Below are 112,587 nucleotides of genomic sequence, written 5' to 3' on the forward strand. Positions count from 1 at the left end.
TCTTCCAGCAGGTTTTGCGCACGTCGGGTATCACCCTGCGCCACCAGCACTTCGGCCATGCCGTCGTAAAGCCCTGGCATGATCGGGAACGCCTTGAGTGCCTGCTCGTACACGCCCTGGGCCTGGGCATTCTGGCCACGCTTGTGCATCAGGGCGCCCAATGCAGCGTACACCCACGGCTGCGGGCGACTGGCCAGGATGGCCTTGAGGAACTTTTCCAGCTCCTCGAAGCGGTTGAGGTTGCGCAAGGCATCGGCCCGGTAGCGCAGACACAGGGGTGCCAGGCGCGGGTCCTTCTTGCACAGTTCGGCACAAGCCGCCAGCACTTCAGCCGGGCGACTGCGGTCCAGGGCCTGAAGAATCGGCTTGAGCAAGGTTTTGCGCTGATACAGCTTCTCGACGCGCTGGGCCAGGCCAACCCGGTTGAACGGTTTGGTCAGGTAGGCATCGGGCTCGTGCTCGATGGCACTGAGGACAATGGCTTGGCTGCTCTCGGCCGTGACCATGATGAACACGCACTCATGGCTGATGTGCTTGTCGATGATCAGGTCTTCGAGCACCTGTTGACCGTTCTTCTTGCCATCACCCAGGTGAAAATCCTGCAGGATGAAGTCATAGCGTTTCTGCGCACACATACGCAGCGCCTGCTCGCCGCTGTCAGCGGTGTCCACGTCGCGCACGCCCAACTCGCGCAGCATGGAACGGGTCGACGTGCGAAAGTCGGTAAAGTCGTCGACGATCAGAAAGCTTTTTTGCCCGTACTGCAGCATCAACACGACCTGCCTTGGAATGATTGAAAAATCGCGCGAGGCGATGCCACCGATCGCTGTATCGGCAGCCGGTCGGGAAAGATGAGGGTAGCGCATTGGCGGCCACAAACCATGGCCTCAGGCCATCACTTTAGCGGGCAACGACCGGCAGGGCCAGCATCATGCCAGCAACCCCAGGGATTTGGCCTTGGCCACCGCCTGCGTACGCCGCTCGACGCCCAGCTTACTGTTGATGTGGCTGGCGTGGGTCTTGACCGTGTGCAGGGAAATGAACAGCCGCTCGCTGATCTGCTGATTGGAGCACCCCTGAGCGATCAGTTCGAGCACAGCCAGCTCACGGCCACTCAACGTCTCGCCGCTGCCCGTGCTGGCGCTTGGCAGCGGTGGCAGGCGCTTGAGCAGTTCGGCCTGAACCGGGCACGCGGCACCTGCCTGCAGTTGCTCGTGAAGCCATTGCGGGTGTTTTTCCAGCAGTGGCTGGAACGGTTGCAGCACGCCGCCACGGGCGGCCTCAAGCAAGCCTGGCAGCAACTGCGCGGCCTGCCCTTCGCGGCCTTCGTCCATCAGCAGGGAGAGCCATTGGCACAGGGCGCTGACGGTGAGCATCATGCCGCCACTGGCCTGCCCGCGCTCGACCAGGCTGGCCAGGCGTTGCACGGCGTCGTCGCCACGTAACTGGATACGCTCGAGCAGCGCCTGCTGCAGCGCAATGTGCAACGGCAGCAGTGGGTGGAACTCCGGTGCTGCCGCTGGCTGCTCACCGCCGTAGGTCTGGCCCAGGCGCAGCAGCCACGACTCGGCCAGGTCGGTGCGCCCCTGGGCCAGCCAGAGTTCGCATTTGACCAGGGTAATCATGGCCAGGTAGTAAACCGGGGGCACGTCCCAGATATGCATCAGGCGCTCAGCCTCGGCCAGTTCGGCAAAGGCCTCGGCAAAGTGCCCTTCCCGCCCATCGAGCGTGGCGATCACGCAATGGCCGATGAGCACACTGATATCCCGGCAGGCCCGTGCCTCGCCCAGCCCCGCGCGCAACCGCGCACGGCCCTGGGCAGGCTGCAGGCGCGAAACCAACAGATAGCCTTCGTAAAGCGTCAGGCGTGCGCGCACGGCATACAGCCGCTGTGCCGAAAGCCCTTGCAGGCGTTGCAGCCCTTGGCGCACTTCGTACAGCGCCCGCAATACTTCGCCACGGGCGTGCAGTACACGCGCCCGGTCGTAATGGGCCAACGCCTCGAACAACGGGTTGCCGACTCGCTGGGCCAGCTCCAGGGCTTCCCGGTTCCAGCCGCGGGCCCGCCAGAAATCACCATCGGCGATGGCCAGGTTGGACAGCATCGAGAGGCACACCAGGCGCTGGCCATAGCGCTTGCTTGGCAGGCTCTGCAGCGCTTCGCTGCAATAGGCCAACGTGCGCTCGCGGTCACCACGGCCTCGGGCAATCACCCTACTCAGCGCCAGCCACTGGGCCAGCATCGACTTTTGCGCGGTCGCCGAAGGTGCGGGCAGGAAGCGGCTGAGGTAGCCGGCAAGCTCCTCGGCCGCGTCCAGTTGGCAAGCCAGGCCCAACGCCCAGCTGTACAGCACGATCAGCCTTGGCGTGCTGATCAGCAGGCTGTCGGGCAAGTCCATCTTCCAGCGCAGCAACATGCCGACGTTCTGTTCGGCCAGCAGTTGCTCCTCGGACAGGCTCTGCACCAGGTCGGCGGCCACATCAAGGTGGCCGGCACGCAAGGCTTGCTCCACCGCCTCGTCCAGCAGGCCCTGGGCTTCGAACCAACGGCTCGCCCGCAAGTGCAAGCCGGCCAGCGGTTCGTTGGCCTGGCGACTGCGCAGCAAGTCGGAGAACAAGTGGTGATAACGGAACCAGTGGCCGTGCTCGTCCAGCGGCACCAGAAACACCTGGTGCGCCTGCAGGAAACGCAGGATCTCGGCGCTGTCGTGGCGGCCCCGCACAGCATCGCAAAGTTGGGCGCAGAAGCGCTCCTGGCACGCGGTTTCGTACAGGAAAGCCTGCACATCGGCGGGCAGCATATCGATGACTTCTTCGAGCAGGTAGTCGCGAATCAGCCCTTCGCCACCATGCAGCGCCTGGGGCAAGGCCTGCTCGTCGGCGCTGTCGCTGGCCGCCAGTTGCCAGAAACGCAACCCGGCCACCCAGCCATCACTGCGCTGGATAAGGTTGTCCAGGGCCTGGCCACGCAAGCCCGTGGGCTGGCGACCGATTACCGCCAGCGACTCTTCGGCGGTAAGGCGCAAATCCTGTTCGTTCAGCTCGACAAGCTGACGCGACAGCCGCAGGCGCGCCAGGTGCCAGTCCGGGCGCTGGCGACTGGTAACCAGCAACACCAGGCCGGCCGGCAGGTGGTTGAGGAAGAACTGCAGGCAACGGTCAAGTACAGGCCCTTGGGCCAGGTGATAATCATCCAGAACAAGCAGCAAAGGTGTATCCGCTTGCAGGTACAACGCCAGCTCGTCGAGCAGGCCGTCAAGCCACTCTTCGAAGGCGAACGGCTGATGGCGCTGGCGCATTTTCAGCAAGCCCATGGCCTGGCCACCCAAGGCCGGGCAGTATTGCTGCAGCCCTTCGAGCAGGCGCTCAAGGAAGCGGCCTGGGTCTGCATCTCGCTGGCTCAGGCCAAGCCATAGGCTGCGCCAGTGTTCGGGCAGTGCCTCGCAAAACTCGATGGCCAGGGAGCTTTTGCCGAAACCCGCCGGGGCGTTGACCAGCAGCAGGCGACCGCCGAGGCCGGTGTACAGACGCTGGCACAGGCGCGGACGCGGCACATGCCCCTCCGGCAGGGGGGGCCGAAAGAAACGCCCGTCCAGCAGGCCCAGGGCCTGACTGGCGAATCCATGCGTACGGGACAGGTCTGTCATGGCCGGCTCGTTCTGGTTGGAAGACTACGGCGATATGGATGCTTGCGAGACTAGCCGGTAACGCAGCGCATTTGAAGATGATGGGCGCATTTGCCCCGGGAAAGACTGCGACAAAAAGCGACAAGGCTGATGGACAAGTGCTGGGGCGGGGGTTTGGGTGGGTATTCAGCAGATTTATTGCCTGTTCGGGCCTCTTCGCGGGCACGCCCGCTCCCACAAATCTTGTGCTGGTTTCGGCTACGGCGCAATCCTGTGGGAGCGGGCGTGCCCGCGAAGAGGCCGGGGCATGAAATGGAAACGCCCCGGCAAGCCGGGGCGTTCTGGGGATCACACGGAGTCTCTCAGGTTACCGAATACCCGACTGCCGCAGCGCTGCTGGCTGGAAGTCAGCCTTGCTGGCACTGAAGCCAAAGTCGTAGGCACGCTTTTCTTCGTTCTTCATGCCTAGGGCCAGGTAGCGCCCCGATTGCAGGTCGTAGATGGTCTCCAGGGTGTACCACGGTACCTCATTGTTGTAATACGGCTGGGAATGAGCTTCGGAAACGCGCCACAACTGGTTGCGACCGTCGTACTGGTCGATCACCGCAGCCTGCCAGGTGTCTTCGTCGATGTAGAAGTCACGCTTGGCATAGATGTGGCGCTGGCCTGGCTTCAGGGTCGCGACCACATGCCACACGCGGCGCAGCTCGTAGCGGGCAAGGTCCTGGTTGATGTGCCCGGCCTTGATGATATCGGTGTACTTCAGCTTGGGGTCGTCCAGCTTGAAGGCGTTGGAGGCGATGTACAGCTCTTTCTTGCCTTCCAGCTTCCAGTCGTAGCGGTCTGGCGCACCGTTGAACATGTCCAGGTTGTCGGAGGTACGCAAGCCATCGGCAGCGGTACCCGGGCCGTCATACGACACCTGCGGCGCCTGGCGCACACGGCGCTGGCCGGCGTTGTAGATCCACGCCTTACGCGGTTCCTTCACCTGATCGAGGGTTTCGTGCACCAGCAGCACGGTACCGGCCAGGCGCGCAGGAGCGGTCACTTCCTGCTTGAAGTAGAACAGGATGTTGCCCGGGTTGTTCGGGTCGTAATCCTTCATCTTGTCGCGGAAGACGAACTGGTCGGAGAAGTACACCGGGTTGAACGAGCCGTTCTGCTGTGGCGTGGCCTGGGTCACCAGGCGGCTGACGCTGCCACCGCGGTAGCGGGTAATGTGGTTCCAGATCACCTCCAGGCCGCTTTGGGGAATCGGGAACGGCACGGCCGTGCGGAAGTTGTTCAGGCCGTTGCCGCCTTCCACCAAAGTGGTCTTGGTGGCGTTTTCCTTGATGGCCGCAAACACATCAGCCGGGACGGTCGAGCCGCGATGGGTTTTGAATACTGGGATCTTGAAGGTGTCCGGGTAGCGCTTGAGCATGGCCAGTTGGCCTGGCGAAAGCTTGTCTTTGTACTGCTCGGCGTTCTGCGCGGTGATGGTGAACAGCGGCTTCTCGCTGCCATATGGATCGGACAGGAAGCCCTTGCCGTCGACACTGCCTGCGCTCTTGGACAACGGCTCCCAAGGGCCGATCGAGCCATCGGCGTTACCGGCCTTTTCGGCGCCCATCGGGGTCAGGGTACTGCCCAGCTTGGCCGCCTCGTCGGCGGATACCGCAGCCATCACGCTGGTCGCCAGCAGGGACAGGCCCAGTACACCGGCTTGCAGCAGACTTCTGGTCTTGTTCATGTCGTGTCGTCCTGGATCTGTGTGCTTAGAAGTTCACGCCGAAGCTGAGGGCGACGAAGTCGCGGTCATCCACGGTGGTGTACTTGCCGTCAAAGAAGTTGGTGTACGACAGGCTCGCCGTGTAGGTGTTCTGGTACTCGGCGTCCAGGCCCAGGCTGACCGCCTTGCGGCCCTCCTCGAAGTTACCGCCAGGGCCTGGCGAGTAGCCGGAGACATCATGGGACCAGGCCACGCTCGGCTTGAGGTTGACCCCGGCGAATACGTCGTTGTAGTCCCAGATAGCGCGGGCGCGGTAGCCCCAGGAGGTGCTGGTGGTGAAACCATCGCTGTTGCAGTTGCGCGACAGGTTGGCGGTAGAGCTTCCCAGGCCGGAGCCATTGATAGTGGAGCCGTTGAGCACCGTACACATGCCACCGGGCAGTTCGCCAGGACCGTAGACCGGGTCACGACCATAGCGTGCCTTGCTGGTGCTCTCCAAGCCGCCTACATGGGTAACACCAACTTCGCCCACCACGGTGAGCCGGCTGGCGCCCATGACCTGGTCGAAGAAGTGGGTAAAGGTAGTCTGGAACTGCGTGATCTCCTTGCGCTTGTAACCATGCAGGTCCTGCCCCGGCGTACCTTGAAGCACGGAGGCATTGCCGAAACCAGTCAGGGGCGTAACGCCAGCAAAGAGGATATCGGTAGAGTTCAGCTGCACCGGCGCATTGGGGCGGTAGCTAAGTTCACCACTCCAGGCAGTACCGGTTGGCAGAGTTGTGGAGAAGCTCAAGCCGTACAGGCGAATATCCTCAGGATACTCGACGAAGTACTGAGAGTTCCCCGCAATGAGCAAGGGGCGAAGCCCCGAAAGCGCTGTCGGCGTGAGGCTGTTGGCAAACGCGAATGCGGCCGGGGAAGCACCGGTCGCACTGAAGATCGGCGCGCGACTGTGGTAGTTCATGAAGTACGCACCAAACTCGGTATCCAGCGGCTCGAACATATAGCGGAAAGCCACACCGAACTGGCCACTGTCGCGGGCATCACGATCAGCACCACGCCTTACCAGCACCCCCTCTTCGTTGTAGTTGACATTGTTGGCGGCAAGCACGCCCCTGGCGATTGCGGGCAGTGCGTTGAGGGTTCGGCTACTGCTCAGCACACGCAGGTTGTCGGTACAGCCGTCGGCAATGATGTCCGGCTGCGAGAAGAAGGTGCCGCAGTTGTCGACAACCGTCTGGTCCCATTCGATCTGGTAGAAGGCCTCGGCCGACAGGTTGTCGGTCAGGCTTTGCGACACATAGAACATGTTGACCGGAATCAGGCCTTCCTTGATTTCGGCCCCCGGACGGCGAAATGCCGATACGTCGATGGGGTTGATCGAGTTGATACCGCCGCCGATGAAGGTACTTTCACCCCAGCTCACCACCTGCTTGCCCAGGCGCACCGAGCCTGGCTGATCGCCGATGGAGTAGTTGTGGTAGACAAAGGCATCGAGCAGTTCGGCGCCAGACGACTTGGCGCCCTCCTTGCGGTTAGAGTCGCTGATGTCCTTGAACTCACGGCTTTCGTCCTTCAGTTCGAAGTCGTACCAGTACTTGCCGCGCACGAACACACCGGTATCGCCGTACTTGAGCTCCAGGTCATGGATGCCCTTGAAGATCTTCGAGAAGGTTTCGCCCTTCTTGAAGTTCAGGTGGCCATCGTCGGAGGTCTGCGACAGGCCCTTGCCGCCGTTGTTGACACCGATCAGGTTCTTGTTGGGGTTGGCCGTCGACCAGCTGGCGCCGATGGAGAGCGAGGAGTCGAACTGGCCTTCGATTTCACCAATGTTGAAGCTGACAGCGAAAGCAGGACTTGCGAGCGTGGAAGCAAGGCTGACGGCCAAGGGCAACTTGGCCCGGCGCCAGAACAGGTTTGCAGATTTCATCGACGCTACTCCATGTACTTTTTTGTTATGGCAGTGAGTCCTTTCAAGAACGGCCCGAGCGACCGGTTTGCAGGTTTGCACCTGCGACGACACGGCTTGCGCGTGTCGCCCTCCCCCATTCCTGAAAATCCCCTGGCCCCGACTATAGCCAGCAAGGCACAGGCGCTTGATCCCTCTAAAGTGTGATTTGCGCTCCATGCCGCCAACTCGCTGCATTGTTGTCCCGGTTGCGGGCTGGCAGTGCTAAAGGATGGCGCATTTCAGCCGTTTGGCAAGGCGTGAAGGCCTCTAGCGTGCGGGTCGCGTTCTGGCGTTCGCGACCCGCACGGCGGTTACAGCGTGGACAGGAAAGCGCTGTTGCTGGCTTGCCACTGGACGATGTCCTGGCGGATGCGTTTCTTGTCGAGCTTGCCGACACTGGTCTTGGGAACTTCAGTAACAACGGCGATCTGGCTAGGGATCGCCCACTTGTTGATGTGCCCTTGCTCGACGAACGGCTTGAGGTGTTCCTTGAGCGCCTTGGCATCGATGGCCTGGCCGTCGCGCACCACCAGCAGGGCAAACGGCCGCTCGCCCCACTGCGGGTCGGCCACCCCGACCACCGCCACTTCACGTACGGCCGGGTGGCGGCTGATCAGGTCTTCCAGATCGAGCGAGGAAATCCACTCGCCACCGGTCTTGATCACATCCTTGATACGGTCACGGATGTCGATGTAGCCCATGCCGTCGAGGGTGGCGACGTCACCGGTGTGGAGCCAGCCGCCCTGCCACAGCTCCTCGCTCTTTTCCGGCTCCTTGAAATACCCCATGGTCAGCCACGGCGCACGCAGCACCAACTCGCCCTGGGTCTCGCCATCGGAAGGAAGGAAGTTGCCGTCGCCATCGACAATCGCCGCTTCGACCAGTGGCACCGGCACGCCGGCCTTGATGCGGTAGGTGATGCGCTCGTCTTCACTGCCAGCCTGCAACTCGTCGTTAAGGTGCGCGGCGGATATCAGCGGGCAGGTCTCGGACATGCCGTACGCTGCGGTTAGCTGGATACCCCGGGCCAGGGCTGCCTGGTAGAGCGAACGGTTGAGCGCGCTGCCGCCGATGATGATCTTCCAGCCGCCGAAGTCCTGGCCCTGCGAGGTCGGGCAGTTGAGCAGCATCTGCAGAATGGTCGGTACGCAATGAGAGAAGGTGACCTTCTCCTCGCGCCACAGCTTGACCAGCATGTCTGGCTCGTAGCGCCCGGGGTACACCTGCTTCATACCGAGCATGGTGGCGGCGTAGGGAATGCCCCAGGCATGCACATGGAACATCGGGGTAATGGGCATGTACACGTCGTTGCTGCCCAGCAGGCGCACGCTGTCGATACTGCCGGTGACCGAAGCCTCGGCCAGCGTATGCAGCACCAGTTGCCGGTGGGTGAAATACACGCCCTTGGGGTTGCCGGTGGTGCCGGTGGTGTAGAAGGTGGTGGCCACCGAATTTTCGTCGAAGTCGGGGAAATCGTAGTGCGGGCTGGCAGCGGCCAGCAATTGCTCGTATTCGCCCACCAGGTTGGGTAGCTCGGCGGTCTTGTCCGGGCCATCGGTCAGCAGCAGGGTCTTGTCGACGGTGGTCAGCTGCCCGGCAATACCCTGGTAGAGGCCGACGAAATCGCTGTTGACCAGCACCACGCGGTCTTCGGCGTGGTTCATGGTGTAGAGGATCTGCTCGGGCGACAGGCGCACGTTGATGGTGTGCACCACGGCGCCGATCATCGGGATGGCGAACATGCATTCCAGGTAGCGGTGGCTGTCCCAGTCCATCACCGCCACGGTGTCACCGGCCTTTACTCCGGCCTCGGTCAGCACATTGGCCAGGCGTGCGATACGTTCGTTGAGCTGTGGATACGTCAGCCGCAACTGGTCGCGATAGACGATTTCACGGGTCTTTTCATAGCGGCTGCCAGACATCAGCAGGCGCTTGATCAGCAGTGGGTAGGCGTAGGCGCCCTCGGCGGGCTTGATGATGCGGGTCTGCAACATGGGTATCCCTTTTCTGAAAAGCGAGCCGGACAAGTCTGACAACTACTGTAGTGCCGCAATGTGACGGCTAAATCAGCCGAAGGAATGATTTGCGAGCCAAAGGTATGAGTGGCAGGCGTTGACGGGCGGTAACCCCGGGCTAGACACTGCGCCTGTAGACGCGGGCGTGCCCGCGAATGGCCATAACACCAATATCCCGCCCAGCCACCGGAGCCCCCCATGCCCAGCCCGCGTCGCGCCGTGTTTCTTGATCACCACTCCCTGGACCTTGGCGACCTCGACCTTTCGCCCCTGAAGCAGCAGTTCGATGAATTCGAGCTGTTCGCCGCCACCCGTCCCGACCAAGTGGCAGAGCGCCTGCAAGGCGCGGTGGCGGTGGTCAGCAACAAGGTAATGCTCGACGCTGCGACCCTGGCCGCAAACCTGCAACTGAAGCTGATCCTTGTGGCCGCCACCGGCACCAACAATGTCGACCTGGCAGCGGCGCGCGCCCAAGGCATCACCGTCTGCAACTGCCAGGGTTACGGCACACCGTCCGTCGCACAGCACACCCTCGCCCTGCTGCTGGCCCTGGCCACCCGACTGTGCGACTACAACCAGGCAGTAGCCGACGGCCAATGGGCCAAGGCCAGCCAGTTCTGCCTGCTGGACTTCCCCATCATCGAGCTGGAGGGCAAAACCCTCGGCCTGCTCGGTCACGGCGAGCTCGGCGGCGCGGTGGCGCGGCTGGCCGAGGCCTTTGGCATGCGGGTACTGAGCGGGCAGATTCCCGGCCGCCCGGAACGTGACGACCGGCTGCCACTGGACGAACTACTGCCGCAAGTGGACGCCTTGACGCTGCATTGCCCACTGAACGAGCACACCCGGCATATGCTCGGTGCCCGCGAACTGGCCCTGCTCAAGCCCAGTGCGCTGGTGGTCAACACTGCCCGTGGCGGCCTGATCGACGAACAGGCGTTGGCCGACGCCCTGCGCCAAGGCCACTTGGGCGGCGCGGCCACCGATGTGTTGAGTGTGGAGCCGCCGGTCAACGGCAATCCGCTGCTCGAACCGGGCATCCCGCGCCTGATCATCACCCCGCACAGCGCCTGGGGTGCGGTAGAGTCGCGCCAGCGTATCGTCGGCCAGCTCAGCGAGAACGCCCAGGCCTTCTTCGCCGGGCAGCCACGCCGCGTGGTCAGCTGAGCCCGGCGCCCGCCTCTGCTACACTGCGCCACTTTTTCCAGGAGGCGTCGTCCATGGACCCGCGCAGTGAAGTGTTGCTCCGCCAGGCAGAGCTGTTCCAGGGGCCGCTGCTGATCGCTGGCGCCCCCGCCGACGGCCTGCTCGCCCAATTGCCTCAGGCCAAGGCCTGGACTTGGCACGCCGGCGATCAGGCCATGCTCGACAGCCGCTTCGCCGGCCGCAGCCATTTCGGGGTCGAGCCGCCTGAAATGGCATTCGACAGCGCCGTGCTGTTCCTGCCCAAGTCCCGTGAGCTGGCGGCCTACCTGCTGAATGCCCTGGCATCGCGCCTGGCCGGTCGTGAGCTGTACCTGGTCGGCGAAAAACGCGGCGGCATCGAAGGCGCGGCCAAGCAGCTACAGGCCTTTGGCAAACCGCGCAAGCTGGACAGCGCCCGCCACTGCCAGCTATGGCAAGTGACCATCGAGCAGGCACCCGAGGCCAAGCCACTGGCAAGCCTGGCCGAGCACTTCGAGCTGGCGCTGGAAGACGGCCCTTTGCAGGTGGTCAGCCTGCCGGGCGTATTCAGCCACGGCCGCCTCGACCGCGGTACTGCCCTGCTGCTCAAGCACCTCGACGGTCTGCCAGTCGGCCATGTGCTGGACTTCGGCTGCGGCGCAGGGATATTGGGCGCCACGGTCAAGCGCCGTTATCCACAAAGCCGGGTAACGCTGCTGGATGTGGACGCCTTCGCGGTAGAAGCCAGTCGCCTGACGCTGGCTGCCAACGGCCTGGAGGGTGAGGTGATCAGCGGTGATGGCATTGATGCTGCACCTGCCGATCTGAGCCTGATTCTGAGCAACCCGCCGTTCCATACCGGGGTGCACACCAATTACCAGGCCTCGGAGAACTTGCTGAAAAAATCTGCCGTTCATCTGCGAAAAGGTGGGGAAATGCGCTTGGTCGCCAACAGCTTCCTGCGCTACCAACCGCTGATCGAAGGGGCACTGGGCAACTGCCAGGTACGCGACGAGGCCGACGGCTTCCGTATCTACCGCGCAACCCACGGATAAAAAACAGCACTTGCCGAAAGCGTTTTGCCTAGGCAGAATCCGCACCGTCCTAGGGGAGTAGTCTCCCGCGAGCGCACTGCTCGCCCGGTACGCGTCAACATACTTGGTCCACAGACCATGGCGCGTGCGACCCACCATGCCAGCCTGCATGGAGAGATCCGCGTAGACGGATCCAGGGTTTGACAAGACCTATGACACGCACACCTTACCCGGGGCGGGGAGGCTGTACGTGTCATAGCCGTGTCGACCCGCCCCCGTAGGAATCCTGATGCTGGAATCTCTGTTGGTCCCCACCGCTATCGTTGCCTTGGCCGAAATCGGCGACAAGACGCAACTGCTCGCTCTCATTCTTGCTGCCCGCTTCCGCAAGCCTTGGCCAATCATCGCCGGCATCATCGCCGCCACGCTGGCCAACCATGCGGCGGCCGGTGCCGTGGGCGCCTGGTTTGGCAGTTTCTTCAGCGACTCGGCCCTGCACTGGATCCTGGCCGCGAGCTTTACCGCCACCGCGCTGTGGACACTGGTACCGGACAAGATGGATGACGAGGAAAACCCGGCACGTCGCTTCGGGCCGTTCCTGACCACGCTGATCGCGTTCTTCCTGGCCGAAATCGGTGACAAGACCCAGGTTGCAACCGTGATGCTGGCTGCGCAGTATCCGCACCTGATCATGGTCATTATCGGTACCACGCTGGGCATGCTGATTGCCAACGTGCCGGTGGTTCTGGCGGGTAACTTCGCGGCAGACAAGCTGCCACTGACGCTGATTCGTCGCCTGGCGGCCACGGCGTTCTTCGTGCTGGCGATCGTGGCCGTCTATTCGGCGATGAAGGCCAGCGGCTGGATCGGCTAAATGCTGAAGGGGCCGCTCTGCGGCCCCTTGCAGCCTTACTGCTTGGCCGCTGCCTGATACAACGGCATCACTTTCGGAATCGCTGCCTGCAACGAAGCGATACGGCTTTCAGAAGCCGGGTGAGTGCTCATGAACTCTGGCGGTGCGCCTTCGGAAGCCTTGCTCATCTTGTTCCACAAGGTGATCGCGGCATTCGGGTCATAACCCGCACGGGCCGACAGTTCCAGGCCGATCAGGTCGGCTTCGTTTTCATTGGCCCGGCTGTTGGGCAGGGTCATGGAGTAGTTCACCACGGCATCGGCCATGGCCATGGTGCCCTCGCCCAGGCCCAGGAGGGCACCGGCACCCTGGCGGGCCATTTGCACGCCATAGGCCTTGGACATCGCCTCACGGCTGTGCTCACGCAGGGCGTGGGCAATTTCATGCCCCACCACGGCGGCAATTTCAGCATCGGTGAGCTTGAGCTGATCGATCAGCCCGGTGTAGACAATGATCTTGCCGCCTGGGCCGCAGTTGGCATTCAGCTCGTCGCTCTTGATCACGTTGACTTCCCAGTTCCACTGCGCGGCATCCGGGCGGAACTTCGGCGCCTGGGCGATCAGGCGGTTGGCGATGACCTGCACGCGTTTGGCATCGGCGCTGGACTTGTCGAGCACACCCTTGCTCGATGCTTCGCCCAAGGTCTGCTGGTACGACTGGGCGTACATCTGGTTGACCTCATCGGTCGAAAGCATGCTGAACATGTACTGCTGGCGCTGTACGCCGACAGCACCGCCGCTGGTGGTGTTCACCGCCTGGCAGCCGGCCAGCAGGATGCCAGCACTCAACAGGCTGACAACAAAAGACTTACGCATGAAAACACTCCCTATCCACATGCGGCGTATCCTAGGCCGACTCGCCTGTGGCTGCCATAGCCGCAGGGAAGATTTTATCGACCAGCGCATCAGGCTGGGGTCAGGCACTCCGGCGCATCCAGCTTCGGGTCATTGACGAAATTGGCCAGGGCCCGCTCGCGCAGCTGTGCCGCAGGGCTGGCCAACAACTCGTGCAAGCGGGTAACCGGCGTATCCGGGTCGAGCCAGGCCGCCTGCCCCGCCTCATCCAGTATCAGCGGTCGACGCTGGTTCATGGCCGCCTGGGTCACCACCGCACAGCTAAGCCACACCTGATCCTGCACGGGATAGGCCTCCCACACCGCCGCAAAGTACAGCGACGAACCCTCCCCCGGGGTCAACCAGTACGGGCGTTTACGCACGCTGCCACGCCACTCGTAAAAGCCGTTGGCCGGCATCAGGCAGCGGCGCTGGCGAAACGCCTCGCGAAACATGGGTTGCTCGGCCAGCGTTTCGGCGCGGGCATGGGCGGGGGTGCGGGACAGGTCGGTAAGCCAGGCCGGGGTCAGCCCCCAGCGCGCCTTGGCCAGTTGCAGCTGGCCGTCGAGCTGGCGCTGGATCAGCACCGTGGCACCGGGAGCAATGTTCCATTGGGCCGGCTGGCCTTCAGGAAAACCAGGCAGGCTGGCCAGCGCCTGGGGCCAGCGAAACAGGGCGTAACGTCCACACATGGGCGAATTCAGAACCTAGCAGATCAAGGTACCGGGGAAACTCTCCGGTTCGTCGCCAACCAGTGGCTGGGCATCATTGTACGCATCGATCAGTTGCCGTGCGTACTCGGCCTGCTCATCCGCTACCGCAAGCCCCAGCAAGCCTTGCATCGGCAACTCGCCCACGCCGCCCATCAGGTCACGGCCCACCAGTTGCACGTCGACACCCTCACTGGCCAGCATCCCGATCAGCATTTCGGCTTCGAGCAGGTTTTCCGGTTCATAGATCCGCCGCATCAGTCGTTCTCACCGAAGACATCCAGCATCCACTCCTCGCCATGAACCTGCAGCACGAAGCGGATAGGCTTGCAGCATACCTGGCAGTCCTCGATGTACTCCTGATCGCCGCCGGACAGGTCCACCGTGGTTTCGACTTCTTCGCCACAATAAGGGCAATCGTAGATCGCAGTTTCCAGCATCGCGGCCTCCGGGGTGACTTATGCGTATAATTGCCGGTCTATTTACAGGGCCAGTGTGTGTCCGAGCCGTTTTTCGGAGCCCGCCCCTACCTTATTACCCTAGCCGTTTCCAACAAGAGAGCATGATGGGCGAATTCGATGCCATCCGACCGTACGACGACGCTGAGGTCCCTGCCGTTCTGGCACGCCTGCTCAGCGACCCGGCATTCCTCGATATCCTCACCCACTTCCGCTTCCCGCGTGCGGCCGGTGCTCTCGGCTGGTTGCTCAAACCGCTGATTGCCCGCCGCCTGCGCAAGGAATTCGCCGGCGTTACCTGCGTGTCCACCTTGCAGGACAAAGTCGAGTACTACGTCGACCAGACTATCGACCGTGCTACCGACGGCGTCACCTATTCGGGCGTGGAGCAGCTCAAGGCCGGCACTGCCTACCTGTTCCTGGCCAACCACCGTGACATCGTCATGGACCCCGCCTTCGTCAACTATGCGGTGTACCACGCCGGCCTGCCCACGCCGCGCATCGCCATTGGTGACAACCTGCTGCAAAAGCCCTTTGTCAGCGACATGATGCGCCTGAACAAAAGCTTCATCGTGCACCGTTCGATCAGCGGCCGCCGCGAGAAGCTGGCGGCTTACCAGTTGCTCTCGGCCTACATCAACCACTCGATCCGCAACGATGCCACCTCGATCTGGATCGCCCAGGCCGAAGGGCGGGCCAAGGACGGTGACGACCGCACCGACTCGGCGATCCTCAAGATGTTCCACATGAGCCGCAAGGACGAGCCGTTCGGCGCGGTGATCCAGAGCCTTAACCTGACGCCCGTGTCGATCAGCTACGAATACGACCCGTGCGACCAGGCCAAGGCCCGCGAGCTTTACATCCGCGCCACCACCGGCACCTACAAGAAGGCGCCGGGCGAGGATGACAACAGCATCGCCAAGGGCATTACCGGCTACAAGGGCCGGGTGCACATCAACTTCGCCCCACCGGTGACCGAATACCACGAGGACACCAAGCAGCTGGCGGCGGAAATCGACCGGCAGATCCTGGGTGGTTACCGGCTATTCCCGGTGCATTACCTGGCATATGCGATGTGGGACGCCAAAGATGAAGCGCTGCAGGTGCCAAGCGCCGAAAAAGTGTTCCCGGCTGATGAGCTGGCCAAGGCCAAGGAAGAATGGCAGCGCCGGCTGGATGCCTGCCCTGAAGAGCAACGGCCATACCTGGTGGTGCAGTATGCGACACCGGTGCGTAACCAGTACCAGGTCAGGCAACAAGCGCCGGTCGCCTGATAGATTGCTGGGGGCTGCTTTGCGGCCCCAATGGCTATCAGACCCAGGTACTGAACCAGGACAGCAACAACGCCATCGCCAGGCACGAGAAACCGAGGATATAGAAGTACTTCGGCACCCGCAGGTCGAACGCGTCCACAATCCCCTCATCCACCGCCATGTATTCACGGGTCTCGGCATCACGCCGCCGCGCACTGTGCAGCAGCAACCCACCCGGACAGGTCAGCAGCAGCGCCAGCAGGTTGATCCACTTGGCGGGGTGGGCGGACAGAAACCCCCAGAGCACTTGCAAGGACATCAGGCGACCTCGGTGTGAGCAGCAACAAAGGCCCGCATTTTACCCAAGTTGCACCCCGGTACCCTGCGTGGGCGACAAAGTGTCATTAAATTTCATCTGTCATTAGCTCGTCATCAGAACAGGCCACCCTATCGGCCTTTCATGACCCGGAGCTTGTTCATGTTGCACGCCGAAAACCAGGACCGCCTTTACCTCGTCGCCCAGAGCGATGAACAACAGGCGCTGATCGATGGTTTTGCCATCAACGTGCAGGACCGCCAATGGCTCGTCTACTGTGCGCTAGGCGGGCACGTGCACGAAGACTTGCCCGAAGTGGATGCCGGAACCGGCTTCAGCCTGCTGGATTTCCACATAGAAGCGGCTTGAACCTGCACAGACAAAAAAACCCGCTGCCGGGCACCCAGGCAGCGGGTTTTCTTTTATTGCCGAAGGCTTACTGCCCCAACACCTGCCCGATGGTCGGGTCTTTGAACATACGGGTCAGCGCATCGCTCAGCACATCGCCCACCAGCTGGGTGTTGGTGTCCTGGTTCGGCGCCATGCCGAAACGCTGGTCCAGCGAAGCACCGTAACGGCCGCTGTAGCTGCGGCCGCCGTTGCGCACGTCGGCACGGAAAGTGGCGCCGATGGTGGCTTCGGTCACGTACAGGTTGTCTTTGGGCGACTGGTATTTCAGCTCGGCCAGGGTCACGGTCAGCTGCGGTGCGTTATAGGCATTTGGCGCCGGGGTAAAACCGAGCAGGCGCACGGCCGCTTCGGCCTGGGCTTGCAGCTTGGGCACCACGTCATTACCGCTGACGCTGATGGTGCTGGTTTCAGGGTACATGCCACCACGGGTACCCAGGGACTGCGAAGCCCGGCCGTCAACCACCCGGACCACCACCGGCTGGCCATGGCCGATCGGCGTGAGCTGGGCCTTGAGCGTGGGTTGCGGGTTGAGTTGTTGCGGGCTGTGGGCACAACCGACCAGGCTGAGGCTGGCCACGGCGATCAAACCGAACAACAGACGTTGCAACATGCGCGTTTCTCCAGAAAATGCGGCTAAGGCGCACAGTATACCTAGGCACGCATCGACCAGTCATCGGTCCGGCCCGCTTGTCACAATCGTTTCATGGCCTCGCCCTTATCCTTGCGCCAAGCCCTCACGCAAAGGACTCCCCGTCATGGCCTCGCTCTGGACGCTGCTCTTCCAACGCCCGCGCCACAATGCCTATGCCCGCCTCGATGCCCACGGCAAATGCGTGGCCTTCAAGCAATGCGGCCAGGCACCCAGCGGCAGCGACTGGGTCCGGATTGGTGAAATCCGGTTGGCCTGGCTGGGCCACGAACTGCCTGCCGACGCCCGGGTTTGCGCCCGCGCAAGCCGCCGCTGGCACCAGCGCATCCTCGCGGCCTGACAAACGCTGCAATAAAAACCACGAATGGCGACATTTCTGCCCGCGACATCGCTATAATCTCCCCCCGATTATAAGGACGTCTCCTGATCGGGCCCCGCACTCGCCGATTGACCCCGGCAACTTCACCGCTTCGCCCACAGAGAGCCTTCCACTCAGGTCTTGCATCGGCTGTCGTGCCTGCTTTTCCGGCCCTTCACACTGCATGAACCTGCGGGTTGCCATCGCGCAGTCCCCCTTTGAGGTTCACGTCTCCAAAAGAGCGTGAAAAAACGGTTTTCACAACTTCACAAGAGTGTGGCGAGCAAATGAACAGTCTGGCATGTGCAAAAGCGGCAGATGTGTCCCGAACAGCCCTGAACAGGCGGCAAATGCGCTCATCCCGTATGAGTGTCTGAACCGATCCATAACGCACGCACGACACCTTGACCATAAGTCGAATTGCCGCACCTGTGGCAAACGGCGTTCAATACCCGAACCCGAAGACTGATTGGCGGTGTCCGCGGAAGTTGCAAGAACTGCGAAAAGTCGGACATGGCGACCCTGGCGAACCCAGGTCCTATGCTGTCAATTAGGTAGCTGTAGATTGTGGAGACGCGTTAAATGGCGCAGAACGAATCGGTTGATGTGGTACTGGTAGGCGCGGGCATCATGAGTGCCACCCTGGCCGTACTGCTCAAGGAGCTCGACCCGACCCTGAAGCTTGAGGTCGTCGAGGCGATGGACTCCGGAGCCGCGGAAAGCTCCAACCCCTGGAACAACGCAGGCACCGGCCACGCCGGTCTGTGCGAGCTTAACTACACGCCCCAGGCCGCCGATGGCAGTATCGACATCAAGAAGGCCGTGCACATCAACACCCAGTTCGAGGTTTCGCGCCAGTTCTGGGCTTACCTGAGCAAGAAGGGCAACTTCGGCTCGGCACGTGCGTTCATCAACCCTGTCCCGCACCTGAGCTACGTCGAAGGTGACAAGGGTATTTCCTTCCTCAAGAAGCGCTTCGAATTGCTCAAGCAGCACCATGCCTTCGCCGACATGGAATACACCGAAGACAAGGCCGTGATGAACGACTGGATGCCGCTGATGATGCCTGGCCGCCCAGCCGACCAGCACATCGCCGCTACCCGCGTGGCCAAAGGCACCGACGTCAACTTCGGCGCCCTGACCAACAAGCTGCTCAAGCTGCTGGGCGACTCGCAGGACGCACAGGTCAAGTACAGCAAGAAGGTTGTCGGCCTGCGCCGTAACGGCAGCGGCTGGACCGTGAGCATCAAGGACGTCAACAGCGGCGGCAGCCGTGAAGTGGACGCCCGCTTCGTCTTCCTCGGCGCCGGTGGCGCGGCCCTGCCGCTGCTCCAGCTGTCGGGCATCCCGGAAAGCAAAGGCTTCGGCGGCTTCCCGGTCAGCGGCCAGTGGCTGCGTTGCGACAACCCGGAAATCGTCAAGCAGCACCAGGCCAAGGTCTACAGCCAGGCCGCTGTGGGCGCCCCGCCGATGTCGGTACCGCACCTGGACACCCGCGTTGTGGACGGCAAGACTTCGCTGCTGTTCGGCCCGTATGCTGGCTTCACCACCAAGTTCCTCAAGCACGGTTCGCTGATGGACCTGCCGCTGTCGGTACGCATGGGCAACATCGGCCCGATGCTGGCCGTGGCCCGCGACAACATGGACCTGACCAAGTACCTGGTCAGCGAAGTGATGCAGTCGATGGAGCAGCGCCTGGAGGCCCTGCGTCGATTCTACCCGCAGGCCAAGGCCGAAGACTGGCGCCTGGAAGTAGCTGGTCAGCGCGTGCAGATCATCAAGAAAGACCCGAAGAAAGGCGGCGTGCTGCAGTTTGGTACGGAGCTGGTCTCGGCCCAGGACGGCAGCCTGGCCGCACTGCTCGGCGCATCGCCAGGTGCTTCGGTCACCGTGTCGATCATGCTGGAACTGATCGAGCGCTGCTTCCCCGAGCAGGCCAAAGGTGCCTGGGCTGCCAAGCTCAAGGAAATCTTCCCGGCGCGCGAGAAGGCGCTGGCGACCGATGCCGCTCTGTACCACAAGATCAGTGCCGACAACGACGTGGCGCTCGACTTGGTGGAAAGCAGCCCGGCAGCCAAGCATTACGCTTAAGCCGGCCTGAAACGAAAAAACGCCCCTCGGGGCGTTTTTTTGTGCCTGGGCCGTTATCAGCCGCGGGCGTTATCGATGATCTCGATGTACTCCGGCGCATTGCGCTGGTCGGCAATCTGCTCGACGAAGGTCTTGCCGTGCTCGTCCTTGCCATCCAGGTCCAGGCCCGCTTCGACGAAGAAGCCGACAAAGCGCTCGAAGTCATCGACGCGCAGGCCACGGTAGGCCTTGACCAGCTTGTGCAGCGACGGCGAGGTCACGCCATCGGCCGGCTCGAACTGAAGAAACGACTTGATGTAGTCGTCGCTGATTTCGTCACCGATTACCTGTTTCTTGTCTTTACGCATTGCCGACTCCAACTGGACCATCACGGAATTTCGAAGGCCGGCAGTGTACCCCCCGCAGGCCGCGTGCCTCAACGCGTACGTACGGTACCGGTGTGCAGGTCGGCCCAGATATGACCGTTGCCATAGGTCAGAAACTGCACGTAGAGCGTTTCGTTGCGCAGCAGGTCCATGATCACCCGATAGTCGCTGACCGGGTAATTCAGGCTCAGAGTGCGGTTTTTTTCGTCATACACGGGTTTCTTCAGGCTCTTGGCCGCCTCACCATCGAACGTCAGCAGCACCTGGGCAATGGTCGCGCCCTTGCTCAGCGGCTTGCCTTTCAGGCGCACCTGCAACGAAGACGTGATCGGGATCGGCTGCTGATCGGACTGGCGCTGGGCACCCACCACCACGGAGTAGTCGGTCACTTGCAGCAATTGCTGGCCGGTCGGCGCCTCCTGGCGTAAAGACAGGTCGTCAGGTGGCAGGAACTGACTGTGCAGCGGTGCGGCGGCGAGTGGCAGGCTGACTGCCAGCAGGAGGGGAAGAATCGCACGCATGTGAGGCTCCTTGTATGAAGGAGCACTCTAGCATGCCGTGTGCAGGCACTATCAATCGAACTGCGCGCGCATCCAGGCCTGGTACTCGGCGACACCCTCTTCGCCTTCACGCGGCGCCCAGTGCGCATGCTCGCCCTCGCCCACTGGCCGATAAGGCCCGGCCTTGCATTCGAACAGCATGCTGTCTGGCTCCAGCACCACCAGGCCATGGTAGGTGCCCGGTGGCAGGTCCACGCCCAGGCAGTCGCCGCCCGCCTGCAGCACCCGCCTGGCGGTTACCACGCCCTGCTCATCGAAGATCAGCAGGCCCAGGCGGCCCTTGAGCACGATCAGGGCTTCAGCCTTGTCGTCGCTCAGGTGGCGGTGCGGCGGAATATAGGTACTCGGCTGCAGCCCCACCGCCATGCGGTGGCAAGGCTCTTCCATCTCATGGAAGGTGTGATGCTGCCGCCCGCGCGGGTTGGCGGCAGCCTTTTCGGCCAGCCCGGCGAACAGCGATTGGTCGATGAACGCAGGCTGGCGCACGGTCACAGCCCCTTGACGGCGAAGATGCCGTTCGCGTTGCGCCAGTAGCCTTTGTAGTCCATGCCGTAGCCGAAGATGTAGCGGTCGACGCACGGCAGGCCCACGTAGTTGGCCTTGAGGTCCGGGCTGGCCTTGCGGTCGTGGTCCTTGTCGATCAGTACCGCAGTGTGCACAGAGCGTGCGCCGGCATGCTTGCAGAACTCGATGATGGCGCTGAGGGTGTGGCCTTCGTCGAGGATGTCATCGACGATCAGCACGTCACGGTCGATGAACGACACTTCCGGTTTGGCCTTCCAGAACAGCTCACCGCCGCTGGTCTGGTTACGGTAGCGGGTGGCGTGCAGGTACGAAGCTTCCAGCGGGAACTGCAGGTGAGTGAGCAGTTTGCCGGCGAAGATCAGGCCGCCGTTCATCACGCAGAACACCACCGGGTTCTTGTCGTGCAGGTCTTTGCAGATCTGCTCGCCGACGTTGGCGATGGCCGCTTCGACTTCGGCTTCGTTGTACAGGCAGTCAGCTTCACGCATGACTTGACGGATATGCTCGAGATCGGCGGACATGGCGCTCTCCGGGGGGTGCATTTTGGAAAAGCGGGCAAAGGTACGCATCCGCTCGTCACAGATCAAGCATTTATGGACTAACGTCCTGAATGACCAGACGACAGCACAGGCTGAATAGATTAATCTAGCGCGGTTTTTTTGCCCGCCTTTCGGAGCCCCCCTATGCCCACTCGTGAGATCCGCCATCCGCTGATCCGCCACAAGCTCGGCCTGATGCGCCGTGCCGATATCAGCACCAAGAATTTTCGCGAACTCGCCCAGGAAGTCGGCGCGCTCCTGACCTACGAAGCCACCCAGGACCTGCCACTCGAAACCTACGAGATCGACGGCTGGTGTGGCAAGGTGCAAGTTGAAAAAATTGCCGGCAAGAAAATCACCGTGGTGCCTATCCTGCGCGCCGGCATCGGCATGCTCGACGGCGTGCTCAGCCTGATCCCGGGCGCCAAGGTGAGCGCCGTCGGCGTTGCCCGCAACGAAGAAACCCTGGAAGCCCACACCTACCTGGAAAAACTCGCGCCGGATATCAACCAGCGCCTGGCCCTGATCATCGACCCGATGCTGGCCACCGGCGGCTCGATGGTCGCCACCATCGACCTGCTGAAAAAGGCCGGCTGCAAAGAGATCCGCGCCATGGTGCTGGTTGCCGCGCCAGAAGGCATCGAAGTGGTGGAAAAAGCCCACCCGGATGTGCAGATCTACACCGCCTCGATCGACCAGCGTCTGAACGAACACGGCTACATCGTGCCAGGCCTGGGCGATGCCGGTGACAAAATCTTCGGCACCAAGCAAAAGGACGCCTGACCATGCAGGACGGCTTCAACGACCCGCTCTGGCGCCAGGTCGTTTCGGGCGCGCAGATGCTCTTCGTGGCATTCGGCGCGCTGGTGCTGATGCCATTGATCACCGGCCTCGACCCGAACGTCGCGCTGTTCACCGCCGGCATCGGTACCCTGCTGTTCCAGCTGGTCACCGGCCGCCAGGTACCGGTGTTCCTGGCCTCCAGCTTTGCCTTCATCACCCCGATCATCCTCGCCAAGGGCCAATTCGGCCTGGCCGAGACCATGGGCGGCGTGATGGCCGCAGGCTTCGTGTACACCTTCATGGGCCTGATGGTAAAAATCAAAGGCACCGGGTTCATCGACCGCATGCTGCCGCCGGTGGTGATCGGCCCGGTGATCATCTCCATTGGCCTGGCCATGGCACCGATTGCTGCCAACATGGCAATGGGCAAGGCCGGTGACGGCAGCGTGCTGCTACCGTACAAGACCGCCATGATGATCTCGATGCCGGCGCTGCTCACTACGTTGATCGTCGCCGTTTTCGGTAAAGGCATCTTCCGCCTGGTGCCGATCATCGCGGGCGTGCTGGTGGGCTTTACCCTGTCATTCGCCTTTGGCGTGGTCGATACCGCCAAGATCGCGGCTGCGCCGTGGCTGGAGATTCCCAACTTCACCGCACCGGCGTTCAACTGGCAGGCCATCCTGTTCATCGTTCCGGTAGCCCTGGCTCCAGCGATCGAGCACATTGGCGGGGTGATCGCGGTGGGCAGCGTGACCGGCCGTGACTACCTGAAAAAGCCTGGCCTGCACCGCACCCTGCTGGGTGACGGCCTGGCCACTACCGCAGCCGGCCTGTTCGGTGGCCCGCCCAACACCACCTACGCCGAAGTGACTGGCGCGGTGATGCTGACCAAGAACTACAACCCTAAGATCATGACCTGGGCGGCGGTCTTCGCCATCACCCTGGCATTTATCGGCAAGTTCGGCGCGCTGCTGCAGAGCATCCCGGTGCCGGTGATGGGCGGCATTCTGTGCCTGCTGTTCGGCTCGATCGCGGCAGTGGGCATGAACACCATGATCCGCCACAAGATCGACCTGGCCGAAGCGCGCAACCTGGTGATTGTGTCGGTCACCCTGGTGTTCGGTATCGGCGGCGTGCTGATCGGCAGCGGTGACGGCCCGGATGACTGGGGCCTGAAAGGCATCGCCCTGTGCGCCATCGTGGCGATTGCCCTGAACCTGATATTGCCGGGCAATGATGGCTGGAAGCACAAGAAGCTGGATGATCAGTTGCCTTGATCCAGCTTTAACCTGAACCGACCTCTTCGCGGGGAAACCGCGAAGAGGTCGGTTCAGGCAACCATCAAATTAGGCCTTTTCGCACATCTGCGCCAACACCCTCACCCACTCGGGGTGATCATTCAGGCACGGCACCAGCACCAGCTCCCGCCCGCCAGCCTCGACAAACTGCTCGCTGCCACGCATGCCGATCTCTTCCAGCGTCTCGATGCAATCGGCCACGAACGCCGGGCACATCACCAACAACTTCTTCACCCCTGCCTTGCCCAACTCATCCAGCCGCGCTTCGGTATAGGGCTCGATCCACTTGGCCCGCCCCAGGCGCGACTGGAACGACACCGACCACTTGCCATCCGGTATGCCCATCTTCTGCGCAAAGGCCTTGGCTGTGGCCAGGCACTGCCCGCGGTAGCACACCGCACGCATCTCGGCGCTGGCATCCTTGCAGCAGTCGGCTGCCTGGAAGTCGTGTTTGCCGGTCGGGTCCAGCTTCTTCAGGTGCCGCTCCGGCAAGCCGTGGAAGCTCAGCAACAGGTGGTCGTAATCCTGCTCCAGGTACGGACGCGCGCTGGCGGCCAGCGCCTCGATGTAGTCCGGATGCTCGTAGAACGGCTGCAGCACGCGCATCTGCAACGGTAACTGACGCTCGTTGACCGTCTGCCTGGCCAGCTCGACCACAGTGGTCACCGTGCTGTCGGCGAACTGTGGATAAAGCGGTGCCAAGGTCACCTTGCGTACACCCTGGGCCGCCAGGCGCTCCAGCACGTCTGGCAGGGCCGGCTGGCCATAGCGCATGGCAATTTCCACCGGGCCGTGGGGCCAGTGTTCGACCATGGCCGCCTGCAGACGACGGGTCAGCACCACCAGCGGCGAGCCCTCCTCCCACCAGATCGAGCCATAGGCATGTGCCGACTGCTCCGGGCGCTTGACCAGGATCAGCGACACCAGTAGCCGCCGCACCGGCCAGGGCAGGTCGATCACGTACGGGTCCATGAGGAACTGGTTGAGGTAACGGCGTACATCGGCCACCGAGGTGGAGGCCGGGGAACCCAGGTTGACCAGCAGCAAGGCGTGATTGGTCATGCAGCGTCCTATGTCAGAGGCGGCTGGACAAGTTGTCCAGGGCCGATTGCAGATCGTTGAAGCGGAAGGTGAAACCAGCTGCCAGCAAACGTACCGGGCGAGCCCGCTGGCCGCCCAGCAGCAAGGTCGACAGCTCGCCCAGGCCAGCCTTGAGCAGCAGTGCCGGCACCGGCAGCAACGCCGGTCGATGCAGGGCACGCCCCAGGCGCCTGGCAAACTCGCGGTTGCGCACAGGCTCAGGGGCGCAGGCATTATAAGGACCGCTGGCATCCTTGTGCTGCAAGAGAAAATCAATCAGGGCGACCTGGTCGTCTATATGGACCCACGGCATCCACTGCCGACCATCGCCCAAAGGCCCGCCCAGCCCTAGCTTGAAGGGCACGCGCAGCCGCGACAAAAAGCCGCCATCGCAGGCCAGCACCAGCCCGGTGCGCACCAGCACCACGCGGATGCCCTGTGCCTGGGAACGCAGGGCCGTTTCCTCCCAGGCAATACACAACTGGCTGGCAAAATCTTCACGCACCGGCGGTGTTGCCTCGGTCAGCTCGCGCTCACCGCCATCACCGTACCAACCGACCGCAGAGCCGGAGATCAGCACGTCTGGTCGCTGCTCGCGGGTACCCAGCCAGCTCAGCAACTGCTCGGTCAGGGTAACGCGGCTGGCCCACAGCAGGTTACGCCGGGCTGCTGTCCAAGGCCGGTCGGCAATCGGCGCGCCGGCCAGGTTGACCACCGCATCGAGGTGATCGTCCGCTTCCAGCTGCTCCAGGCGGGCAATGCCACGCACACCACTGCCACACATTTTCGGCACTTGCTCAGGTCGCCGGCTCCACACCGTCAGGCGATGGCCTTGACCAAGCCAGTGCTGGCAGAGGTGCCTGCCTATCAACCCGGTACCGCCTGTCAGCAATATATGCATGGCTGTGTCCTCGCAGAATGCGGCGGTGGTCTATTTTTAACATCAAGGCACTTTTTTGACCCGACGCTCTCGGATAAACATAGGCCAACCTGCCCGCCAAAGCGGAATAACCTTATACAAAAATTCTGGATTGTACAGGTTTGCCTGACAGCGTAGTCTGCTTACAGCAAGGTTTGAAGAGGCCATCATGACAGTACCTATCGCCATCATCGGGGCCGGTATCGCCGGCTTGTCAGCTGCCCAGGCCTTGCAGAAGGCGGGGCAATCCGTGCATTTGTTCGACAAAGGCCACGGCAGTGGCGGGCGCATGGCCAGCAAGCGCAGCGAAGCCGGCGCGCTCGACCTCGGCGCGCAGTACTTCACTGCCCGTGACCGGCGTTTCGTCGAGCAGGTACAACAGTGGGTTGCCGCTGGCTGGGCCGAGCAGTGGAAGCCGCAGCTGTACAATTACCGTGACGGCGAACTTACCCCCTCCCCCGACGAGCAGACGCGCTGGGTGGGCGTGCCCCGCATGAGCGCCATCACCCGTGGCCTGCTCAAGGATGTGACGGTGAACTTCGGCTGCCGCATCGCCGAGGTGTTCCGCGGCAAACAGTACTGGCACCTGCAGGACACCGAAGGCTGCAGCCATGGCCCCTACAGCCGCGTGGTGATCGCGGTACCGGCACCGCAGGCTACGCCGCTGCTGGCTGCCACACCAAAACTGGCTGCCGTGGCCGCTGGCGTGCAGATGGAGCCCACCTGGGCCGTCGCCCTCGCCTTTCAGGCGCCGCTGGATACGCCGATGCAAGGCTGTTTCGTGCAAGACAACCCGCTCGACTGGCTGGCCCGCAACCGCAGTAAACCCGGCCGTGACGAGCAACTCGACACCTGGGTGCTGCACGCCACGTCTGACTGGAGCCGGCAACACATCGACCTGCCCAAGGAAGAAGTGATCGAACAGCTGTGGGGCGAGTTCGCCGAGCTGGTCGGCTGCGTGGTGCCCGCACCTACCTTCGCCCTGGCCCACCGCTGGCTCTATGCACGCCCCAGCAGCAACCACGAATGGGGCGCACTGGCCGATGCCGACCAGGGCTTGTACGCATGCGGCGACTGGTGCCTTTCCGGGCGCGTCGAGGGCGCGTGGCTCAGCGGCCAGGAAGCGGCACGGCGACTGCTCGAACACCTGGAATGATGTAGCGCCGTACAAAAATAATGGTTTGCATAACGTCAGTGCTGTGCTGGAATAAACCTGTACAATTTTTTTGTCATGTACAGGTTTACCGGAGGCAGCCATGCACGACCCTTCCCCCCACAGCAAGCCGCGTATCGCCATCAGCGCCTGCCTGACGGGTCAAAGCGTGCGCTATAACGGCGGCCACAAGGCCTCCGACCTGTGCCTTACTCAACTGGAAAAACATTTCGACTGGCAGCCGGTGTGCCCGGAAGTGGCAATCGGCCTTGGTGTTCCCCGTGACCCTATCCGCCTGGTAGGCAACCCCGATCATCCCGAAGTGGTCGGCACCCGCAACCCCGGCATGGACCTGACCGGCCCGCTGCGCACGTATGGCGAACAAATGGCCGACGAGCTCGACGACATCTGCGGCTACATCTTCATGCAGAAATCACCGTCTTGCGGGCTGGAACGGGTCAAGGTCTATCAAGACAACGGTCACCCGGCCTTCCAGGGAGGACGCGGCGTCTATTCGCAGGCGTTCTGTGTGAAACGCCCGGACCTCCCCGTGGAAGAAGAAGGGCGCCTGCACGACGCCGTGCTGCGAGAGAACTTCATCAGCCGCGTGTATGCCTACGCCGAGTGGCAGCGCCTGCTGGCCGAAGGCCTTAGCCGTGGCGCGCTGGTGCGCTTCCATTCGCGTTACAAATACCTGGTGATGGCCAACAACCCCCAGGCCTACCGCACTCTCGGGCGCCTGCTCGGTAGCATGAGCCGCGATGACGACCCGCAAAGCATCGGCCCGCGCTACTTCAGCCAACTGATGCAGGCCCTGCGTCGCTGCGCCAGCCGCGGAACCCACAGCAACGTGCTGCAGCATCTCTGCGGCTATTTCAAGGACAGCCTGACGCAACAGGACAAAGCCGAGTTGCAAACAGTCATCAGCCAGTACCAGCAAGGCGTGGTGCCGCTGGTCGTTCCGCTGACCCTGCTCAAGCACCATTTACGCAACCACCCTGACCCCTACCTGCAGCAGCAAGCGTACCTGCAGCCACACCCGGAAAGCCTGGGCTTGCGCAATGCGGTCTGAGAGCTTGCTGCCCATCGGCGAACTGGCCCGCCGCACTGGCGTCAACCCGGTCACCCTGCGCGCATGGGAACGCAGATATGGCCTGCTAAAGCCCCAGCGCACTGAGAAAGGGCATCGCCTGTATCCGCTGGAACAGGTCGAACGGGTCGAGACCATCCTTGGTTGGCTGCATCGAGGGGCATCGGTCGGCCAAGTGCGCGAATTGCTCGAGCAACCCACCAGCACAACACCTCCAAGTGGAGACTGGCAGGCCAGGCAGTCATTGTTGATAGAGGCTATCGCCAACCTATCGCAACGTGCACTCGATCAACAACTCAACCAGGCCATGGCCCTGTACCCAGCCGTTACGCTGTGCGAGCAATTACTCATGCCGCTGCTCGACCTGCTCGACCTGCGCTGGCGCAATTACTTCAATGCGCAGCTGGAGCAGGTTTTTTTCCACAGCTGGCTGCGCAGCAAACTTGGCGCCCGGGTCTACCACGACAACCAACTGTTGCAGGGCCCTGCTGTGCTGCTGGTAGAAGACAGTGAGCGTGCCTTCAGCCCCGGGCTATGGCTATGCGCCTGGCTGTTGACCAGCAATGGCTTCCCGGTCGAGGTGTTGGAACACCCTGTCACCGGCCTGCACCTGCAACGCGCCGTAACCGCGCTCAACCCCCGCGCCGTGCTGCTGCACCTGGGGCCACGCATTGATGGCAAGGCACTGCAGCGCACCCTGCTCAGCCTGAACGTAGCAACCTTGGCCGGTGGCCCGACGCTGGCGCTGCATGAAGCCCAGCTGCGTGCCCTCGAACTGCCCAACCTCGCCCTGTTCGACACCCCCCAGGCGGCATTGCGTTTGCTCCAAACCCATAACCGCCAGCCTGTAGAGACCATTGCACCATGCACTTGACCTGGCTGCGCAGCGACCTGCGCATCAATGACAACACTGCACTCAGTGCCGCCAGCGAGCGCGGCCCGACCATCGCACTGTGGCTGGTCAGCCCCGGTCAATGGCAGGCCCACGACGATGCTGCCTGCAAAGTCGACTTCTGGCTGCGCAACCTGCGTGATGTGCGCCAGTCGCTTGAAGGCCTGAATATCCCGCTGTTGATCCGTACCATCGACACCTGGGACCAGGCCCCCCATGCCGTGCTCGAGGTATGCCGCCAACATCAGGTGCAAAGCGTGCACTGGAACGAAGAATACGGCATCAACGAGCAGCGCCGCGACGATGCCACCCGTGTCCTGCTGGAGAAGTCAGGTATCCAGGCCCACAGCTACCTCGACCAGCTGTTCTTCCGCCCTGGCACCCTCCTTACCCGCAGTGGTGGCTACTTCCAGGTCTTCAGCCAGTTCAAGAAAACCTGCCTGGAGCACCTGCACCGCAGCCTGCCAGCCATGGCCCACCGGGTGAAGCGCCAGGCACCGCTGCAGATCGACAGCGACCCTGTTCCGCACCATGTGGAAGGCTTTGAAATACCTGCACAGACCTTGCGTGAGCATTGGCCGTCAGGTGAAGCCGAAGCGCAGGCGCGGTTATCTCGCTTTCTCGACGAAACCATCGACGACTATCAGTCACTGCGAGACCTGCCGGCCAAGCCCGGCACCAGCCAGCTTTCCGCGTACCTGGCCGCTGGCGTGATTTCGCCACGCCAATGCCTGCACGGCGCACTGGCGAGCAACCGAGGCGAGTTCGACAGTGGCAGTACGGGCGTGCAAACCTGGATCAATGAGTTGCTTTGGCGGGAGTTTTACAAGCACATCCTTACCGGTTATCCGCAAGTCTCGCGCCACCGCGCCTTCCGCGCCCAGACCGAAGCCCTGCCCTGGCGCGATGCACCGGCAGACCTGGAGGCCTGGGAACAAGGGCGTACCGGCTTCCCGATCATTGATGCTGCCATGCGCCAACTGCTGCACACCGGGTGGATGCATAACCGCCTGCGCATGATAGTCGCCATGTTCCTCAGTAAAAATCTGCTGATCGACTGGCGTAAAGGCGAGCGGCACTTCATGCGCCACTTGATAGACGGCGACCTGGCCGCCAACAACGGCGGGTGGCAATGGAGCGCATCCACCGGCACTGACGCTGTCCCCTATTTCCGGATTTTCAACCCCGTATCGCAGTCGCAGCGCTTCGACCCGGACGGGCATTTCATTCGGCACTGGCTGCCGGAAATGTGTAAGGTGAATCGAAAAAGTATTCACGAACCAGTGAAATCTGTGGATCTTTTTGCTAATACTTTGTATCAACATCCTATTGTCGATCTCAGTAGCAGTCGTCAGCGTGCACTTGAAGCGTTCAAGGGGTTACCGCGCAGGCAGGATTAGGGGATTAAGTCGTGCCTAACTCACGCAGTTTTTGGGTGACAGGCGCCAGCAAGGGATTAGGTCTGGCTTTGGTGGTACAGCTGCTCGAACAGGGGCATCAGGTTGCCGCCAGCGCTAAGGAAAGTGACGAAGTAAATGCATTGGCAGCACAGCACGGTCGGCGTTTCTTGCGTCTGCCGTGGCAGTTGCATGTCGAAGGTAAGGCGGCGGATGCTTGCCAGCAAATCTGCCATGCGTGGTGCTCGCTGGATGGTTTGATCATCAACGCCGGCACCAGCGAATATGTGGCTGACGATGTGGCGGACACCGAGCTGTTCGAGGCGATCGTCTCCAGCAACCTGCTGGCGGGCGAGCTTTGCCTGGCCAGTGCGCGGTCGTTGCTGGCAAAAGGAAACTCGCCGCAGGTAATGGCGGTGTTCAACCGCTATTCGTCGTTGCAGTTGTATTCACCAACCCAGGTGAGCGCTGGCTGGAACAGCATGCCACAGTGGATGCGCGAGCAGCGCGAAGCGCTTGATGCGCAGGGGGTTCGGTTGACGGTCGTAGGACCACAGTCATTGAAGACATCTGTGACTGCGACGCCGGCTATACCCGAGGAATGGACACCACAGAGCGCAGCTAAAGAATTGCTCCGGCGTTGGCCATTGGGGGAGCCGGAACTGGTGCTGGAAACGTTGGACCTCAGTAGCCTGTGGCCGCTGCCACAAAGGTAGATGATGCAGTGCCTGAACTGGCCCTATCGCCGGCAAGCCAGCTCCCACAGGGTCATCACATTGCTTGAAATGTGCACATTCCTGTGGGAGCTGGCTTGCCGGCGATAGGGCCGGTGCAGGAAAAATCAGAGCGCCATGCGGTAATGCAGGCTGTAGCTCTCTACCCCGTCGTTGGGCTCTTTGATACCGGCGTTGGAGTAGTGAATCGCACGGACTCCGATCTCATGCCCACCGGCAAAGCGCAAGCCAAAGCCGATGCGGTCTTCGAACTGGAATGCCGAGCCCAGCTCGTTGCTTTCCAGTTCTGTGCTTGAGAACGCAGCCACACCAATCCCCGCCTCGATGTACGGCTTCACCGACTCGCCGGCAAATTCATAAACGAACACTGGCGCAAAAGACAAGCTATGGTTGCTCGCCGTCTTGTCGCCATCCCAATAGGTATAGGCCCCATCCCAGTAGCCAGTCAGGCGGCCAACGCTGGTTTGCCACCAGCTTGCGTCCCAGTTCGATTGCAGCCCCAACCGGTAGACCATGGTCGAATCACCGGTCTGCCCTACTGAAAACGAAACGTCGGCAGCTTGCGCCGACAGTGCTTGCCCCAGGGTGAAGACGGCAGCCGCCGCCAAGCCGAGCAGTTTCTTCATGAGAAACATCCTTCATTGCTGTTATTAGTGTCCGCCTCATATCAGGCAAAGCGGTAGAAAGCGACAGTGGCACGATAGTTCAGCTATTTTTCACGTTTTTTTTACAACGCAAAGCTTTGCACATCGTCGGACTTATGCCACAGCACAGGTAGGATATTTCTGAGGAGTTGAGGGTCAGCGCTGGTCCAGAAGCGGGTATCGCGGGCCGGCCCTTCGGCCAGCAGGTCTGCCGCCCCCAGCAACCGTTGCAGTTGACGCGCCACGGCGGCACCTGTGTCGATGACCGCCACGTCCGCCGGCACCAAGTCTGCCAGCAATGGGCGCAGGAACGGATAATGGGTGCACCCAAGAATCAGCGTATCGCAGCCCGCGGCCAGCAGCGGCTGGATATAGCCACGCAGCATCTGGCGCAATGCCGGGCTTGTCAGGTCGCCAGCCTCTATCAGTTCAACCAACCCAGGGCAAGGTTGGGTAATAACCTGCACATCGTTGGCAAAGCGGTCGAGCAAGGCGGCGAACTTGGCACTCTGCAAGGTTCCCGTGGTGGCCAGCACACCGACCACCCCTGAGCGAGTAGCGGCCGCTGCCGGTTTCACGGCCGGTTCCATGCCCACCAGCGGCCAGGACGGATACAACTCTCGCAAGTCGGCCACCGCCGCCACTGTAGCGGTGTTACAGGCCAGCACCATGGCCTTGGCACCTTGCTCGTGGAAGAACCCGGCGATACGCCGGCAGCGGTCACGGATGTAGTCCGGCGATTTTTCGCCATAGGGCACATGGCCGCAATCAGCCACATACAGCAACGTCTCGTTGGGCAGCAGGCGCTGGATCTCGGCAAGCACGGTCATGCCGCCGACCCCCGAGTCCATCACGCCAATCGGCGCCGAACGGTTAGCCATCGCGCTTGCCACAAACCGAACAGGCCGGATCACGCTTGACGCGCAACTCACGGATGCGGGTGCCAAGGGCATCGATCAACAACAGGCGGCCCACCAGCGGCTCACCGAACCCAGCCAGCAGCTTCATCGCTTCCAGCGCCTGCAAGCTGCCCACCAGCCCCACCAGAGGGCCGATCACACCGGCTTCGCTGCACGTCAGCTCGGCTTCGCTGCCATGCCCGTACAGGCAGTGGTAGCAGGGGCTGTAGTCACGTCGTGGGTCGAACACCGACAACTGCCCTTCCAGGCGGATCGCCGCGCCGCTGACCAGTGGCTTGCCAGCCGCGACACACGCGGCGTTTACCGCCTCGCGGGTACCGAAGTTGTCGGAGCAATCCAGTACCAGGTCGACCGCCGCCACGGCGGCAGCGAGCGAGTCCTCGTCCAGTGCCTGGCGGTGGGCAACCAGGCTGATTTCCGGGTTGATCGCCTCCAGGCGCTGCAAGGCCGAGTCGACCTTGCTCATGCCCACGCTAGCGCTGTCGTGGATGACCTGGCGTTGCAGGTTGGTGAGGTCGACGGTGTCGAAGTCGGCCAGGTGCAGTTCTCCGACCCCAGCGGCGGCCAAGTACAACGCAACCGGTGAGCCCAGGCCACCGAGCCCGACGATCAGCGCCTTGCTCTGCTTGAGCCGCAACTGGCCATCAATGTCGATCTGGGCCAGCAGTACCTGCCGGCTGTAACGCAACAGTTCTTCATCACTCAGCATGGCAGGCGCCCCAGGGTAATGCGTTCATGGCCGCCCAGGTCCGTGCGGCTGGCAACCTCGATAAAACCGTGTTCCGCCAGCAAGGCGCGTACCGCTGCTGCCTGATCGTAGCCATGCTCCAGCAACAACCAGCCCCCGGGCAACAGGTGCGCAGGGGCCTGGGCAGCAATCACGCGCAGGTCGTCCAGGCCATCGACGCCAGCGACCAGCGCACTGCTGGGCTCGAAGCGCACGTCACCGGCCACCAGGTGCGGGTCTGCAGCTGCGATGTAAGGCGGGTTACTGACAATCAGGTCAAAACGCTCGCCGACCAGGCTGTCGAACCAGTGGCTTACCCGCACCTGGACATTAGCCAGGCCCAGGCGCTGGCGGTTGCGCTCAGCCAGTGCAGCGGCCTCTTCCACCCGGTCAACCGCAGTCACCTGCCAGGCCGGGCGATCGCTGGCCAAGGCCAGGGCAATCGCGCCCGTACCGGTGCCCAGGTCCAGCACCTTGGCTGGCGAGGCGGGTTGCAGTTCGAGGGCCGTTTCGACCAACAGCTCGGTGTCTGGCCTGGGGATCAGGGTATGCGGCGCCACTTCCAGGTCGATCGTCCAGAAGCCCTGCTGCCCGAGGATATAAGCGACCGGCTCGCCGCCACGGCGTCGCTGCAGGTAACCCGCGTAAGTCTCGGCATCTTCGCTACTGACGATACGCTCGGGCCAGGTGTGCAGGTAACTGCGTGACTTGCCAATGGCAGCCGCCAGCAGCAGTTCGGCATCCAGCCGTTCGGTAGGCGATTCGGGCAACTGCGCGTTGCGCAGCAGGCTGGCGATGATGGTCATCAGTCCCCCAGGGCGGCCAGTTGATCGGCCTGGTATTCGGCCAGCAGCGGTTCGATCACCGCCTCCACGCCACCACTGAGGATGTCGTCCAGCGAGTACAGGGTCAGGTTGATACGGTGGTCGGTCACCCGGCCCTGTGGATAGTTGTACGTGCGAATGCGCTCGGAGCGGTCGCCAGAGCCCACCAGCAGCTTGCGTTCGCTGGCGATGGCATTCTGTGCTGCGCTGGTCTGCATGTCGTTGAGCTTGGCCGACAGCCAGGACATGGCGCGAGCCCGGTTCTTGTGCTGCGAACGCTCTTCCTGGCATTCGACCACGATGCCGGTAGGCAAGTGGGTGATGCGGATGGCCGAGTCAGTCTTGTTCACGTGCTGACCACCGGCACCGGATGCACGGTAGGTGTCCACGCGCAGGTCGGCCGGGTTGATTTCGATGGCGGCCTGTTCGTCCGGCTCGGGCAGCACCGCCACCGTGCATGCGGAAGTGTGCACACGGCCCTGGGATTCGGTCTCAGGTACGCGCTGGACGCGGTGAGCACCCGACTCGAATTTGAGCTTGCCGTAAACGTTTTCACCCTCGACACGGGCGATGATTTCCTTGTAGCCGCCGTGCTCGCCTTCGTTCTCGGACAGAATCTCCAGGCGCCAGCCACGCTTTTCAGCGTAGCGCGAGTACATGCGGAACAAGTCGCCAGAGAAGATCGCCGCCTCGTCGCCACCGGTGCCGGCGCGGATTTCGAGGAACACGTTGCGACCGTCGTTAGGGTCTTTAGGCAGCAGCATGCGTTGCAGCTGCGCCTCCAGCGTCAACAGTTGCTCTTTGGCTTCACGCACCTCTTCCACGGCCATTTCGCGCAGGTCCGGGTCACTGTCCTTGAGCAGCGCCTGGGCGCCTTCGAGGTCGTCCTGCACTTTGCGCCACTCTTTATAAGCAGCGTAGACCGGCTCGACCTCGGCGTACTCACGGGAATACGCGCGAAAGCGTGTCTGGTCGGAAATGACCTCGGCGTCACCGAGCAGGGCGGTGAGTTCTTCGAAGCGGTCCTGGAGGATTTCCAGTTTGTTCAGCAGCGACGCTTTCATTGCGGGGATTTGTCCGTGGAGCCCTCGTTGAGGGCAAAGAGTTCCTGGGCCATGGCCAGCGCATCGAGGCGGCCCTCGGCCGAGAGCTTTTTCAACTGCACGCTGGGCGCATGCAAGAGTTTGTTGGTCAGGCCCCGGGCCAGTTGGGCCAGCACGTCTTCGGGGTTGCCGCCGTTAGCAAGCAGGCGCTGGGCTTTTTGCAGTTCTTCGTCGCGCAGGCGTTCGCTTTGCTGGCGATAGGCCTTGAGCACATCCACCGCAGCCAGTTCACGCAGGCGCAGCATGAAGTCTTCGGCGCCCACCGACACCAGCTCTTCGGCAGCCTGGGCAGCGCCCTGGCGGCTCTTGAGGTTTTCCGCCACCACGTCGTGCAGGTCATCGACAGTGTACAGGTAGACATCGTCCAGTTCGCCGACTTCAGGTTCGATGTCACGCGGTACGGCAATGTCGACCATGAAAATCGGCTTGTGCCGGCGCTGCTTGAGCGCACTCTCGACCGCGCCTTTGCCCAGGATCGGCAACTGGCTGGCAGTGGAGCTGATGACGATGTCGCTGTTGGCCAGCTCCTGGGGGATGTCGGCCAGCAGCACGGCATGCGCACCGAACTGCTCGGCCAGCGTGCTGGCGCGCTCCAGGGTGCGGTTGGCCACGACGATACGACGTACGCCCTGCTCGTGCAGGTGGCGGGCGACCAGGGTGATGGTTTCGCCAGCACCGATCAGCAAGGCCTGGCTGCGACCCAGGTCGGCGAAGATCTGTTTAGCCAGGCTGACCGCGGCAAACGCCACCGAAACCGGGTTTTCGCCGATTGCGGTGTCGGTACGCACCTGCTTGGCGGCGCTGAAGGTGGCCTGGAACAAGCGCCCGAGCAACGGGCCGACGGTACCTGCTTCACGCGCCACGGCGTAGGCCGACTTCATCTGGCCGAGAATCTGCGGCTCGCCGAGCACCAGCGAGTCCAGGCCCGATGCCACGCGCATCATATGCTTCACGGCATCGTGCTCTTCGTGCACGTAGGCGCTGGCGCGCAGTTCGTCGAGGCTGAGGCGGTGATAGTCGGCCAGCCAGTGCAACACGGCGTCGGCGGACAGGTGGTCCTGCTCTATATAGAGCTCGCTGCGGTTGCAGGTCGACAGGATCGCCGCTTCGCGGCTGGATGTCAGTCGGCAGAGCTGCTGCAGGGCGTCTACCAGCTGCTCTGGGGTAAACGCCACGCGCTCGCGTACGTCTACCGAGGCAGTCTTATGGTTGATACCAAGTGCAAGAAAGGCCATGCAAGATCGCTGGTTGTGACGGGAAGCCGATAATTGTCCTCTTTCGCAGGTTTTTGGACAACCACCGTTCGCTAAGTGTTCGCCGATGCAACTGTTGTGATGCGGGCATCGAGCGCCGCCCGCGCGGCGCATCGCGAGCTGCGCTCGCTCCTACGTGTGTTTCGGGCCAATTATTCCTGTGGGATTTGCGCGCGGACGCCTTGGCGCATGGCGCAATATCGCGTCGTACAAACAAGGCGGTCGCGCGCGCCTGCCACAGGCGTTACTGGCCCGAAACACACGTAGGAGCGAGCGCAGCTCGCGATGCGCCGCGCGGGCGCCGCTCGATTTGCGCACAACCACACCTCTCAAGACATGCGCCTTGCCAACCTCACACATTCTGGAACCCTCCCCCCCCTCAAAGGTCGGAGTTAACCAGACGCAGCACAGGTGGGTTTTGCCCCCGCGCTTGTGTCATCATGCTCCGACCGCCGGTGAGTCCTCCTATAAGCCTTTCTATGAACAAACCATACGCATTGCTGCTTGCCTTCGCCCTGCTCCAGGGCTGCCAGAGCCTGGCCCCGCAAAAGGCCGAGCCTCCCGTCGCCGAGGCCGCAAAGAGCGAGGCCCAAAAGCCCGTGGTGTATGGCTCGTTCAAGCAGGACACACTCTATAGCCTGCTGGTCGCAGAGCTGGCCGGCCAGCGCAACCGCTTCGACATCGCCTTGGCCAACTACACCGACCAGGCCGCCAAAACCCAGGACCCCGGAGTTTCCGAACGTGCCTATCGCATCGCCGAATACCTCGGCGCCGACGAGCCATCGCTGGACAATGCCCTGGTCTGGGCCCGCAACGACCCGCAAAACCTCGACGCCCAACGCGCCGCCGCCATCCAGCTGGCCCGCGCCGGCCGCTATGACGACGCCATGGCCTATATGGAAAAGGTGCTGCAGGGCCAAGGCGACACCCACTTCGACTTCCTCGCCCTGTCTGCCGCCGAAACCGACCAGAGCACCCGCGATGGCCTGCTGCAAAGCTTCGAGCGCCTGCTGGTGAAATACCCGAACAACGGCCAGCTGGTGTTCGGCAAAGCGCTACTGCTGAATCAGGACGGCAAGGCCGAAGAGGCACTGGAGCTGCTGGAGTCGCATCCGGCGCAAAACGGCGAAGTCGCCCCCATCCTGCTGCGCGCCCGATTGCTGCAGGCCCTGGACCGTGGCCCGGAAGCCCTGCCACTGCTACGCGGCGCTATCCGCGACAACCCGGATGACAAGCGCCTGCGCCTGACCTACGCCCGCACCCTGGTCGAGCAAGACCGCATCGCCGATGCCAAGGGCGAGTTCCTCAGCCTGGTCCAGCAGTACCCCGACGATGACGAACTTCGTTACTCCCTGGCGCTGGTGTGCCTGGAGAACAAAGACTGGGATGAAGCCGAAGGCTACCTGCAGGAACTGATCGAGCGTGACAGCAACGTCGACGCCGCGCACCTGAACCTGGGCCGCATCCGGGAAGAGCGCCACGACCCCGCAGGCGCCCTGCGCGAATACGCACTGGTCGGCCCTGGCCCCGATTACCTGCCAGCGCAACTGCGCCAGGCCGACATCCTGATTGCCAACGGCCGAGGCACCGACGCTTCGCGCCTGCTCGCCGAAGCCCGCGAAGCCCAGCCGGACCTCGCCATCCAGCTGTACCTGATCGAGTCGGAAAGCTACAGCAACAACAACAAGGACGCCCAGGCCAACCAGGTGCTTCAACAAGCCATCCAACGGTACCCGGACGACCTCAACCTGCTGTACACCCGCGCCATGCTGGCCGAAAAACGCGATGACCTGGCACAGATGGAGAAAGACCTGCGCGCCATCATCACCCGCGAACCAGAAAATGCCATGGCCCTGAACGCCCTGGGTTACACCCTGGCCGACCGCACTACCCGCTACAACGAAGCCAAGGCGCTGATCGACAAGGCCCATCAGTTGACCCCGGACGACCCGGCAGTGCTCGACAGCCTGGGCTGGGTCAACTATCGCCTGGGTAACCTCGACGAGGCCGAAACCTACCTGCGCCAGGCCTTTGCCAATTTCCCCGACCATGAAGTGGCCGCCCATCTGGGCGAAGTGCTGTGGGCCAACGGCAAGCGCCGCGAAGCCCGCCAGGTGTGGGCCAAAGGCTTCGAAGCCCAGGCCGACAGCCCCATCCTGCGCAAGACCCTCCTGCGCCTGACCGGATCCGAGACCCTTTAACGCCATGTTCCTGCGCCATTGCATCACCTTCACCCTGATCGCCCTGCTGGCCGGTTGTGCCGGTTTCGGTAGCCGCGAGGCCCTGCAGGGCCACGGCAACCCACAACAGTGGCGCGCCCATAAAGAACAACTGAGCAGCCTCGATGGCTGGCAGATCAACGGCAAGGTCGGCATCCGCGCCCCGCGCGACTCCGGCAGCGGCACGCTGTTCTGGTTGCAGCGCCAGGACTACTACGACATCCGCCTTGCCGGCCCGCTGGGCCGGGGTGCCGCACGCCTGACCGGCCGCCCGGGTGGCGTGGTACTGGAAGTGGCCAACCAGGGCCGTTACGAGGCCACGAGCCCCGAAGCCCTGCTGGAAGAGCAGCTTGGCTGGCAACTGCCGGTGTCGCACCTGGTCTGGTGGGTACGCGGCCTGCCCGCCCCCGACAGCAAGAGCAAGCTGACCCTGGACGGTGACAGCCGCTTGGCCAGCCTCGACCAGGACGGCTGGCAAGTACAGTACCTGAGCTACACCGAGCAGAACGGCTACTGGCTGCCCGAGCGCCTGAAACTGCACGGCAAGGACCTGGACGTGACCCTGGTGGTCAAGGACTGGCAGCCACGCCAGCTGGGGCACTGATCACATGCAAACGCTCACCCTGCCCGCTCCGGCCAAGCTCAACCTGTGGCTGCACATCATCGGCCGCCGCCCAGATGGTTACCACGAGCTGGAAACCGTGTTCCAGTTTCTCGAGCATGGCGACGAACTGAGTTTCGCCCTGCGTGACGATGGCGTGATCCGCCTGCACACCGAGATAGACGCCGTACCGCACGACAGCAACCTGATCGTGCGCGCAGCCCGCAAGTTGCAGGAGCAATCCGGCACCCCGCTCGGCGCCGACATCTGGCTGACCAAAGTGCTGCCCATGGGTGGCGGCATCGGTGGTGGCAGCTCGGACGCCGCCACCACCCTGCTGGCCCTGGCCCACCTTTGGCAGCTGGACTGGGACGAAGACCGCCTGGCCGCACTGGGCCTGAGCCTGGGCGCCGACGTACCGGTATTCGTGCGCGGCCATGCGGCGTTCGCCCAGGGCGTGGGCGAACAACTCACCCCTGTAGACCCGGAAGAACCCTGGTATGTCGTGCTGGTGCCGCAAGTGTCTGTCAGCACAGTAGAAATTTTTTCACATCCACAGTTGACACGTGATTCACTCCCCCTTAAGATGCGCCCCGTTCCCAAGGGAAACAGTCGAAATGACTGCCAACCGGTGGTAGAGCAGAATTACCCAGAAGTTCGCAATGCGTTGAATTCACTGGGAAAATTCACTGAGGCTCGACTAACCGGCACTGGAAGTTGTGTGTTTGGGGCCTTCCCAAGCAAAGCCGAAGCTGATAAAGTTCTGGCCCTTCTTTCAGCGACCCAAACAGGGTTTGTGGCGAAAGGAAGCAATGTTTCGATGTTGCATCGCAAGCTGCAAAGTCTGGTCAAGAAGTCGAGCGCATAAGCGTTCGCAGCAACAGATACAGGGGCGTCGCCAAGCGGTAAGGCAGCAGGTTTTGATCCTGCCATGCGTTGGTTCGAATCCAGCCGCCCCTGCCATTTTCCTTATACTCATCCAGGTATACCCTCAGCCTTCAGGTACTGCGCGTGTCCAAGATGATGGTCTTTACGGGGAACGCTAACCCCGATCTGGCTCGGCGTGTCGTACGTCAGCTGCATATCCCTCTCGGTGACGTCTCTGTCGGTAAATTCTCCGACGGTGAGATCAGCACTGAGATCAATGAAAATGTTCGCGGTAAAGACGTTTTCATTATTCAGCCGACCTGTGCCCCGACCAACGATAACCTGATGGAACTGGTAGTGATGGCCGACGCCTTCCGCCGCTCGTCAGCATCCCGAATCACCGCCGTGATTCCTTACTTCGGATATGCCCGCCAGGACCGCCGTCCGCGTTCGGCACGTGTAGCCATCAGCGCCAAAGTCGTCGCTGACATGCTCACTGTCGTGGGTATCGACCGTGTTCTCACCGTCGACCTGCACGCTGACCAGATCCAAGGCTTCTTCGATATCCCGGTCGACAACATCTACGGCTCGCCCGTACTGGTCGACGACATCGAGGACCAGCGTTTCGAGAACCTGATGATCGTCTCCCCGGACATCGGTGGTGTCGTGCGTGCACGTGCAGTCGCCAAGTCCCTAGGTGTCGACCTGGGTATCATCGACAAGCGCCGCGAAAAGGCTAACCACTCCGAGGTTATGCACATCATCGGCGACGTCGAAGGGCGCACCTGCATCCTGGTAGACGACATGGTCGACACCGCCGGTACCCTGTGCCACGCGGCCAAAGCCCTGAAAGAACACGGCGCTGCCAAGGTTTACGCCTACTGCACGCACCCTGTCCTGTCGGGCCGCGCGATCGAGAACATCGAGAAGTCGGTACTGGACGAGCTGGTGGTGACCAACACCGTTCCGCTGTCCGCCGCTGCTCAAGCCTGTGACCGTATCCGCCAGCTGGATATCGCACCGGTTGTCGCTGAAGCGGTGCGCCGTATCAGCAACGAAGAATCGATCAGCGCGATGTTCCGCTAAGCGGAACGCGTGTTGATGTGAAGCGCCCCGCCCCAACATGTGTTGGGGCGGGGCTTTTTTGCCATCCCCGTTGGCGCTGGTCGCAAACGCCCTCGGGGGGCTATTTTGGAGAAGCAAAATGACTGATTTCATCCTGAACGCCCAAGCGCGTACTGACCTGGGGAAAGGTGCGAGCCGCCGCCTGCGTCACTCGCAGAGCATCCCAGCCGTTGTCTACGGTGGCGATAAAGAAGCTCAATCCCTGACCATCCTGGCCAAGGAAATCACCAAGCTGTTCGAAAACGAAGCTGCCTTCAGCCACGTTATCGAGCTGAACGTTGACGGCGTTAAGCAAAACGTCATCATCAAGGCCATGCAGCGCCACCCAGCCAAGCAGTTCATCATGCACGCCGACTTCGTTCGCGTTGTTGCTGGCCAGAAACTGACCGCTGTTGTTCCAGTGCACTTCATCAACGAAGAAGCACCGGTCAAGAAAGGCGGCGAGATCTCCCACGTTGTTTCCGAGATCGAAGTTTCCTGCGAAGCCAAAGACCTGCCTGAGTTCATCGAAGTTGACCTGGCCAACGCCGAAGTCGGCACCATCATCCACCTGTCGGACCTGAAAGCTCCGAAAGGCGTAGAGTTCGTAGCTCTGGCCCACGGTGATGACAAAGCTGTTGCCAACGTTCACGCTCCACGCGTTGCTCCAGAAGCAGAAGGCGCTGCCGAGTAATCTACTCGCACGCCGGCGTTGATCGGGTTACAGTGCCGCGCGCCCTGTAACCCACCAACTCCAAGGAAGAGCCCCTGACGTGACCGCCATCCAGTTGATCGTCGGCCTGGGTAACCCCGGCCCCGAATACGAACAGACCCGGCATAACGCAGGGGCTCTTTTCGTTGAACGCATTGCCAGCGCCCAGCGTGTTTCGCTGACCGCTGACAAGAAATATTTCGGCCTGACGGCTAAGTTCAGCCATCAGGGCAACGACGTTCGTTTGTTGATCCCCACCACCTACATGAACCGTAGCGGCCAGTCCGTGGCGGCCTTGGCCAATTTCTTCCGCATCAAGCCGGAAGCGATCCTGGTGGCGCACGACGAACTCGACCTGCCTCCGGGCGTTGCCAAGCTCAAGCGCGGCGGCGGCCATGGTGGGCATAACGGCCTGCGCGACATCATCGCGCAGCTCGGCAACCAGAACGACTTCCACCGCCTGCGGCTTGGCATCGGCCACCCGGGCGACGCCAAACTGGTCTCCAACTTCGTCCTGGGCCGCGCGCCGCGCGCCGAGCAGGAGAAGCTCGACGCCAGCATCGATTTTGCCCTCGGCGTGCTGCCGGACGTGCTTGCCGGCGACTTCGCCAAGGCGATGCGCGAGCTGCACAGCCAGAAGGCCTGATTTCCTTTAGAGAGGGGAATACCCATGGGTTTCAATTGCGGCATCGTCGGCCTGCCCAACGTCGGCAAGTCCACCCTGTTCAACGCCCTGACCAAGTCTGGCATCGCGGCGGAGAACTTCCCTTTCTGCACCATCGAGCCAAACAGCGGCATCGTGCCGATGCCCGATGCGCGCCTGAATGCGCTGGCTGAAATCGTCAAGCCAAACCGCATCCTGCCAACCACCATGGAGTTCGTCGACATCGCCGGCCTGGTGGCGGGTGCGTCGAAAGGCGAAGGCCTGGGCAACAAGTTCCTCGCCAACATCCGCGAGACCGACGCCATTGCCCATGTGGTGCGCTGCTTCGAAGACGAAAACGTGATCCACGTTTCCAACAGTGTCGACCCCAAGCGTGACATCGAGATCATCGACCTCGAATTGATCTTCGCCGACCTCGACAGCTGTGAGAAGCAACTGCAGAAGGTTGCCCGCAACGCCAAAGGCGGCGACAAGGAAGCCCTGGCGCAGAAGGCCATCCTGGAACAGCTGATCCCGCACTTCACCGAAGGCAAGCCTGCGCGCAGCCTGATGAAGAACATGAGCGCCGAAGACAAGGCGGTCATCCGCGGCTTCCACCTGCTGACCAGCAAGCCGGTCATGTACATCGCCAACGTGGCGGAAGACGGCTTCGACAATAACCCGCACCTGGACGTGGTCAAGGCCATTGCCGAGGAAGAAGGCGCGGTGGTGGTGCCGGTGTGCAACAAGATCGAAGCAGAAATCGCCGAGCTGGACGACGGCGAAGAAAAGGACATGTTCCTTGAGGCCCTGGGTTTGGAAGAGCCTGGCCTGAACCGCGTGATCCGCGCCGGTTACGAACTGCTTAACCTGCAAACCTACTTCACTGCCGGCGTGCAGGAAGTACGTGCCTGGACCGTACGCGTGGGTGCCACCGCACCACAAGCCGCTGGCGTGATCCACACCGACTTCGAAAAAGGCTTCATCCGCGCTGAAGTGGTGGCCTATGACGACTTCATCCAGTTCAAGGGTGAGAGCGGTGCCAAGGAAGCCGGTAAATGGCGTTTGGAAGGCAAGGATTACATCGTCAAGGACGGTGATGTGATGCACTTCCGCTTTAACGTCTAAGCGCTAGCCTGCTGTAACCACAAACCCCTTGAGGCTTACGCTTCAAGGGGTTTTGTTTTGCCCGTACATGTACGTGCTTTGTGGGAGATGCTTGAGGCGGGCTTCAGAAATCCCCGCGCAAACTCAGCATGTAGCTGCGCGGCGTGCCGTACGTGGTACCGCGCGTCCAGTAGCCGGTCGAGTCGAAGTACTTGCGGTCCAACAGGTTCTCCATGTCCACGCCCACCGTCCAGTGCTTATCGAGCTTGTACGCCGCCCGTACATCGAACACCGCCCGGCCGCTGTTGCTCACTCCGTTGTAGGCATCGTAGTAATGGGACTGGGCCGACACGCCGCCCCCGACGCTGAGGCGGTTCCACTCACCGGGCAGGGTGTAGTTGGTATTCACCCGCAACAGGTGCTTGGGCGTTTGCGCCGAGATCGGCCCACCCGTCTCTGACTGCGTGGTGTTGAAGGTGTAGCCTGCTGCCACTTGCAGGCCTGGCAGCAACTCACCGCTGGCCTCCGCTTCGAAGCCCTTGCTGCGGCTGATGCCATCGCTGTTCACGTAGCAACGGCCGGCAACGTCATTCGGGCAATTGCCGTCGTTGGCGTAGTCGCGAGTGGCGACGTCTTTCTGCTCGATGTAGAACAGCGCGAAGGACAGGTTCAGGCGCTTGTCGAACAACTCCCCCTTGATGCCGGTTTCATAGTTGGAGCCGATGGCGGGGTCGAGCAACTTGCCGCCAGCACTGCGGTAGCTGGCTTGGGGCATGAAGATGTCCGCATAGCTGGCGTACAGCGACCAGTTGTTGTTCAAGTCGTAGATGGCACCTACAAATGGCGTGAACTCGTGCTTCTGTTCATTGGTGCTTTTACGCTCGCCATCCCAAGCCTCAGTCTTGTACCAGCTCAGGCGCCCGCCCAGCACCAGGCTCAGGTCCTCTGTCATGTGCAAGCGGGCATTGAGGTAGGTCCCGTAGCGGGTGTCGAAGGTGTCATCCTGGTAGTCCCAGCCTTGGCGCGAAGGCTCGGGGACAATGCTGTGGTCCGGGTCGAACACATTGAGCGGGATGGGGCTGTCCAGCTTTACCATGGCGTCCTTGTCGTTCATCTTGCGCCTGGACCAGTTGGCCCCCAGTGAGAGCTGATGGCTCAGACCGAAGGCCTCGAACTCGCCGTCCAGGTGGCCGTCCACCGCGTTGGCGGTGACATCGAACTTGTGAAAACTGGTGTCGTTGATCATCGGCCCCGTGGGGCTGCCGTACTCCAGCGTATCTTCTGCACTCCACTCGATGGCACTGCGGTTGTAGCGGCTTTCGGAATGCGACAGCGCCAGCTTGCCAGCCCAGCTGTCGTTGAAGCGGTGGTTCAGGTCGGCAAACACTTCATCGGTACGGGTTTGCAGCGTGGCCCAGTCCTGGCCCAGGAAGGTGGAACGCTTGAGGTGCGGATTGCTGCCGTCGGGGTTGTTCGGCAGGCCCAGCACACTGTAACCATCGATGCGCGAGGTTTGCCGGCGCAAGCCCAGGGCCACGGTAGTGGCGTCGCTCAGGTCGCCTTCGACAATGCCGTACAGCAACGGCCGCTTGGCCTTGCTGACATCGGTGAAGTAGCCACGGTCCTCGTAGGACGCCACCATGCGGCCACGCAAGGAGCCTTCAGGATTCAGCCTGCCACTGGCGTCCAGGTCGAGGCGGTAGTAATCCCAGGAGCCCGCGCGGGTGGTCACGGACAAACGCGGTTCAGCAGTCGGGCGCTTGCGCACCAGGTTCACCGCGCCCCCGGGGTTACCTGCCCCCACCAGCAGGCCCGAGGCACCGCGCAGTACCTCGACACGGTCGAACACCGCCATGTCGGGGATCATCCAGCCGGTGTAGGCATAGGCCTGCCCGGCCACGCCGTCGACCATGTAACTGTCGTCGGTGATGTCGAAGCCACGGGAACTGAAGTGGTGGTTGCCATAACCACGGTTGGCGCGGGTGATACCTGTGGTCTGGGCCATCACCTGGTCCAGTGACACCAGGTTCTTGTCGTCCATCAGCTTGCGCGTGACCACAGTCACCGACTGGGGGGTGCGCCGTAGCGACTGAGGGGTTTTGCCGATGGTCACGGCACCTGTGGTGTACGAGCCTGAACCCTCGGTGGTTTCGCCCAGGCCCACGCTATTGATATTGGTGGCCCCCAGCTCCAGCGCGCCTTTGGCATCGACCGCCGGCACCACACTGAAGGTGCCACTGCCGGTGACGATCAGTTGCAGACCGCTGCCCGCCAGCGCCTCTTGCACGGCTTGCAGGGCGCTCATCTCACCCTGGATGGCAGATGCCTGTTTGCCGACGACCAAGGCGGGGTCCAGCGACATCACCTGCCCGCCTTGGCGGGCAATGGCGTTGAGGGTGTGCGCCAGGCTGGCGGCGGGCAGGTCGAAACGCAGCAGCTGTTGCTGCGCGGAACCTTCTGCCCAGGCGAAGGCCGTTGGCACGGCGGCCAGGGTGATGGCAAGGGCGAGGGGCCAGGGTTTGAACACGTGGATACTCCTGAATTTTTGCTGTTATCAGGAGAGAGGTGGGACGAGCGAAAAAAACCGGACACGAATGATAAAAATTTTCATTCAATGACAGTCCCCGTTAAAAGATCGGCGGCCATGAACGCCTCGTCAGCGCGCTTCGATCAGGGTCATCCAGGGGCCATAGCGCTCCACCCGTATCGGCATGGTCTCTTCAAGGGCAGCCAAGGTGCGCTCGCTGTCATCCAGCGGGAACACGCCCTGCACGCGCAAGTTGCGCACCTGTGGGATGACGCGGATAAACCCGGGGCGATACGGGCGAAGTGCGTCGATCACTGCCGCCAAGGGTTCGTCCAGCACGCTGAGGTGGCCCTGTACCCAATCGGCGCGGTAGGCCTGGCCGGTAAGCAACGGCTCGATGCGTTGAGCGTGCAACAACGCCGCTTGGCCCTCCTGCAGATCCCGTTCGGTACCACTGGGCAGCGACGCGTGCACGGCATGCTCCAGCACCACTACACGTGTGGCATCGGCCAGTTGCTCGACCAGAAAACGCGTGCCCAACGCGCGTACATCACCTTGGTCGCTGCGCACGATGAACGGCCGGGCAGGGTCTGCCGCAACCTGCACCACCAGCCCTCCTCTGTACAGGCGTAGCAGGCGACGGCCGTCGGAAAAGGCCAGGTCGACCGCCGTGCCGGCATTCAGGGTCAGCCGGCTGCCATCAGCCAACGTCAGGCTACGACGCTCGCCAGTGCCGGTACGGATATCGGCAGTCAATGCCTGGCCGGTGTCGCTGCGGACTGCAAACCACAGGCTGCCACCCAGCAGAGAAAGCCCGGCCAATGCCCGTAGCACATCACGTCGGCCTGCTTCAGGTTCCAGCAAGGTATCGCGCAAGGTACCGGGGGCCCGACGCACCACCTCAAAGTGCCCGCCCAGGCCGCGCTGCAATTGCTCCCAGGCGTGGGCGTTGGCCGGGTCGTGCCCCAGCCACTGCTGGAACAGTGCCTGTTGCCGGGCGTCGTCACGCCCGGAGCGCAGGCGCACCATCCAGGCAATGGCCTGCTCGGCAGCCGGGCTCAGTGCATGGCGACTCATGATTGCACCCCACTCAGGTAGCACTGGCGCAAGGCCTGTGTCATGTAGCGGCCGACCGTTCGTTCGGATACATCCAGACGTCGGCCGATTTCCGCGTAGGTCAGGCCATCGAGCTGGCTCATGAGAAAGGCCCTCTTCACCACCAGTGGCAACCCGGCCAGGCTACGGTCGATGGCGTGCAGGGCCTCCAGCAGCAGGTGCGTTTCCTCTGGCGAGGGCGCCAGCGCCTCCGGCAGCAGCATCAGCCGCTCCAGATAGGCCTGCTCCAGGCGTCGGCGGCGGAGGCGGTCGGAGATCAGCCGTCGGGCAATGGTCGAGAGGTAGGCTCGCGGCTGCTCGATGGACGCGGGGTCGACCCGGGCGGCAAGTAGCTGGCAGAACGTTTCGGCAGCCGTGTCCTCGGCGTCCGGGCGGTTGCTCAGTTGCCGATGCACATGCCGCAGTAACCAGCGGTGGTGATCGCTGAAAAACAGACCCAGCTTGCTGGTGTGGGATGCGGGCACGGGCGGGACCAGAAGTTAATGAGAATTTGTCGCATCTTATAGATAGGGCGCCGGAAGCGCTACCCGTCTCCAACACCTATTCTGTCAATCAGCACCCGCCTCCCCCAGAGCCCGCACCATGCCCGAACCAACCCGCTTCGACTGGCAACGCTGGTTACCTGGCCTGGTCACCTTGCTCCACTACAAGCCAGCCTGGCTGGCCAAGGACATCGCCGCCGGCCTGGTGCTCACCACCATGCTGGTACCCGTGGGCATTGCCTACGCCGAAGCGTCTGGCGTACCCGGCATCTATGGCCTGTATGCCACCATTATCCCCTTGCTGGCCTATGCCCTGTTCGGCCCCAGCCGCATCCTCGTGCTGGGCCCGGACTCGGCACTGGCCGCGCCAATCCTGGCGGTGGTGGTGCAGTACGCCGCCAGCGACCCGCAGCGGGCAATCGCCATCGCCAGCATGATGGCGCTTGTCGCCGGGGCGTTCTGTGTGATTGCCGGGCTGCTGCGCCTGGGCTTCATCACCGAATTGCTGTCCAAGCCGATCCGCTATGGGTACATGAACGGTATCGCCCTCACGGTGTTGATCAGCCAACTGCCCAAGCTGTTCGGCCTGTCGGTGGACAGCCAAGGACCGCTGCGAGATATCTGGAACCTGATTCAGGCCTTGCTTGCCGGCCAAGGGCATTGGCCAAGCTTCATGGTCGGTGGTGGCAGCCTGGTGCTGATCCTTTTGCTCAAGCCCTTCAAGCGGGTACCGGGCATCCTCATTGCCGTGGTGCTGGCCACGCTGGCGGTGAGCCTGCTGGGGCTCGACCGGCAAGGCGTGAAGGTGCTCGGCGAGTTGCCCCAAGGGCTGCCCGGTTTTGTCTTGCCCTGGGTCAGCGACATCGACCTGGTGGAGGTGCTGCTCGGTGGCATCGCGGTAGCGCTGGTGTCGTTCGCCGACACCAGTGTGCTGTCGCGCTCCTATGCCGCGCGCCTGAAAATGCCGGTCAACCCAAACCAGGAAATGTTCGGCCTGGGTATAGCCAACTTGGCTTCGGGGCTGTTCCAGGGTATTCCGATCAGCAGCAGTTCATCGCGCACGCCGGTAGCCGAGGCTGCCGGCTCACAAACCCAGCTCACCGGCATTATCGGCGCGCTGGCGGTCACCCTGTTGCTACTGGTGGCGCCCAATCTGATGCAGCACCTGCCCAACAGTGCCTTGGCCGCCGTGGTGATTGCCGCCGCACTGGGCCTGTTCGAGTTCACCGACCTCAAACGTATATTCCATATGCAGCAGTGGGAGTTCTGGCTCTCGTTCACCTGCTTTGTCGGCGTAGCCGTATTTGGCGCTATTCCCGGTATCTGCATCGCCGTGGCCATCGCAGTGATCGAGTTTCTGTGGGACGGTTGGCGGCCGCACCATGCGGTACTGGGCCGGGTGGATGGCACGCGGGGCTACCATGATGTGCAGCGTTATCCACAGGCCCGACGCATTCCAGGGTTGGTGCTGCTGCGTTGGGACGCGCCGCTGTTCTTCGCCAACGCCGAGCAGTTCCAGAGCACAGTGATGGCGGCAGTGGACGCGTCGCCTACCCCGGTGCAGCGGTTGATCATCGCGGCGGAGCCAGTGACCAGTATCGACATCACTTCGGCCGACATGCTGGCCGAGCTGGACCGGGCGCTGGAAGCACGGGGGGTGGAGTTGCAGTTTGCCGAGATGAAGGACCCGGTTAAGGATAAGATGCGGCGGTTCGGGTTGTTCCAGCATATGGGGGAGAAAGCCTTTCACCCAACGGTGGGCGCGGCGGTGGATGCCTACCTGGATGAGAGCGGGGTTGACTGGCAACCCTAGCCAGCCCGAACCCGGCGCCGATCGATCCAGATCAGCATGGCACTGGCATACACCGACACCGCCAGAAACAGTGCCATGCGCACGGCAAACGCCTTGTACACATCCTGCCCGCCAGCACTGTCCTGCACCGACTGCCCCAGCAGGATCAACATTGTCGTCAGGCAGCTCACCCAGTACGCCGGGCTCTGCCGGTTCGGCACCACCTGGTACAGCCGCCGCGCCTGCCAGAGCGCGAACAGCAGCACCCACAGAAAAAACATCCACAGGTGCACGAACAGGCTCAACGCGCCCCACATCAGTATCGCCAGCAACCCGGCGAGCAATGTTGAGCCAACCAGCTCACGGCTGGCGTCCCGCGCGCGGGTTTCGCCGGCCTGTTGCCCCACACTCACGGCCTTCATGATCAGCGGCATGTACTGATCCGGAGCAATCAGCGCCAGCAGGAAGGTCGGCATCACAATCAACGTGGCGCGCAACGCTACCCAGCTGACATGCTCGCGCGCCTGCTGCCAGTCGAGTTCGTCATTTTCGCCAGGGCGAAACAACCGCTCGGTGATCTCCAGGCTACGCGCCTGGCGCTCGGCGTTCTCGCGCGCGATATCCAGCCGTGCCTCGGCCGTACGCAGGGCGAAGTAGGTGTCGGCCACTTGTGCACGCAACAGCAGCATGGCATCGGCGTAGTTGGCCCGGGAAACGAAGTAGGCCACATCTGCGCTTTCGATGGCGCGGCTGAAGCGCCCCCAGAAGTCAATTTCCCAACCGATGTCAAAGCCCACGCTGGATTGCCAGAACACCGAGTCGCGCGCGGCTGCAGCGCCGGACTGGTCTTGCTTCAGGTACAGGCTCTGCGCGCTCAACTGTTGCAACTGTGGATAACGCCCGGTCTGCACGATGGCCCGCTGGGCCCGGGCTTCGGCGATGCGCAGGCCTACCACGCGAAGGTTGGTGTTGTGGGCATCGGCCTCGGCAATCAGCGCGTCCAGCATTGGGTCGGCGAACACCGCCCACCAGCGGCGCAGGTCGGGCGCCGCAGCGCTGCGTCCTGCCTGCTCCAGCAAAGGCGTGCTCCAGCCGGCCAGCCAAGGGGCCTGGGGCTTTTCGAAGTCCGGGCCAACCTGGGTGCAGCCGGCCAGCACTACCAGCAGCCCTAGACCATAGCCGTGCGTGGGCATGGCAGCCCCTGGCTCAGGCAGCAGGTGGTGCCGGTTGCTCCGGCACCTGCAGTGCAACCCATTGCCAGAACAACACGTAGGTGACGCCAAGGATCACCGGGCCGATGAACAAGCCGATGATCCCTTTGACCACCATGCCGCCCAGCGCCCCGATCAGCACCACCGGCATCGGCACGTCCACCCCTCGCCCCAGCAACAGTGGCTTGAGCACGTTGTCGGCCAGCCCGGCAACGAAGGTGTAGATCGCAAACACGATGGTCGCGGCGGTAAAGCCTTCGACGTTGAACACATAGATGATCACCGGCACCGTGACAAGGGTAGCGGGCGCCTGGGCAATCCCCAGCATGAGGATGACGATGGCCAGCATGCCGGCCCCTGGCACCCCTTTGACCACGAAGCCGACGCCGATCAGCAGCATCTGGATGAACGCAATGCCGATCACACCCTGGGCCACCGCACGAATGGTCGCGGTGCACAACTTGGCCAATGGCTTGCCCCGCTCCTCACCCGACACCCGCATGGCGATGCGCTGTGCCGCGATTTCACCACGGTCACCAAAGGCCATGATCACCCCGGAGATGATGATCGCACCGATGAACAGCAAAAAGGCCCCCCCGGCACTGGCCGCCGCCCCCAGCACCGTGCGCCCGGCGCCCTTGAGCTGGGGCATCCACTGGTTCAGCACACTGGCCATGTTTTCGGAGGCCGCCAACCAAAGGGCATGCACCTTCGGCCCGATCAGTGGCCAGGCCGACACGGCGTCAGGTGGGGTCGGCACGCTCCAGGCTCCGCTTTTGAGCAACGTCACCAGGCTGTCCACCGATTCGCCGATGGACATCACCACCAGGTAGATCGGCACCAGCAGCACCACCAGTACCAGCACCACCACCAGCGCCGCCGCATACCCCTGCTTGAGGCCGATACGGCGCTGCAGGCGGCAATGCAACGGGTACAGGGTGACCGCCAGGATAACCGCCCACAGCATCAGCTCCAGAAATGGCTGGAACACCTGAAAGGCAAAGATCACCAAGGCAGCCACCAGGCCGGCTTTGATCAGCACATCGAGCAAGCCCCGCGACAGGGCGCTGTCCAGCATGATACCCGGTTGCATGCTTCACCTCCGAACATTCGGTTCGTCATGTGCCACGGTTCAGTCGCTCGTTTCCGGGGTGGCCTGCACGGGGCTGTCGTCTCGTAACTGCCGCGCCAAGGCCATCATCACCAGCGGTACCACCGCCATCGACAAGGTAATGGCCAGCACCAGCACGTCATGCACCTGCCGAGTCAGCACCTGATGTTCCAGCGCCAGCTTGAACACCACGAAGGCAAACTCGCCACCCGAGGCCAGCACCACGCCCAGGCACAACGCCTGGGCCTTGTTGAGCCCGCCAACCGTACGCCCGAGGCCATACAGCAAGGGCAGCTTGATGGCGACCAGCAACACGGTCAGGCCCAACACCATCAGTGGCATGCCAAACAACAGGCGCAGGTCGGCACTCATGCCCACGCCAACGAAGAACAGCCCCAGCAGCAGGCCTTTGAGCGGCTCGATCTGGGTTTCCAGTTCGTGGCGAAATGGCGACTCGGCCATCAGCACGCCGGCCAGAAATGCCCCCAGTGCCATCGACACGCCCACGTGCTCCATCAGCCAGGCGGTGCCCAGCACTACCAGCAAGGCCGTGGCCGTCGACAGCTCGGGCAAGCCCGAACCCACCGTCCACTTGAATACCGGGGTCAACAGATAGCGACCAAAGACAATCAGCACGCCTATGCCGACAGCCACTGCCAGCAGTGGCCAGGCCCCTTCGTCGGCGGTGCTGACATCGCCCCCGAGCAGCGGCACCACGGCAATCAAGGGAATGGCGGCAATGTCCTGAAACAGCAGGATGGCCACCGCCAGGCGACCTTGCGGCTTGCCCAGGTCCTTGCGCTCGGCCAGTACCTGCAAGCCAAAGGCGGTGGACGACAGCGCCAGGCCCAGGCCCAGCACGATGGCAGCGGGTTTCGATTGGTCGAACAGCCCGTACGCCAGCAGCCCAAGCAGCACCGCAGTAAGCCCTACCTGCAAGCTGCCGATGCCAAACAGCGCCCGGCGCATGGTCCACAGACGCCGGGGTGAGAGCTCAAGGCCAATCACGAACAGCAGCATGACCACGCCCATCTCCGACAGCCGCGCCACGTTGTCCGGGTTGTCGAGCAGGCCGAACACCGAAGGACCAATCAGGATACCCGCCAGCAGGTAACCCGGTACCGCCCCCATTTTCAGGCGCTGTGCCAGCGGTACCAGAAGCACCACGGCCAACAGGAACACCACCGTCGCCTGCAACAGGCTGCCGTCATGTGGCATGAGCTCTTACCCTCGCAGCTCCCCACAGGGAGGGGTTCAGAAGCGTTGTTCGACGAACTTGAACGGGTAGGCCACAGCCTTGTACTTGCCGATCTTGCCGCGCTTGGGCAGCTTCACCACCTGGTCACGGGTGATGTCCTTGTACGGAATCCGGCTGAGCAGATGGCTGATGATGTTCAGGCGGGCGCGGCGTTTATCGTTGGAATGGGCCATGAACCAAGGCGCCCAGGCAGTATCCGACGCGGCGAACATGTCGTCACGCGCCTGGGTGTAGTCATCCCAGCGGGTATACGACTTGAGGTCCATGGGCGAAAGCTTCCACAGCTTGCGGCCATCGTTGATGCGATCCTGCAGGCGGCGGGTCTGCTCTTCGGCGCTGACCTCGAGCCAGTACTTGATGAGGATGATGCCCGACTCGACCATGACCTTTTCGAACACGGGCACACCGATGAGGAACTTGTCGACGAGTTCGTCGGAGCAAAAGCCCATTACCCGCTCGACGCCCGCACGGTTGTACCAGCTGCGATCAAAGATCACTACCTCGCCCGCTGCAGGCAAATGCCCCAGGTAGCGCTGCAGGTACATCTGGGTTTTTTCCCGCTCGGTCGGTGCCGGCAGCGCCACCACGCGAAACACCCGTGGGCTGACGCGCTCGGTAATGGCCTTGATGGTGCCGCCCTTGCCGGCGCCATCGCGGCCCTCGAAGACGATGCATACCTTCAGGCCTTTGGCCACCCCCCACTCCTGCAACTTCACCAGTTCCACGTGCAGGTGCTTGAGCGCTTTTTCGTAGGCCTTGCCGCCCAGTTTTTCTGGCTGTTCCTGGGTGAGTTTCTTCCTGGACGGCTTCGACATGACACTCTCCTGAAGGGGAATGAAGAGTCAGTATGGTCGATTCATGACGGTTTGCCGCTTCGCTTGCCGGTTGAAGGGGGCTGCAGTGCAGCCCCCCCAAAAACCTACTTGGCCGACTTGTTGTAGCTGGTCATCAGGTTGCGGTAATCCGGAATATGGTTGGAGAACAGGGTGCCCAGCCCTTCAATGTCATTGCGCCAGTCACGGTGCAGCTCACAGGCCACGCCGAACCAGGTCATCAGCTGTGCACCGGCAGCCTCCATGCGCCGCCAGGCGGAGTCGCGGGTGAGTTCGTTGAAGGTGCCGGAGGCGTCAGTGACGACGAACACCTCGAAGCCCTCCTCCAGCGCCGACAGTGCCGGGAAGGCCACGCACACTTCGGTGACCACACCGGCAATCAGCAGCTGCTTCTTGCCAGTGGCTTTTACCGCCTTGACGAAATCTTCGTTGTCCCAGGCGTTGATGTTGCCGGGGCGTGCAATGTAGGGGGCGTCGGGGAACTGTTCTTTCAGCTCTGGCACCAGCGGGCCGTTGGGGCCAGTCTCGAAGCTGGTGGTGAGGATGGTCGGCAGCTTGAAGTATTTGGCCAGGTCGGACAGGGCCAGCACGTTGTTCTTGAAGCGGTCGGGGTCGATGTCCCTTACCAGCGAGAGCAGGCCGGTCTGGTGGTCGACCAGCAGCACCGCAGCGTTGTTCTTGTCCAGACGCTTGTATTGGAAGGCCATGGCGGATCTCCTTGCTTCAGCGGGTTGGGAGTATCAGCGTAGGCAAGGATGCAGGGCTGCAGAGGCCGTCGGTCGGGTTGAGTGGGACCTTCACGCAGGGTTTCAAAGTACGCGTCGGGCTGGCTACCTACTTGGTCGGTTACTTGGTCGGTTGCCTGGTCGCTCCCTTCAGCTTTAAAAGGAAGCGCTACCATCACTTCACAAATTCCTGAACTGATTATTTGCCGCCAGCGATTTTTCCCCTCGCCAACCGCCACCAGAATCGCTTCACCATAATCACAAAAACCGTGAGGCCACTCCCGTGGACCAGACTCTCCAGGTACGGCAGGCGGCCGCCGACCTCGTCGCCGCGTTTGCCAGCAACGATACCGCCCGCTATTTCGCCTGCTTCAGCGAAGACGCCACCTTCCTCTTCCACACCTTGCCGCATCCGCTGCTGTCGCGCCGTGCCTACGAAGACCTCTGGGCCCAGTGGCAGGCAGAGGGTTTTACCGTGCTCGCCTGCGAGTCGGGCAATGCCCAGGTGAGCCTGCAAGGTGATGTGGCGATCTTCATGCACGATGTAGCCACCCATATCCGCATCGCCGGTGAAGAACACCCGTTGAGCGAGCGCGAAACCATCGTGTTCCGCCGCCACGGCGAACAGTGGCTGGCTTGCCACGAGCACCTGTCGGTCGTATCGCCGGCCTGATCATCTTTTTACGCGGCCCTGCCGCCCTGCCATCGCACCCACAAGAAGGCCCGCGCACTGCGCAGGCAACAACAACCGCGCTGGAGCATCACCATGAGCCACTCGACCGGTATCGAGACCAACGGCGTCGAACAGATCCCCGACGATCAACGCGACGCCTCCCCGCTGGACCTGTTCCGCCTGATCTTCGGCGGTGCCAATACCTTTGCTACCGCCGTGCTGGGCAGCTTCCCGGTGCTGTTCGGGCTGTCGTTCCAGGCGGGTGTGTGGGCGATTCTGCTCGGCGTTGCCGTCGGCGCGCTGATCCTTGCACCCATGGGCCTGTTCGGGGCGCTGAACGGCACCAACAACGCGGTGTCTTCAGGCGCACACTTTGGCGTGCATGGGCGTATCGTCGGCTCGTTCCTGTCGCTGCTGACGGCGGTGGCGTTCTTCTCGCTGTCGGTGTGGAGTTCGGGCGATGCTTTGATCGGCGGGGCCAAGCGCCTGGCCGGCCTGCCGGAAACCGACCTTACCCTCGGCCTGGCCTACGGCCTGTTCGCGGTGCTGGTGCTGGTGGTGTGCATCTTCGGCTTCCGCTTCATGCTGTGGGTCAACAAGATTGCCGTGTGGGCTTCGAGCCTGCTGTTCCTGCTGGGTATCGTCGCCTTTGCCGGACCGTTCGATGCCGGTTACGCCGGCAACGTCAACCTAGACCAGCCGGGCTTCTGGGCAGCCTTCGTCGGTGCCGCGATCCTGGCCATGAGCAACCCGGTGTCGTTCGGCGCCTTCCTGGGTGACTGGTCACGCTACATCCCGCGTGAAACGCCCAAGGCGCGCATCATGCTGGCCGTGATTGCCGCGCAGGGCGCCACGCTGATTCCGTTCCTGTTCGGCCTGTGCACGGCCACCCTGGTTGCAACCCAGGCACCGGACTACATCGCCGCCAACAACTATGTAGGTGGCCTGCTGGCCGTGGCACCGACCTGGTTCTTCCTGCCGGTGTGCCTGATTGCGGTGATCGGCGGCATGTCCACCGGCACCACGGCGCTGTATGGCACCGGTCTGGACATGTCCAGCGTGTTCCCACGCTTGCTCAGCCGCGCCGGCGCCACGTTGCTGATCGGTGTACTGGCGATCGGCTTCATTTTCGTCGGCCGTTTCACCTTCAACCTGGTGCAGAGCGTATCGACCTTTGCGGTACTCATCATCACCTGCACCAGCCCGTGGATGGTGATCATGATCCTCGGCCTGATTACCCGCCGCGGCTTCTACCACGCCGATGACCTGCAGGTGTTCACCCGCGGCCAGCGTGGTGGCCACTACTGGTTCCTGCACGGCTGGAACTGGCGCGGCATGGGGGCGTGGATCCCCAGCGCGGCGGTCGGCCTGTGCTTCGTCAACCTGCCGGGGCAGTTCGTCGGCCCGCTGGGCGACCTGGCCGGCGGCATCGACCTGAGCCTGCCGGTCACCCTGGGGCTGGCTGGCGTGCTGTACCTGCTCTTGCTCAACCTGTTCCCTGAACCTGCTGGCGTGTATGGCCCTCAAGGCCCGCGTTGGGTGCGTTGCAAAAGCACCACGCACACGCCCGTGACCACTGCCGAAATGGCCTGACTGGAAACCGACCATGACCACTTCCCACTATATCGCCGGCCGCTGGGTCGAAGGCCAGGGCAGCGACTGCATCAGCGTCAATGACCCTGCGCTGGGGCAACCGTTCGCTGAATTCATGGCTGCCAGCGTTGCCCAGGTCGACCAGGCCGTGGCCGCCGCCCGTAGCGCCCTGCCCGCCTGGAAAAGCACCCGAGCCAGTGAGCGTGCAGCCTTCCTGCGCGGCTTTGCCGAACAGCTCGGGCAGCGCCGCGAAGCGCTGATCACCTTGCAGATGCGCAACAACGGCAAGCCGCGCCATGAGGCCGAAATCGACCTGGACGACGCCATCGCCACTTTCACCTACTACGCCGAACTGGCAGAACAGCTGCCCTCGAAAAACCGCGATGTACCGCTGGCCGTACCCGGCTTCACTGCCCGCACCCGCCTGGAGCCGGTGGGCGTGGTTGGCCTGATCGTGCCGTGGAACTTCCCGCTGGTGACCAGCGCCTGGAAGCTCGCCCCGGCCTTGGCCGCTGGCTGCACCGTGGTGCTCAAGCCGTCAGAAGTCACCCCACTGATCGAGCAGGCCTACGGCCAGATCGCCGATGCCCTGGGCCTGCCGGCTGGCGTGCTGAACATCGTCAATGGCAAGGCCGAGACTGGCGCCGCGTTGAGCAACCACAACGGCCTGGACAAGCTGTCGTTCACTGGCAGCAACAACGTCGGTAGCCAGGTGATGCGCAGCGCTTCGGCGCAGTGCCGGCCGGTAACGCTAGAGCTGGGCGGCAAGTCGGCCATCGTGGTGTTCGATGATTGCGATGTGGACCAAGCCGTGGAATGGATCGTCGCCGGCATCACCTGGAACGCCGGGCAAATGTGCTCGGCCACTTCGCGCCTGCTGGTGCAGGACGGTATTGCCGATGCGCTGCTGCCGCGCCTGCAGGCGGCACTGGAAAACGTGCGGGTGGGTAACCCGCTGACCGAAGAAGTCGACATGGGCCCGCTGACCAGCCAGGCACAATGGCTGAAGGTGGCCAGCTACTTTGCCACCGCACGCGAGGAAGGTTTGCAGTGCCTGGCCGGTGGCAAGGCGCTGGACCGGGACGGCTGGTTCGTCAGCCCGACGCTGTATGCCGATGTGCCAAAAGACAGCCGCCTGTGGAGCGAGGAGATCTTTGGGCCGGTGCTGTGTGCACGGCGGTTTGCCAGCGAGGAACAGGCGATTGCCGAGGCCAACGACAGCCGCTTCGGGCTGGTAGCCACCGTCTGCTCCGCTGACCTGGAACGTGCCGAACGCGTCGCCGATGCGCTGGAAGTCGGCCATGTGTGGATCAACTCGGTGCAGGCCGTGTTCGTCGAAACCTCGTGGGGCGGTACCAAAGGCAGCGGGATCGGCCGTGAGCTGGGGCCTTGGGGGTTGTCGGCCTACCAGTCGGTCAAGCATGTGACGCGGTGCCTCGGCTGATACTGCTGGGGCCGCGCTGCGGCCCTTTTCGCGATACAAACCCTCCCCGCGTGACTTTCCCCTCCCCCCGCAAAGTCCCACTTCCTGGTACCCCCACAATCACAACACCAGGCCGGACCACCCATGCACCCTCAACGCACTGCCTTGCACAACGAACTGCACGCCCGCCCGTCGCTGTATTTCGACGGCCCGGCGCATGTCTTCCACCTGGCCCTGCTCGGCGGTGATGCTGCCTGTGCGGCCCTGCTGCAGCGCTGCAGCCCGGATGCCCTGGACGCAACGGCAGCCCAAGGCATCACCCGCCTGGACGGCCACCCGTTCAAGTGGGAACGGCACACCGAGTTCTTCACCCTGACACTGGTAGTGCCCTGCACAGCTGCCGATACCGAGTGGCAAGCCCTGCCACCCGTGCTGGCCGAGGCCATCGCCCCGCAGGCGGCACAGATGATCAACGCCGTGCAGGTGCTGGTACGCGACGAGCAAGGCCTGGACCTGCCCCAGTACGGTTTCAAAGACCCCTGCGGCTCGTGCGTAGGTGGTGGCGATGCGGTGGTGTGGAGTGACTTCCGCCTGACCGAGGACGGCACCAACCGCTTCCTGTTCATCAACCGCCGCCTCAATGCCTACCGCCAGGGCCGCATGATCCGCCGCCTGCTGGAGATCGAGACGTACCGGATGATGGCCTCGCTCACCCTGACTACGGCCAAGGCCCTGAGCCAGGAACTGGATGCCTTCGACAAAACCCTGGTCACCCTTTCCGAGCGCAGTGCCGGCGGTGAAGGGCATGACTCCAAAGGGCTGCTGGAAGCCATTGCCCACCTGTCACGCCAGGTTGTAAGCCGCACGGTAAAAACCCGCCACCGCTTCGGCGCCACCCAAGCCTATGCACAACTGGTGTTCGAACGCCTGGGTGAACTGCGGGAGAGCCATGTGGGTGACTGTCAGCGCTTGGGGGTGTTCATCGAGCGTCGGTTCAAGCCGACCGTGCGCTACTGCGCGGCTACCGAGCAGCGGCTGGAACAATTGGCGAAGAACGTGGCGAACCTTGGCGACTTGCTGCAGGCGCGGGTGCAAGTGGAAATGGAAGAACAGAACGCCGGCATTCTGCACAGCCTCAATGCCCGGGCTGATGCCCAGGTAAAGATCCAGCGGGCAGTGGAGGGGCTGTCGATCATCGCCATCACCTACTACCTGCTGAATCTGTTCAAGCTGCTGTATGGCGGGCTGAATGTGCTGGGGTTAGGGCTGACGGCGCGGGATGGGTTATTGGCCATGGCGCCGCCAGTGTTGTTGGTGTTGCTGGTGATTTTGCTGCGGATCCGGCAAGCCAAGCAGCATTGAGGTCGGGGCGCTTGGCGCCCCCGCTCTTTACACCGACTCGTCAGCGGGGCGAGCGCCCTCTTGCACCAGCACCATGCTCTGTGGCGATGACAGCGCAATGCCTTCGTCGCGCAACCGCCCGAGAATGGTGAACAGCAGGTCACTGCGGGTACCCGATACCTGGCGCGGCCCGGCTACATAACCACTCACGCCAATCACCATTCCGCTGCTGGTCAAGTCCTTGAACGACACCGAAGTGGCCGGTGCATCCAGAATCGCCTCATGCTCGTGGTACGCCGCCAGCAGCAGCTCGCGCACACGGTTGGCATCGGTTTCCAGTGGCAGCGTCAGGGTAATGCCGACCACCCCCAATGCATTGCCCATGGTCACGTTGCGCACGTTCTGCGATATGAACTGCGAGTTGGGCACGATCACCGTCGAACGGTCCGACATCTGGATCTCGGTGGCGCGCACGTTGATGCGGCGGATATCACCCTCGACACCTGCCAGGCTCACCCAGTCGCCCACCTTTACCGGGCGCTCGGTCAGCAGAATCAGGCCGGAGATGAAGTTCTGCACGATTTGCTGCAAACCGAAACCGATACCGACCGACAGGGCACTGACCACCCAGGTCAGGCTGGTGAGGTTGATGCGCAAGGTCGACATCACCAGCATGGCCAGGAACAGGAAGCCCAGGTAACCCACCAGGGTCACCAGCGAGGCGCGCATGCCGGCGTCCATGTCGGTTTCCGGCAGCAGGCGATCACTCAGCCAGCGCTTGACCACGCGAATGGCGAACAGCCCACCGAAGAAAATCGCCAGGGCCAGCAGAATGTCCTGCGGCACGATGTTCAGGTTGCCGAGCAGCTTGCCACCGGTGCCGTCCCAGTCGCCCAGGCTCAGCAACAGTTCGCTGGGGCTGGTGCCCGATGGCATCAATACCAGCAACAGCGCCAGGAACAGCACGATGGTGCGGCCGATGCCGGCCAGGATGGTGCTGGCCTGTGCCTGATGGCGCGGCGCCAGGCCCAGGGTAGAAGCCAGTGCCAGGCCACCGGGCTGACGCGGCGACAACAGGGTTTCGCACAGGTCGCCAAAGAACGTGGTCAGCAAGTAGGCACAGGTGACGACCAGGCTGACCCACAGCAACTTGGCGGTGAGGAAGTAGGCAAGCGTCAGGTAACCGGTGAGCAGCGCCAGCAGAATCAACGACAACCAGATGACCATCACGAACGGGATCAGCCCGGCCAGGCCCGTGGGGCGCTCCAGGTCATGCTTGCGCAGGGTGCGGCGGTAACGCAGCAACGCGCCGGCAAAGATGAACGCCACCACCAGCGCGGTCAGCCCGTTGACGGCCACCGTCAGCGCCAGGCTGGCGCCGATCACGCTGTTCATCCGCTCCATGGTCATCATGACCATCAGTGCCAATGCCAGCACCTTGGGGAACCAGCCCAGCGCGCTGGCCACTTCGTCGTGGATCGGCGGCAGCCGCCAGGACGGACGCTGCAGCATCAACATGGCGCGGCCCAGGCCAGTGATGAAGGCACTGAACACCACCAGGGCGAGAATGTGGTTGGTCAGGCTGGCGATATCGCTGCCCAGCTCGGCGCTGCTCTCCAGCCCCCAGCGCAGCAGCGAAACAGAACCGGCGATGGTGCCCAGGGTTGCCAGGCTGACGCCCAAGGCCAAGGCACTGCGACGCAGGCGACCCTCAGGTAACCAGCCCACCATGGCATTGGCCAGCAAGCGCTCAAACAGCCCACGCACCAAGGTCCAGACCAGAATCGCCGCGACCAGGCTGGTAATGAACAGCCACCGGTTATCGGCGCTGAAGGCACTGCTGATGGTATCGGCTGCCTCGCCGCGCAGGTCACGCAGGCGCGCCACGTCGTCCTGGGTGGGGCGGATGATGCTCTGCCAGAACGCCGGGCTCAGTGGCGAGGCCGCACGGCTGGTGATCTGCGAGTTGAACTGACTGCGGCGCAGGTTGACGATCTGCGTGGACAGGTCGCGTGCTGACTGGGTCAGCTTGGTGGCCTGATCCTGCTGGGCCACCAGCGCCTTCTTTTCGGCCTCCAGGGCTTTGCGCTGCTGGGTCAGGGTGGCGGCCTCGTCCGGCTGGACCGGGCCAATCACCTTCAGCTTGTCGTCGAGCTTTTCCACATCGGTGGTGCGCTGCGCACTCAAGGCGTCCGCCTGGCGCTGCACCTGCATCGCGGCCAGGCGCAATTGCGACAGCAGGTCGTCGTTGGCCTCACTGGTGACGCCCTGACGGACCTGATCCAACCGGTCGCTCAGTTGCTCGATGCTGGCGTTTTCATCCAGCGCTGGCGCTTCGGCTGCCGCCAGGTTGGACAATGGCGTGGCCGGGGCCGACCACGCCGGGCTGGCAAGCGCCAACAGCAGGACCATTAGGCCTGCGCAATAACGGGCAAGGCTGACACGCCTCATCGACTATTCCTCTTTACAACTCGATTTGGCGGGGGATTCTACGCGGCTTCAAGCCATCAGGAGAGTGCCGTCTCTCGTTTGAGTAGCTGCTGTTTGCGCTCGACGCCCCAGCGGTAGCCGCTGATGTCGCCGTCCCGACGCACAACCCGGTGACACGGGATGGCCACGGCAATGTGGTTGGCCGCGCAGGCCATGGCGACTGCACGCACCGCTTTGGGCGCACCGATGCGCTCGGCGATGTCGGTGTAGCTGACCCGGCTGCCGGCCGGCACCTCGCGCAGGGCCTGCCACACCCGCTCCTGAAACGCCGTGCCCTGTACATCCAGCGGCAAGGTCAGGCCCAGCGCCGGGGCTTCGACGAAGCCCACCACTTCGGCAACCAGCTGTTCGTAGGCGCTGTCGCCGCCAATCAGACGGGCTTTGGGGAACTGGTCCTGCAAGTCTTGCAACAGGGCCTCGGGATCGTCGCCCAACAGAATCGCGCAAATACCCTTCTCGCTTTGGGCCACCAGGATCGCGCCCAGTGAACACTGACCGATGGCGAAATGGATCGTTGCCCCGGTACCCCCAGCACGGAATTGCCGGGGGCGCATGCCCAGGCGCTGACCGGCGCTTTCGTAGAAGCGGCTGTTGGAGTTGTAGCCCGCATCGTAGATGGCGTCAGTGACTGAACGCTCACCGTCTTCCAGGTGCGCACGCACACGCCGGGCGCGGAAGGCGGTGGCGTAGGCCTTGGGGGTTACGCCGGTTTCAGCCTTGAACAAACGGTGCAGGTGGAAGGAGCTGACAGCCAGTTGCGCACTGAGCTGGTCGAGGCTGGGGGCAGGGTCGCAGGTTTCGATCAGGCGACAGGCGCGGGTGACCAACTGGCTGTGGCGGCTGGTGCTGGCTTTGCTGATGCAACGTTTGCAGGCGCGGTAACCGGCCGCTTCGGCGGCAACGGGGGTGTCGTAGAACTCGACGTTGCTGCGCTTGGCCATGCGAGACTTGCAACCGGGGTGGCAGTAGACGCCGGTGGTGCGCACGGCGTAGACGAAGTGGCCGCTGGCGTTGGAGTCACGGGACTCGACGGCTTGCCAACGTTGGTCAGGGGTTGTGTAGTGGTTCATCTAGAAATTCCGGATAAGTGGTTGCCTGTACCGGCCTCTTCGCGGGCAAGCCCGCTCCCACAGGTACTCCACGGTGCTTGAGAATTGTTCACCCGCGAAAGGGCCGGCACAGGCAGTACAAAAGCCTCAGGCCCGCCACAGGTACCAGGCCGCCACGGTACGGTAAGGCCGCCAGCCGCCACCCAGCGAGCGCATCTGCGCAGGCGTTGGCGCCTTCTCCAGCCCCTTGAGCCGTCGATAGCCCTCGCGCACACCAAAATCGTCCACTGGCAGAATGTCCGACCGCTCCAGGCTGTAGATCAGCAGCATCTCCACCGTCCACCGCCCTACCCCACGCAATGCCACCAGGCGCTCGATCAGGGCTTCATCAGCCATGGCCAATGCCTCTTCCCGCGTCGGCACCAGGCCTTCCAGCCGGGCCTGGGCAATGCCCTGCACCGTGGCCATCTTGCTTGCCGAAAACCCACAGGCACGCAGGGTGTCCGGGCTGACAGCCAGCAGTTGCTCAGGTGCCGGGAACGCAACCTGCGGGAACAGCGCCAGCAACCGGCCAAGGATCGCCTCTGCGGCGCGGGCATGCAGCTGTTGGTAGGCAATCGCCCTTACCAACGCCTCGTAAGGCTCACGCCCCGGTGTGGCCTGGTGCAGGCAGGGCCCAATGGCAGCAATGTGCCGCGACCAGTCCGGGTCGAGCGCAGCCAGGTAATCGGTCGCCTCGCGGTAGGCCTGCGGCGAAAGGTCGGCAAGAATCATGGCGGCTCCATCAAGTCGATTGCAGGTCCAGCTTAGCGCAGCCGTTCATCGGGCAAACGCCGGTTCTTGCTCGGCTAATTCCTGGCATACCATTGCTCCACGCCATCATCCCCGCATAGAATTGAGAACAATTCACAATCGCACACATCAAGGGACCGGGCCTTCGCTACGATGCAGATCAACGACACGCTCAAACCGGCCGAGGTCGCTCTGCTGTACCAGTCCCACCATGCCTGGCTGCGCGGCTGGTTGCGTAGCCGGGTCGGTTGCGGCGAGCATGCCGCCGACCTGGCTCAGGATACCTTCGTACGCTTGCTGCGCGCCCGCCAGGTATCACCGCTGAAAGAGCCGCGCGCCTACCTCAGCAGCATCGCCCGTGGCCTGATGATCGACCAGTTCCGCCGCCGCGCGCTGGAGCGGGCCTACCAGGAAAGCCTTGCGCACTTGCCCGAGGCTGAAGTGCCCAGCGAGGAAGAACGGTTGGTCATCCTCGATGCCCTGGAGCGCCTGGACCGTGCCCTGCACCAGTTGAAACCGCGTGTACGCCAGGCGTTTCTGCTGGCCCAACTGGACGGTTTGAGCATCGTGCAGATCGCCCACCAGCTGGACGTATCCCGCGCCACCATCGAGCGCGACCTGGCCAAGGCCCTGGGCGTCTGCTACCGGTTGCGCTATGCCGACACCTGACAGCACACCCGCGCAGGCACAGGTCGACCAGGCGATCGACTGGCTGGTAAAACTGCGTTTCGACCGCCCCAGCGCACGCACCGAGCAACAGTTCCGGCAATGGCTGGCCAGCCACCCGCACAACCCGCTGGCCTGGCAACGTGTCAGCCACCTCAGTGACGAGATGGCCGCGTTGCCCAAGGACCTGAGCCGGCGCACCCTGGATGGCGGCCAGCGCCAACGCGTCAGCCGCCGAAACCACCTTAAGTTGCTGGGGCTCTTGGCGGTGGGCGGCAGCCTGGGCTGGGCTGCACGCGAACCGTTGGGCCTGCCACAACTGCTGGCCGACAGCAGCACCGCCACAGGTGAACGGCGCCAATGGCAAGGCAGCGACGGCAGCCGCATCCAGCTCAACACCGCCAGCGCCATCGACTTGCGCTACAGCGCAGCGCAGCGCCGGCTGGAACTGATCCACGGCGAGGTCAGCCTGGACAGCAACCCGAATGACAACCGACCGTTCCGTATCGACACCCATGTCGGCGCGCTGACCACACTCGGCAGCCAGCTGTTGCTGCGCGAAAACAGCCAGGGCCTGCTGCTGTCGGTGCGTCGTGGTGAAGTTACGCTGTTCCCCTCCTCCGCGTCTGCGCGGCAAATCGAGCAGGGCGAAACCTTGCAGGTCGGGGCAAATGGCAGCATCCACGCAGTGACGCTGCACAGCGACCCATGGGGCTGGACCGACGGTGTTCTCAGTGTGCAGCAGATGCCATTGGCCGAATTTGTCGCCGAACTCGGCCGGTACCGTCCAGGCCTGTTGCGCTGCGCGCCTGAAGTGGCAAGCTTGAAAGTGTCTGGCACCTTTCAGTTGGCTGACACCGAGCGGGTCCTGCAACTGCTCACTCGCAGCCTGCCTGTGCGGGTCGACTACCGGACACGCTTCTGGGTAAACGTCGGCGCAGCCTGAAAGGTCATCATTGCGCTACAGCGCGGATGCGCCCAGCACGCCGATACGACTGCCTGGCAAAACACACGAACAACCCGGCCATCAGCGCCAGCGCCATGGGCAAGCCATGTGGCGCCACATTCATTGCCGCGCCACTGAGCAGCGGCCCGATCAGGCTCCCCACGCCCCACAGCAACCCTACGCTGGCGTTGGCAGTGACCAGGTCCTGGCCTTTGAAGCGTTGCCCGATCAACACCAGCGCCAAGGTATAGATACCCCCTGCCACCGCGCCCAGTACCACCAACAGCGGCCACAGCAGCCAGGTGAGGTTCAACAGCCAAGGCAGGCCGATGCCGATCGCCATCGCCACCAGCCCGCACACCAGGTGCAGCCCGGTGCGCTCCACCCGGTCGGCCAGCCAGCCCAGCGGCAGTTGGAACAGCATGTCGCCAGCAAACACCACAGTCACCATCAGCGCCGCGACGCCCACGGCAAAGCCATGGCTGGTGGCATACACCGGCAACAGCGACAGCACCACGGCATCGAAGAACGAGAAGAACAGCACGGCCACGCACAGCGCCGGCGCCACACGGAAGAACCCGGCCAAGCCAAAGCTCTTTTCGCCCTCTTCATGTTCGACATGGTCGTTGGGCACGGTCAGCACGATGCACAGCAGCGCCAGGCCATAGCAGGCGGTGACCACCCCGGTGATCCACGGGCTATCGGCACCCAGCACCGCCAGCATGGCTGGGCCGAGCACCTGAAAGCCGGTGAAGCTGGTGGCATACAGGGCCATGATCTTGCCGCGGTTGTGCTCCGGGCACAGCTCGTTGACCCACGACTCGCCGAGGATGATGGCAATCCCCATGCCCAGCCCGAGGCCCAGGCGCAGCAGCGCCAGCAGCCACAACGAACCGAATGCCGACTCGAGCAAAGCAATGCTGACCGTGCACAGGCTGAAACACAGCAAGTAGATGGTGCGCCGGGTGAGGTGACGGCAGCAGGCATCGACCAGAAACGCTGAGAGCATCATGCCCGCAGCAGGGATGGCCGAGATGATGCCGATTTCCAGGGTGCTCGCCCCCGCCTCATGCAGGCGCAACGACACCAGCGGCAAGCTGGCCCCCAAACTGAAACCCACGACCGACACGGCGAACAACAGGCCCGCCAGCAAACGCATGTTCATGTACCACTCCTTGCAAACAGAAAAGACGTGCAGACACAGGCGCGCACGCCAGGGTGGCGAGCGACGCAAAAGCGCAGATCAGTTCAGGCGAGGTGTGGCGAGAAGGTGAAGGCAAACAGCACGCTGCGGCGGCGCTTGAGCACCGTGTCGCTCGGCCACGCACGACGCAAGGCCTGGAAGGCAGGCTGACGGGCGTGTGGCAGGGACTGGGTACGGCGCATTGCTTTGACTACTACGCAGGTGGTTGGAAAAAGAGGCGGCACTCTAGGCCAAGGGTGTCAGGTCGTCAATCGTCGGGGCTGCAACGCAGCCCCAGTGATATCAGCGTTTACCCGTAGACGGCAAGAACACCGCCAACAAGCCGAACAGCGGCAGGAACGAGCATACCCCATACACATATTCAATGCCGCGCAGGTCCGCCACATACCCCAGCAGCGCCGCACCAATGCCGCCAAAGCCGAACATCAGCCCGAAGAAGATACCGGCGATCATGCCCACGCTGCCCGGTACCAGCTCCTGCGCATACACCACGATCGCGGAAAACGCCGACGCCAGGATAAAGCCGATCACCACGCTCAACACCGTGGTCCAGAACAGGTCGGCATACGGCAGTGCCAAGGTGAACGGCGTCACGCCCAAAATCGAGAACCAGATCACCGCCTTGCGCCCGATGCGGTCACCGATCGGCCCACCAAAGAACGTGCCGGCCGCCACCGCGCCGAGGAACAGGAACAGGTGCAGCTGCGAGCTGGCCACCGACACATCGAACTTCTCGATCAGGTAGAAGGTGAAGTAGCTGGTGAAGCTGGCCATGTAGAAGTACTTGGAGAACACCAGCAAGCCCAACACGATCAGCGCCGCGATCACCCGGTTGCGCGAGATGCCGTGGGTGGCTTGCACCGCCTTGCGCGCCTTGGCCTGGTTGAGGTGCTCCTTGTACCAGCCACGCAGCATCAAGGTCACGCCAAAGAAGAACAGCGCGGCCAGGCCGAACCAGGCGACGTGGGTCTGGCCGAATGGAATGACGATGGCCGCCGCCAGCAGCGGGCCCAGGGCCGAACCGGTGTTGCCGCCCACCTGGAAGGTCGATTGGGCCAGGCCGAAGCGCCCGCCAGAGGCCAAGCGTGCAATACGCGAGGTTTCCGGGTGGAACGTCGATGAGCCGATACCGACCAGCGCCGAGGCCAGCAAGATCATCGGGAAGCTGCCCACGAAGGCAAGCATCACGATGCCCACCAGCGTGCACAAGGTGCCCATCGGCAACAGGTTCGGTGTCGGCCGGCGGTCGGTGAAAAAGCCGACCCAGGGTTGCAGCAACGAAGCGGTGATCTGGAACGTCAGCGTGATCAGGCCGATCTGGGCAAAGCTCAGGTCGTAGTTGGCCTTGAGCATCGGGTAGATCGCCGGCAGCACCGACTGGATCAGGTCATTGATCAGGTGCGCCAGGGCGCAGAAACCAATGATGCGCATCACCAGCGGCGTGGCTTGGTTTGCCGTTGCGTGGGTGGACGCGGTGGAGGCACTACTGATGGCCATTTGCCTAAATCTCCGTCCTCAGGTTTGGGATCCGATTATCAGGAAACAAATAGATACATAGCTACCTTTTTTATCCCTCCGTCGCGACCTACTTGAAAATGGTTCTCAATATAATTAGCATCCTTGACCCATACCCCTGTCATCGTTGGGCGAAACGGCCCCTATCGTGAGCAGACCTACCCATGAGCCCGATGCCCGCCATGCAACTGCAGCCCGACCCACAGCAGGAAGCGCTGGAGTGGTTTTCGCTATTGCGCCAACCCGGCTGTGACGAAGCCCAGCGCCAGGCATTCGCGGCCTGGTGCCAGGCCCCCGATAACGCTCGCGCCTATGCAGAGCTGGAAACGTTCTGGCAACAGTTGCAGCCACCACCCGCCCGCCCCCGCTCACGGCAGGTCACCGTGCGCCGCAGTCACCTGGGCAAATGGCTGGCACTTGTGTTCCTGCTTGTATTAAGCGCCGCAGCCTACCTCTACTGGCCGCTGATGCAGCGCCTGGCCAGCGAGCTGCACACCGACGTGGGCGAACGCCGCAGCACGCGCCTGGCAGATGGCACCACGCTTAACATGGACAGCGCCAGCGCCATGAACGTCGACCTGCGCGGCCGTACGCGTCAACTGCACCTGGTGCAGGGCCAGGTGTACCTGGAGGTTGTGCTCGATGGACGGGCGATGGAAGTGGAAGTGGGCAGCACACGCATCCAGGTGTTCGGCACTCGCCTGCAGGTCGCCCGCCATGCAGATCATGATGAACTCGTGGTAATCAGTGGCAAGGCCATGGTCACCCAAGGGGGGGATCAACGCATGGTCTCGGCGGGTGAGCGGGTTACCTTTGATGACATGCGTATCGACCCAGTGCAGAAAGCCGACCTGAAAACCGCCGACAGCTGGCGCAACGGCCGCCTGAAAGCCACCGACATGCCTCTGGGGCAGGTGCTGGAGCGCCTTGCCGGGTACCAGGGGCAACGCCTGTGGATGATGGATGAACACATGGCCCATCGGCGCGTAAGCGGTGATTTCAACCTCGACAGGCCACAGGAAAGCCTGCAAGCCTTGGCTGCGGCCCAGCATTTGCAGCTTCAGGGCGTGCTCGGCCACTGGCTTGTAGTGCGCTGAAACCGCGCCCGGCCGCTAAGTTTTTGAAAGCGTGCAAATTTTTTTTGAAATGAGTGTTGACAGGGGGGGCGTTCAAGAGAATAATGCGCGCCATCGGCTACATAGCTCAGTTGGTTAGAGCATAGCATTCATAATGCTGGGGTCCGGGGTTCAAGTCCCTGTGTAGCCACCAAACAAGACGAAGGGCTTACCGCAAGGTAAGCCCTTTTTCTTTGCCTGCGAAAAAGTTAGCGCCGGGCAATACCCTCACTTACAGCCAAGGCCGCCCCTGCTGCAACTACAGCGCCAGAGCCAATGCCACGATCACGATCACGATCACGATCAGGGCTATCGCTTTCAGCCCCTGACTCGAAAGGCACTGGTTGCAGATAAAAAGCGGGCTGGCTGCAGGCGCCTGCCATGGCCATCCCCCCGTCATGCAATCGACACTTCACCGTATGCCGGTTACGGCTACCGCAAGGCCAAGCCCGATCAGCGCCAGGCCTATGGCACGGTCCACCAGCATTTGCCGTTCGATCATGGCCTTGCGCAGTGCCGTGCTGGAGAAGAACACCGCCACCAGGCTGAACCACAGCCAATGGGTAAAGGACATGAACGCGCCGTAGGCGAAGTCCAGCACCAACGGGCTGCCGGGCTGGACGACCTGGGTGAACGCACTGATGACAAACAACATGGTCTTGGGGTTGAGGGCATTGGTCAGAAAGCCCGTTCGCAGGGCTTGCAGCACGCCACCAGCGGTTTGCCCTACACCCTCCAGGCTGATGCGCCGGGTATTGGTCAATGACTGGTAGCCCAGATAGATCAGGTATCCCGCACCCAGCACTTTCATGGTGAAGAACAATGTCGGGCTCTGGCTGATGAGCACTGCAATGCCCAACACCGTGTACAGCACGTGCACCTGCACGCCCAGCGCAATACCCACGGCAGCGGCCAGCCCGGCCCTTCGGCCCTGTGCATAACTGCTGCGGGTGACCATGGCGAAATCGGCGCCAGGGCTGATGACGGCGAGCAAGGTAAACAGGGCGACGGCGATGAGTTCGGTCATGCGGGAGGCTCTCGATAGGCGATGGAAATGCACAGACCGGGGGATTATCGATCGCTCATGAACATGGAAAAATCGATTTATAGTGGTGCATATCTGATAGTTTTTCTCACAGAGGTGTTTTGCCAGTACTGGCCTTTTCGCGGGCACGCCCGCTCCCACAGGCTTTTCACAGGCATCTGGAGCTGTGTTGTACCTGTGGGAGCGGGCGTGCCCGCGAAGAGGCCGGGCCTGAAAACATGCAAACCATGAAACTGCCGCCACTCAACGCCCTCCGCTACTTCGACATCGCCGCCCGGACCGAAAGCTTCGTGCGCGCCGCCGAGCACCTGCACGTCACCCACGGCGCCGTCAGCCGCCAGGTACGCCTGCTTGAAGAACACCTCGGCGTGGACCTGTTCGAACGCCGTAACCGGGCCATTTTCCTCACCCCAGCCGGCCGCGCCCTGCAAGGCACTACCCAGGCAATCTTCGAACAGCTCGAAGGCGCCGTGCAGCGCTTGCAACAACAGGCCCGCGACAATGTGCTGGTGCTGTCCTGCGAGCCGACCATCGCCATGCGCTGGCTGATCCCGCGCCTGCCTCGCTTCCATGCCGACCACCCCGACCTGCAGTTGCACCTGGTAGCCGCAGGCGGGCCGCTGGACTTCGCCCGTAGCGGTGTCGACCTGGCAATCCGCCGCGACGACTTTCACTGGGATAACCAGCTGTACAACCAGAAAATCTGCGACGAATGGATCGGCCCGGTGTGCCGCCCTACCGCCCCCAACCCGCTGAACGGCCAGCGCCTTCTGCACAGCACCACCCGCCCCGGCGCCTGGCCCACCTGGTTACGCCTCAGCGGCCAGCAGGCGCGGCATAACGAACGCAGCGACTACGAGCACTTCTACCTGTCGATCCAGGCCGCCAGCGCCGGCTTGGGCGTGGCCATGGCCTCAGCCCTGATGGTGCGCGACGAACTCGACAGCGGGCAGTTGCAGGCGCCCTTCGGTTTTGTGCGCGATGGTTCAGCCTACTACCTGCTCAGCCCACAGCCGGTCGAAGACGGCGGCAAGCGCCAGCGTTTTGCCGAATGGGTCACACGCGAATGCCAGCGCTGCCTGGCTCACTTGGGCTTGATGCAGAACGACGAGCCAGCGCTGCCATCGCCGCCCCAGGTGCGATAGCCGGCGGTGTCCACATGGATACGCCCGGACGGGTAGCGCCCCAGGCCCATGTTCCAGGCCTGGCCATACTGCTGCCAGAAGCGGCACAGCGGGTTGGGATCAGCCCAGGCCGGCAACAGGATATCGACGGCGAAGGCGCGGGTATGGGCACTGTTGGCAGCACCGCCCGCGCAGGTATTCAGGCGTGGGTTACGGTAGGCGGAGACCACTTCGAACGGGCGCAGGATGCCTTGATCATCAAGCGTCTTGATCAGCGAGAGGGTCGAACGTACAGCCGACCAGTTGCTGGCAGGCGGTACGGCAAAAGGAGACGCCTGGCACAGCCTCCAGTCCGAGGCCGAGCGCAGCAACTGGTGGATAGGCAATACACCGTAAAGACGGGCATCCACCAGCATTTCACGGAAAGGCCGGGTTTGATGCTCGCCAGCCCATTGCGCGAACATCCACAGGTCGCGTTCGTCGGCATGTGCAGCACCAACAATCAGCAGGCCCGCCACCAGAAGCCGTTTTTTCATCCTTTATCCATCCGTGCATAGAGAACAAAGAAAACCAGGCCAGAGGTGGTAGCGGCTATGCTCGGTCAGTCCTCAAGCAGGGTGCACGCCATCACCAGCGCGTCTTCGCGTCCCCCGGCAACCGGATAATAGTCGCGGCGGCGGCCGATTTCGTTGAAGCCGTAGCGCTCATACAAACGATAGGCCGACTGGTTGCTGGCACGCACCTCCAGGAAGCACTCGCGACCATTGAGCTGGTAGGCCCGGGCCATCAGGTGCTCCAGCAGGCGCAGGCCCAGGCCACGGCCCTGGTTTTCAGGTTTGACGGTGATGTTGAGCAGGTGCGCCTCGTCGATGATCACGTTGATCACGCCATGGCCTACCTGCTGCTGGCCGTCGAACATCAGCCAGATTTCGTACGACTTGAGCGCATCCAGAAAGATCCCGCGGGTCCAGGGATGACTGAACGCGGCATATTCGATCTTAAGTACGGCATCCAGATCCGCCTCGGTCATCGGGCGGAAACTGATCGATTCACTCATTCAACGCGCTTCCAGCGCGCCATCAGCTGGCGCATGGCTTTCCAGACGTCCGCCTTGCGCTGCGGCTCGTCCATCAACAGTTCAAGGCCCGGCAGTGCCCAGGCATCGCCCAGGCCGTCGAGCGTCAGGGTTTGGTAATAGGCGTCGGCGTCGGCATTGGCGGCAAAGCGCAGCGCCGGCAGGCCGATCAGCCACAGGCAGGTGCTCGGGGCATCTTCGAGGCGCGCCTGGACAAAACCCCGGACAAAATCACGCGCGGCTTCCGGCCCCTGGTCCATGTTGCCTCGCACCAGCAAGGGCCAGCGCACCGGTTCGCCGATGATCTGCGGGGCGTCAGGCAGGCCGGCGGCGCGCAGCATGTCCTTGAGCAGCAGGTAGGACGGGTCGCGGCTCTGGAACGGCTGGCCGGTGGCCAGTTCGACCAGCAGCAGGCAACTGCCGGCGCGCAGCAGTTGCAGCGAGAAACGCGGGGGCGGCACGGGGGCAGGTCGCGGCGGTGCGGGCTGTTCCTCGGCCTCGACAGGCTTGGCAGCCGGTTTGGGCGCACTGCCCGGGCGCGGGATTTCGATTTTTGGCCGCTCGCCGGAGCGAGCCTGAGGGGCGGCGGGCGCATTGTTTGCAGCCGGTGCCGGCCTGACCTCGAAATCGATGTCCTCGACCGGTGCCACCGGCAGCAGCAGCTCGGGGCGCGACGGTGCGGCGAACGCCAGTTCGGCGCGCGGCAGCCAGTGCACCACTTGCATGGCGGAAAGGTAGGCGCGGCGACGGGGTTCGGTCAGCAAGGGGCGGGTATCCAGGGGGCGAAAACAATTGGACATTCTAACGTGTACGCCTTGGTTTTTGCAGCGCCTATCAGACCGAGCGCCGCCCGCGCGGCGCATCGCGAGCTACGCTCGCTCCTACGTTTGTTTCGGGCCAATTATTCCTGTGAGTTTTGCGCGCGTAGGCCTTGGCGCATGACGCGATATCGCGTCGTATAAACAAGGCGATCGTGCGCGCCTGGCACAGGCGTTACCGGCCAGAAACAAACGTAGGAGCGAGCGCAGCTCGCGATGCGCCGCGCGGGCGGCGCTCGATCTCACAACCAACCCAGAAACACCGCCATACACCCATAAAGCAAAAGGTTATCTGTCATTACAGACCAAGGGGTGAAAACCTCCCCCCCGGATGCAGTACAATCGCCCCCTTTTTCTTGGCAACGAGTCGAAGCCAATGATCGAACCCAAGCGCGTCCTGCGCGCCCTAGCCGAACACTGGGCCCTGATCGAGCCGCTGTGCGAGCGTTTCGACCAGGGCACCCTGAGCCTGGTCGAGCTGCGCCAGCATGTGGCCCGCCAGCAGGTCGAGAGTACCCCGCAGGACATCACCCAGCTGCTCGACGTATGGATCCGCCTGGATATCCTGGTCCCGGTGGCCAAAAGCCCGAACCGTTTCGAGCTCAACGCGCAGATCCACGACTTCCTCGCCTACCTGCGCCGCGAACACCGGCTGGGCCTGTGCCTGGAGATCGAAGCCTACCTGCGCCACCTGGAACGCCTGGCCGGCCACATCCAGGACGCCTTCGACAACCGCGACAGCGACGACCTGGCGCGCCAGCTGCGCCTGCTCGACATGCGTGTGCGCGATGTGCTGAAAAAGCTCGATAACGACGAGCAGGCGCTGGTGGCCGTGGCCGAACGGGCCAAGACCAGCAACCGCCAGATCCCGCTACGTCAGCGTTATGCCGAAGTACTGGCCACCTGGGACGAATACGTCGAGCCGATGATCCAGCTGGTGAACGCCGACGGCGCCTTCGAACAAGGCGTGCGCAAGGTCGAGACCGTGCTGCTGAAGCTGCTGGGCGAACAGGCCCGCCTGGGCCACCTGGTCGACGACGACATGCTGCTGCGTACCCACGCGCGCATCCTGGAAATGCAGACCAGCGCCCAGCTCACCCTGCGCCATGCCCGTGAACTGCTGCTGCCGCTGCGTGAAGAAGCCCGCCGGCACAACGCCGTGACCCGTGGCGCTGCGCTGGCCCTGTCGGTGATCCGGCGCAAGGGCATCGATGCCGTGCCGCAAGCGGCCATGCCGATGTTCACCCGCCCGCAAAGCACCTTCCTGGGCAGCGCGAGCCAGGTAGAGGCCTATGTGTACGCCCTGGCCCGCTTCGAGCCCAAGCCGGCGCGCTTCCCCAAAGCCCACAAGACCCAGTCCGGCGCCCTGCCCCGTGCACCGCGCACGGTCAAAGAGATGGCCGAACGCTGCGAACAGGCCCTGCCGCTGCCCGACCTGATGGTCTGGCTGCTGGAGCAGGAACCCGAGGGCGCCACCGACGAGCTGCTGTACTGGTTCTCGCGCCTGTCGCGGGAAAAGCGCTTCAAGCGCGAACGCCTCGACCGCCGCGAATACACCACCCAGGAACACTTGGTCAGCCTGCGCTCGTTCGCCCTGACCTCCAGCCGCGAAGACGCCACCAGCGCGCCTACCGAACCCAACGCGAGCCCAGCCCATGCATCTTGATCTTTCCGAACTGTCCCAGCTCGCACCGATCTTCCGCGAGCTGTTCAAAGGCTTCCACGTCAGCCGCCGCGACCCCGAGCTGTACGCCCAGCTGTCGAACTTCCAGGACCAGTACCGTACCCTGTTCAAGGCCCTGGGCTTCGAGCTGGTGTGCGATACCCGTGGTTTCTACTACTTCGTGCCGGACATGACCGCCGCACAGGTGAACAAGACCGCGCAGCGCCTGTCGCTGTTCACCTTCATTCTGGTCGAGCACCTGGCCGACCAGGGCCGCGACCCGATGGCCGTGCTCGATGGCGGCAGTATTGGCCGTGACGAGCTGCCCTCGCTGCTGGACAAGTACCGCGACCTGTTCCTGCAGGCCGAAGTGCAGACCGTGGACGAGCTGGAAGAAAAAATCCTGCGCCGCATGACCCAGCTTGGTTTCGCCTTTGAGGAAGGCGGCATCTACCGCTTCTTGCCGCCGATGCACCGCTTCCTTGATGTGTGCCTGTCGGTGCAGCAGGACCGCGACCTGGCCGCCACCCTGCACAGCGACCTGCCGCTGCCCACCCCGGTACTGGTCGAGGAAGAAAGCCCCGAAGAACTCAACCGCACCGACGACCCGCTGGACCTCAGCCCGTTCGACGGCGAGGAGAGCGAAGAAGAAGCCCTGGCCCGGGCCATCCGCGAAGAGCAACAGGAGATTGACGCATGAGCCAGGAACGCTACGGCATCCGCCGCTTTGCATTGCTCAACACCGCCGGCTACAGCCTTGGCCTGTTCCCGCTGGAGCACCCGCTGTCGGTCTACGGCGCCAACAACCTGGGTAAATCCGCGTCGATCAACGCCCTGCAGTTCCCGATCCTGGCGCGCATGTCGGACATGAGCTTCGGCAAGTACAGCCTGGAGCAGTCGCGTCGCTTCTACTTCGCCAGCGACACTTCGTACATTCTCTGCGAACTGAGCCTGCCGCACGGCCCGCACGTGATCGGCGTGGTCGGCCGCGGCCCAGGTGGCGGTTTCGGCCACCAGTTCTTTGCCTACAAGGGCGAACTGGACCTGGCCCACTACCAGAAGAACGACACCTGCCTGCGCCAGAAAGAGCTGTTCACCAACCTTGAGCGCCTGGGCATCAAGGCCTACGAGCTGAAGCCGGACGAACTGCGCCGCCTGCTGGTTGGCGGCCACACCTCGGTGCCGCTGGACCTGACCATGATCCCGCTGCGCTCCACCAGCGAGCAAAGCCTGAAAACCTTCCGCGCGCTGTTCATCAACCTGCTGCACATGCGCGAAATCACCGCCGCCAAGCTCAAGCAGCTGTTCCTCGACGCGTTCGAGCACAGCCTGCGTTCGGGCAGCGTCGACTACATCGCCGCCTGCGAAGAAGCGTTCCGCGACGTGCGCCGCATGGAGCAGGATTACAACGCCCTGGTCGCCGCCGGCCCGCTGGTCGAGGCCCTGGCCGGTGGCGTGGCCCAGCGCGACATCCTGCGCGGCAAGCTGCACCGCATTTCGCCCGTACTCGACACCCTGCTGGGCACCTGGCAGGAATACGCCATGGCGCGCAAGGAAGAGCTGGTCATCCAGTCCGAGCACTACCGTGGCGAGCAGGACCGCCTGCAGAACGACCAGCGCGGCGGCACCCAGGAGCTGATGCGCCTGGAGCGTGAAATCACCGGCATCCAGCGCTGGCTGGGCGAGCTGTCGGTGCTCAAGCACCGCTTTGCCCTGGTCGATGACGTCAAGGTGCTGGAGCAGCAGCTGCTGGCAGCCAAGGACGCCCACGACGAACTGGCCGGCGCCCTGGCCCAGTCGCGGCAGTTCAGCGCCGAAGACCTGGACGAGCGCGTACGCGACCTGGAAAAACGCCTGAAGCAGGTCAAGCAGCAGCTCGACCACGCCGACAACAACAGCTACGCCCGCCTGCGCGAAGAGTTCTCGCAAGCCGACGTCGACCGCCTGATGCGCCTGTTCAACGGCGCGCTGTTCAGCCTGCCGCTGGGCGACCGTGGCATCGAGCTGGACGACAGCGACCTGTGGGTAAAATCGCTGGAAGCGGTGCTCGACGGCTTCAAGGGCGAGCGCTTCGAAGCCCCGGGCCTGGCCATCGACCTGACCAACATCGACCCGCCGGCACTGCAGGCGCTGGCCGACCGTGCCGCCCTGCGCGACCAGAAAGAGCGTCTGGAAAAAGAGCTGAAACAGCTCAAGACCCAGCAAGCCGTAGCCGCCGACCGCTCTGCCTCCAAGGCGCAAACCGAAACCCTGTACCAGGAAGTGCTGGATGCGCAAAAGGCGCTGGAAGACTTCCGCCGCAGTGAAACCCTCAGCGCCGAAGAGCCAGAGAAGCTGGAGCAACTGTCGCAGCTGGAAGCTGCCCAGGACGAATTGAAGCGTTCCAGCGACGCCTTCACCGAGCGCGTCCAGCAGCTGTCGGCGAAGCTGCAGCTGGTCGGCCGCCAGATCGGCGACCTCGAGTCCAAGCAACGCACCCTGGAAGACGCCCTGCGCCGTCGTCAACTGCTTCCGGCCGACCTGCCCTACGGCACGCCGTTCATGGAAGCCATCGACGACTCGATGGACAACCTGCTGCCGCTGCTCAATGACTACCAGGACAGCTGGCAAGGCCTGCAGCGCGTGGATAACCAGATCGAGGCGCTGTACGCCCAGGTGCGCCTGAAAGGCGTGGCCAAGTTCGACAGCGAAGACGACATGGAACGCCGCCTGCAACTGCTGGTGAACGCTTACGCGCACCGCACCGACGAAGCCCTGACCCTGGCCAAGGCACGCCGCGCTGCAGTCACCGACATTGCCCGTACCCTGCGCAACATCCGCAGCGACTACGACAGCCTCGAGCACCAACTGGCCCTGTTCAACCGCGAGATCAACAAGCGGCAGGTGTCCAACCTCGAAAGCTTCCGCGTGGTGCTGGCGCCGAACAAGGAAGCGCTCAAGCACATCGACCAGATCATCCACAGTGCCGGCCAGTACGAAGAAGGCGAAACCCTGTCGGTGTTCGACCTGACCCAAAGCGCCGAGCAGGACAACAAGAACGAAGAAGCCAAGGAGTACTTGGCACGGCTGGTGGCGGCCAACCACAACCAGCTGGGCCTAAAGGACCTGTTCGAGCTGGCGTTCGAGATCACCAAGGTCAACGGCCAGCCGATCATCCACGCCGACATCGACGGCGCGGCGTCCAACGGCACCACCATGACCATCAAGGCGCTGACCAACATGTACCTGTTGCTGCACCTGATGGACCGTGACCTGGCCGGGCGCATTCGCCTGCCGTACTACCTGGATGAGGCAGCAGACATCGACGAACGCAACCAGGCAGCACTGCTGGAAACCAGCCTGCAGCTGGGCTTTGTGCCGATTCTGGCGAGTGTGAAGCCGCAGGTGTCGGCGCGCGTGGCGATCGACCTGGAAGGCGGTAGCGGGCCGAATGGCATCTACATCGACGAGGCGGACTGGAAGTTCATCAGCCGGCTGGATGAGGTGAAGGCGGTTGTGCGGGAGGATCAGGCCGAAGAGTTGGCCTGAGGTAACCAGGGCCGCTTTGCGGCCCATCGCGACCTGCGGTCGCTCCTACAGGGGTATCGCAATCTCCCGTAGGAGCGACCGCAGGTCGCGATAGGAGGCCGAATGGCCTCCCGGCGATCTACAAGGTTATCAATGCGCCCAAGGCAAGATCGGTATCGCGGTCACCGCATTCTGCGGGCTGCCTTCGATCATGCGGTCGCTGTACACCAGGTACACCAGCGTATTGCGCTTCTTGTCCAGGAAGCGCACCACCTGCATGGTCTTGAACACCAGCGAGGTGCGCTCCTTGAACACCTCCTCGCCGTCTTTCAACTCACCCTTGAAGTTGATCGGCCCGACCTGACGGCAGGCAATCGATGCCTCTGCCCGGTCCTCGGCCAGCCCCAACCCACCCTTCACACCGCCTGTCTTGGCCCGCGACAGGTAGCAGGTCACGCCCTCGACCTTGGGGTCGTCGAACGCCTCGACCACGATGCGGTCATTCGGCCCGAGGAACTTGAACACGGTGGACACCTGGCCGATTTCCTCGGCCCCGGCCAGCATGGGCAGCACCAGCGCTGCCACGCCGATCACCCGCTTGAACAGACTCATACCAGCACCAGGTTGTCGCGGTGCACCAGCTCCGGCTCGGCGCTGTAGCCCAGCAGGCTTTCGATGGCATCGGACGGCTGGCCAATGATCTTCTGCGCTTCCAGGGCGCTGTAGTTGGCCAACCCGCGCGCCACTTCCAGACCGTCCGGGCCGACGCACACCACCATCTCGCCACGGCGGAAACTGCCCTGCACCGTCTTCACGCCAACCGGCAGCAAGCTCTTGTTGGCCTGGCGCAGCGCCTGCACGGCACCGGCGTCCAGCACCAGGGTGCCACGGGTTTGCAGGTGGCCGGCCAGCCACTGCTTGCGTGCAGCGAGCATGCCGCGCTCGGGCGACAGCAGAGTCCCCAGGCGCTCGCCCGCCTTGAGGCGGTCCAGTACGCGCTCGATACGGCCACCAATGATGATGGTGTGGGCACCGGAACGGGCAGCCAAGCGTGCAGCGCGCAGCTTGGTCTGCATGCCGCCACGCCCCAGGGCACCACCGGTGCCACCGGCCACGGCGTCCAGCGACGGGTCGTCGGCGCGGGCTTCGTAAATCAGCTGGGCTTCGGGGTTGTTGCGTGGGTCGGCGTCGAACATGCCATCGCGGTCGGTGAGAATCACCAGCAGGTCGGCCTCGACAAGGTTGGCCACCAGTGCCGCCAAGGTGTCGTTGTCGCCGAAACGGATCTCGTCGGTGACCACGGTGTCGTTTTCGTTGATCACCGGCACCACGCCCAGGTCGACCAGCGTGCGCAGAGTGCTGCGGGCGTTCAGGTAACGCTTGCGGTCGGACAGGTCGTCATGGGTCAGCAGGATCTGCGCGGTGTGCTTGCCGTGCTCGCCGAAGCTCGACTCCCACGCCTGCACCAGGCGCATCTGGCCGAGCGCGGCAGCGGCCTGCAGCTCGTTCATCGCGCTCGGTCGCGAAGTCCAGCCCAGCTGGCTCATGCCGGCAGCCACGGCCCCGGAGGAGACCAGTACCAACTCCACGCCTGCCTCACGCAGCGCGACCATCTGCTCGACCCAAACGGCCATGGCACCGCGGTCGAGGCCCTTGCCATCGGCGGTCAGCAGAGCACTGCCAATCTTCACGACCCAGCGCTTGGCGCCCGTCACCTTGCTTCGCATCTTCTTCCAACCTATGTCGAATCTGTAGATACCGTGGATACAAAAACGCCGCTCCAGAGAGCGGCGTTTAGTGTACTGCAACCGATCAGTCGCGCACGTAAATGATTTCCGGGCCGTCTTCGTCGTCCTCGAAATCATCGTCCCACCCGTCATCGTCGCCGATGTCGTGCACGCTCTTGACGCCGGTACGGCGCAGGGTACGCGCGTCGTCCAGGGCCTGCAGCTGGGCACGGGCTTCGTCTTCGATGCGCTGGTCGAGATCGGCCAGCTCTTCGGCGTAGGCCGGGTCGTTGGCCAGGCGGTCGGCGCGGTCTTCGAGGTAGCGCATCAGGTCGTGGCTGAGCTTTTCGGTGCCCTGCTTGGAGATGGCCGAAATCACGTAGACCGGGCCTTCCCATTGCAGGCGCTCGACCACTTCCTGAACGCGCGCTTCGCGCTCGTCTTCCATGACCATGTCGGCCTTGTTCAGCACCAGCCAGCGCTCACGCTCTGCCAGCGACGGGCTGAAGCGGGTCAGCTCGTTGACGATCACTTCGGCGGCATCGGCCGGGCTGCTTTCGTCCAGCGGCGCCATGTCGACCAGGTGCAGCAGCACGCGGGTACGCGCCAGGTGCTTGAGGAAGCGGATACCCAGGCCGGCACCGTCGGAAGCACCTTCGATCAGGCCGGGGATGTCGGCGATGACGAAGCTCTTCCAGCGGTCGACGCTGACCACGCCCAGGTTCGGTACCAGGGTGGTGAACGGGTAGTCGGCCACTTTCGGCTTGGCGGCGGAAACCGAGCGAATGAAGGTGCTCTTACCGGCGTTCGGCAGGCCCAGCAGGCCCACGTCGGCCAGCACTTTCATTTCCATCTTCAGGTCGCGCTGGTCACCTGGTTTACCCGGGGTGGTCTGGCGCGGTGCACGGTTGGTGCTGGACTTGAAGCGGGTGTTGCCCAGGCCGTGCCAGCCGCCTTGGGCGACCATCAGTTTCTGACCCGGGGTCACCAGGTCACCGATCACTTCCTGGGTGGAAGCGTCGATCACGGTGGTGCCGACCGGCACACGCAGGAACAGGTCGTCGCCTTTCTTGCCGGTGCAGTCGGTGCTGCCGCCGTTGGCGCCGCGCTGGGCCTCGTGGTGACGGGTGTAGCGATAGTCGACCAGGGTGTTGAGGTTTTCGTCAGCGACCATGTACACCGAGCCGCCGTCGCCACCGTCACCGCCGTTGGGGCCACCGTTCTCGATGAATTTTTCGCGACGGAAGCTCATGCAACCGTTGCCGCCGTCACCGGCCTTGACCCGAATGGATACTTCGTCAACAAACTTCATTAAAACCGCCTCTCGTCGGCAGACGAGCTGAATGACTCAAAAACATGAGGCTCTTGCAAAAATGAGCGCGGCGGCCCCGTACGACCGTAGAAACCAACGCCGGCAACCCAGACAAACAGCTTTGCAAGAGGCTCACCACAAACGAAAAAGCCCCGTCGCATGACGGGGCTTCTGGAGCGACGTCGCGATTAAGCGGCGACGATGCTCACGTAACGGCGCATGAACTCGCCTTTTTTCTCGAACTTGATCACGCCTTCGATCTTGGCGAACAAGGTGTGGTCCTTGCCCATGCCAACGCCGTAGCCAGCGTGGAATTCGGTGCCGCGCTGACGGACGATGATGTTGCCTGGCTTGATAACCTGGCCGCCATACATCTTCACGCCAAGGCGTTTAGATTCTGAGTCGCGACCGTTACGAGTACTACCACCAGCCTTCTTGTGAGCCATGGTTCAATTCTCCAAATAAATTCAGGGGATCTAGGGGATTAAGCCTGGATGCCGGTGATTTTGATCTCGGTGAACCACTGGCGGTGGCCCATACGCTTCATGTGGTGCTTACGACGACGGAACTTGATGATGCGAACCTTGTCGTGGCGGCCTTGCGAAACAACTTCGGCCACTACTTTAGCGCCAGCAACAACTGGAGCACCGATGGTGACTTCTTCACCGTTGGCGACCAGCAGAACGCGATCGAAGGTCACGGATTCGCCAGTGGCGACTTCCAGTTTTTCGATCTTGAGGAATTCACCTTCAGCGACTTTGTACTGCTTGCCGCCGGTAACGATTACTGCGTAAGACATGGTATTTCTCCGATAATCCTGCTCACCCAGCGCTTTATATGATGAGTATTGGCTGGCATGGCTGCATGGGGCTGGAACGGCCCTGTGCAATTGCGTAAGGCAGGTGCTGCCCAGGAAGTTAGGGTGCGCGATTGTACGCAACCCGGGTTTTGCTTGCAAGTGCCGCCCCCGGCCAGCAGGCACCGCGCCTTGACACACCGGGACCTGCGACCTAGCATGCCGCGCAACCTCACTGGAGCAGCCGATGCAACCCCAAACCTTCTACCGTGCGGTGGCTGATGATTTCAGCGCCGTCGACGAGATCATCAAGAAGCAGCTGACCTCGCGCGTGCCGCTGGTATCGAAGATCGGCGACTATATCACGTCCGCCGGTGGCAAGCGCCTGCGCCCCCTGCTGGTGCTGCTGTGCGGCAAAGCCCTGGGCCGCGAAGGCGACGACCTGCGCCTGCTGGCCGCCACCATCGAATTCCTGCACACCGCCACCCTGCTGCACGACGACGTGGTCGACATGTCCGGCATGCGCCGCGGCCGCTCCACCGCCAATGCCCTGTGGGGTAACGCGCCAAGCGTGCTGGTGGGCGACTTCCTTTATTCGCGCTCGTTCGAAATGATGGTCGAGCTGGGCTCGATGCCGGTCATGCAGATCCTGTCCAAGGCCACCCGTGTGATTGCCGAGGGTGAAGTACTGCAACTGTCGCGAGTACGCGATGCCAGCACCACCGAAGAAGTCTACATGGAAGTCATCCGTGGCAAGACCGCGATGCTCTTCGAAGCCTCGACCCACAGCGCTGCCGCGCTGGCCGAAGCGACAGACGAACAGCGCGAAGCCCTGCGCACCTTCGGTGACCACCTGGGTGTGGCCTTCCAGCTGGTCGATGACCTGCTGGACTATAAAGGTGACTCGCAAACCCTGGGCAAGAACGTGGGTGACGACCTGGCTGAAGGCAAGCCTACCCTGCCGCTGATCTACACCATGCGTGAAGGCACTGCCGAACAGGCTGCTCTGGTGCGCCAGGCGATCCAGAAAGGTGGCCTGGAGGACCTTGAGCAGATTCGCGTGGCCGTCGAGGAATCGGGTGCACTGAAGTACACCGCAGAGCTGGCCCGTGATTACGTGAAGCGTGCCATCGCGTGCCTGGAAGTGCTGCCGGCCAGTGAATACCGGGATGCGCTGGTTGAGCTAAGCGAGTTTGCTGTAGCGCGTACTCACTGACAGACCGAGTCGCCTTCATTCGCGGGTTTACCCGCGAATGCTTTTGTCCGGACATAATCCCTTCTGGAAAAATACCTTTTACAATGCAGGCCTTTAACCGCCCGTCTGTTTGTTTGAGGAACCGAAGTGAGCACTCTGCCACCCTGCCCTAAATGCAACTCCGAATACACCTATGAGGATGGCACTCAGCTGATCTGCCCTGAATGCGCCCACGAATGGTCGGCCAGCGGCGATGCCGAGGCGGCCAGCGACGAGGTGGTGAAAAAGGATTCGGTCGGCAACATCCTGCAGGACGGCGACACCGTCACCGTGATCAAGGACCTCAAGGTCAAGGGCTCGTCCCTGGTGGTCAAGGTCGGCACCAAGGTCAAGAACATCCGCCTGTGCGACGGCGACCACGACATCGACTGCAAAATCGACGGCATCGGCGCCATGAAGCTGAAGTCCGAGTTCGTCCGCAAAGTCTGATCACACAAAAATCTGCCAATTGGCGCTTGCTATTTAGATAATAAGAATTATTCTCATTGGGACTGCTACCCAAGGAGAATAGCCATGACTTATCTGATCGACGCCTGGCTTGACCGCCCTCACCCCTACCTGCGCATTCTTCATCGGGAAACCGGCGAAGTGTGCGCGGTGCTTGAAGAAGAAGCACTCGATGAACTGCGTGACCAGGGCGACCTGGACATGAGCGGGTTGAATTCGAGTGAACCGGGGGTGCTCAAGGAGCTGGTGCGGAATCTGTTTCTGTTCTGCTATGCGCGGGCGTTGCGCCCGGCGGGAACAGACTGGAATTGAGGCTGCCAGGGCCGGCCTCTTCGCGGGCAAGCCCGCTCCCACAGATACCGCATAAGATTTAAATCCTGCGCTATACCTGTGGGAGAGGGCTTGCCCGCGAATGGGCCGCAACGCGGCCCCAGCGGTATTACAGAACGTCGAGCAGCTCGACGTCGAACACCAGCACGCTGTGCGGCGGGATGCTGCCAACGCCTTGGGCGCCGTAAGCCAGCTCGCTTGGCACGTACAGGCGCCATTTGCTGCCAGCATTCATCAGCTGCAGGGCTTCGGTCCAGCCCGCGATCACGCCACCTACCGGGAATTCAGCCGGCTGACCACGGTCGTAGGAGCTGTCGAACACAGTGCCGTCGATCAGGGTGCCGTGGTAGTGCGTGCGCACGTTGTCTTCGCGGGTCGGCTTGGCGCCTTCACCGGCGGTCAGCACTTCGAACTGCAGGCCCGACGCCAGGGTCGTGATGCCTTCGCGCTTGGCGTTCTCGACCAGGAATTCTTTGCCAGCAGCAGCAGCGGCTTCGGCCTTGGCTGCGGCTTCGGCTTGCATCACGTCACGGATGACCTTGAAGCTGGCCGACAGGTCGGCTTCGCTGACGCGGCTGTCGGCGCCGTTGAAGGCATCTGTCAGGCCGGCCAGAATGGCCTCCAGGCTGACGCCTGGTGGCGGGTTGTCGCGCAGCTGGCCGCCCAGCTGACGGCCGATGCCGTAGCTAACGCGGGTTTCGTCGGTGGACAGGTTGAGTTCGGACATTGTCGTGCTCCACTGCAGGGCGCAGTGCAGCCGCGCCCTTGATGAAAAGGGCGAGCAGCCTAGCACACTGGGGCGCGGCGAGCAGCTACCAGGCCGAACGCTGGGAAATCGGCACCTTCAGGTCTTCTTCCGGGTGCGTGCCCATGCCGCACATTTCATCCTGCACCGACCAGTGCACCAGGTTCATCGAAACCATGGGGATGGTTTGCAGCAACTTGCGCGCATCCTCCACCGAGTGCACACGCAAGCGCTCACCACGGGGGTCGGACAAGGGGTGGGCACGGCCTTTGACCCGGGCCTCAAGCAGGTAATCACCGCCTTCGATGGCGATCAGGTTCAGTTCATCGACATGGCCAGCCCTGGCCTCGGTATTGAGCTGATGCAGGTTCATGAGAGCACCTCGCGACGGGAACCACGCATGAGAGCTCATTTTTTGTACAGGCTGGCTGAAAGCACAAGCCAGAAACAACACCGCCCGTCCGTTTTACAACGGACGGGCGGTGTAAGCAGCAGCCGGACTCAGTGCTTGGTCAGCTTGTCCAGGTAGCCCATGCAGAATGCCGACACCACGAAGGTCATGTGGATAATCACGTACCACATCAGGTAATCGGTGGAGATGTTCTGCGCATCCATGAACACCCGCAGCAAGTGAATGGACGAAATCGCCACGATCGACGCAGCAACCTTCATCTTCAGCGACGAAGAGTCCATCTTGCCCAGCCAGTTGAGCTTTTCTTTGCTCTCGTCGATATCCAGTTGCGAGACGAAGTTCTCGTAGCCGGAAATCATCACCATCACCAGCAAGCCGCCCACCAGCGACATGTCGATCAGCGACAGGATCACCAGAATCAGGTCGGCCTCGCTCAGGGCAAAGACGTTAGGCAGGACGTGGACCACTTCCTGGAAGAATTTCAGCGCCAGGGCCAGCAGGCCGAGGGACAGGCCGAAGTAGATGGGTGCGAGCAGCCAACGCGAGGCATACATCGCATTTTCGAGAATACGTTCCATGGAAAGTTTGGGACTCGTCAGGTGACTGGAAAAACGACGGCGAGTATAGCCAGCCACCTGTTACAGCAAAAGCCCAAGGCAATCCGTCAGGTTTCAGGATGAAACTGGTAATCCCCCAGGTTCCGACACCGCTCGCCATTGATCCTGCGCAACTGCGCCTGCAGGTGCAGGCACCAGATCTGCGGGTCCTCGGCCACCTGGTACCCGTGCAAGGTCAGGCTGTCGACAATGGCATTGAGCACCGATTCGGCCACAAGCGGCCCATGGAAAGGCCCTTGAGCCTTGATCGCAGAGGGTTGTTCACCGGCCATTCCGGCGGCAAACAGCAGCGTCCACATGCCGTTGTCCCCAGCCAGTGGGCGGATGCTGCATTCGATGCGGGTCACCAGGCCCAGGCACTGGCGTGTGAGGCTGAGGTTGCGCATGGCCGCGTCCCCTCCAAAGAGCCTTGTTCAGCCTGTACCTCAGGCTGTTTCCATCCTGAACGCTGTACCGTCCTTAAGTTCCAGCATAGAAGAACCGTACAGAAAGATGGAAAACCGGCGCTGAACGGTAGCACATCGCCTCCAGCGCCGGGTTATTGACTCAGGCCGGCTTGGCCTGGGCAATCACCTCTTCGAGGCGTTCCTTTTCTGCCTTCTCGATTTCTTCCTCGCTGATCATTTCGGCGATTTCGCGCAGGCGCTCCACCACACGGGCATTGACGCTGCCCTCGGTGAACTGGCCGTTGTCATCGAGCACCCCGGCCTCCTCGCCCACCAGCAGGCTCAGCGCCTCATCGGCCTGGCTGACCGCGTAGACGTGGAACATGCCGTTCTCCACCGCCTGAAGCACGCGCTCGTCGAGCATCAGGGTGGCAACGTTGGCACGCGGAATGATCACACCCTGCTCACCGGTCAGGCCACGCGCCTCGCAAAGGCGGAAGAAGCCCTCGATCTTCTCGTTCACCCCTCCCACTGCCTGCACTTCACCAAACTGGTTGATCGAGCCGGTGATGGCAAAGCACTGCTTGAGCGGCGTGCGCGACAAGGCCGAAATCAGCGTACAGGCTTCGCCCAGCGAGGCGCTGTCGCCGTCCACATAGCCGTAAGACTGCTCCAGCGCGATGCTCGCCGAAATCGCCAGCGGGAACTCCTGGGCATAGCGGCTACCCAGGTAACCGGTCAGGATCATCACCCCCTTGGAGTGAATCGGCTGGCCCAGGTTGACCTCGCGCTCGATGTCGACGATGCCGCTGCCGCCCGGGTACACGGTGGCCGAGATGCGCGCCGGCATACCGAACGCCGAGTCGCCCACTTCCAGCACGGTCAGGCCGTTGCACTTGCCAATGGCCGCGCCTTCGGTGTCGATCAGGATGATGCCGGCAAGCATGTCGTCCAGCACCCGCTGCGACACACGCCCGGTGCGGGTGGCCTTGGCCTTGAGCGCACGTTCGATGTGCCCGGCGTCGGTCATTTCGTCACTGGCCAACTGGCGGATGAAGTCGGCTTCGCTGACCAGCTGGAACAGGTCACCGATGCGCGCCGACAGGCGCGACTGGTTCTCTGCCAGGCGGGCGCTGTAGGTCGCCAGGCGCGCCACAGCGTCACTGGTCAACGGCGCCATGCCCTCTTCGTTGGTGCGGGTGCGCAACAGCTGGGCGAATTGCTCCAGGTTCTCGTCGACCATGGGCATGTCTTCGTCGAAGTCCACCAACACCCGGAACATCTCCTGGAAGTCCGAGTCGTGGTCCTGCAAGGCGTAGTACAGCTGGCGCGAGCCGATGATCACCAGCTTGACGTTGAGCGGAATCATCTGCGGCTGCAGGCTGACGGTGGCGACACGGCCCAGTTCACCGATCGGTGACTCCATCTTCAGCTTGCGCGACTGCAAGGAACGCTTGAGCGCATCCCACACGAACGGCTCGCCCAGCATCTTCTCGGCTTCAAGAATCAGGAAACCGCCGTTGGCACGGTGCAACGCGCCCGGGCGCAGCTGTCGGTACGAGGTGTACAGCGCGCCTTGGTCGGTGCTGTATTCGATACGGCCAAACAGGTTGTCGTAAGTCGGGTGCGGCTCGAATACGACCGGCGCACCACCGGCGGCATGGTGGCCGACCACCAAGTTGGGTGCGTACTGCTCTTCGAGCAGCTTGCGCGCGGCAGCGTCGGTCTTGCTGTCGTCGACCAATTGCTCGACCACGGTGCGCAGCAGGTTCAGTTGCACCGACTGCAGGTAGGCGCACACTGCGGCGTTCTCGGCATACTTTTCCGACAACGGCGCCAGCAACGGTTGCAAGGCCAGGGTAATGGTTTCTTCATTCAGCTGGCGCAGCTGGTTGTTCGACTCACGCTTCCATTGCGGCAGGCTGGCCAGCTCTTCGTTCAACTGCTCTTCGAGCTGGGCAATGTCCTCGTGGAACTGTTCACGCACGTCTTCCGGCAACTGGGCGAACTCGGCTTCATCCAGCGCCTTGCCGTCTGCCATCGGGGTGAAGGCAACGTTGCTGGCATCGCGGTACAAGGCCACGTCCTTTTCCAGCGAGGCGCGCTCGATCACATCCAGGGCGCGGTCATAACGCTGGTTGAAGGCACGGTCGATGGCGCCCTTCTTCTGCTGGTACGACGGGTGTTCGAACACGGCCGGGAAGGTGGCCAGCAGGTTGTCGATCAGCCCGCCCATGTCGGCGATGAACGCCCCGGCGCTGCCGGAAGGCAATTCCAGCGCACGCGGTTCACGGGTGTCGTCGAAGTGGTTGACGTAGACCCAGTCAGCCGGGGTCTGCTGGCGCTTGCCCTCGGCCTTGAGGTAGCGCTTGACGAACGAGAAGCGGCCGGTACCCGGCTCGCCCATCACGTACACGTTGTAACCGGGGCGTGGCATGGCCACACCAAACTGCAGGGCCTCGACAGCACGCTCCTGGCCCAGGACTCCGCGAAACGGCTCCAGATCGTCGGTATTGGTAAAGGCAAACTGCTCGGGTGAGAAACGCCGGGTCAGGGCTTCAGGCGCGAGACGCAGGCGCGCAGCGACAGGATCGGGCATTGGGTTTCCTTACTTCGGCGGGGCAGATAGGCAGCATTCTGGCGCTGCCCGCGCGCGCCTTGCAAGGCTCTGCGGGACTTTATGTCGCAGCCCATGCAGGTCATGTAGCAGCAAATTTTTCGCAATCAACAACGCAACCTTTAGATCGTGCCTAAACTCCAAGCTGCGCGGGTGGGTGAAATGCTTTCCCGACCTGGCAACCGAATTGCCAGAAACCCTGACCCTTGGTTAAGACAAAGAGAACAAATGCTATGAAACGGATTCTTCTGGGTACTCTGTTCACCGTGGTCTCGCTGAACGCCATGGCTGAAGCGCCAGGCGGCCCGAACTGCGGCTGGGGCAACATGCTGTTCGAAGGCCAGCGCGGCACGCCGGCACACTTCCTGGCCTCCACCACCAACGGCACCTCCGGTAACGCCACCTTCGGCATGACCTCCGGCACCAACGGCTGCTCCACCAAAGCCTCGCTGACATACGGCGGCAAGTCGTGGTTCGCCATGAACGGCATGATGAACGAGCTGTCCGAAGACATGGCCATGGGCCAGGGTGAAGCGCTGACCACCTATGCCGTGGTCCTCGGTGTGGCCCCGGAAGACCGCAGCTACTTCCAGTCGGTCGCCCACCAGCACTTCAACCAGATTTTCACCAGCGCCGATGTCACTGCTGAAACTGTTCACAGCAACACCCTGGCCGTTCTGAAGAACGACCCACGCCTGGCCAAATACGCTACCGAGGCCTAAGCCCTGCTGCTCCCGCCCCACCCGGGGCGGGTTTCGCCTTTTTCGGCATCGTCAAGAAGTAGTTGCCCGATATGCTCAAACGCCTCGCTGCCCTGGCGCTGTGTGCCTGCGCCCCTGTTCATGCCGCGCCCGTGCTGGATCAAAGCCGTCTCCAGCAACTGGCTAACACCCCTTACTGGATTGCCCTGGGCCATTACGAAACCGCCAAGCTCGGTGGCTGGCGCAGCTATGTGGACGACGATGCGTTCTTCCTTGCCAAGGACGGCGCACACCACCCTGACCAGGAGCTGCAGGCCACGGTCGACGCGCTATATGCCCCGGCCAGCCTCGGCGACAAGCACGCCCAGTGTGTATTCCCTGCACGCACCCGCTGGCTCCGCGAACAGCTGGGTCTGCAAGGCCTGCCGCAACCGGATTGCCAGGAATTCAAGACCTGGTACCAGTCGATCGACCCGCACAGCGCCGCGTTGATTTTCCCGGCGGCCTACCTGAACAGCCCATCGTCCATGTTCGGCCATACCCTGCTGCGCATCGACCAGTCCAACACCCGCAACGACGACACCACGCTGCTGAGCTACGCGATCAACTTCGGTGCCTACATCGAAGGCAGCGACAACAGCATCCTGTACGCCTGGAAAGGCCTGATGGGCGGCTACCCGGGGCTGTTCGCACTGATGCCCTACCAGGAGAAGCTGTCCGAATACCGCAGCCTGGAAAACCGCGACCTGTGGGAGTACCAGCTGGACCTCACCCCCGAAGAAACCGGGCGTATGGTCGAACATGTGTGGGAGCTGAAGCAAATCCAGTTCGACTACTTCTTCTTCGACGAAAACTGCTCGTACCGCCTGCTGGAGCTGCTGCAAGTGGCCCGGCCGAGCCTGGACCTGACTTCGCAGTTCCCGTTGACCGCCATCCCGACCGATACCGTGAAGGCCGTGAAGCAGTCCGGCCTGGTCGCCAGCGAGACATACCGCCCTTCTCGCGAACGTGAATTGCTGGCCCGCGCCGAGCCACTGGACCACGGCGAAAAGCAGCAGGTGCTGGCCGTGAGTGCCGACACCGCACAATTGCAGAGCCCCGAATTCAAGGCCCTGCCCCGCGAACGGCAAGCGCTCGTGCAAGATGCCGCGTACCGCCTGGAGCGCTACCGGGCCAATGGCCAGGAACGCGACCCCGGGCAGGCGAAGCGCAGCTTCGAGCTACTGCGGGCGATCAACGGCAACCCGCCGCCACCCTTGCAAATCGAACGCCCCGGCCTGCCCGAGGATGGCCACGATTCACGCACCTGGCAGCTGGGTGTGGGCACCCGTGAAGACCGCGCCTACGCCGAGTACGGCCTGCGCATGGCCTATCACGACCTCAACGACAATGCCTACGGCTTCCCGCTGGGTGCCCAAATCGAGATCCTGCAGTTGAAAGTGCGCCAGTACGAGGGCAACGACTGGCAAGTGCAGCGCCTGGACCTGGCCACCATCCGCTCGCTGACACCGCGTAACGAACTGCTCAAACCCTGGTCGTGGCAGGTGGCTGGCGGCCTTGAGCGCGTGCCGGGAAAACATGATGACGAAGTGCTGGTCAGCCATGTGAATGGTGGCGCCGGGGGGACCTGGCAGTTGGCCGACGGTTTGCTGGGCTTTGCTCTGGGCACCGTGCGGGTCGAACATCACAATGATTTCGCCGAATTCATCGCTCCAGCGGCAGGCTTCAATGGCGGCCTGCTGTGGCGAAACGGCTTGGGCAATCTGACGCTGGAGGCCAAAGGCGACTATTTCACCAATGGCGAAGTCCGCCGCAGTGTGAGCCTGAACCAGCAGTGGGAGATCAGCCAGAACCTGGGCGTGCGGTTAAGTGCATCGCGCGAGTTCAGCCACCTGGCGACGGCGCAGAATGAGGTGATGCTGGAGCTGAAGTGGTATCACTACTAGTGACCCAATCGACTCTTTGACACCGTTTTGACAGCTCCCCGACAAATCGCCACCTAGACTTTCCATTATCAATTGGAGGGCTGGGTGGTTATGTCGCGGTATTGGTTCGGCGTGTGCATGGCGTTGTTGCTCTCAGGTTGCGAAACCACCCACGAGCAGATGGTCAACCGTGGTTATCCGCCTGCCTATGCCGATGGTTTCCAGGACGGCTGCAGCAGCGGCCGCCAGGCCGCCGGGCTGATGGTGGGCAACTTCCGCAAGGACGTGCCGCGCTATCTGCACGAGCGTCAGTATGAAACCGGCTGGGACGACGGCTTTCGCCAGTGCCACGCCATGCAAAACAGCGAAGAACAGCGCGAGTACCATGAGCGCTTCTGGGACGAGCGCGAGCGGGAGTGGCAACAGGAAAAGGATCGCGGTGCCGCAAAAGCCTATCGCCACAACTAAGTCAGTCGCAAACGGACATCCCTTGAAACCGTCGGCCTGCCATGCTGGTCTTCAGCACAAGGAGGCCCAGCATGAGCCGAGCATTCGTCAACGAAGACCAAGCCGCCGCCCAGGCCGACCAGCCGGTAGAACGGCGCGTCAGCGAACAACCCAACTACGTCACTGCCAACGGCCTGCGCCAGTTGCAGGCACGCGTGGCCGAACTGAATGCCCTGCGCAGCGAACTGCAGGCGCAGGGTGAGCGTGCCGACAAACAGCGGCTGGCCGAGACCGAGCGGGATCTGCGTTACTTCAGTGCGCGGGTGCAGAGTGCCCAGGTGGTGCCGGCAGCGACTTCACGCAGCAAGGTGCAGATTGGTAGCCGGGTGCGGTTTGTGGATGCGCAGGATCAGGAACAGGTGGTGCAGCTGGTGGGCGAGGATGAAGCGGATGCGGGACGTCGGCTCATCAACTGGGGCTCGCCGCTGGGGCGGGCATTGCTGGGCGCAGGGCCTGGAGATGAGGTGGTTTGGCGGCGGCCGGTGGGGGATCAGGTGATCGAGATACTTGAAATTGAGGGTGAGAACTAAGGTCCATGGGGGCTGCTTCGCAGCCCCGGCTGACTAGAATCAGACCACGCCCTGCGCCAGCATCGCATCAGCCACTTTCACGAAGCCTGCGATATTCGCACCTTTGACGTAGTTGATACGGCCATCCGCCTCTTCACCGTAGTGCACGCACGCATGGTGAATCGACTGCATGATGTTGTGCAGCTTGCTGTCCACTTCACCGGCAGTCCACAGCAGGCGCATGGCGTTCTGCGACATTTCCAGGCCCGACACGGCCACGCCGCCGGCGTTGGAGGCCTTGCCCGGGGCGTACAGAATGCCAGCGTCCAGGAAGATATCCACAGCCTCGAGGGTGGTCGGCATGTTGGCACCTTCGGCCACGCAGATGCAGCCGTTGCGCAGCAGGGTGCGGGCGTCTTCGGCGCCCAGTTCGTTCTGCGTGGCGCACGGCAGGGCGATGTCGCACGGCAGGCTCCACGGGGTCTGGCCCTTGCGGAACTCCAGGCCGAACTGCCCGGCCAGCTCGCTGATGCGGCCGCGCTTGACGTTCTTCAGTTCCATCACCGCATCCCACTGGGCGTCGGTCAGGCCGGCTTCGGCATACAAGGTGCCTTCGGAGTCGGACAGCGAGATCACCTTGCCGCCCAGGTCCATGACTTTGCGCGCCGCATACTGGGCCACGTTGCCCGAGCCGGAAATCGCCACACGGCAGCCATCGATACGCTTGTCCTGGCGCTTGAGCATTTCTTCAGCGAAGTACACGCAGCCATAGCCGGTGGCTTCAGGGCGGATCAGGCTGCCGCCGTAGGTCATGCCCTTGCCGGTCAGCACCGAGGTGAACTGGTTGGCCAGGCGCTTGTACTGGCCAAACATGAAGCCGATTTCGCGGGCACCCACGCCAATGTCACCAGCAGGTACGTCGCAATCAGCACCGATGTGGCGGTACAGCTCGCTCATGAACGCCTGGCAGAAGCGCATCACTTCGGCGTCGCTCTTGCCTTTCGGGTCGAAGTCCGAGCCACCTTTGCCGCCACCCATGGGCAGCGAGGTCAGCGAGTTCTTGAACACTTGCTCGAAGGCCAGGAACTTCAGCACGCTGAGGTTCACCGACGGGTGGAAGCGCAGGCCGCCCTTGTACGGGCCGATGGCGCTGCTCATCTGGATGCGGTAGCCGCGGTTGACCTGCACCTTGCCCTGATCATCGACCCAGGAGACGCGGAACAGCACCGCACGCTCCGGCTCGACCATACGCTCAAGGATGCCGGATTGCAGGTAATGCGGATTGGCTTCAAGGAATGGCCACAGGGTGCGCAGCACCTCTTCCACCGCCTGGTGGAACTCGGGCTGGCCTGGGTCACGCTGTTGCAGGCGTGCAAGGAAATTGTCGACAGATTCGATCATGGTAGACATCTCACCGAAGGTTTTGGACTTATTGGTTTTTTCAGGAATGTACCAAGAAGCAATCGCACTGGAATAGGGCGCAATGTCGTTTTTTTGAAATTATTTGGTGCGTTTTATGTAAGTGTATACAAATTAACTGGCGAAACAGCCGTTTTCAGATTTCACCAAGGCACAAAAATGGGGCTCCGCAGAGCCCCATTCTTGTGCAACTCAAACCGGCTTACTGGGCCAGTTTTTTGTGCCGTACACGGTGCGGCTGAGCAGCAGCATCGCCCAGGCGCTTTTTGCGATCGGCTTCGTACTCGGTGTAGTTACCTTCGAAGAACACCACGTTCGAGTCGTCTTCGTACGCCAGGATGTGGGTAGCCACACGGTCCAGGAACCAACGGTCGTGGGAAATCACGATCGCGGCGCCCGGGAAGTCCAGCAGGGCTTCTTCCAGCGAACGCAGGGTTTCAACGTCCAGGTCGTTGGACGGTTCGTCGAGCAGCAGGACGTTGCCGCCCTCCTTCAGGGTCAGGGCCAGGTGCAGGCGGCCACGCTCACCACCGGACAGGTCCTTGACGAACTTCTGCTGGTCGCCACCCTTGAAGTTGAAGCGGCCAACGTAGGTACGCGACGGGATCTCGTAGTTACCGATGCGGATCATGTCGGAACCGTCGGAAATCTGCTGGAACACGGTCTTGGCACCGTCCAGGTCTTCACGGCTCTGGTCCACACAGGCCAGTTGCACGGTTTCACCGATCTCGATGCTGCCCGAGTCCGGCTGTTCCTTGCCCATCAGCATGCGGAACAGGGTCGACTTACCGGCACCGTTACCACCGATAACGCCGACGATGGCGCCTTTAGGCATGGCGAACGACAGGTTGTCGATCAGCACGCGGTCGCCGTAGCCTTTGGTGACGTTCTTGAACTCGATGACCTTGTCGCCCAGGCGCGGGCCAGCCGGGATGTAGATCTCGTTGGTTTCGCTGCGCTTCTGGAATTCCTGCGACTGCATTTCTTCAAAGCGCTGCAGACGGGCTTTGGATTTGGACTGGCGAGCCTTGGCGCCTTTACGCACCCACTCCAGTTCCTCTTTCATGGCCTTTTCGTGGGCGCTCTGCTGCTTGGATTCCTGCGCCAGACGTTCCGACTTGGCTTCCAGCCAGCCCGAGTAGTTGCCTTCATACGGGATGCCGGCGCCGCGGTCCAGTTCCAGGATCCAGCCGGCGACATTGTCGAGGAAGTAACGGTCGTGGGTAATCGCAACCACGGTGCCCGGGAAATCGTGCAGGAAGCGCTCCAGCCAGGCGACCGAATCGGCATCCAGGTGGTTGGTGGGTTCGTCGAGCAGCAGCATGTCGGGGGCCGACAGCAGCAGGCGGCACAGGGCCACACGGCGCTTCTCACCGCCGGACAGGTGCTCGATGCGGGCATCCCAGGCTGGCAGGCGCAGAGCATCGGCGGCGACGTCCAGCTGGCGCTCCAGGTTGTGGCCATCGGCGGCTTGCAGAATGGCTTCCAGCTTGGCCTGTTCGGCAGCGAGCTTGTCGAAGTCGGCATCCGGTTCGGCGTAGGCGGCGTAAACCTCGTCCAGGCGCGCCTGGGCGTCCTTAATCACGCTGACGGCTTCCTCGACCACTTCGCGAACGGACTTGTTAGGGTCCAGCTGCGGTTCCTGCGGCAGGTAGCCTACGTTGATGTCGGGCATCGGACGGGCTTCGCCGTCGAATTCCTTGTCGACGCCCGCCATGATCCGCAGCAGGGTCGACTTACCGGCGCCGTTCAGGCCGAGCACGCCGATCTTGGCGCCCGGGAAGAACGACAGGGAAATGTTCTTGAGAATTTCCCGCTTCGGCGGCACGACCTTGCTCAGCCGATGCATGGTGTAGACGTATTGAGCCAAAACCAAGCCCTCTAATCAGATAGGTAAAGACATCGACGATCGCCCCGGCGCGCTGGCCAGGGAGATGTGTGTTTGGGTGTCGTTGAACAAAGTCGACCATTCTACGCCAACGCACGGCGTTGCATAGGAGGGAGCGATGGTGGGCTGGGATCAGGATGATCCCGGGGAGAAATTCATTGCCTTCACCGGCCTCTTCGCGGGCAAGCTCGCTCCCACAGGTTCTCTACAGAGCCGAAGCAATCAGTGATTCCTGCGGGCTTGCCCGCGAAGAGGCCGGCACAGCAGCCGAAAATGGCTCAGACGTGACGCTGCCTGGCCTTGCCACGCGGCAACCGGCAACGGTCACCCTGCTCGGCCAGACGCGCAGCCCAGGCAGACTTCACGCTGAAGCCACCGCTGCGGGCAGGCTGCTGCGCGGCAACCTTGGCGGGTTTGGCGGCCGCAGGTGCCGTGCTGACCACCTTGGCTGCAGGCTTGTTGGCCGCAGCCACCGCAACTGCCGGCTCTGCTGCCGCGGTCTTGCGCAGTTCAGCGAGCGACGGGGCCTTGCTTTTGGCGGCGTTGGCCGCCTCGGGTTTGCTCAGCGAACGCTGGCAAGACTTGCAGGATACGTCCTCGGTCACGGCAGTGCTGACAAGGGTCTGACTGCTGCGCCCGCAGGCGGAATCGAGGCCATTGGAGGAAAAGTGAGTAACCAAAACCGAACATCTCCGATGCGTTGTCATGTGAAGCGGGCGCTATTCTCGCACAGGTTGCAGGGGCTTGCCGAACCACCGGGCAGGCACCATCGGTCAACATGGCTGGCACTTTGCCATAATCCTAGGCATGCTAGCCGGTTTCGGGTGTCCGGCCTTATAGTGCGCCACCGCGGTACGGCAGCCAGGCACCGGCACACACCGTGCATGATCCTTCCCTGCCATCGCCAGCCCAATCGCAGGATCAACGCTTGACCAACCTTACTCATCCGTCGCCATTGCGTTCCGCGCCACCCGCGCCCGCCGCTACCCTGCGCGGGTCGATCAAGGGTGCGCTGGCGCTGCTGGCCCTGATCCTGCTGGGCCTGCTGCTGTGGCAGCTGTTCGCCCAGTTCAACCACACCCAGTCCGACCTGCGCAAACAAAGCCTGGACGCCACCGCAGAGCTGGCCGACCACCTGAGCCTGAACATGGCGTTCAAGGCACAACAAGCCGTGAACGTGGTGCAGCCCTACGTCAATGCGCCGACGCCGGCCGCCCTGCCCAGCCTGCTGGATACCCTGCGCGAACGCCTGCCCGCCCTGCAGAGCATGGCCTGGCTGGACAGCGCCGGGCAGCTGCGCAGCGACAGCCTGGCGGGCAGCCCGGACCGCCAGTTGCTTGACGAGCTGCTGACGCTAAACCTGGGGCGCCCGTACTTCTTTACCAATTCGGCCGACAATCGAACCTTGTACCTGCTGCTGCGCCAGGCCGCCGAACAGGACCGCGGCTACTGGCTGCTGCGCCTGTCACCGGACTACTACCGCGAGCTCACCGTTCACCTCGATGGCGGTGGCCATCCGCTGTGGCTGCTGGAAAACAGCCGCAGCGGTGAAGTGCTGCAGCAGCACGCCCCAACCGACACCAGCCACGAGCCGTTGCAAAGCGTGATGCTGGCCTTCATCGACAACAGCACCTGGCAGCTGCGCGGCCTGTTCGACGCCAAGCTGACCCAGCAAAAATTGCTGCCCGCGCTGATCGGCAAATGCCTGTTGGTGCTGTTCTGTGCCCTGTTGCCGGTGTTGGCGCTGATCAACATGCGCCGCCGCCAGCGCGCGCTGCAGGAAGACCGCCGGCGCTACCAGGAAATCTTCGAAGGCACCGGCGTGGCCCTGTGCGTGCTCGACCTATCCAGCCTGCCCGGCCAGCTCGACCGCTACCACCTGCGCAACCACGCCGCACTCAGGCACAGCCTGGCGCTGGACCCGAACCTGCGCCGCTCGCTGCTGCTGGAGCTGAAGATTACCGAGGTCAACCAGGTGGCGCGCCAGCTGTTGAACATCGAATGCCACGAAGGGGCCTGGCAGCGGCTGATCGACGGCAGCGGCGATGGCCGCGACAGCGTCGGCATGCAACTGATCGACGCGCTGATCGAAAAACGCCAGGTGCTGGAGCTTGAAGTGCGCCTGCCGGCTCCGCTGGGTGGCGAGTTGCACCTGTGGCTGATGGCGCGCCTGCCGCAGCAGCGCCGCGACTACCAGGCCGTGATCCTCAGCATCAGCGACATCACCAGCCGCAAACAGGTCGAGCTGTCGTTGCTGGAGCGCGAGAGTTTTTGGTCGGACGTGGTGCGCACCGTGCCCGATCAGCTGTACGTGCAGGACGTCATCAGCCAGCGGATGATCTTCAGCAACCGTCACCTGGGGCAGACCCTGGGTTACGACCGTACCGAACTTGCGCAGATGGGCGACCGCTTCTGGGAGCTGCTGCTGCACCCCGAAGATGCCGCGCACTACCAGGCATTGCGCCAGCAACAGCGTGACAACGGCCATGATCAACCGCTGCACTGCCAGTTGCGCTTCCGCCACCGTGATGGCGGCTGGCGCTGCTACGACATCCGCGAACAGGTACTGACCCGTGACGCCGATGGCCTGGTAACGCGCATCATCGGCGTGGGCAAGGACGTGACGGTGCAGATCGAGGCCAGCCAGTCACTGCGCGACAGCGAACAGCGCTACCGCATGCTCGCCGAAAGCATCAGCGACGTGATCTTCTCCACCGACAGCCTGCTGCAGCTCAACTATGTCAGCCCCTCCGTGCAGAGCGTGCTGGGCTACCAGGCTGACTGGATTTTTGCCAACGGCTGGCAATCGATCATCGCCAACCCGGCCCAGCTCACCGGCATCTACAGCCTGATGGAACGCGTCAGCAACGCCATGGGCGACCCGGCGCAACTGGCCCAGCTGCGCAGCCAACTGCCAACCCAACTGTTCCTGTTCGACTGCCTGCGCGCCGATGGCCGCAAGATCCCGATCGAGCTGCGCCTGGTGCTGGTGTGGGACGATGACCAACGTTTTGAAGGCGTGCTTGGCGTGGGCCGCGACATCAGCCAGCAACGCCGCGCCGAAAAAGACCTGCGCATGGCCGCGACGGTATTCGAGCACTCCACGTCGGCGATCCTCATCACCGACCCGGCCGGCTATATCGTCCAGGCCAACGAAGCGTTCAGCCGTGTCAGCGGTTATGCCGTCAGTGAAGTGCTCGATCAGCTGCCGGGCATGCTTACCGTCGATGAACAGCAGGAAGGCCACCTGCGCTATGTGGTCAAGCAGCTGCACCAGCGCGGCAGTTGGGAAGGCGAGGTGTGGCTCAAGCGCCGCGACGGCGACCACTACCCGGCGTGGGTCGGCATTACTGCAGTACTCGATGACGAGGGCGACCTGGCCAGCTACGTGTGTTTCTTCACCGACATCAGCGAGCGCAAGGCCAGCGAACAGCGCATCCACCGCCTGGCCTACTACGACGCCCTCACCCACCTGCCCAACCGCACACTGTTCCAGGACCGCCTGTACAACGCGCTGCAGCAGGCCGAACGGCAGAAGGCCTGGGTGGTGCTGATGTTCCTCGACCTGGATCGTTTCAAGCCGATCAACGACTCCCTCGGCCATGCCGCCGGCGACCGCATGCTCAAGGACATGGCCCTGCGCCTGCTGGCCTGCGTGGATGACGACGACACCGTGGCGCGCATGGGCGGCGACGAGTTCACCCTGCTGCTGCAACCGCGCCCCACCCGCGAGATGGCCCTTAACCGCGCCATTCACGTGGCCGAGAACATCCTCGGCAGCCTGGTGCGCCCGTTCGTGCTGGAAAACCGCGAGTTCTTCGTCACCGCCAGTATCGGCATCGCCCTCAGCCCGCAGGATGGCGGCGAACTGAGCCAGTTGATGAAAAACGCCGATACCGCGATGTACCACGCCAAGGAACGCGGCAAGAACAACTTCCAGTTCTACCAGGCCGAAATGAACGCCAGCGCCCTGGAGCGCCTGGAGCTGGAAAGCGACCTGCGCCATGCCATGGAGCAGAATGAGTTCATCCTCTACTACCAGCCGCAGTTCAGCGGCGACGGCAAGCGCCTGACCGGTGCCGAAGCGCTGCTGCGCTGGCGCCATCCGACCCGTGGGCTGGTGCCTCCGGGCGACTTCATCCCGGTGATCGAGGAGCTGGGCCTGGTGGTGGACGTGGGCGACTGGGTGCTGCGCGAGGCCAGCCGGCAGCTCAAGGCCTGGCACAAGGCCAAGGTGCGAGTGCCCAAGGTGTCGGTGAACATTTCCGCGCGGCAGTTCTCCGACGGCCAGTTGGGCACGCGCATTGCCAACATCCTTGAAGAAAGCGGCCTGCCGCCTGCGTGTCTGGAGCTGGAACTGACCGAAAGTATCCTGATGCGCGAAGTGAACGAGGCGCTGCAGATTCTTGCCAGCCTGAAGAACCTCGGCCTGAGCATTGCGGTCGACGACTTCGGCACCGGCTACTCGTCGCTCAACTACCTCAAGCAGTTCCCAATCGACGTGTTGAAGATCGACCGCACCTTCGTCGACGGCCTGCCCGAAGGTGAGCAGGATGCGCAAATTGCCCGAGCGATCATCGCCATGGCCCACAGCCTCAACCTGGCGGTCATCGCCGAGGGTGTGGAAACCCACGAACAGCTGGAGTTCCTGCGCGAGCATGGTTGCGACGAGGTCCAGGGCTACCTGTTCGGGCGGCCAATGCCGGCGCATCAGTTCGAGGCGCAGTTCTCCAACGAGACCCTGTTCATGTTCCATTGAGGGGTGCAACGCCCCCTCAAAAGCGGACTTTCGGGTCAACTACCGCGCCCGCGCAGCCCAGACACGGCGCGGGATGCAACATGAAGCCCATTGGTCCGCGACTTGATGCCACTTCATATGCCAGCCGCGAATCAATCGGTTAGAATGCCCCCCCAAACTACCCCGATCCTTGAGGACCGCCATGTTCAGCCGTGATTTGACCATTGCCAAGTACGACGCCGAGCTCTTCGAAGCCATGCAGCAAGAAGCTCTGCGCCAGGAAGAGCATATCGAGCTGATCGCTTCGGAAAACTACACCAGCCCGGCCGTCATGGAAGCTCAGGGCTCGGTCCTGACCAACAAGTACGCCGAAGGCTACCCAGGCAAGCGTTACTACGGTGGTTGCGAGTACGTCGACGTCGTCGAGCAACTGGCCATCGACCGTGCCAAGGAGCTGTTCGGCGCCGACTACGCCAACGTCCAGCCGCACGCCGGCTCCCAGGCCAACGCTGCCGTCTACCTGGCCCTGCTGTCGGCCGGTGACACCATCCTGGGCATGAGCCTGGCCCACGGTGGCCACCTGACCCACGGTGCTTCGGTAAGCTCCTCGGGCAAGCTGTACAACGCCATCCAGTACGGCATCGACGGTAACGGCCTGATCGACTACGACGAAGTCGAGCGCCTGGCTGTCGAGCACAAGCCGAAGATGATCGTTGCCGGCTTCTCGGCCTACTCGCAGGTTCTGGACTTCGCCCGCTTCCGCGCCATCGCCGACAAGGTCGGTGCCTACCTGTTCGTCGACATGGCCCACGTTGCCGGCCTGGTTGCCGCTGGCGTGTACCCGAACCCTGTTCCGTTCGCCGACGTGGTCACCACCACCACGCACAAGACCCTGCGCGGCCCGCGCGGCGGCCTGATCCTGGCCCGCGCCAACGCCGACATCGAGAAGAAGCTGAACTCCGCTGTCTTCCCGGGCGCCCAAGGCGGCCCGCTGGAGCACGTCATCGCGGCCAAGGCCATCTGCTTCAAGGAAGCCCTGCAGCCTGAGTTCAAGGCTTACCAGCAGCAAGTGGTGAAAAACGCCCAGGCCATGGCCAGCGTGTTCATCGAGCGTGGTTTCGACGTGGTGTCCGGTGGCACCCAGAACCACCTGTTCCTGCTGTCGCTGATCAAGCAGGAAATCTCCGGTAAGGACGCTGACGCCGCCCTGGGCAAAGCCTTCATCACCGTCAACAAGAACTCGGTACCGAACGACCCACGTTCGCCATTCGTCACTTCGGGCCTGCGTTTCGGCACCCCAGCCGTTACCACCCGTGGTTTCAAGGAAGCCGAGTGCCGCGAGCTGGCCGGCTGGATCTGCGACATCCTGGCTGACCTGAACAACGAAGCGGTTATCGACGCTGTACGTGAGAAGGTCAAGGCCATCTGCAAGAAGCTGCCGGTTTACGGCAACTGATTGGCGATTGCCTGATGTGAAGAAGCCCGGCCTAGTGCCGGGCTTTTTCGTTTGCGCCGCTGCAATCACGTATTACCCTGTGCCCCCATTCACTCATCGAGCACAGGCCGCACCTTGACCAGGGAACAACTCGAAACCCACCAGATCCCGATCTACTTCGCCGCCGTGCTTGCGGCCGTAGCCTTCGGCTTGATGGCCAGCGACAGCGCCAGCCAGCTGGAAGCCCTGGTCACTCCCGCCATCGCCGTGCTGATGTATGCGATGTTCCTGCAGATCCCTTTCCTCGACCTGCGTCAGGGTTTGGGCAACCGCCGCTTCATCACCGCGCTACTGCTCGCCAACTTCATCCTCGTGCCGCTACTGGTCTGGGCCATTACCCGTGGGCTGGTGGAACACCCGGCGATCCTCGTCGGCGCCTTGCTGGTGTTGCTTACGCCGTGCATCGACTATGTGGTGGTGTTCACCCACATCGGCAAAGGCGATTCGCGCCTTACCCTGGCCGCTACACCTGTGCTGCTGTTGCTGCAACTGGTGCTACTGCCGGTGTATCTGGCCTGGATGCTGGGAGACAGCAGCAACGTGGCAATCTCCATCGCCCCGTTCGTGGAAGCCTTTGTCCTGTTGATTGTGCTGCCAATGATCCTGGCCGTGCTCACCAGTGTCGGCGCTCGTCGCTCAGGCGCGGTTTGGGCCTGGAACAACGCCTGGGCGTGGTTGCCCGTACCGGCGATGGCCCTGGTGCTGGTGGTTGTGATCGCCTCGCAGATTGCTGTGGTGCTGCGAGATTTCGACCGTTTGCTACCGGTAATTCCGGTGTACATCGGCTTCATGTTGCTGGCGCCGGTGCTCGGGTTCATTTCGGCGCGGCTGCTGCGCCTGCCTGTTGCCGAAGCACGCTCGGTCACCTTCAGCGCCGCCACGCGAAACTCGCTGGTGGTGCTACCGCTGGCGTTGGCATTGCCCGAAGCGGTACGCGGGTTGGCGGCTGCGGCGGTGATCACGCAGACACTGGTGGAGTTGGTGAGCGAGCTTGTCTATGTCAGAGCGGTGCCACGGGCCATACGCTGACCCGTGGCCAAGGATCGCGCCGGTCACGAGCGCCAAGGGTAGGCGGCAAACACCTGCACCTCGACCAGGTACCCCTCGCCCAGGTCTGCGCCCACGCACGCCCGTGGCGGTTTGGGAAAACCCTGCAGCCAGGTGTCGTACACCTCATTGACCAGGTCGAAATGGCGGTAGTCGGCAAGCCACAACTGAACCCTGGTCAGTTGCGCCTTGCCGATATCAGCCTCTGCCATCAGGCCGTCAATCGTGCTCAGCGCCTGGCGCAGCTGCCCCTGAACATCCTCCTGCAGGTTGCCCGCCACCACCCCCGCCGTTTCGAACAGCCCCCTGTAGCTGACCGCCAGGGACATCCGCTCGCCGGCCCCGAAACGTGTGATCATGAAGCCGCCTCCCCGCAGCCCATCTGGTTGAGGCAAACGACTTTGGGCTGGGTCATGTCTTCATAGGCGAACCGCACCCCTTCGCGCCCAAGGCTCCCATACTTGGAGCCACCAAATGGCATGGCATCGAAGCGGTAGTCGGACGAATCGTTGATCATCACCCCGCCAGCCTCAATACGCCGGGCCAGGCTCAACGCCAGCGACAGGTCGCGGGTGAACACGCCGGCATGCAGGCTGTATTCCGGGGCGTTGGCCTGCGCTAACGCCTGCTCGATGCTCTCGAACGGCGCCAGCATCACCACCGGTGCAAACACCTCTTCAAGCCACAGCCTGCTGGCGTGGTCAACACCCTCCAGCACTGTCGGGGCATAGGCGGCACCCTGACGCTGATGGCCGCAGAGCAGGCGAGCCCCACCCTGAAGGGCCTGGTTGACGCGTTCTTCGATCTGCCGTGCAGCGGCTTCGGTGATCATCGGCCCCATGTCGGTTGCGCGCTGCCCCGGGTCGCCCAGCACCATTGCCTGGGTCAGGGCGACGAAGCGCTGGCGAAACGCCTCATAGATCGAGGCATCCACCAGGATGCGCTGGGTGCCGATGCAGTTCTGGCCCGCCGCCCAGAACGCGCCCGACACACACGACTCGACAGTCGCTTCAAGGTCGCAGTCCTTCAGCACCAGCACCGGCGCATTGCCGCCCAGGTCCATCGCCAGCTTTTTCAGGCCAGCCCCCCGCGCAATCTGTTCGCCGGTAGCGAAGCCTCCGGTAAAGGAAATCATGCGTACTTCACGTATGGCCACCAGGGCCTTGCCCAGCTCGGCGCCCCCCGTGGCTACCGTGACGACGGCCTCCGGCAGCCCTGCATCAATCAGGTACTGCACCAGCTTCACGGCAGAAAGCGGGGCCAGCTCCGAGGGTTTCAGAATGACTGCATTGCCGCCTGCAATGGCTGGCCCCAACTTGTGCGCGACCAGGTTAAGCGGGTCGTTATAGGGGGTAATGGCCAGGATCAACCCCAGCGGCTCGCGGGTGAACCAGCCCTGGCGCGATTCAGAGCCTTCATAGGCATCGAAAGGCACCACTTCACCGGCATTGCGCCGCGCTTCTTCTGCAGACAGCTTGAGCGTGTTGATGCAGCGCTTCACCTCCTTCTCGGCCTGACGCAGGGTCTTGCCTGCTTCATCGACGATCAGGCCGGCAAAATCTGCAGCGTCGCGCTCGATGAGGCGGGCAGCCTGCTCCAGAATGCTGGCACGTCGATGCCGGGGTAGCGCGGCACTTTCGCGCACGCCGCCGCGAGCACGGGCGAGCAGGCTTGGCACCGCGTCGGCGCAAAGATTGGCAACGCTCCCCACCAGGCTGCCGTCGAAGGGGCTGAACACATCGATCAAGTCGGGTTGGCTATTGGCGACCCGGGACACGGAAGTCAGGCTCATGAACGTTGCTCCTCAGGCCGAACGGCCGGCGGTGTGAATGGCGACGATATCCGACAGCAGGGCAAATGCGGTTTCGACACGCCCGGCACCCGGGCCGGACACGGTCACCGCGCCCAGCAGCTCGGTGTTGAACGCAACCGCATTGATCGCACCGCAAATGCCCGCCAGAGGGTGCTGACCCGGCAACAGGCGGGCCTCGACACGGGCGCTCACCGAACCATCGGCTTGCCGGCTGGCGCTGCCAATCAATTTCCAACGCTGGCCCTGGGCCTGCGCCTGCTCGATAGCCGCGCTGTCGATGGCGCTGATACCGCTGCAGGCGACATCACTCACCTGCAGGCAGGCGCCGAGCAACTCATTGGCCAGAATGACCACCTTCAGGCGTACGTCATGGCCTTCCACATCGGCGGTCGGGTCTGCCTCGGCATACCCAAGCGCTTGGGCCTGGGCCACCGCCTCGGCAAAACCAAGCCCCTCCTCCATGCGTGTGAGCACGTAGTTCGAGGTGCCGTTGAGGATGCCCTCGAACCCCACCAGGCCTGCCCCTGCCAAGGTCTGGCGCGCCATGCGCAGTACCGGCGTGCCGCTCATCACCGCGCCTTCGTATTCGAACGACACGCCATTGGCCTTGGCCAAAGCCTTGAGCGCTTGGGCATGCAAGGCGACCGGCCCCTTGTTGGTGGTAACCACATGCTTGCCCGCTTCCAGCGCCCAGCGGCAGAAGGTTGCCGCTGGCTCGCCGTCCGTTGGGTTGGTGAATGTGGCCTCGGCGATGATGTCGGCGCCAGACTGCTTGATCACCGCCTCATTGAAGGCTTCAGCCGAACCTTGAGGGATTTGCGCCAACGCCCCCTTTTGAGCCGGCAACGCGGCCAGCGTGGCGGCATCCAGCCCATCGCGGTCGATTGCCGAACCCAGGAACAGATCGGTGACGCCCACGATCTTCAAGCCAAAGCCCAGCTCTTGCTGCCAGCGCGCGTTGCGTTCGGCAATCAGTTGGGCCAGGGCACGGTTCACGCCACCAAAGCCAACGAGTGCAATTTTGTATTCGGTCATGGTTTGCTGTCCTTTCCAGGCGGTTGGTCGATGAGGACAAGCGTAAGAGCCGTGCAATGCCAGTTGAATATGGCAATCCGCTGTATTTATTGGCCAATCTGGCCAGTGCCCCTGCACGCCTGAGCACCCCGCCGGAATGCAAAACGCCGCCAGGGTGCAAGCCCGGGCGGCGTGGGTGTAACGCGGGTCATCAAACGCAACAGCGCAGTTCAGATCACCGTGGCCAGCACAAACGATGTCACGGTGTTCTCGACCCCGGGCATGGCGGCGATTTCCTTCCACACATGGTGAACCCGCTCCGGGCTTGAGGCCTCGACGCGCAGCAGCAAGTCGAATTCGCCGCTGAGCACTTCGCATTGGATCACTTCGGGTATTTGGCGCAGCGCATCAAGCACCGCGTCACCGCGCATGCGGTCATAGCGGTAGACGAATATCACCGCGTTAATCAGTGACGTCGGCCGTCGGCCCTCACCGATGCGCAAGGTATAGCCCTGGATGGCCCCGTCGCGCTCAAGTCGCTCGATGCGCTGGCGTACCGCATTGCGCGACAGGTTCACCTTCAGCCCTAATTCAGCATGGGCAATACGCGCATTGGCGGTGAGCTCGGCAAGAATGCGCTCGTCCAGGGGGTCGAGGATGCGCTTCATCGCCCGGCCTGCAAGCGTGCCAACAACGCATGAACCCCCGCCAGGTCCTCTGGTTTCAGCAGTGGCCCGGCGCCGGCAGTGCCCTCGACGTCGGCCGGCACCTCACCGTGCCAGGCCCCCAGCTCCGCCAGCAGCCCGGCGGACTTTTCCGGGGCAAACTGCCCCAGTGTGACGATGGGCGCGCCAATGTTGCGCCGGTGTAAACGCCCGGCGAACACCCCTGTTGCGGCATGCGGGTCTACTGCGCTGCCGGTTTCGTGGAACAGCGTGATGATTTCCTCGCGAATCAACGCATCGTCCACGGCGTAGGAGTCAAACAGCATGCGTGCATGCAACCACTGGCGGTTGCCGATGCTCAGCTCGCCACAGGCCTCGAAATGCTCCATCAGCGCCCGGGTCGCCCCGCCATCGCGGTCATACAGCTCCCAGACGAAGCGCTCCAGGTTGGAGAACAGCGAGAAGTCCATGACCGGTGACAGCGTCTGGCTGGTGGAACCCCGGCTATAGCGATTGCAGTGAATGAACCGGTGCAAGGCATCGTTGCGGTTGGTGGAAACGATGATCTGGTTGATGGGCAGGCCCATCTTCTGGGCGATGAACCCTGCGTAGATTTCGGCAAAGCTGGCCGTGGGGATGCTGAAGCCCACGGGGCGTGTCCCCCCGCCCAACTGCAGCGCAGCATGGAAATAGAACACGATCTGCGCCAGCACGCCGACCCAGTTGGTCGAGTTGAAGCTCACCGGAATCAGCCCGGGGCATGGCCAGGCTCGCAGCAGCGCCGACACCAGCGACTGGCAGTCGTCAAAGCTGCCATCCACGGCCACGCAGCTGACGCTGTCGGACGCGGCACGGCGCATCACCGCTGCACGGTCAGCAGGTGTGCCCGCATTGGGATACAGCGCCAGCAAGCCCGCCGCCGGGCAATGCCGCAGGGCCTCGATCGCCGCCACCGCCGTATCGCCGTTACTGGCCCCCACCAGCATGACCCGCTCGCAATCCGGCCCCAGAAAGTGCCGGATGAGCCGCGCCTGCAACTGTGCGGCAAAGTCCTTGGAGGAGCGGGTAGGCCCGTGAAACAGCTGCAGGATCCATTCGTTATGGCCCAGCTGCTGCAACGGGGCGATGCCACGGTGCTTGAACCCGCGATAGCTGTCGCTGACCAGCGCCCTGAGGGTCGGTTCGTCGAGGGTATCGCCCACAAACGGTGCCATCACCCGCCAGGCCAGTTCGTCGAACGGCAACCACGACCAGCTGGCAATCTCCTGCGGGCTGAACACCGGCACCGAGGTGGGCACGTAAAGCCCGCCATCGTCGGCCAGGCCAGAAAGCAACGCCGTGCGGAAATCGACTCGTGTTTCGTTGCCGCGCGTGGATGTGTACTGCATCGGTGCTCCAGACAGGTACTTGAATTAACGGTGCGCCATGGCCACCAGCCAGTGGCTGAATGCCTGGGCATCCGGGGACAACGCTTCACCCAGGCCGCGTACCAGGTAAAACGATTCGCTCGCCTCGATGCGCGGGGTAAAGGGCGCGACCAACCGCCCCTCCTGCAGCAAGTCCTTTACCAGCGACGAGCGCGCCAACGCCACACCCAGCCCCAACTCCGCCATGCGCAAGGTCGACACCAGCGTGTCGAACTGCAGACCGCTCGAAGAGTCGACCTGATCGGCGCCCACCCGCTCCAGCCAGTAGCCCCAGCCTTCCTCGTAACCCAGCACATGCAGCAACGGGGCACGGGCCAGGTCACGCGGCTCACGCAGCGGGCAATCGGCGGCCAGCGCGGGCGAGCAGACCGGTACCAGCACGTCGCGGGTCAGGCGTTGCGCCTCCACACCGGCCCACTGTCCGCTGCCCCAACGGATTTCCAGGTCATCCTCGGCATCCAGCTCCTTGACCCACAGGTTGCTGATGTAGCGGATGTCCACCTGGGGGTGCGAACGCCGAAAATCGGCCAACCGGGGCGCCAGCCAGAAGTGCAGGAACGACAGGCTGCCGCGCACCTTCAAGGGCCGACGCTGGCGTTGCCCGAAGATTTCGTTGGTGCCTACCGCCAGCCGGCTGATCGCGTCCTGCACCACCGGCAGGTAGGACTGCCCTTCTTCGGTCAGCCCCAGCCCACGCGGCAGGCGCTTGAACAGCGCTACTCCCAACTGGCTCTCAAGGTGGCGAATCTGCTGACTCACCGCCCCCTGGGTGAGGTGCAGCTCTTCTGCTGCATGGGTGAAGTTCAGGTAGCGCGCCGACACTTCGAAGGCTCTGAGCCAGTTCAAGGGGGGCAGGGTTTTCTGGGTCATCGGCGGTTTCTCGTGGCAACGTTCCGGTGGCCTAGTATCACCCTGCTCAGGCGGCCTCGGAACCAGGCGCCACGGTTTCCAGCGGCAACGGACGACGCTGGCGGAATTTGCAGGTCAACCAGAACGCCAGGTAACACCAGGCGATGAAGGGCAAACCAAAGTACAGCGCCACACGCTGGGCCGGATCGAAGGCGATACCCACACAGGCCAGCACACAGCAGAAGATGGCTGCCAGCGGCACGAACGGGTAACCACGCACGCGGCACTTGAGGTCTTCAAGCTTGCCGCCATTGGCGATGTAATGACGGCGGAACGCAATCTGGCTGGCGGCGATGCTGATCCACACCACAACCACCGCCAGCCCGGAAATGGACACCAGTGCCAGGTAGATGGTGTCGGGCGCGAACACGCTGCTCAGCAGTGAGGCCATACCGCCCGCCATGCTCAGCACGATGGCATTGAAGGGCGTGCCGCGACGGGACAGCGAGGCATACCGGCGTGGCATGTTGCCTTGGTCGCTGAGGGTCCAGAGCATGCGCGCGGCTGCGTACAACCCGGAGTTGGCCGCCGACAACAACGCGGTGATGATGACGAAGTTCATGATGTCCGCCGCGTAGGGGATACCAATCATTTCAAAGACCATCACGAACGGGCTTTCCACCACGCCGGCCTGTTCGCGCGGCAACAAGGTGGCGAGCACGAAGATGGTGCCGACGAAGAACAACGCCAGGCGAAGCACGGTGGTACGGATGGCTTTGGGTACGTTCTTTTCAGGGTCTTGGGTTTCGCCGGCAGCAATGCCGATCAGCTCGGTGCCGGAAAAGGCGAAGGCCACTGCCAGCAAGGTCATGGCAATCGACCAGAACCCCGTGGGGAACAGCCCTTCGCGGGTAAAGTTACCCAGCCCGACACTCTGCACGTGGGCAACCTCGAAGCCGCCCAGGATCGCACCACCACCCACCACCAGGAAAGCGATCACCGCCAGCACCTTGACCAACGACAACCAGAATTCGGTCTCAGCGAACGAACGTACCGAAATGATGTTGCTGATGAATACCGCAAGCCCGAACAGCGCACTCCATATCCATACCGGCGTGTCCGGGAACCAGCGCACCATGAGAATGCCGGCGGCGGTGAATTCCGAGCCAATGGCTACCGTCCAGGTCAGCCAGTACATCCAGGCCACCATGTAACCGGTGCCTGGGCCAATGTAGCGGGTGGCATAACTGCTGAACGAACCGACTTCCGGCATGTGTACCGCCAGCTCGCCCAGGCACATCATCACCAGGTAAACCATGATCGCGCCGAGCACATAGGCGATGACCGCGCCCAGCGGCCCCGCTTGGTTGACGGTGTAGCCCGACGTCAGGAACAGGCCGGTACCGATGACACCACCAAGCGCCAGCATGACGATATGGCGGGTTTGCATGTCCTGTTTGAAGCCATGTGCCGAAGCATTTCTCGTTGTCGTTGTTTGCAGGGACATTGTGGGTTTCTCATGAAAGTGGGCGGGCAAGGACGTTACAACGACCTCGTCTTGGCAGAGCGAAGCGAATGGCCTTGCATATTGTTTTTGTTCGACTTCATGAAGTGGCACTCACCACAAAGGGTGAGTGCTACGCGCCAGCCTCAGGCCTGCACCTGGCCCAGGCCGGCATACGCGTCACCGTGCAATTCCTTTGCTGCGGCCAACTCCTGGCGCACCGATGCACAGGCCTGTGCAAGGTCTGCCAGCAGGTCTTCGGTGTCCTCGATACCCACCGAAACACGCACCAGCCCTTCGGAAATACCCAGGGCCAGCCGTTCTTCGAGGGTGTTCTCCACATGGCTGGTGGTGCGGGCCGGGCCGTAGATGGTTTCTACCGCGCCAAGGTTGCCGGCACGGTGGGCATACTTGAGCCGTGGCAGCAAACGCGCAACGGTCGGCATACCGCCCTTGAGCACAAAGCTGACGATGGCGCCGAAGCCACGCATCTGCGCCTTGGCGATCGCATGGCCAGGGTGCTGGGGCAAACCGGGGTAGTTGACCGCCTCGACCAAGGGTTCGGTGCTCAGGTACTGCGCCAACACGAGCGCACTGGCCTGCTGCTGGCGCAGGCGCAGAGCCAGGGTCTTGATACCCCGGATGATCAGGTAGGCCGAAAACGGGTCCAGCGCCGCACCGTTGATCTCGCGGTAGTGGCGTACCTGCGCCATCAGCGGCTCCGCACCGCAGACCACACCGCCCAGCACGTCACCGTGCCCGGACAGGAACTTGGTGGCGCTGTGCACCACCACATCCACGCCCAGGGCCAGCGGGTTCTGGTTCAGCGGGGTGGCAAAGGTATTGTCGGCCACCACCACAGCGCCCACCTGCCGAGCGGCAGCGCTCAAGCGCCGGATGTCCAGCACTTTCAAGGTAGGGTTGGTGGGGGTTTCGAGGTACAGCAGGTCGCAGCCCGCAGCGATTTCGCGCTCCAGCGCCTCGGTGTCCAGCGTGTCGCACAGGCATACCTGCACGCCCATGCGGGGCAGGAACTCTTCAAAAATCTTGTTGGTACCGCCGTAGCTGTCTCGGGTCGATACCACGCGTTTGCCGCTGGAGAGGAAGGTATGCAGCACGGCACTGATGGCCGCCATACCGCTACTGAACGCCACCGCCGACTCGGACTGCTCCAGCTCGCACAGCTTCGATTCCAGGGTGGCTACCGTTGGGTTGCTCATGCGGCTGTAGATGTAGCCCGGCAGTTTGCCTTGAGCCACGTCGTACCAGGCGTCGATGTCGTTGTAGCCGTAGGCGGCACTGACCACGATCGGGGTCTGGGTGGCATTGTACGGGTGCTGCACCTGCTCCCCGCCCCACACCACGCGCGTACCGACACCGGCCGCTGCATTGCCCTCGATTTTTTCGTTGTTGTTCATATCCGGTTCCCGCACAGCTGAGTTGTGTACGCCGATTCAGGATCGGCCTTCAGCGGACTATAGGGACATGGCAGGAGACTGAAAAACGATGGAATCCGGGTCTGAGTGGCGTTTTTTTTAATGGCTGGGGACCGGGCGCTCGCAGCAGCCGCCCAGCCACCTGCCAGGCTTCACGCCAAATTGCGTTTCAGCTCGGCAATATGCTCCGGGCCGATACCACAGCAGCCACCGATCATGCTGGCGCCCCGTTTACGCCAGTCGTTGGCCCAGGCCAGATAGCCCGGCGGGTCAAGGTCTTCGCGCAGCTCATCCAGGCCGTCGTTGGCGGTAGCCTCCTTCGGCTGCGGCGGGAAGGCGTTGGCGTAGGCGCCGATCGCGATG

General features: G+C 62.8%; 106 protein-coding genes, 2 tRNA genes and 1 riboswitch (2 of these 109 running past the window's edge). Of the genes, 45 read left to right on the forward strand and 63 right to left on the reverse strand.

The annotated features are described in order from the left end of the window. From ACF8R4_RS15110 to ACF8R4_RS15130, 5 genes are all read right to left on the reverse strand, one after another. Positions 1–770: the beginning of a tetratricopeptide repeat-containing response regulator gene (locus tag ACF8R4_RS15110; RefSeq protein WP_060500151.1), read on the reverse strand. The gene continues 838 nt to the left of window position 1, outside the view; the window shows 770 of its 1,608 coding nt (coding positions 1–770); the start codon lies at positions 768–770; its stop codon lies beyond the left edge, outside the window. Between the two features lie 159 nt (positions 771–929). After that, the gene (locus tag ACF8R4_RS15115) at positions 930–3,647 is read right to left on the reverse strand and encodes a LuxR C-terminal-related transcriptional regulator (protein WP_392492824.1); all 2,718 of its coding nucleotides are present in this window, start codon (positions 3,645–3,647) and stop codon (positions 930–932) included. A gap of 346 nt (positions 3,648–3,993) precedes the next feature. Further along, positions 3,994–5,358, reverse strand: coding sequence for a DUF1329 domain-containing protein (locus tag ACF8R4_RS15120; protein ID WP_104833422.1), 1,365 nt, complete (start codon positions 5,356–5,358; stop codon positions 3,994–3,996). 25 nt (positions 5,359–5,383) lie between these two features. Next, a complete protein-coding gene (locus tag ACF8R4_RS15125; protein ID WP_060500148.1) occupies positions 5,384–7,267 on the reverse strand; it encodes a DUF1302 domain-containing protein in 1,884 nt (627 codons plus the stop codon). Between the two features lie 332 nt (positions 7,268–7,599). Then, on the reverse strand, positions 7,600–9,282 hold the full coding sequence (locus tag ACF8R4_RS15130) for a fatty acid--CoA ligase (protein ID WP_060500147.1): 1,683 nt from the start codon (positions 9,280–9,282) through the stop codon (positions 7,600–7,602). 219 nt (positions 9,283–9,501) lie between these two features. Here ACF8R4_RS15130 and ACF8R4_RS15135 point away from each other — a divergent pair, with 219 nt between their 5' ends. From ACF8R4_RS15135 to ACF8R4_RS15145, 3 genes are all read left to right on the forward strand, one after another. Next, entirely contained in the window at positions 9,502–10,467 is a 966-nt protein-coding gene (locus ACF8R4_RS15135) for a 2-hydroxyacid dehydrogenase (RefSeq protein WP_392492826.1), read from the forward strand. A gap of 53 nt (positions 10,468–10,520) precedes the next feature. Continuing rightward, positions 10,521–11,519 carry a class I SAM-dependent methyltransferase gene (locus ACF8R4_RS15140; protein ID WP_060500145.1) on the forward strand — a complete coding sequence of 333 codons (999 nt, stop codon included), beginning with the start codon at positions 10,521–10,523 and terminating at the stop codon, positions 11,517–11,519. A gap of 40 nt (positions 11,520–11,559) precedes the next feature. Beyond that, positions 11,560–11,699, forward strand: a riboswitch (yybP-ykoY riboswitch). Positions 11,700–11,787: 88 nt separating this feature from the next. Next, the gene (locus ACF8R4_RS15145; RefSeq protein WP_060500144.1) at positions 11,788–12,372 is read left to right on the forward strand and encodes a TMEM165/GDT1 family protein; all 585 of its coding nucleotides are present in this window, start codon (positions 11,788–11,790) and stop codon (positions 12,370–12,372) included. Positions 12,373–12,407: 35 nt separating this feature from the next. Here the strand turns inward: ACF8R4_RS15145 and ACF8R4_RS15150 are convergent, their stop codons facing one another. The 4 genes from ACF8R4_RS15150 to ACF8R4_RS15165 all read right to left on the reverse strand — a co-directional run bounded on the left by ACF8R4_RS15150 (position 12,408) and on the right by ACF8R4_RS15165 (position 14,394). Next, entirely contained in the window at positions 12,408–13,226 is an 819-nt protein-coding gene (locus ACF8R4_RS15150; RefSeq protein ID WP_060500143.1) for a M48 family metallopeptidase, read from the reverse strand. An 89-nt stretch (positions 13,227–13,315) separates the two neighbouring features. Further along, positions 13,316–13,936, reverse strand: a complete 621-nt coding sequence (locus ACF8R4_RS15155) for an SOS response-associated peptidase (protein WP_060500142.1) — start codon at positions 13,934–13,936, stop codon at positions 13,316–13,318. 15 nt (positions 13,937–13,951) lie between these two features. Continuing rightward, positions 13,952–14,212 (reverse strand): putative signal transducing protein, encoded by a 261-nt coding sequence (locus tag ACF8R4_RS15160; RefSeq protein WP_060500141.1) that lies wholly within the window; start codon positions 14,210–14,212, stop codon positions 13,952–13,954. Continuing rightward, positions 14,212–14,394, reverse strand: a complete 183-nt coding sequence (locus ACF8R4_RS15165; RefSeq protein WP_012270508.1) for a CPXCG motif-containing cysteine-rich protein — start codon at positions 14,392–14,394, stop codon at positions 14,212–14,214. The genes ACF8R4_RS15160 and ACF8R4_RS15165 overlap by 1 nt, the downstream gene beginning before the upstream one ends. Positions 14,395–14,519: 125 nt before the next feature. Here ACF8R4_RS15165 and ACF8R4_RS15170 point away from each other — a divergent pair, with 125 nt between their 5' ends. Continuing rightward, complete coding sequence (locus ACF8R4_RS15170) at positions 14,520–15,686, forward strand: 1-acyl-sn-glycerol-3-phosphate acyltransferase (protein ID WP_060500140.1); 1,167 nt, start codon at positions 14,520–14,522, stop codon at positions 15,684–15,686. A gap of 37 nt (positions 15,687–15,723) precedes the next feature. Here ACF8R4_RS15170 and ACF8R4_RS15175 read toward each other — a convergent pair whose 3' ends face one another. Further along, positions 15,724–15,984: a hypothetical protein gene (locus tag ACF8R4_RS15175; protein ID WP_016713288.1), complete on the reverse strand. Its 261-nt coding sequence runs from the start codon at positions 15,982–15,984 to the stop codon at positions 15,724–15,726. Between the two features lie 159 nt (positions 15,985–16,143). On the opposite strand from ACF8R4_RS15175, the gene ACF8R4_RS15180 reads away from it, so the two are divergent. Then, positions 16,144–16,350: a hypothetical protein gene (locus tag ACF8R4_RS15180; RefSeq protein ID WP_003247353.1), complete on the forward strand. Its 207-nt coding sequence runs from the start codon at positions 16,144–16,146 to the stop codon at positions 16,348–16,350. Positions 16,351–16,417: 67 nt separating this feature from the next. On the opposite strand, the gene ACF8R4_RS15185 is transcribed toward ACF8R4_RS15180, so the two are convergent. Continuing rightward, entirely contained in the window at positions 16,418–17,002 is a 585-nt protein-coding gene (locus tag ACF8R4_RS15185; RefSeq protein WP_392492829.1) for a YajG family lipoprotein, read from the reverse strand. A 145-nt stretch (positions 17,003–17,147) separates the two neighbouring features. On the opposite strand from ACF8R4_RS15185, the gene ACF8R4_RS15190 reads away from it, so the two are divergent. Continuing rightward, positions 17,148–17,381, forward strand: coding sequence for a hypothetical protein (locus tag ACF8R4_RS15190; RefSeq protein ID WP_060500139.1), 234 nt, complete (start codon positions 17,148–17,150; stop codon positions 17,379–17,381). A gap of 600 nt (positions 17,382–17,981) precedes the next feature. Next, complete coding sequence (gene mqo, locus ACF8R4_RS15195) at positions 17,982–19,490, forward strand: malate dehydrogenase (quinone) (RefSeq protein WP_060500138.1); 1,509 nt, start codon at positions 17,982–17,984, stop codon at positions 19,488–19,490. A 56-nt stretch (positions 19,491–19,546) separates the two neighbouring features. Here the strand turns inward: mqo and ACF8R4_RS15200 are convergent, their stop codons facing one another. The 4 genes from ACF8R4_RS15200 to ACF8R4_RS15215 form a co-directional block, all read right to left on the reverse strand. Continuing rightward, entirely contained in the window at positions 19,547–19,837 is a 291-nt protein-coding gene (locus ACF8R4_RS15200; protein ID WP_051095858.1) for a PA4642 family protein, read from the reverse strand. Between the two features lie 68 nt (positions 19,838–19,905). Continuing rightward, positions 19,906–20,376 (reverse strand): hypothetical protein, encoded by a 471-nt coding sequence (locus tag ACF8R4_RS15205; RefSeq protein ID WP_060500137.1) that lies wholly within the window; start codon positions 20,374–20,376, stop codon positions 19,906–19,908. 51 nt (positions 20,377–20,427) lie between these two features. Then, positions 20,428–20,901 carry a WbuC family cupin fold metalloprotein gene (locus ACF8R4_RS15210; RefSeq protein ID WP_060500136.1) on the reverse strand — a complete coding sequence of 158 codons (474 nt, stop codon included), beginning with the start codon at positions 20,899–20,901 and terminating at the stop codon, positions 20,428–20,430. A gap of 2 nt (positions 20,902–20,903) precedes the next feature. Further along, entirely contained in the window at positions 20,904–21,461 is a 558-nt protein-coding gene (locus ACF8R4_RS15215) for a hypoxanthine-guanine phosphoribosyltransferase (RefSeq protein WP_019099801.1), read from the reverse strand. Between the two features lie 162 nt (positions 21,462–21,623). Between ACF8R4_RS15215 and upp the strand changes: the two genes are divergently transcribed. After that, on the forward strand, positions 21,624–22,262 hold the full coding sequence (gene upp, locus ACF8R4_RS15220; protein WP_011532223.1) for a uracil phosphoribosyltransferase: 639 nt from the start codon (positions 21,624–21,626) through the stop codon (positions 22,260–22,262). Between the two features lie 2 nt (positions 22,263–22,264). After that, complete coding sequence (locus ACF8R4_RS15225) at positions 22,265–23,539, forward strand: uracil-xanthine permease family protein (protein WP_392492832.1); 1,275 nt, start codon at positions 22,265–22,267, stop codon at positions 23,537–23,539. 69 nt (positions 23,540–23,608) lie between these two features. Here ACF8R4_RS15225 and hemH read toward each other — a convergent pair whose 3' ends face one another. Then, positions 23,609–24,622, reverse strand: a complete 1,014-nt coding sequence (gene hemH, locus ACF8R4_RS15230) for a ferrochelatase (protein WP_060500135.1) — start codon at positions 24,620–24,622, stop codon at positions 23,609–23,611. A gap of 13 nt (positions 24,623–24,635) precedes the next feature. Then, positions 24,636–25,541, reverse strand: a complete 906-nt coding sequence (locus tag ACF8R4_RS15235) for a TIGR01777 family oxidoreductase (RefSeq protein ID WP_060500134.1) — start codon at positions 25,539–25,541, stop codon at positions 24,636–24,638. Between the two features lie 187 nt (positions 25,542–25,728). Here ACF8R4_RS15235 and ACF8R4_RS15240 point away from each other — a divergent pair, with 187 nt between their 5' ends. The 5 genes from ACF8R4_RS15240 to ACF8R4_RS15260 all read left to right on the forward strand — a co-directional run bounded on the left by ACF8R4_RS15240 (position 25,729) and on the right by ACF8R4_RS15260 (position 30,807). Beyond that, complete coding sequence (locus ACF8R4_RS15240; RefSeq protein ID WP_060500133.1) at positions 25,729–26,715, forward strand: NAD(P)/FAD-dependent oxidoreductase; 987 nt, start codon at positions 25,729–25,731, stop codon at positions 26,713–26,715. Positions 26,716–26,815: 100 nt separating this feature from the next. Beyond that, a complete protein-coding gene (locus ACF8R4_RS15245; RefSeq protein ID WP_156867363.1) occupies positions 26,816–27,784 on the forward strand; it encodes a DUF523 and DUF1722 domain-containing protein in 969 nt (322 codons plus the stop codon). Then, positions 27,774–28,676 carry a MerR family transcriptional regulator gene (locus ACF8R4_RS15250; RefSeq protein WP_060500131.1) on the forward strand — a complete coding sequence of 301 codons (903 nt, stop codon included), beginning with the start codon at positions 27,774–27,776 and terminating at the stop codon, positions 28,674–28,676. The genes ACF8R4_RS15245 and ACF8R4_RS15250 overlap by 11 nt, the downstream gene beginning before the upstream one ends. Beyond that, positions 28,667–30,094, forward strand: a complete 1,428-nt coding sequence (phrB, locus tag ACF8R4_RS15255; protein ID WP_060500130.1) for a deoxyribodipyrimidine photo-lyase — start codon at positions 28,667–28,669, stop codon at positions 30,092–30,094. The genes ACF8R4_RS15250 and phrB overlap by 10 nt, the downstream gene beginning before the upstream one ends. Positions 30,095–30,105: 11 nt before the next feature. After that, positions 30,106–30,807: an SDR family oxidoreductase gene (locus ACF8R4_RS15260; RefSeq protein WP_082426431.1), complete on the forward strand. Its 702-nt coding sequence runs from the start codon at positions 30,106–30,108 to the stop codon at positions 30,805–30,807. Positions 30,808–30,932: 125 nt separating this feature from the next. Here the strand turns inward: ACF8R4_RS15260 and ACF8R4_RS15265 are convergent, their stop codons facing one another. The 6 genes from ACF8R4_RS15265 to hemA all read right to left on the reverse strand — a co-directional run bounded on the left by ACF8R4_RS15265 (position 30,933) and on the right by hemA (position 36,278). Further along, the gene (locus ACF8R4_RS15265; RefSeq protein WP_104833427.1) at positions 30,933–31,451 is read right to left on the reverse strand and encodes an acyloxyacyl hydrolase; all 519 of its coding nucleotides are present in this window, start codon (positions 31,449–31,451) and stop codon (positions 30,933–30,935) included. A 101-nt stretch (positions 31,452–31,552) separates the two neighbouring features. Further along, positions 31,553–32,350 carry a glutamate racemase gene (murI, locus tag ACF8R4_RS15270; RefSeq protein ID WP_104833428.1) on the reverse strand — a complete coding sequence of 266 codons (798 nt, stop codon included), beginning with the start codon at positions 32,348–32,350 and terminating at the stop codon, positions 31,553–31,555. Continuing rightward, complete coding sequence (locus ACF8R4_RS15275) at positions 32,343–33,098, reverse strand: molybdopterin-synthase adenylyltransferase MoeB (RefSeq protein WP_060500128.1); 756 nt, start codon at positions 33,096–33,098, stop codon at positions 32,343–32,345. Before ACF8R4_RS15275 ends, murI begins: the two co-directional genes overlap by 8 nt. After that, positions 33,092–33,922: a peptide chain release factor N(5)-glutamine methyltransferase gene (prmC, locus tag ACF8R4_RS15280; protein WP_156867361.1), complete on the reverse strand. Its 831-nt coding sequence runs from the start codon at positions 33,920–33,922 to the stop codon at positions 33,092–33,094. Before prmC ends, ACF8R4_RS15275 begins: the two co-directional genes overlap by 7 nt. Further along, positions 33,922–35,004 carry a peptide chain release factor 1 gene (gene prfA, locus ACF8R4_RS15285; RefSeq protein WP_016713307.1) on the reverse strand — a complete coding sequence of 361 codons (1,083 nt, stop codon included), beginning with the start codon at positions 35,002–35,004 and terminating at the stop codon, positions 33,922–33,924. The genes prmC and prfA overlap by 1 nt, the downstream gene beginning before the upstream one ends. Next, positions 35,001–36,278, reverse strand: coding sequence for a glutamyl-tRNA reductase (gene hemA / locus ACF8R4_RS15290; RefSeq protein ID WP_060500127.1), 1,278 nt, complete (start codon positions 36,276–36,278; stop codon positions 35,001–35,003). Before hemA ends, prfA begins: the two co-directional genes overlap by 4 nt. Before the next feature lie 497 nt (positions 36,279–36,775). Here hemA and ACF8R4_RS15295 point away from each other — a divergent pair, with 497 nt between their 5' ends. The 8 genes from ACF8R4_RS15295 to ychF all read left to right on the forward strand — a co-directional run bounded on the left by ACF8R4_RS15295 (position 36,776) and on the right by ychF (position 43,570). After that, positions 36,776–38,497: a tetratricopeptide repeat protein gene (locus ACF8R4_RS15295; protein WP_392492837.1), complete on the forward strand. Its 1,722-nt coding sequence runs from the start codon at positions 36,776–36,778 to the stop codon at positions 38,495–38,497. 4 nt (positions 38,498–38,501) lie between these two features. Next, a complete protein-coding gene (lolB, locus tag ACF8R4_RS15300) occupies positions 38,502–39,119 on the forward strand; it encodes a lipoprotein insertase outer membrane protein LolB (RefSeq protein WP_016713311.1) in 618 nt (205 codons plus the stop codon). A gap of 4 nt (positions 39,120–39,123) precedes the next feature. Next, the gene (ispE, locus tag ACF8R4_RS15305) at positions 39,124–39,984 is read left to right on the forward strand and encodes a 4-(cytidine 5'-diphospho)-2-C-methyl-D-erythritol kinase (RefSeq protein WP_156867358.1); all 861 of its coding nucleotides are present in this window, start codon (positions 39,124–39,126) and stop codon (positions 39,982–39,984) included. A 20-nt stretch (positions 39,985–40,004) separates the two neighbouring features. Next, positions 40,005–40,079, forward strand: a tRNA-Gln gene (locus ACF8R4_RS15310). A gap of 48 nt (positions 40,080–40,127) precedes the next feature. Next, positions 40,128–41,069 (forward strand): ribose-phosphate pyrophosphokinase, encoded by a 942-nt coding sequence (locus tag ACF8R4_RS15315; protein WP_003247410.1) that lies wholly within the window; start codon positions 40,128–40,130, stop codon positions 41,067–41,069. Between the two features lie 118 nt (positions 41,070–41,187). Continuing rightward, positions 41,188–41,781 carry a 50S ribosomal protein L25/general stress protein Ctc gene (locus ACF8R4_RS15320; RefSeq protein WP_060500186.1) on the forward strand — a complete coding sequence of 198 codons (594 nt, stop codon included), beginning with the start codon at positions 41,188–41,190 and terminating at the stop codon, positions 41,779–41,781. A 79-nt stretch (positions 41,782–41,860) separates the two neighbouring features. After that, positions 41,861–42,445 carry an aminoacyl-tRNA hydrolase gene (gene pth, locus ACF8R4_RS15325; protein WP_012270476.1) on the forward strand — a complete coding sequence of 195 codons (585 nt, stop codon included), beginning with the start codon at positions 41,861–41,863 and terminating at the stop codon, positions 42,443–42,445. Between the two features lie 24 nt (positions 42,446–42,469). Next, positions 42,470–43,570 (forward strand): redox-regulated ATPase YchF, encoded by a 1,101-nt coding sequence (gene ychF / locus ACF8R4_RS15330; RefSeq protein ID WP_016713314.1) that lies wholly within the window; start codon positions 42,470–42,472, stop codon positions 43,568–43,570. A 103-nt stretch (positions 43,571–43,673) separates the two neighbouring features. Here ychF and ACF8R4_RS15335 read toward each other — a convergent pair whose 3' ends face one another. The 3 genes from ACF8R4_RS15335 to ACF8R4_RS15345 all read right to left on the reverse strand — a co-directional run bounded on the left by ACF8R4_RS15335 (position 43,674) and on the right by ACF8R4_RS15345 (position 47,656). Continuing rightward, positions 43,674–46,076 carry a TonB-dependent siderophore receptor gene (locus ACF8R4_RS15335; protein ID WP_104833478.1) on the reverse strand — a complete coding sequence of 801 codons (2,403 nt, stop codon included), beginning with the start codon at positions 46,074–46,076 and terminating at the stop codon, positions 43,674–43,676. 129 nt (positions 46,077–46,205) lie between these two features. Further along, entirely contained in the window at positions 46,206–47,153 is a 948-nt protein-coding gene (locus ACF8R4_RS15340; RefSeq protein ID WP_392492840.1) for a FecR domain-containing protein, read from the reverse strand. Then, positions 47,150–47,656 (reverse strand): sigma-70 family RNA polymerase sigma factor, encoded by a 507-nt coding sequence (locus tag ACF8R4_RS15345; protein WP_060500192.1) that lies wholly within the window; start codon positions 47,654–47,656, stop codon positions 47,150–47,152. The genes ACF8R4_RS15340 and ACF8R4_RS15345 overlap by 4 nt, the downstream gene beginning before the upstream one ends. 118 nt (positions 47,657–47,774) lie before the next feature. On the opposite strand from ACF8R4_RS15345, the gene ACF8R4_RS15350 reads away from it, so the two are divergent. Next, entirely contained in the window at positions 47,775–49,487 is a 1,713-nt protein-coding gene (locus tag ACF8R4_RS15350; RefSeq protein WP_164524127.1) for a SulP family inorganic anion transporter, read from the forward strand. Here the strand turns inward: ACF8R4_RS15350 and ACF8R4_RS15355 are convergent. The 5 genes from ACF8R4_RS15355 to ycaC form a co-directional block, all read right to left on the reverse strand. After that, complete coding sequence (locus tag ACF8R4_RS15355; protein WP_232905516.1) at positions 49,484–50,659, reverse strand: TolC family protein; 1,176 nt, start codon at positions 50,657–50,659, stop codon at positions 49,484–49,486. The two genes, ACF8R4_RS15350 and ACF8R4_RS15355, sit on opposite strands and share 4 nt — an antisense overlap. A 13-nt stretch (positions 50,660–50,672) precedes the next feature. Then, positions 50,673–51,770, reverse strand: coding sequence for an AI-2E family transporter (locus ACF8R4_RS15360; protein WP_156867354.1), 1,098 nt, complete (start codon positions 51,768–51,770; stop codon positions 50,673–50,675). 39 nt (positions 51,771–51,809) lie between these two features. Further along, on the reverse strand, positions 51,810–53,006 hold the full coding sequence (locus tag ACF8R4_RS15365) for a monovalent cation:proton antiporter-2 (CPA2) family protein (RefSeq protein WP_060500200.1): 1,197 nt from the start codon (positions 53,004–53,006) through the stop codon (positions 51,810–51,812). A 36-nt stretch (positions 53,007–53,042) separates the two neighbouring features. After that, on the reverse strand, positions 53,043–53,861 hold the full coding sequence (ppk2, locus tag ACF8R4_RS15370) for a polyphosphate kinase 2 (RefSeq protein WP_392492843.1): 819 nt from the start codon (positions 53,859–53,861) through the stop codon (positions 53,043–53,045). A 104-nt stretch (positions 53,862–53,965) separates the two neighbouring features. Next, complete coding sequence (ycaC, locus tag ACF8R4_RS15375; protein WP_060500204.1) at positions 53,966–54,586, reverse strand: isochorismate family cysteine hydrolase YcaC; 621 nt, start codon at positions 54,584–54,586, stop codon at positions 53,966–53,968. Positions 54,587–54,887: 301 nt separating this feature from the next. Here ycaC and ACF8R4_RS15380 point away from each other — a divergent pair, with 301 nt between their 5' ends. The 4 genes from ACF8R4_RS15380 to ACF8R4_RS15395 all read left to right on the forward strand — a co-directional run bounded on the left by ACF8R4_RS15380 (position 54,888) and on the right by ACF8R4_RS15395 (position 59,655). Next, positions 54,888–55,277, forward strand: a complete 390-nt coding sequence (locus tag ACF8R4_RS15380) for a nuclear transport factor 2 family protein (RefSeq protein WP_104833483.1) — start codon at positions 54,888–54,890, stop codon at positions 55,275–55,277. A gap of 93 nt (positions 55,278–55,370) precedes the next feature. Then, positions 55,371–56,870 (forward strand): cytosine permease, encoded by a 1,500-nt coding sequence (locus ACF8R4_RS15385; RefSeq protein WP_060500209.1) that lies wholly within the window; start codon positions 55,371–55,373, stop codon positions 56,868–56,870. A gap of 13 nt (positions 56,871–56,883) precedes the next feature. Beyond that, on the forward strand, positions 56,884–58,314 hold the full coding sequence (locus ACF8R4_RS15390; protein ID WP_156867352.1) for an aldehyde dehydrogenase family protein: 1,431 nt from the start codon (positions 56,884–56,886) through the stop codon (positions 58,312–58,314). A 123-nt stretch (positions 58,315–58,437) separates the two neighbouring features. Beyond that, the gene (locus tag ACF8R4_RS15395; RefSeq protein ID WP_060500213.1) at positions 58,438–59,655 is read left to right on the forward strand and encodes a DUF3422 domain-containing protein; all 1,218 of its coding nucleotides are present in this window, start codon (positions 58,438–58,440) and stop codon (positions 59,653–59,655) included. 27 nt (positions 59,656–59,682) lie between these two features. Here the strand turns inward: ACF8R4_RS15395 and ACF8R4_RS15400 are convergent, their stop codons facing one another. The 3 genes from ACF8R4_RS15400 to ACF8R4_RS15410 form a co-directional block, all read right to left on the reverse strand. Further along, positions 59,683–62,085 carry a DUF3772 domain-containing protein gene (locus ACF8R4_RS15400; protein WP_104833485.1) on the reverse strand — a complete coding sequence of 801 codons (2,403 nt, stop codon included), beginning with the start codon at positions 62,083–62,085 and terminating at the stop codon, positions 59,683–59,685. Between the two features lie 56 nt (positions 62,086–62,141). Continuing rightward, positions 62,142–63,194: a bifunctional DNA-binding transcriptional regulator/O6-methylguanine-DNA methyltransferase Ada gene (gene ada / locus ACF8R4_RS15405; protein ID WP_060500217.1), complete on the reverse strand. Its 1,053-nt coding sequence runs from the start codon at positions 63,192–63,194 to the stop codon at positions 62,142–62,144. A gap of 126 nt (positions 63,195–63,320) precedes the next feature. Beyond that, the gene (locus ACF8R4_RS15410; protein WP_060500218.1) at positions 63,321–63,947 is read right to left on the reverse strand and encodes a DNA-3-methyladenine glycosylase; all 627 of its coding nucleotides are present in this window, start codon (positions 63,945–63,947) and stop codon (positions 63,321–63,323) included. 171 nt (positions 63,948–64,118) lie between these two features. On the opposite strand from ACF8R4_RS15410, the gene ACF8R4_RS15415 reads away from it, so the two are divergent. Then, on the forward strand, positions 64,119–64,634 hold the full coding sequence (locus tag ACF8R4_RS15415) for a sigma-70 family RNA polymerase sigma factor (RefSeq protein WP_060500220.1): 516 nt from the start codon (positions 64,119–64,121) through the stop codon (positions 64,632–64,634). Next, entirely contained in the window at positions 64,621–65,577 is a 957-nt protein-coding gene (locus tag ACF8R4_RS15420) for a FecR domain-containing protein (protein ID WP_060500222.1), read from the forward strand. The genes ACF8R4_RS15415 and ACF8R4_RS15420 overlap by 14 nt, the downstream gene beginning before the upstream one ends. A 7-nt stretch (positions 65,578–65,584) precedes the next feature. Here the strand turns inward: ACF8R4_RS15420 and ACF8R4_RS15425 are convergent, their stop codons facing one another. The 3 genes from ACF8R4_RS15425 to ACF8R4_RS15435 all read right to left on the reverse strand — a co-directional run bounded on the left by ACF8R4_RS15425 (position 65,585) and on the right by ACF8R4_RS15435 (position 68,278). Further along, complete coding sequence (locus ACF8R4_RS15425) at positions 65,585–66,742, reverse strand: MFS transporter (RefSeq protein WP_060500224.1); 1,158 nt, start codon at positions 66,740–66,742, stop codon at positions 65,585–65,587. An 83-nt stretch (positions 66,743–66,825) separates the two neighbouring features. Beyond that, positions 66,826–66,963: a hypothetical protein gene (locus ACF8R4_RS15430; protein WP_003247435.1), complete on the reverse strand. Its 138-nt coding sequence runs from the start codon at positions 66,961–66,963 to the stop codon at positions 66,826–66,828. Between the two features lie 100 nt (positions 66,964–67,063). Continuing rightward, positions 67,064–68,278: an MFS transporter gene (locus tag ACF8R4_RS15435; protein WP_060500226.1), complete on the reverse strand. Its 1,215-nt coding sequence runs from the start codon at positions 68,276–68,278 to the stop codon at positions 67,064–67,066. Positions 68,279–68,469: 191 nt separating this feature from the next. Here ACF8R4_RS15435 and ACF8R4_RS15440 point away from each other — a divergent pair, with 191 nt between their 5' ends. Both ACF8R4_RS15440 and ACF8R4_RS15445 read left to right on the forward strand, forming a co-directional pair. Then, positions 68,470–69,393 (forward strand): FecR domain-containing protein, encoded by a 924-nt coding sequence (locus ACF8R4_RS15440; RefSeq protein ID WP_164525223.1) that lies wholly within the window; start codon positions 68,470–68,472, stop codon positions 69,391–69,393. A 95-nt stretch (positions 69,394–69,488) separates the two neighbouring features. Next, positions 69,489–69,565 (forward strand) — tRNA-Met (locus ACF8R4_RS15445). 258 nt (positions 69,566–69,823) lie between these two features. On the opposite strand, the gene ACF8R4_RS15450 is transcribed toward ACF8R4_RS15445, so the two are convergent. Next, a complete protein-coding gene (locus tag ACF8R4_RS15450; RefSeq protein ID WP_060500231.1) occupies positions 69,824–70,438 on the reverse strand; it encodes a LysE family translocator in 615 nt (204 codons plus the stop codon). Positions 70,439–70,683: 245 nt separating this feature from the next. Here ACF8R4_RS15450 and ACF8R4_RS15455 point away from each other — a divergent pair, with 245 nt between their 5' ends. Then, complete coding sequence (locus ACF8R4_RS15455) at positions 70,684–71,601, forward strand: LysR substrate-binding domain-containing protein (protein WP_060500268.1); 918 nt, start codon at positions 70,684–70,686, stop codon at positions 71,599–71,601. Here ACF8R4_RS15455 and ACF8R4_RS15460 read toward each other — a convergent pair. The 3 genes from ACF8R4_RS15460 to ACF8R4_RS15470 form a co-directional block, all read right to left on the reverse strand. Further along, the gene (locus tag ACF8R4_RS15460) at positions 71,541–72,116 is read right to left on the reverse strand and encodes a D-Ala-D-Ala carboxypeptidase family metallohydrolase (protein WP_164524124.1); all 576 of its coding nucleotides are present in this window, start codon (positions 72,114–72,116) and stop codon (positions 71,541–71,543) included. The two genes, ACF8R4_RS15455 and ACF8R4_RS15460, sit on opposite strands and share 61 nt — an antisense overlap. A gap of 65 nt (positions 72,117–72,181) precedes the next feature. Then, positions 72,182–72,637 (reverse strand): ribosomal protein S18-alanine N-acetyltransferase, encoded by a 456-nt coding sequence (gene rimI / locus ACF8R4_RS15465; protein WP_060500236.1) that lies wholly within the window; start codon positions 72,635–72,637, stop codon positions 72,182–72,184. After that, complete coding sequence (locus ACF8R4_RS15470; protein WP_104835389.1) at positions 72,634–73,419, reverse strand: energy transducer TonB; 786 nt, start codon at positions 73,417–73,419, stop codon at positions 72,634–72,636. The genes rimI and ACF8R4_RS15470 overlap by 4 nt, the downstream gene beginning before the upstream one ends. Before the next feature lie 430 nt (positions 73,420–73,849). Between ACF8R4_RS15470 and mksB the strand changes: the two genes are divergently transcribed. The 3 genes from mksB to mksF are packed head-to-tail and all read left to right on the forward strand — an operon-like array spanning position 73,850 to position 78,664. Further along, on the forward strand, positions 73,850–75,139 hold the full coding sequence (mksB, locus tag ACF8R4_RS15475; RefSeq protein ID WP_016713342.1) for an Mks condensin complex protein MksB: 1,290 nt from the start codon (positions 73,850–73,852) through the stop codon (positions 75,137–75,139). Next, positions 75,129–75,836: an Mks condensin complex protein MksE gene (gene mksE, locus ACF8R4_RS15480; protein WP_104833488.1), complete on the forward strand. Its 708-nt coding sequence runs from the start codon at positions 75,129–75,131 to the stop codon at positions 75,834–75,836. Before mksB ends, mksE begins: the two co-directional genes overlap by 11 nt. Then, on the forward strand, positions 75,833–78,664 hold the full coding sequence (gene mksF, locus ACF8R4_RS15485) for an Mks condensin complex protein MksF (protein ID WP_200929085.1): 2,832 nt from the start codon (positions 75,833–75,835) through the stop codon (positions 78,662–78,664). The genes mksE and mksF overlap by 4 nt, the downstream gene beginning before the upstream one ends. 129 nt (positions 78,665–78,793) lie before the next feature. Here mksF and ACF8R4_RS15490 read toward each other — a convergent pair whose 3' ends face one another. The 5 genes from ACF8R4_RS15490 to rplU form a co-directional block, all read right to left on the reverse strand. After that, positions 78,794–79,255, reverse strand: coding sequence for a CreA family protein (locus tag ACF8R4_RS15490; protein ID WP_019096697.1), 462 nt, complete (start codon positions 79,253–79,255; stop codon positions 78,794–78,796). Beyond that, a complete protein-coding gene (gene proB, locus ACF8R4_RS15495; protein ID WP_060500241.1) occupies positions 79,252–80,370 on the reverse strand; it encodes a glutamate 5-kinase in 1,119 nt (372 codons plus the stop codon). Before proB ends, ACF8R4_RS15490 begins: the two co-directional genes overlap by 4 nt. A gap of 85 nt (positions 80,371–80,455) precedes the next feature. Continuing rightward, positions 80,456–81,682 carry an Obg family GTPase CgtA gene (gene cgtA / locus ACF8R4_RS15500; protein ID WP_223623698.1) on the reverse strand — a complete coding sequence of 409 codons (1,227 nt, stop codon included), beginning with the start codon at positions 81,680–81,682 and terminating at the stop codon, positions 80,456–80,458. Positions 81,683–81,870: 188 nt separating this feature from the next. Further along, positions 81,871–82,128 (reverse strand): 50S ribosomal protein L27, encoded by a 258-nt coding sequence (gene rpmA, locus ACF8R4_RS15505; RefSeq protein ID WP_003247464.1) that lies wholly within the window; start codon positions 82,126–82,128, stop codon positions 81,871–81,873. Positions 82,129–82,166: 38 nt separating this feature from the next. Next, the gene (rplU, locus tag ACF8R4_RS15510) at positions 82,167–82,481 is read right to left on the reverse strand and encodes a 50S ribosomal protein L21 (RefSeq protein WP_003247466.1); all 315 of its coding nucleotides are present in this window, start codon (positions 82,479–82,481) and stop codon (positions 82,167–82,169) included. 244 nt (positions 82,482–82,725) lie between these two features. Here rplU and ACF8R4_RS15515 point away from each other — a divergent pair, with 244 nt between their 5' ends. The 3 genes from ACF8R4_RS15515 (at position 82,726) to ACF8R4_RS15525 (ending at position 84,492) form a co-directional block, all read left to right on the forward strand. After that, complete coding sequence (locus tag ACF8R4_RS15515; protein ID WP_012270433.1) at positions 82,726–83,694, forward strand: polyprenyl synthetase family protein; 969 nt, start codon at positions 82,726–82,728, stop codon at positions 83,692–83,694. Between the two features lie 126 nt (positions 83,695–83,820). Next, positions 83,821–84,162, forward strand: a complete 342-nt coding sequence (locus tag ACF8R4_RS15520) for a zinc ribbon domain-containing protein YjdM (protein WP_009686103.1) — start codon at positions 83,821–83,823, stop codon at positions 84,160–84,162. A gap of 84 nt (positions 84,163–84,246) precedes the next feature. After that, positions 84,247–84,492 (forward strand): hypothetical protein, encoded by a 246-nt coding sequence (locus tag ACF8R4_RS15525; RefSeq protein ID WP_016713350.1) that lies wholly within the window; start codon positions 84,247–84,249, stop codon positions 84,490–84,492. Between the two features lie 127 nt (positions 84,493–84,619). Here the strand turns inward: ACF8R4_RS15525 and ACF8R4_RS15530 are convergent, their stop codons facing one another. From ACF8R4_RS15530 to ACF8R4_RS15550, 5 genes are all read right to left on the reverse strand, one after another. Continuing rightward, the gene (locus ACF8R4_RS15530) at positions 84,620–85,237 is read right to left on the reverse strand and encodes an FKBP-type peptidyl-prolyl cis-trans isomerase (RefSeq protein ID WP_016713351.1); all 618 of its coding nucleotides are present in this window, start codon (positions 85,235–85,237) and stop codon (positions 84,620–84,622) included. Between the two features lie 85 nt (positions 85,238–85,322). Continuing rightward, the gene (locus ACF8R4_RS15535; protein ID WP_060500246.1) at positions 85,323–85,628 is read right to left on the reverse strand and encodes a DUF6482 family protein; all 306 of its coding nucleotides are present in this window, start codon (positions 85,626–85,628) and stop codon (positions 85,323–85,325) included. Between the two features lie 128 nt (positions 85,629–85,756). Beyond that, positions 85,757–86,245, reverse strand: a complete 489-nt coding sequence (locus tag ACF8R4_RS15540) for a TIGR00645 family protein (RefSeq protein ID WP_003247486.1) — start codon at positions 86,243–86,245, stop codon at positions 85,757–85,759. Between the two features lie 86 nt (positions 86,246–86,331). Beyond that, positions 86,332–86,670 (reverse strand): hypothetical protein, encoded by a 339-nt coding sequence (locus tag ACF8R4_RS15545; protein ID WP_003247487.1) that lies wholly within the window; start codon positions 86,668–86,670, stop codon positions 86,332–86,334. 160 nt (positions 86,671–86,830) lie between these two features. Beyond that, complete coding sequence (locus ACF8R4_RS15550) at positions 86,831–89,269, reverse strand: Lon protease family protein (RefSeq protein ID WP_019099374.1); 2,439 nt, start codon at positions 89,267–89,269, stop codon at positions 86,831–86,833. A 251-nt stretch (positions 89,270–89,520) separates the two neighbouring features. On the opposite strand from ACF8R4_RS15550, the gene ACF8R4_RS15555 reads away from it, so the two are divergent. From ACF8R4_RS15555 to ACF8R4_RS15570, 4 genes are all read left to right on the forward strand, one after another. Beyond that, complete coding sequence (locus tag ACF8R4_RS15555; protein ID WP_016713355.1) at positions 89,521–90,009, forward strand: DUF3015 domain-containing protein; 489 nt, start codon at positions 89,521–89,523, stop codon at positions 90,007–90,009. A gap of 71 nt (positions 90,010–90,080) precedes the next feature. Then, a complete protein-coding gene (locus tag ACF8R4_RS15560) occupies positions 90,081–91,934 on the forward strand; it encodes a DUF4105 domain-containing protein (protein WP_104833489.1) in 1,854 nt (617 codons plus the stop codon). A gap of 90 nt (positions 91,935–92,024) precedes the next feature. After that, positions 92,025–92,381 carry a hypothetical protein gene (locus ACF8R4_RS15565; protein ID WP_016713357.1) on the forward strand — a complete coding sequence of 119 codons (357 nt, stop codon included), beginning with the start codon at positions 92,025–92,027 and terminating at the stop codon, positions 92,379–92,381. A 71-nt stretch (positions 92,382–92,452) separates the two neighbouring features. After that, entirely contained in the window at positions 92,453–92,950 is a 498-nt protein-coding gene (locus ACF8R4_RS15570; protein ID WP_060500250.1) for a GreA/GreB family elongation factor, read from the forward strand. Between the two features lie 39 nt (positions 92,951–92,989). On the opposite strand, the gene gdhA is transcribed toward ACF8R4_RS15570, so the two are convergent. The 3 genes from gdhA to ACF8R4_RS15585 form a co-directional block, all read right to left on the reverse strand. After that, on the reverse strand, positions 92,990–94,330 hold the full coding sequence (gene gdhA, locus ACF8R4_RS15575) for an NADP-specific glutamate dehydrogenase (RefSeq protein ID WP_027609768.1): 1,341 nt from the start codon (positions 94,328–94,330) through the stop codon (positions 92,990–92,992). Positions 94,331–94,550: 220 nt separating this feature from the next. Next, positions 94,551–96,218 carry an energy-dependent translational throttle protein EttA gene (gene ettA / locus ACF8R4_RS15580; protein WP_060500251.1) on the reverse strand — a complete coding sequence of 556 codons (1,668 nt, stop codon included), beginning with the start codon at positions 96,216–96,218 and terminating at the stop codon, positions 94,551–94,553. Between the two features lie 296 nt (positions 96,219–96,514). After that, the gene (locus ACF8R4_RS15585; RefSeq protein ID WP_200929084.1) at positions 96,515–96,916 is read right to left on the reverse strand and encodes a hypothetical protein; all 402 of its coding nucleotides are present in this window, start codon (positions 96,914–96,916) and stop codon (positions 96,515–96,517) included. Positions 96,917–97,164: 248 nt separating this feature from the next. Between ACF8R4_RS15585 and ACF8R4_RS15590 the strand changes: the two genes are divergently transcribed. The 3 genes from ACF8R4_RS15590 to ACF8R4_RS15600 all read left to right on the forward strand — a co-directional run bounded on the left by ACF8R4_RS15590 (position 97,165) and on the right by ACF8R4_RS15600 (position 103,498). Continuing rightward, positions 97,165–100,995, forward strand: coding sequence for an EAL domain-containing protein (locus ACF8R4_RS15590; protein ID WP_392492855.1), 3,831 nt, complete (start codon positions 97,165–97,167; stop codon positions 100,993–100,995). A 181-nt stretch (positions 100,996–101,176) separates the two neighbouring features. Then, the gene (gene glyA / locus ACF8R4_RS15595; protein ID WP_016713363.1) at positions 101,177–102,430 is read left to right on the forward strand and encodes a serine hydroxymethyltransferase; all 1,254 of its coding nucleotides are present in this window, start codon (positions 101,177–101,179) and stop codon (positions 102,428–102,430) included. Positions 102,431–102,544: 114 nt separating this feature from the next. Continuing rightward, positions 102,545–103,498, forward strand: coding sequence for an arsenic resistance protein (locus tag ACF8R4_RS15600; protein ID WP_392492857.1), 954 nt, complete (start codon positions 102,545–102,547; stop codon positions 103,496–103,498). Positions 103,499–103,521: 23 nt separating this feature from the next. On the opposite strand, the gene ACF8R4_RS15605 is transcribed toward ACF8R4_RS15600, so the two are convergent. The 9 genes from ACF8R4_RS15605 to ACF8R4_RS15645 form a co-directional block, all read right to left on the reverse strand. After that, a complete protein-coding gene (locus ACF8R4_RS15605) occupies positions 103,522–103,875 on the reverse strand; it encodes a RidA family protein (RefSeq protein ID WP_016713365.1) in 354 nt (117 codons plus the stop codon). Next, complete coding sequence (locus tag ACF8R4_RS15610) at positions 103,872–105,308, reverse strand: aldehyde dehydrogenase family protein (protein ID WP_104833493.1); 1,437 nt, start codon at positions 105,306–105,308, stop codon at positions 103,872–103,874. The genes ACF8R4_RS15605 and ACF8R4_RS15610 overlap by 4 nt, the downstream gene beginning before the upstream one ends. 12 nt (positions 105,309–105,320) lie before the next feature. Next, the gene (locus ACF8R4_RS15615) at positions 105,321–106,364 is read right to left on the reverse strand and encodes a homoserine dehydrogenase (protein ID WP_156867348.1); all 1,044 of its coding nucleotides are present in this window, start codon (positions 106,362–106,364) and stop codon (positions 105,321–105,323) included. 209 nt (positions 106,365–106,573) lie between these two features. Further along, positions 106,574–107,011 (reverse strand): Lrp/AsnC family transcriptional regulator, encoded by a 438-nt coding sequence (locus ACF8R4_RS15620; RefSeq protein ID WP_016713368.1) that lies wholly within the window; start codon positions 107,009–107,011, stop codon positions 106,574–106,576. After that, complete coding sequence (locus ACF8R4_RS15625) at positions 107,008–108,396, reverse strand: threonine synthase (protein WP_200929080.1); 1,389 nt, start codon at positions 108,394–108,396, stop codon at positions 107,008–107,010. Before ACF8R4_RS15625 ends, ACF8R4_RS15620 begins: the two co-directional genes overlap by 4 nt. 24 nt (positions 108,397–108,420) lie before the next feature. Then, a complete protein-coding gene (locus ACF8R4_RS15630; protein WP_060500264.1) occupies positions 108,421–109,305 on the reverse strand; it encodes a LysR substrate-binding domain-containing protein in 885 nt (294 codons plus the stop codon). Positions 109,306–109,351: 46 nt separating this feature from the next. Beyond that, complete coding sequence (locus tag ACF8R4_RS15635; RefSeq protein WP_025754702.1) at positions 109,352–110,791, reverse strand: amino acid permease; 1,440 nt, start codon at positions 110,789–110,791, stop codon at positions 109,352–109,354. Between the two features lie 143 nt (positions 110,792–110,934). Next, a complete protein-coding gene (locus ACF8R4_RS15640) occupies positions 110,935–112,206 on the reverse strand; it encodes a cystathionine gamma-synthase family protein (RefSeq protein ID WP_060500271.1) in 1,272 nt (423 codons plus the stop codon). Between the two features lie 170 nt (positions 112,207–112,376). Further along, positions 112,377–112,587: the end of a homocysteine S-methyltransferase family protein gene (locus ACF8R4_RS15645; protein WP_182408706.1), read on the reverse strand. The gene runs 674 nt beyond the window's last position; only the last 211 of its 885 coding nucleotides appear in the window; the start codon falls outside the window, past its right edge; the stop codon is at positions 112,377–112,379.

Source organism: Pseudomonas sp. FYR_2 (assembly GCF_043106425.1).
GTDB lineage: Bacteria > Pseudomonadota > Gammaproteobacteria > Pseudomonadales > Pseudomonadaceae > Aquipseudomonas > Aquipseudomonas monteilii.

Bases quoted from the DNA above. Each gene is read 5' to 3' on its own strand.
- glyA (WP_016713363.1), top strand. From the start codon at position 101,177: ATGTTCAGCCGTGATTTGACCATTGCCAAGTACGACGCCGAGCTCTTC.
- ACF8R4_RS15640 (WP_060500271.1), bottom strand. From the start codon at position 112,206: ATGAACAACAACGAAAAAATCGAGGGCAATGCAGCGGCCGGTGTCGGT.
- upp (WP_011532223.1), top strand. From the start codon at position 21,624: ATGCCCACTCGTGAGATCCGCCATCCGCTGATCCGCCACAAGCTCGGC.
- ACF8R4_RS15170 (WP_060500140.1), top strand. From the start codon at position 14,520: ATGGGCGAATTCGATGCCATCCGACCGTACGACGACGCTGAGGTCCCT.
- ACF8R4_RS15130 (WP_060500147.1), bottom strand. From the start codon at position 9,282: ATGTTGCAGACCCGCATCATCAAGCCCGCCGAGGGCGCCTACGCCTAC.
- ACF8R4_RS15140 (WP_060500145.1), top strand. From the start codon at position 10,521: ATGGACCCGCGCAGTGAAGTGTTGCTCCGCCAGGCAGAGCTGTTCCAG.
- ACF8R4_RS15490 (WP_019096697.1), bottom strand. From the start codon at position 79,255: ATGAGTCTGTTCAAGCGGGTGATCGGCGTGGCAGCGCTGGTGCTGCCC.
- ACF8R4_RS15540 (WP_003247486.1), bottom strand. From the start codon at position 86,245: ATGGAACGTATTCTCGAAAATGCGATGTATGCCTCGCGTTGGCTGCTC.
- ACF8R4_RS15150 (WP_060500143.1), bottom strand. From the start codon at position 13,226: ATGCGTAAGTCTTTTGTTGTCAGCCTGTTGAGTGCTGGCATCCTGCTG.
- ACF8R4_RS15125 (WP_060500148.1), bottom strand. From the start codon at position 7,267: ATGAAATCTGCAAACCTGTTCTGGCGCCGGGCCAAGTTGCCCTTGGCC.
- hemH (WP_060500135.1), bottom strand. From the start codon at position 24,622: ATGACCAATCACGCCTTGCTGCTGGTCAACCTGGGTTCCCCGGCCTCC.
- ACF8R4_RS15205 (WP_060500137.1), bottom strand. From the start codon at position 20,376: ATGCGTGCGATTCTTCCCCTCCTGCTGGCAGTCAGCCTGCCACTCGCC.
- ACF8R4_RS15275 (WP_060500128.1), bottom strand. From the start codon at position 33,098: ATGCTGAGTGATGAAGAACTGTTGCGTTACAGCCGGCAGGTACTGCTG.
- prfA (WP_016713307.1), bottom strand. From the start codon at position 35,004: ATGAAAGCGTCGCTGCTGAACAAACTGGAAATCCTCCAGGACCGCTTC.
- ACF8R4_RS15120 (WP_104833422.1), bottom strand. From the start codon at position 5,358: ATGAACAAGACCAGAAGTCTGCTGCAAGCCGGTGTACTGGGCCTGTCC.
- ACF8R4_RS15565 (WP_016713357.1), top strand. From the start codon at position 92,025: ATGTCGCGGTATTGGTTCGGCGTGTGCATGGCGTTGTTGCTCTCAGGT.
- prmC (WP_156867361.1), bottom strand. From the start codon at position 33,922: ATGACCATCATCGCCAGCCTGCTGCGCAACGCGCAGTTGCCCGAATCG.
- rplU (WP_003247466.1), bottom strand. From the start codon at position 82,481: ATGTCTTACGCAGTAATCGTTACCGGCGGCAAGCAGTACAAAGTCGCT.
- rpmA (WP_003247464.1), bottom strand. From the start codon at position 82,128: ATGGCTCACAAGAAGGCTGGTGGTAGTACTCGTAACGGTCGCGACTCA.
- ppk2 (WP_392492843.1), bottom strand. From the start codon at position 53,861: ATGTCGAAGCCGTCCAGGAAGAAACTCACCCAGGAACAGCCAGAAAAA.
- ACF8R4_RS15415 (WP_060500220.1), top strand. From the start codon at position 64,119: ATGCAGATCAACGACACGCTCAAACCGGCCGAGGTCGCTCTGCTGTAC.
- rimI (WP_060500236.1), bottom strand. From the start codon at position 72,637: ATGAGTGAATCGATCAGTTTCCGCCCGATGACCGAGGCGGATCTGGAT.
- mqo (WP_060500138.1), top strand. From the start codon at position 17,982: ATGGCGCAGAACGAATCGGTTGATGTGGTACTGGTAGGCGCGGGCATC.
- ACF8R4_RS15175 (WP_016713288.1), bottom strand. From the start codon at position 15,984: ATGTCCTTGCAAGTGCTCTGGGGGTTTCTGTCCGCCCACCCCGCCAAG.
- ACF8R4_RS15615 (WP_156867348.1), bottom strand. From the start codon at position 106,364: ATGACCGAATACAAAATTGCACTCGTTGGCTTTGGTGGCGTGAACCGT.
- ACF8R4_RS15135 (WP_392492826.1), top strand. From the start codon at position 9,502: ATGCCCAGCCCGCGTCGCGCCGTGTTTCTTGATCACCACTCCCTGGAC.
- ACF8R4_RS15355 (WP_232905516.1), bottom strand. From the start codon at position 50,659: ATGCCCACGCACGGCTATGGTCTAGGGCTGCTGGTAGTGCTGGCCGGC.
- ACF8R4_RS15440 (WP_164525223.1), top strand. From the start codon at position 68,470: ATGCCCGCCATGCAACTGCAGCCCGACCCACAGCAGGAAGCGCTGGAG.
- ACF8R4_RS15395 (WP_060500213.1), top strand. From the start codon at position 58,438: ATGCACCCTCAACGCACTGCCTTGCACAACGAACTGCACGCCCGCCCG.
- ACF8R4_RS15430 (WP_003247435.1), bottom strand. From the start codon at position 66,963: ATGCGCCGTACCCAGTCCCTGCCACACGCCCGTCAGCCTGCCTTCCAG.
- ACF8R4_RS15145 (WP_060500144.1), top strand. From the start codon at position 11,788: ATGCTGGAATCTCTGTTGGTCCCCACCGCTATCGTTGCCTTGGCCGAA.
- ACF8R4_RS15360 (WP_156867354.1), bottom strand. From the start codon at position 51,770: ATGCAACCGGGTATCATGCTGGACAGCGCCCTGTCGCGGGGCTTGCTC.
- ACF8R4_RS15625 (WP_200929080.1), bottom strand. From the start codon at position 108,396: ATGCAGTACACATCCACGCGCGGCAACGAAACACGAGTCGATTTCCGC.
- ACF8R4_RS15535 (WP_060500246.1), bottom strand. From the start codon at position 85,628: ATGAACCTGCATCAGCTCAATACCGAGGCCAGGGCTGGCCATGTCGAT.
- proB (WP_060500241.1), bottom strand. From the start codon at position 80,370: ATGCGAAGCAAGGTGACGGGCGCCAAGCGCTGGGTCGTGAAGATTGGC.
- ACF8R4_RS15555 (WP_016713355.1), top strand. From the start codon at position 89,521: ATGAAACGGATTCTTCTGGGTACTCTGTTCACCGTGGTCTCGCTGAAC.
- ACF8R4_RS15400 (WP_104833485.1), bottom strand. From the start codon at position 62,085: ATGAGGCGTGTCAGCCTTGCCCGTTATTGCGCAGGCCTAATGGTCCTG.
- murI (WP_104833428.1), bottom strand. From the start codon at position 32,350: ATGGCTAACCGTTCGGCGCCGATTGGCGTGATGGACTCGGGGGTCGGC.
- cgtA (WP_223623698.1), bottom strand. From the start codon at position 81,682: ATGAAGTTTGTTGACGAAGTATCCATTCGGGTCAAGGCCGGTGACGGC.
- ACF8R4_RS15460 (WP_164524124.1), bottom strand. From the start codon at position 72,116: ATGAAAAAACGGCTTCTGGTGGCGGGCCTGCTGATTGTTGGTGCTGCA.
- ispE (WP_156867358.1), top strand. From the start codon at position 39,124: ATGCAAACGCTCACCCTGCCCGCTCCGGCCAAGCTCAACCTGTGGCTG.
- ACF8R4_RS15435 (WP_060500226.1), bottom strand. From the start codon at position 68,278: ATGGCCATCAGTAGTGCCTCCACCGCGTCCACCCACGCAACGGCAAAC.
- ACF8R4_RS15245 (WP_156867363.1), top strand. From the start codon at position 26,816: ATGCACGACCCTTCCCCCCACAGCAAGCCGCGTATCGCCATCAGCGCC.
- mksF (WP_200929085.1), top strand. From the start codon at position 75,833: ATGAGCCAGGAACGCTACGGCATCCGCCGCTTTGCATTGCTCAACACC.
- gdhA (WP_027609768.1), bottom strand. From the start codon at position 94,330: ATGATCGAATCTGTCGACAATTTCCTTGCACGCCTGCAACAGCGTGAC.
- hemA (WP_060500127.1), bottom strand. From the start codon at position 36,278: ATGGCCTTTCTTGCACTTGGTATCAACCATAAGACTGCCTCGGTAGAC.
- ACF8R4_RS15385 (WP_060500209.1), top strand. From the start codon at position 55,371: ATGAGCCACTCGACCGGTATCGAGACCAACGGCGTCGAACAGATCCCC.
- ACF8R4_RS15455 (WP_060500268.1), top strand. From the start codon at position 70,684: ATGAAACTGCCGCCACTCAACGCCCTCCGCTACTTCGACATCGCCGCC.
- ACF8R4_RS15160 (WP_060500141.1), bottom strand. From the start codon at position 14,212: ATGCGGCGGATCTATGAACCGGAAAACCTGCTCGAAGCCGAAATGCTG.
- ACF8R4_RS15215 (WP_019099801.1), bottom strand. From the start codon at position 21,461: ATGTCCGCCGATCTCGAGCATATCCGTCAAGTCATGCGTGAAGCTGAC.
- ACF8R4_RS15240 (WP_060500133.1), top strand. From the start codon at position 25,729: ATGACAGTACCTATCGCCATCATCGGGGCCGGTATCGCCGGCTTGTCA.
- ACF8R4_RS15265 (WP_104833427.1), bottom strand. From the start codon at position 31,451: ATGAAGAAACTGCTCGGCTTGGCGGCGGCTGCCGTCTTCACCCTGGGG.
- ACF8R4_RS15295 (WP_392492837.1), top strand. From the start codon at position 36,776: ATGAACAAACCATACGCATTGCTGCTTGCCTTCGCCCTGCTCCAGGGC.
- ACF8R4_RS15235 (WP_060500134.1), bottom strand. From the start codon at position 25,541: ATGCATATATTGCTGACAGGCGGTACCGGGTTGATAGGCAGGCACCTC.
- phrB (WP_060500130.1), top strand. From the start codon at position 28,667: ATGCACTTGACCTGGCTGCGCAGCGACCTGCGCATCAATGACAACACT.
- ycaC (WP_060500204.1), bottom strand. From the start codon at position 54,586: ATGGCCTTCCAATACAAGCGTCTGGACAAGAACAACGCTGCGGTGCTG.
- ACF8R4_RS15570 (WP_060500250.1), top strand. From the start codon at position 92,453: ATGAGCCGAGCATTCGTCAACGAAGACCAAGCCGCCGCCCAGGCCGAC.
- ACF8R4_RS15525 (WP_016713350.1), top strand. From the start codon at position 84,247: ATGACTTATCTGATCGACGCCTGGCTTGACCGCCCTCACCCCTACCTG.
- ACF8R4_RS15165 (WP_012270508.1), bottom strand. From the start codon at position 14,394: ATGCTGGAAACTGCGATCTACGATTGCCCTTATTGTGGCGAAGAAGTC.
- ACF8R4_RS15200 (WP_051095858.1), bottom strand. From the start codon at position 19,837: ATGCGTAAAGACAAGAAACAGGTAATCGGTGACGAAATCAGCGACGAC.
- ACF8R4_RS15340 (WP_392492840.1), bottom strand. From the start codon at position 47,153: ATGAGTCGCCATGCACTGAGCCCGGCTGCCGAGCAGGCCATTGCCTGG.
- ACF8R4_RS15635 (WP_025754702.1), bottom strand. From the start codon at position 110,791: ATGTCCCTGCAAACAACGACAACGAGAAATGCTTCGGCACATGGCTTC.
- ACF8R4_RS15350 (WP_164524127.1), top strand. From the start codon at position 47,775: ATGCCCGAACCAACCCGCTTCGACTGGCAACGCTGGTTACCTGGCCTG.
- ACF8R4_RS15630 (WP_060500264.1), bottom strand. From the start codon at position 109,305: ATGACCCAGAAAACCCTGCCCCCCTTGAACTGGCTCAGAGCCTTCGAA.
- ACF8R4_RS15605 (WP_016713365.1), bottom strand. From the start codon at position 103,875: ATGATCACACGTTTCGGGGCCGGCGAGCGGATGTCCCTGGCGGTCAGC.
- ACF8R4_RS15610 (WP_104833493.1), bottom strand. From the start codon at position 105,308: ATGAGCCTGACTTCCGTGTCCCGGGTCGCCAATAGCCAACCCGACTTG.
- ACF8R4_RS15115 (WP_392492824.1), bottom strand. From the start codon at position 3,647: ATGACAGACCTGTCCCGTACGCATGGATTCGCCAGTCAGGCCCTGGGC.
- ada (WP_060500217.1), bottom strand. From the start codon at position 63,194: ATGAACCACTACACAACCCCTGACCAACGTTGGCAAGCCGTCGAGTCC.
- ACF8R4_RS15365 (WP_060500200.1), bottom strand. From the start codon at position 53,006: ATGCCACATGACGGCAGCCTGTTGCAGGCGACGGTGGTGTTCCTGTTG.
- lolB (WP_016713311.1), top strand. From the start codon at position 38,502: ATGTTCCTGCGCCATTGCATCACCTTCACCCTGATCGCCCTGCTGGCC.
- mksE (WP_104833488.1), top strand. From the start codon at position 75,129: ATGCATCTTGATCTTTCCGAACTGTCCCAGCTCGCACCGATCTTCCGC.
- ychF (WP_016713314.1), top strand. From the start codon at position 42,470: ATGGGTTTCAATTGCGGCATCGTCGGCCTGCCCAACGTCGGCAAGTCC.
- ACF8R4_RS15545 (WP_003247487.1), bottom strand. From the start codon at position 86,670: ATGCGCAACCTCAGCCTCACACGCCAGTGCCTGGGCCTGGTGACCCGC.
- ACF8R4_RS15155 (WP_060500142.1), bottom strand. From the start codon at position 13,936: ATGTGTGGACGTTACGCCCTGTTTCGCTGGCCCCAGGCGCTGGCCAGC.
- ACF8R4_RS15530 (WP_016713351.1), bottom strand. From the start codon at position 85,237: ATGTCCGAACTCAACCTGTCCACCGACGAAACCCGCGTTAGCTACGGC.
- ACF8R4_RS15250 (WP_060500131.1), top strand. From the start codon at position 27,774: ATGCGGTCTGAGAGCTTGCTGCCCATCGGCGAACTGGCCCGCCGCACT.
- ACF8R4_RS15515 (WP_012270433.1), top strand. From the start codon at position 82,726: ATGCAACCCCAAACCTTCTACCGTGCGGTGGCTGATGATTTCAGCGCC.
- ACF8R4_RS15225 (WP_392492832.1), top strand. From the start codon at position 22,265: ATGCAGGACGGCTTCAACGACCCGCTCTGGCGCCAGGTCGTTTCGGGC.
- ACF8R4_RS15190 (WP_060500139.1), top strand. From the start codon at position 17,148: ATGGCCTCGCTCTGGACGCTGCTCTTCCAACGCCCGCGCCACAATGCC.
- ACF8R4_RS15420 (WP_060500222.1), top strand. From the start codon at position 64,621: ATGCCGACACCTGACAGCACACCCGCGCAGGCACAGGTCGACCAGGCG.
- ACF8R4_RS15180 (WP_003247353.1), top strand. From the start codon at position 16,144: ATGTTGCACGCCGAAAACCAGGACCGCCTTTACCTCGTCGCCCAGAGC.
- ACF8R4_RS15450 (WP_060500231.1), bottom strand. From the start codon at position 70,438: ATGACCGAACTCATCGCCGTCGCCCTGTTTACCTTGCTCGCCGTCATC.
- ACF8R4_RS15185 (WP_392492829.1), bottom strand. From the start codon at position 17,002: ATGTTGCAACGTCTGTTGTTCGGTTTGATCGCCGTGGCCAGCCTCAGC.
- mksB (WP_016713342.1), top strand. From the start codon at position 73,850: ATGATCGAACCCAAGCGCGTCCTGCGCGCCCTAGCCGAACACTGGGCC.
- ACF8R4_RS15550 (WP_019099374.1), bottom strand. From the start codon at position 89,269: ATGCCCGATCCTGTCGCTGCGCGCCTGCGTCTCGCGCCTGAAGCCCTG.
- ACF8R4_RS15410 (WP_060500218.1), bottom strand. From the start codon at position 63,947: ATGATTCTTGCCGACCTTTCGCCGCAGGCCTACCGCGAGGCGACCGAT.
- ACF8R4_RS15320 (WP_060500186.1), top strand. From the start codon at position 41,188: ATGACTGATTTCATCCTGAACGCCCAAGCGCGTACTGACCTGGGGAAA.
- ACF8R4_RS15620 (WP_016713368.1), bottom strand. From the start codon at position 107,011: ATGAAGCGCATCCTCGACCCCCTGGACGAGCGCATTCTTGCCGAGCTC.
- ACF8R4_RS15425 (WP_060500224.1), bottom strand. From the start codon at position 66,742: ATGAACATGCGTTTGCTGGCGGGCCTGTTGTTCGCCGTGTCGGTCGTG.
- ACF8R4_RS15390 (WP_156867352.1), top strand. From the start codon at position 56,884: ATGACCACTTCCCACTATATCGCCGGCCGCTGGGTCGAAGGCCAGGGC.
- ACF8R4_RS15560 (WP_104833489.1), top strand. From the start codon at position 90,081: ATGCTCAAACGCCTCGCTGCCCTGGCGCTGTGTGCCTGCGCCCCTGTT.